The following is a 115343-nucleotide window of genomic DNA, read 5'->3' on the forward strand; positions in this document are numbered from 1 at the left end:
CCTGCTGGGCTCGAACCAGCGACCCAATGATTAACAGTCATTTGCTCTACCAACTGAGCTAAGGCGGAATGTCTTGAGGCGCGTATATTAGTGACGCCTACCGGGGTCGTCAACACCCCGGAGGCGCGTTTGTTGCTTATTTAGCCAATGCCTGCTCAATCCGGCGGATGGCTTCTTTCAGGGTGTCCATGCCGACGGCAAAGGACAGGCGCATGCAGCCGGGGGCGCCGAAGGCGGAACCGGGTACCAAGGCGACTTCTGCGGTTTCCAGCAGCAGGGTGGCCAGGTCGGTGTCAGATTCCACACCATCCAGGTTGGCAATGGCTTCGGAGAAGTCCGGGAAGGCATAGAAGGTGCCGTCACCCTGGGCGCATTTCACGCCGGGCAGGGCATCCAGGGCCGCAGTCAGGTAGTCATGACGTTCCTTGAATGCCTTGACCATCTCATCCACGCAGCCCTGATCACCGGCCAGTGCGGCTTCTGCTGCAGCCTGGCTGATGGAGGCCGGGTTGGAGGTGGACTGGGACTGTACTTTCTTCATGGCCGCGATCAGTTTCTGCGGGCCTGCGGCGTAGCCGATGCGCCAGCCGGTCATGGAATAGGCCTTGGAAACGCCATTCATGACCACGGTGCGGTCGTACAGCTCCGGGGTGGCATTAACGATGTTCACGAACGGCTTGCCGGTCCACAGGATGTGCTCGTACATGTCGTCGGTGGCGACAATGATGTTCGGGTGTTTCTTCAACACTTCACCCAGCGCGGCCAGCTCTTCCAGGGAATACGCCATGCCAGACGGGTTGGACGGGCTGTTGATCACGAACAGGCGGGTTTTCGGCGTAATTGCCGCTTCCAGCTGTTCCGGGGTGATCTTGAAGCGGCTGTTTACGTCCGTTTCGATAATTTTCGGTACGCCGCCGGCAACCAGCACCATGTCCGGGTAGCTTACCCAGTAAGGCGCAGGAATGATGGCTTCATCACCGTCGTTCAACAGGGCGAGGGCCATGTTGAAAAAGCTCTGCTTGCCGCCACTGGATACCAGGATCTGACCAGGCTCGTAGGACAGGCCGTTATCGCGTTGAAACTTGTCGATAATGGCTTTTTTCAGGCCGGGAGTGCCGTCTACCGGGGTGTACTTGGTTTTGCCGGCGTTGATCGCTTCAATGGCGGCCTGCTTGATATGTTCCGGGGTATCGAAATCCGGCTCACCGGCACCCAGCCCAATAATGTCTTTGCCCTGTGCGCGGAGTTCACCGGCTTTGGCGGTAATGGCAAGGGTGGGAGACGGCTTGATGCGTTGTACGCGGTCGGAAAGGCTGATATCGGACATGCACTCCTCGTTCATCTAGAGAGTCGAATGGTTGCGCTTTTGACGCAGTGATCGACACAGAAAGGGGCGAGCATTTTACCGGATCCGGGGGTGAATGTCCCGTATTTCCTGTGGATGGCAGCGCCTGTTTGCTTTTGTAGGAGTGGTGGTTCCACCACGAAGTGTTTGGCTTGGGGCGGGGCGGGCCCCGGATCGCGGTGGAACCACCACTTCCACGGTGAAGGTGGTGTGTGTTTTCTGTGGGAGCGGTGGTTCCACCGCGATTTCGGGCCTCGTCTCCTCTCAAATCCAATTCCGTCGCATGGATCATCACGCTTTTGACGCGCTGGCTCTGGTACACTACGTGCCGATTTTGAATCGTTCGATTTTGCTGTCTGCCCGACCGGGTGGGCGGATATCAGGGTGTCTCCATGACAGAAAGCCTCTTCAAGCTCCATTCCGATTACCAGCCCGCGGGCGATCAGCCCACAGCCATTGCGCAGCTGATTGAGGGTATTGATGACGGCCTGGGTCATCAAACGCTGCTGGGTGTGACGGGGTCGGGCAAGACCTTCACCATGGCCAACGTGATCGAGCAGACGGGCCGGCCCACCATCATCATGGCGCCCAACAAGACGCTGGCGGCCCAGCTGTATGGGGAGTTTAGGGAGTTTTTTCCTGAAAACGCGGTGGAGTATTTTGTCTCCTACTACGACTACTACCAGCCGGAAGCGTACGTTCCCAGCTCCGATACCTTCATTGAGAAAGATGCCTCGGTGAACGAACAAATCGAGCAGATGCGCCTGTCTGCCACCAAGGCCATCCTGGAGCGCCCGGATACCATTATTGTGGCCACGGTATCTGCCATCTACGGTCTGGGGGATCCGGCCAGTTACCACGCCATGGTTCTGCATTTGGTGCGTGGTGATCACATTGATCAACGTGAGCTGCTGCGGCGCCTGGCCGAATTGCAGTACACCCGCAACGAAATGGACTTCCGCCGCGCCACCTACCGGGTGCGCGGGGATGTGATCGATATCTTCCCGGCGGAAGAGGAAAAGGAAGCGGTGCGCATCGAGTTGTTCGATGACGAAGTGGAGTCCATCAGCATTTTTGATCCGCTCACCGGCGAGGTGATTCGGCGTATCGGGCGTACCACCATCTACCCCAAGAGCCATTACGTGACGCCCCGGGAAACGGTGCTCAAGGCGGTGGAGATGATCAAGGAAGAACTCACCGAACGGCTGGCGGAGCTAAAGGAGCAAAACAAGCTGGTGGAAGCCCAGCGGCTGGAGCAGCGCACCCGGTTCGACATCGAGATGTTGCAGGAGCTGGGTTACTGCAACGGCGTGGAAAACTACTCCCGATTGTTTTCTGGCCGCGCACCAGGCGACGCGCCGCCCACCCTGTTTGACTACCTGCCGGACAATGCGCTGCTGATCGCTGATGAGTCCCACGTGACCATCCCGCAGCTGGGTGCCATGTACAAGGGCGACCGCTCGCGCAAGGAAACCCTGGTGAGCTTCGGGTTCCGCTTGCCCTCGGCCATGGACAACCGGCCGTTGAAATTCGAGGAATGGGAGCTGTTGGCTCCGCAGATGGTGTTTGTGTCCGCCACACCGGGCCCTTACGAACAGAAGTATGCGGGGCAGGTGGTGGAGCAGGTGGTGCGCCCCACTGGGTTGGTGGACCCGAAAATCGAGATCCGACCGGCGACCACCCAGGTGGATGATCTGCTCGGGGAGGCCAAGGAATGCATTGCCAAAGAACAGCGGGTGCTGGTGACCACGCTGACCAAGCGCATGGCGGAAGACCTCACCGAATACCTCAACGAGCACGGCATCCGAGTGCGCTACCTGCATTCCGATATCGATACGGTGGAGCGGGTGGAGATTATCCGCGATCTGCGGCTGGGCAAGTTCGATGTGCTGGTGGGGATCAACCTGCTGCGTGAAGGCCTGGATATGCCGGAAGTGGCGCTGGTGGCGATTCTGGATGCGGACAAGGAAGGATTCCTGCGCTCCGACCGATCACTGATCCAGACCATTGGCCGGGCGGCGCGGAACGTGGAGGGTCGGGCGATCCTTTATGCGGACAAGATGACCGGCTCCATGGAGCGCGCCATCGACGAAACAGACCGCCGCCGTGAGAAGCAGGAAGCCTTTAACAAGGAAAATGGCATCACCCCGCAGGGGCTGAACAAGAAAATTCGCGACATTATGGATGACAGTGGCGGTAGTCGTTTCGATCGCAAGTACAAGGGCGAAAAGAAAGTGGCCAAGTCCGCTGCCGATTACCTGGATGCCCGCTCCCCGGCCCAGGTTGCCAAGGAAATCAAGGAGCTGGAAGCGAAAATGATGGAGCACGCCAAGAACCTGGAATTCGAGGACGCCGCGGCCACTCGCGACAAAATTCACCAGCTCAGAGAGCTTGGATTTATGCGGTAAACGTTTCTACAAGACCGCTGTAGGAGCGCCGCTTGGGGCGCGAACCTTGCGCAGCAAGGAAATTGCCCGCAGGGTGATCAGGAATATGACCGCGTGACAGGTCTATCTAGAGAGATCCGGTTTTCGTCGTGCCCTTTCCTCGCCAAGGCTCGGATTCGCGCCTCAAGCGGCGCTCCTACAGCGGCTTCGTGGAGGGTTCGGAGCTCTGCGGAGCCAGCTGTTCTACCCAGATTAGTGTCCCGGCAATAACGGCCACCGGCATGATGAACAGGTTCACCAGCGGAATCATGGTCAGGCCCATGACGATGGCGCCGAAGGTGAGCACCAGCCAGCGTTTTTCTTTCAGCCGTTCGAGCATTACCTCAAAGGGCACCTGACGGTTGTCGGCGCCAAAATCGATGTACTGCATGCCCAGCAGCCAGCCGGACCACAGGAACCAGATGGCCGAGGCGAACACATTGATCACCGGGATGAAGTAAACCACCCCTACTACAAACAGAATCAGCACCGCACGCCACAGCCAGTACCAGGTCTTGCGCAGCTCACGCTTGAAGGTGCGCACGATCATGGCGGGGATGGATTCGTCGTTCATGGGGTGGCCGGTGACCTGGATATCCACTTTTTCCGCCAGAAACCCCATGAAGGGCGCGGCAATCAGCTGCACGCCGATGGAGAATACGCTGGCGAACAGGCCCAGCAGCAGAATCCACACCAGTATGACGGCCGCATCGACCAGGAAGTGCAGGGCACCATTGAGGAAGCTCCAGAAACCGGTCAACGCCCAGTCCGCGGTGGCGGCGGTGATCCAGCCGGCAATCCAGCTGCCACTGAGCCAGTACAGGCCACCGAACACCAGAATGTTGAAGATTAGCGGGATAATCACATAGCGCCGCAGCTCCGGGGTGCGGGCCAGTTTCAGGCTGCGAGAGAGGTAGGCAACGGCATCGGCGATCTGGGACACGGGCAATCCTTGGCGGTTAAAAGCAGCTACAAGCTACAAGCCTCGGGCGGGAAGGTAAAGACGGGGCTTTTCGGGCGCACCCTTGCCCCGTGGAGGAGGGGTGTGGCTGTGATGGAGTGCAAGCGGAGCCCGGGTTTTGCACTCCTTTGCAATGTAATGGCGCCGGGATGCGGTATAACGCGTCGAATTGGTTGAGGTTATTGTAATCTCAGCGTCTCGGCGGATGAATTCAGCCCGGGTTGTCGCTAGACTTACACCTTTTATTATTGCGCCCCAAGCCGGGGTGTTTTGCCGTTGCCGGCGTAGAGACAGCATCGTATGCGACTGAAATCAATAAAACTGGCCGGGTTCAAGTCCTTCGTGGACCCTACCACCACCAATTTCCCGGAAAACCTTACCGCTGTGGTGGGGCCCAACGGGTGTGGGAAGTCCAATATCATCGACGCGGTGCGCTGGGTGATGGGGGAGTCCTCCGCCAAGCACCTGCGTGGCGAGTCCATGGCGGACGTTATCTTCAACGGCTCCAATGCCCGCAAGCCGGTGGCTCAGGCGTCCATCGAGCTGATTTTTGATAACTCCGATGCCACCGTTACTGGCGAATACGGCAAATTCAACGAAATTTCCGTGAAGCGGCAGGTGACACGGGACGGCCAGTCCAATTATTTCCTCAACAGTACCAAGTGCCGGCGCAAGGATATTGCCGACATTTTCCTGGGCACGGGCCTGGGGCCGCGCAGCTACGCCATCATCGAGCAGGGCATGATTTCCCGGCTGATTGAAGCCAAGCCGGAAGAGCTGCGGGTGTATATCGAGGAAGCGGCGGGGATTTCCAAGTACAAGGCTCGCCGCCGCGAGACCGAGAACCGTATTCGTCGCACCCGCGAGAACCTGGAGCGTCTGACCGATATCCGCGATGAGCTGACGCGCCAGCTGGAACGCCTGAGTCGGCAGGCCAGCGCAGCGGAAAAGTACAAACAGTACAAAGAGGAAGAGCGCCTGAAAGGCGCCCAGCTCAAGGCGTTGCGCTGGAAAGGGCTGGATGTGCAGGTCAAGCAGCTGGACCACGTGATTGGCGAGCTGGACGTGTCCATGGAAGCGAAAGTGGCGGAACAGCGCCACGTGGACGCGGAAGTGGAGCGTTTGCGCGAGAAGCACCACGAAGTGCAGGAACGCTTCAACGAAGTGCAGCAACATTTTTATGCCCTGGGCGCGGAAGTGGCGCGTCTGGAGCAGAGCATCCAGCATCAGCGAGAGCGCAAGCAGCAGCTGTATGAAGAGCTGGATCAGGTGCGCGCCAGCTGGAAAGAAGGCGACGAGCACCTGCGTATCGATAGCGAGAAAGTGGCGGAACTGGATGCCATCCTGGCTGAGCGTGAGCCGGAGCTGGAAATGGTCTCGGAACAGCAGGAAGCCTCCAGTGAAGCGCTGGCGCTGGCCGAAGAGACCATGCAGAACTGGCAGCAGGCGTGGGAAGAATTCAACGGCAAATCCGGAGAATCCCGCCGTCAGGCTGAGGTGGAGCAGTCCCGCATTCAGCATCTGGACAAGTCCCAGGAGCGCCTGCGCGACCGTATCGACCGCTTGAAGAAAGAGCAGGAATCCCTGGATGCCGGCCCGCTGGCCCAGGAAATGCGTGAGCTGGAAGAGCAGGTGGAGCAATATCGCGGGCAGTCGGAAGAAAACGAACTGCGCAGCGAGTCCCTGCAGGAAGAGATCAATCAACTCCGCCGTGATAACGGTGACCGGGGGCGGCAGCTGGATGAGGCCCGCGAGAAGCTGCAAAGCCTCAAGGGCCGTCGCACCTCTCTGGAAGCCCTGCAGAAAGCGGCCATGGGCGACGATGGCGCGGTCAGCGACTGGCTGACCCGGCATGAACTGGATGACGAGCCGCGGCTGGCCGACCAGCTGCAAGTGGCGGAAGGCTGGGAAAAAGCACTGGAAGCCGTGCTGGGCGACAGCATTCAAGCGGTCGCCGTAAACGGCTTTGAGCAGCTGGGCGAATGGCTGGATGACCTGTCCCATGGGCGTGTGGCGCTGGTTAGCCCGGGCTCGGTGAAGGCGGCAGGCAGCAAGTCCACCCTGCTGCGCGAACATGTTCAGGGGCAGGCACCGGAAGGGCTGCTGGCCGGTGTGTACGTGGCGGATAACCTGGATGCGGCCTTGACCCTGCGTGGCCAGCTTGACGCCCACGAATCCGTGGTCACCCGTGATGGTATCTGGTTGGGCCCGGATTGGCTGAAAGTGGCCAAAGAGGAAGATCAGGAAGCCGGTATTCTGGAGCGCCGCCGCGAACTGGACACCCTGGAAGGTGAGATCGACACCCTGCAGGCCACCGTGGATAGTCTGAAAGAGCAGCTGGAAAGCACCCGCGAGCAGATTTCCGAACTGGAAGAAGAGCGCGAGGAGGTGCAGCGCCAGGCGAGCCGGATCAATCGTGAGTTGGGTGAGATCAATGCCCAGGTCAGCGCCCGGCAGGTGCGCCTGGAGCAGATCACCATGCGCCGTGAGCGTCTCAGCCGGGAAATGGAAGAAACCAGCGAGCAGCTGGAGCAAGAACAGGAACACCTGAAAGAAGCCCGGGCGGTGCTGGCGGAAGCACTGGACGCCATGGAAACCGACAGCGGTGAGCGCGAAGCCTTGCTATCCCGCCGGGATGAGTTGCGCCTGCGGCTGGACGAGTCCCGCCAGAAAGCGCGCCACGACCGGGATCAGTCTCACCAGTTGGCCATGGAAGTACAGGGTGCCCGCACCCAGGCAGACTCGCTGCGCCAGAACCTGAGCCGTCTGGAAACCCAAGTGCAGATGATGGCCGAGCGCAAGGCGCTGCTGGAAGAGCAGACCAATGAGGGCGACGAGCCGGGTACCGAACTGCAGATGCAGCTGGAAGAAAAGCTGGAAGTGCGTCTGGAAGCGGAGCACAAGCTCACCGAAGCCCGTCGAGAGCTGGAAACGGTGGACCATGAAATGCGTAACCTGGAAGGGCAGCGCGGCCAGTTTGAGCGTCAGGCCCAGGAAGTGCGCAGCACCATGGACCAGAAACGTATGCAATGGCAGGACCTGAGCACCCGCCGGCAGACCGTGGCCGAACAGCTTTCTGAACAGAATTTTGACCTGGAAACCGTGCTGCAAAATCTGCCGGACGAGGCGGATGAGCAGCAGTGGGCGCAGGAAATGGACATGATCGGCCAACGGATCTCCCGTCTGGGGCAGATCAACCTGGCGGCTATCGACGAGTACCAGCAGCAATCTGAGCGCAAGAACTACCTGGACAGCCAGAACGAAGACCTGGAAGACGCCCTGGGCACCCTGGAAAATGCCATTCGCAAGATTGATCGGGAAACCCGGGCACGGTTCAAGGAATATTTCGACCGCATCAACCGTGGTCTGCAGGAGCTGTTCCCGAAAGTCTTCGGTGGTGGCCATGCCTACCTGGAGCTCACCGGCGATGACCTGCTCGATACCGGTGTCACCATCATGGCGCGGCCACCCGGCAAGCGAAACAGCACCATTCACCTGCTCTCCGGCGGTGAAAAAGCGCTGACAGCCTTGTCACTGGTATTCAGTATCTTCCAGCTTAACCCCGCGCCGTTCTGCCTGCTCGATGAGGTGGACGCGCCGCTGGATGACGCTAACGTGGGGCGTTTCTGTAACCTGGTGTCGGAAATGTCTGCAAAAGTGCAATTTATCTACATCACTCATAACAAGATTGCGATGGAGATGGCTGCTACCCTGATGGGGGTCACCATGCATGAGCCCGGTGTGTCCCGTCTGGTATCGGTGGATGTGGAAGAAGCGGCCGAAATGGCGGCGATGTGAGGAATCGGTGTTGCTGTAACAGCGGCACTTCAGCACAAGCAAGGAAGAAGAGGCAATGGGCCTGAACCTGGAAACATTGATTGGCATTCTGGTTATTCTGATTCTGCTGATTCTGGCCGACGGCATGCGGCGGATGATTCGAGAGCGGCACGGGCGACTACGCATGCGTATCGATCCTCGCTACCGTGATCAGGCGGAGGAAGAAGAAAATAGCAGCTACAATCCGGAGCTGATTGGTTCTGCACGGGTGATTCGTCGGGCCATGGAGGATGCGGAGCAGGATGAACGTCCGCCCATGGTGATGGAGCCTGATGAGGCGGCGGCTGAAGCGCGTACTGCAGAACAGCAAAGCCTGTTCGACGGTGAGCAGGAACCTGAGCCCCAGCCCGAGCGCGTTGTGGAGCCTGATGTTGAACCTGCCCCGGCGCCGGCACAACCGGTAGCGGAAAAACCACCCGAGCCAAAACCGGAGCCCGAACCGGCTCCTCGCGTGCCACCCCGGCAAGAGCCCCGCCAGGAAACGCGCGTAGAGACCCGTCCGGCACCGAAAGCGCCCCGTGAACCCCAGCCCGTGTTGGAAGTGATAGTGGTGCACCTGATTGCCCACCGTGGCGCGCCGTTCGAGGGTAGTGCCCTGTTACGCATGCTGCTGGAAGCGGGTCTGCGCTACGGTCGCATGAATATTTTCCACCGGCACGTGAGCGTGCAAGACGCTGATGAACTGCAGTTCTCCATGGCCAATGCCGTGGAGCCGGGCACGTTCGATCTGGATACCATGGAAGACAAGACCTTTGCCGGTGTCACTTTCTTCCTGAAATTGCCGGGGCCCACCGACGCCATCGGTGCGTTGGATAAGATGCTATCCATTTGTCAGCGTCTGGCCGCGGAGCTGGACGGCGAATTGAAAGATGAACAACACAGTGTGCTGACTCCGCAGACCATGGAACACCTGCGCCAGCGCGTGCAGGAGTTCGAGCGTCGCCAGCGGGTGCCGAGCGCGTAAAAGCAGTTGCGAGTGACGAGTTTCGAGAAGCGAAATACAAAAGGTTTTCGTTACTCGTTACTCGTACCTCGAGACTCTATTGCCCTTTGCGGGCTGGAGCCTACAGAGCGAGTCGTTCGCTATCCATTATTCACTATTCATTATTCGCTGCTGCTACCGTGCCTAATCCAGACATCATCCAGAAAGCCCAACACCTCCGCGATCAGCTCAACGACTGGTCTTACCGCTATTACGTGCAGGACGACCCGGCGGTGCCCGATGCCGAGTACGACCGGGCGTTCCGTGCTCTCAAAGAGCTGGAAGCCCAGCACCCGGATTTGATTACCGCCGATTCTCCTACCCAGCGGGTAGGGGATGTGCCGCTGGATGCGTTTGAACAGGTGCAGCACGAAGTGCCCATGCTGAGTCTGGATAACGCCTTCGATGATGATGACCTGCGTGCTTTTGATAAACGGATCCGCGAACGTCTGGATGTGAACGAAACGGTGGATTACGTGGCTGAGCCCAAGCTGGACGGGCTGGCGATTTCCCTGCTGTACGTGGATGGGCAACTGGTGAGGGCGGCCACCCGCGGGGACGGACAGACCGGTGAGAATATTACCGTTAATGCCCGGACCATTCGTTCTGTTCCCCTGACGCTACGCGGAGACCCGTTGCCATCGCGGCTGGAAGTGCGCGGTGAAGTGGTGATGCCCCACGCCGGCTTTGCCGCCCTGAATGCCCGCCAGGAAGCCGCAGAGCAGAAGGTGTTTGCCAATCCTCGCAACGCGGCTGCCGGCAGCCTGCGCCAGTTGGATTCTCGCATCACCGCCAGCCGGCCGCTGGAATTTTATGCCTACTCCATGGCTCAGCTGGAGGGTGTACCCGAGCCGGCCACGCACGCCGACATGCTGGAGGCCCTGCGTAGTTGGGGGCTGCGGGTGAACCCGGAAGTGCGTGTGTGTGCGGGTGTGGACGCACTGTTGGCGTTTTATCAGGGCATCCTGGAAAAGCGCGACCGTCTGGATTACGACATCGATGGTGTGGTGTACAAGGTAGACCGTTTCGACTGGCAAAATGATCTGGGCTTTGTCAGCCGCGCACCGCGCTGGGCCATTGCCCACAAGTTCCCTGCCCAGGAAGAACTCACCGTGCTTAACGGCGTGGACTGGCAAGTGGGCCGAACCGGTGCTCTGACCCCGGTGGCACGGTTGGAACCGGTGCACGTGGGCGGGGTGATGGTCAGCAATGCCACCCTGCACAACATGGATGAAATCCAGCGACTGGATATCCGTATTGGCGACACCGTGGTGGTGTATCGGGCCGGGGATGTGATTCCCAAGGTGGTGCGGGCGCTGCCCGAGCGCCGTCCTGCGAATGCACAAGACATTGCTCTGCCATCAGCCTGTCCGGTGTGTGGTAGTGACATTCTGCGCGGTGACGATCAGGTGGTGGCTCGCTGTACCGGCGGGTTGATTTGCGGTGCCCAGCAGCGTGAAGCCATCAAGCATTTTGCGTCCCGTCGGGCCATGGATATCGATGGGCTGGGCGACAAGCTGGTGGATGCGCTGGTGGATCAGGAGCTGATTGCCACCGTTGCCGACCTTTACCGCTTGAAGGCGGAGCAGGTGGCAGGCCTGGAGCGCATGGGCGAGAAATCCGCTGATAACCTGATCGCCGCGCTGAATGATTCCAAGACCGTGAGCCTGGGCCGTTTCCTGTTTGCTCTGGGCATTTTGCAGATCGGTGAAGAAACCGCCAAGAATCTGGCGGACTGTTTTGGTGATCTGGAGGGCATCCGCCGCGCCCCCTTGCTGCTATTGCTGGCGGTGCCGGATGTGGGGATGGAGGTGGCCAAGGCCATCGGAGCCTTCTTTGCGGAAACGGATAACGAGGCGGTGATAGACGGTTTGTTGTCGCAAGGGGTGAACCCGCAAGCCAGCGGCGTGCCCTCGACCGCTTTTGTGAACAGCCTGACGTTGGCGCAGTTGCTAAAGTCCGCCAAGCGGTTGGGCATGAATCTTGAAGGCATCGGTGACAAGTCACTGGAAACGCTCGGTGGGCATTTCCGCACCGTGGCGCAATTGAGCGCGGCGGCGGCAGAAGGTGCGGGTGCCGAACCCAAGGGCGTGCGCTCCGGTGTCATGACGCAGCTGGCCAAGGCGCTGGCGGAGAATGGTTGGCAAGCCCGCTTGCAGGATGCTGAAGACCAGGTTGCCGCTCTGGCAGCCCGCGCCCCGGCCCAGGCCGAAAGCCGCCCCCTGGAAGGGCAAACCTGGGTGCTGACCGGCACCCTGGAGCAGCTTACTCGTGACCAGGCGAAACAGGCCTTGCAGCAGCTGGGAGCAAAAGTGGCGGGGTCGGTGTCCAAAAACACCAGCAGGGTAGTGGCGGGCGCGTCTGCGGGCTCCAAACTGGCGAAAGCGGAATCGCTGGGCGTTGAGGTATGCGACGAAGCTGCGCTACTGTCCCTCTTGGCCCAGCACGGCATTGATCCGGGAGCGTTATGAAAATCTGGCTAACCCTGCTTTTGGCAGCACTGACCCTGAGTGGCTGTGCTGGCACACCGACCAATACGGATAATGTCTGCGCGGTGTTTGATCAGCGGGGTGGCTGGTTCAACAACTGGTATAAATACGCCAAGAACACGGAAAAAGAGTACGGGGTGCCGGTGCCCGTGCTGATGGCGACCATCTATAAGGAATCCGGGTTTAATGCCAAGGCGAAACCGCCGCGCACCAAATTGCTGGGTTTTATCCCCTGGAAGCGTCCTTCCAGCGCCTATGGGTATCCGCAGGCGCTGGATGGCACATGGGACTGGTACAAGGACGCCACCGGTCGCCGTGGCGCGGACCGGGATGACTTCAAGGATGCGGTGCAGTTTGTCGGCTGGTATCACTACCAGAGCTACAAGAAAAACGGCGTGGCTCGCAACGATACCTACAACTTGTATCTTAATTATTACGCGGGGCACGGTGGTTATGCCCGCGGCACCTGGAAAAACAACAAGTGGATGAAAGGCGCCGCCCAGCGCACGGCGTCCATGGCCAACCGGTACCAGCAGCAAATGCAGGGATGTGGACGATAAAAAGTTGGAAATTGAAAGTTGAAAAGGGAAGGGATCGGCAGGTTAAAGGAGAGTTGATCTCGTAGCGGAGAATGTCTTCTGGTTCACTCTTTATTGGTTGGTGTTCAACAATACGGTGAATCGCGGCGGTAAACTTGTTAGTTTTAGAAAATATTTCTCGCGTTGAAACTTTCAACTTTGAACTTTCTCCTGTTTTTCGGGGTGTCTTTTGGATAACGAATCCATCGTTTACGGTTGCATCAAGCATTTGCCGTTTGGCAATTTGCAGGAGCGCAAGACGAGCTGTTTCCAGAATCGTAAAGCCATCCGGCAATTGCCGCAGGCGGATGAGTGGCCGTTCCTGTGTCGGGAGATGTTTTCCGTGCCCGGCGATGACTTGATGGGCGGCACCTTCCAGACCCAGGTGATTCATTTCGGCATGTCTTACCGGGCGGTGGAGTACGAGTGGGAGCACTGGATCGCGAAGTTCGAGTCCCTGCTCAAAAATATGTACTGGGTGAATGCGGTGGTGCATCTGGAAACCGAATTGTCCGGGTTTCATACCTTCGTGTGGGACAGCGCCGATGTGTACCACGAACCCTCTGATGCCCCCCTGCGGGTACGTTGTGAATGGGCCCGTGAAGGCGCCATCGCCTGATTCTTCGGTTCACCTGTAACAATCCTGTTGAGTGTCGGATTACGGCCTTCAGCCTACAGGCAATAGCGCCTGCGTGACTCCATTGGTTCCTGTTTGTAGGTCGTGTTAGGCGTAGCCGTAACCCGACATGGCCTCGCTGATTGTGGTAAAAATCCAATGTCGGATTACGGCTTTAGGCTCTCTGTGCCCTTGGGTAAATCAGGCCTACGCGATAACCCCTTCTCCTTTGTCTTTTTTTCCCCTTTCTGTGATTGCATTCTTATCCCCTTGCGGCATAGTCGAGGGAGACGATTATAAAAAAGGTGAGGATGATGGCTCTCGATTATTCGTTGCTTGATGTATTCGCGGGTGCACCCTTTCAGGGCACTCAGGTCCCGGTGGTTACACTGGATGCGGCTAACAGTAGCGATGCCAGTAAAACGGCCATTGCCGGTGAGTTTCAGCAAACCGAGACGGTGTTTATCGAGCCGGGCAACAGTGCCTCGCCAGTGACGGTGTTTAATAGCAAAGGCAGACAATTATTCGGTGCTCATACCATTCTGGCTGCGTCTTATGTGGCCTATGAAATGGGGATGACAAAAGACGAGGGCGAGTTTGCTTCGTTTCTGCTCAAGCAAAACGAACAATTGATCGAGAGCTTTATTGACAAGGGAGACAGCGCCCCCGGTGCGATTCAGTTCGCCCGGGTGCTGACACCGACCATTGACCGTTACACTCCGGAAATTCCCCGTCTGGCGGCGGCGCTGAATATTGATGAGAAACACATCTCTTTCAGCAAGTACAAGCCGATGGTGGTGAGTGTGGACAAGCCCACGTTGATTGTGCCGTTTACCAAACCTGAGCACGTACTGGCTGCGAGTCTGAACCCGGATCGTTGGTCAGACCTGTTCGGTGATGTGTATACCTCGGAGCTGTTCCTGTTTGCGCCGGGGACCATTACCGGCTTCACGGAATTCCATGGTCGTTTGCTAAATCCGACATTGCCGCGTGATGTTTTTCCTCCTATCGGGGCGGTGATGCCAGAGTTTATTGCTTACCTGGCAGAACAGGGTGAGGCCGCGCCGGGTACGCATACCCTGTCTGTGGACCGGGGCAGCCATGAGACGCGCAAGAGCATTCTGCATGCAGAGTTCGACAAGCGCCCGGGCAAGGAAGTGCGCTGCCGCATTGGCGGCAACGTGATCAAGATGGGGACGGGATCACTGCTGTATTCGTGACTTTAAATTATTCGTTCCCTGAGCGATTTTTCAGATAGACGATGAAGGCCACCGTGGCGATGACGCTAAGGAAAACGACGAAGGCCGTGATCAGTTGATCGAGAGTCAGGTTATTGAGCATGTGGGGTTCCTTGCGGAGTCGTCGGCCCTGAGAATCGTTAAAGTATGGCAGCGCAAGCGGTGCTTGCAACGTTCACGTCACACCCCTCCCGCAATGGGAGGAGTGTGGGTTGCCTTATCCTGTTTCATCTTACTTAATCGCACACAATTCTGACCGGGTTTTGTCCCAGCCCAGGCATCCATCGGTGATGGACAGACCGTACTGGAGTGGTTTGTCCTGACCCTGTCGACCATCGTTGAGATGGCTTTCCAGCATCACCCCGGCAATAGCCGTTTGCCCCTGAGCACGCTGCTGCAGCAGATCCTGTAACACCGCAGGCTGGCGCAGCGGGTCTTTGCCGCTGTTGGCATGACTGCAGTCCACGATCAGGCGCGGGTTGCAGCCCTTGGCCTCCAGTGCAGCGGCGGCGCGTTGCACGCTGGCGGCATCGTAGTTGGGACCGTCATGGCCGCCGCGGAGTACCAGATGGGTGTCCGGATTGCCGGCGGTTTGCAGCAGGGCGCTGTGGCCGTGTTCATCCATGCCCAAATGGGTGTGTGGATGGATTGCCGCGCCCATGGCGTCGCAGGCCACGCCGATACTGCCGTCGGTTCCGTTCTTGAAGCCTACTGGCAGGGGCAGGCCGCTGACCATTTCCCGGTGAATCTGCGATTCGGTGGTGCGCGCCCCGATGGCCGCCCAACTCAGCAGGTCGCCCAGGTAATCGGCGGCCATGGGGTGCAGCAGCTCGGTGGCGAGCGGTAAGCCCAACCGGGCCAGATCCAGCAACAGGTGGCGAGACACATTCAACCCGGTGGCAATGTCATTGCTGCCATCCAGATGCGGGTCGTAGAGCATGCCTTTCCAGCCCACGGTGGTACGGGGCTTTTCCACGTAGGCTCGCATGACGATGACGATTTTGTCGTCCAGCTGCGTAGCCAGCTCCGCCAGGCGGTGCCCGTATTCCAGGGCGGATTTGGGGTCGTGGAGGGAGCAGGGCCCGGTGATGACCAGCAGGCGGGAGTCTTCGCCATTGAGAATGTTGCGAATGGTCTGGCGCTGGTGCTCAATCTGCGCGGCGAGCGCGGCATCCACCGGCAGGCGCTGACGCAGTACCGTGGGGGAGGCCAGCGGCAGGCTGCGTCGCGGCGGGGCCTGACGGTCGTGGATTGGGCTGTCGGTGTTCTCTGTCTGTTGGCTGTTTACCTGTTGCATGATCTTCCCTTAATACTGCGGCGCGTTATCGTCGCGCGTGATTCGTCGATCGTTGTGTGGCGGTGCGCTGGTGTAGCCAGCGGCTAAATCGGGTGGTCAGGCGGTTCGGTCGATAGCGATACATGGTGTTGTCCCTGTGTTGCATTTGTCTGTTTGTCTGGGCAATAAAAAACCCCGGGCGGGTTACCGGCCGGGGTTTCATGTGTTCGGCAGGCGTCCCTTAACGGGCGCGCCTGAGTGTTGGTCAGGCGCGCGAGCGGCTAAACCAATACCCGTAATAAGACGCAGCAGACACCGCCATACCGGCCATTGGGCCAGTCAGGGTACGTGTGTTGAGCTGTGCTGCGTGCATGGTTATGTCTCTTGAATTCGCTTCAGTGAAGGTCAAAGAGTAACGGCAGCGTGGGGAGGGTGCAAGAGGCTGGAACCATGCCGCACGATAGCCGGTGGCTATTTGTGGCGGCGGGTAGCGCTTTTAGGCCCACCGCAAGCACGCGCAGCAGGACGATCAGGTATTTAGCCTGGTGCCTGCTGCTTGGTGCATGCAGCGTGCTGCAGCCGCAGAGCGGCCAAAAAAAACGCCCACCGAAGTGGGCGAGGAAGGTGGAGACAATCCACATTTAAGACAAGACGGAGAAAACAGAATCAGAGAATGTCGGCATCCTTGATCGCGTCGGTAATGGTTTTAGCATAGTGGTCCGCGCCTTTTTCCAGGCCCTTGAAGCCGCCGGTGTTGAAGCTGACGGTTCTGCCCGTCCAGACGATGGCTTTCTGCTCCACGTCCCACAGCTCCAGGCGAGCGGTGTAGATATCTTCGTTGATATAGAAGTCCGGGCTGTAAACCTGCGGGGTCATGGTCATGCCGGCGCTGGCCGGAATGGCTACGCCCGGATCGCCTTTGACTTCCGTTGTTTCAGTGGTCAGGTCTTCCAGGTGGATCGCCAGTGCGCTGTCAAAACCGTTGTCTCTCATGCGCTTGGCCAGGTAGTCCAGGCTTTTGCCTTCGACGCCCTTGTCGCCATAAACGGTGTAGGCGGCGGTGGCTTTTACGCCCATGGCTGTAAACTTGGCCACAATGGCATCTTCCAGATGTTCACGCAGTTCATGATCAACCAGCACGCCAACCACCAGGGATTGGTACGGGCCCTTTGGTGCAGGCTGGGAGCCGGTTTCGGCGCTGATGACTTTGGTGTCGTGATAGCCGCTGGCACAGGCGGTAAGCAGTACAGCGAACAGGGCCACCAGGGTAAATTGCAATTTTTTCATGGTTTCCATCCTCTTGAGAAAAGCCGACTGTCGCCGGCTGTTTCACTATCCGTTTTAGAAGTTGTAGGTGGTGCTCAGGGACAGGTAATCCCGGTCTTCGACCACGCTGTACTCTTCGTCGTTATAGGTTGTGTAGGACAGGTTGGCGCTGAGTTGCTTGTAGGCCATGCCCAGGCTTACGCCGACGGTACGCTCGTCTTCATGCATGGCGTCGTCGCTGGAGTAACCCTCAACACCGTGCTGGAAGGTCAGGCCGGGAGTTAAAGAGACTGGGCCGATGGCGTTGGCATAGGTGGAGGTCAGGCTTAGCTGGTAACCCCAGCTAAAGTCCGTCACGTAGCCGTCTTCATCCAGTCCGCCCACACCGAAATTGGTATGACGACGGAAGCGCATTTGATCCTGCTTGGGCAGATCCGGGATGAACTCCGAGCCGACCTGCATGGAAACAACGGTTTTTTGTGCGCCCATCAACTTCGGAATAATGGTGGTGAAGGCCAGCTCGGCACGCTGAATGTCGAACTCTTCAAAGCCGTGGACTTCGCTGCCAGAGTTGTAGACGTAATCGATGGTTCCCTGCGGAATGGAGAAACCGGCCCCTTGCACGGCTGCTGCAGGAATGCCGTTGGCCTCCAGTACGCGAGAAGTGGTCAGGTCCGGGGTATTGATCTGGATCGGCATGTCCGGCAGGTAGCTCAGGTTCAGCGCCAGGTTGCCCACGCCTTCAAAGGTCTTGTCGGCGGTGAGGCCAAATACCTGAATATCTTCCGGGTATTCATAGAAGTAGGCGATATCGTTGCCTGCGGTGATGCCCTGAGCGAGCGGGCTGTCTTCCTTGGTCACCGAGTAGTAAGGCAGTCGGCTGTGGTAGTTGAAGAAGTAGGTGCCGATCTTGGCCTTGGATTCCGGGAACGCGTAGTCAAACTTCAGGCCGTACTGACCGCCGTCTTTAGGTTCATTTTCATCCCTGCGGGGAATATAAGCACCGGCGTTGTAGGCATCCTGGTTCGGGATGACGACGGAGCTGGAGAAGGTGGCATCACAGCCCAGTGCGGTGTTGTCCAGGGTAGAGAAAAAGGTGCCGCAACCGTCCAGGTTTGCCGCACGCCATTCATACTGATAGAAGGACTTCATGCTCAGGCGGTCAGTGAAGTTGTAATCCACGGTGACCATGCCTGAGGGCGTCAGAAATTCAGTGAATTCCGAGCCGGGGCGATGCAATGCTGCCAGGTCCACCGCGTTCAGTGAGCTGAAGGAGCCACGAGAATAAAGACTACGGCCCCACAGAAGCAGTTTACGGCCTGCCGCGACTTTCAGGGGCTGTTCGTTCACCTGGAAGGTGCCGTGGGCAAAGACCTGCTGGAACGTCGCGCCCTGGAACTTGGAATTGCGATGAAAACCGTCGTCGCTCAGCTTTCCACCCTGAAACTCATTGGGATAGTTGCCCTGGGGAACGTACCCTTCCTTCTGGGTGTAGTCGTACCAGGTCTTGGCCTGTACGAAGAGACCGTAGTTTTTGTACTGCAGGTTGAAATCACCGATGGCTTTGACCACGGAGGAAACCACTTCGCCACCGTCATAGTTCAGGTTGCCGTCATCGGACACGGCAGAGCCTGACGTGCCGCCGGGGGTGTCACCGGCGAACAGGTTTTCCTTGCTGGCAGATTCCATCCGGGAGATGGCGCCCACGGAGGCTTTCAGGTTCCATTTGGCACTGAAGTCATCGTTGAACTTGTATTCACCGCCGGCCATGGCCGGGGCGGCAGCTGACAGCAGGCCCAAGGCCAGGACGCTGCTGTAGCCGACAGCGATTGCTTTGCTTCGCATTATTTTGCTCTCCCACTGCTCCGGGGATGAACCGGGCAGACAATCCGTTTGTTGTTGTGAACGTTGTTGTAGCGCACTGCTGAAACTCGCCCGGTCCCATCGGGCGTTAAATTCCTGACTTTGAAGATTACGAAATTCTTTTTTTGAACAATGATTTCGAAAACCGGCAAGTCACGTTCAATTCATACATACCGCTTGGTATGTGGTCAAGACGACAAAAGGGGGCAAAAGCGGCAGGGCAGGGAGTGTATAAGGGGGGAATTGGCTTTTTTTGGGGCAGGCGTACCAGGATTACCGGCTTGTAAACAGAAAAAAGGAAACACTGAAATATATAAAGTTTACTTTTGAACCTTGTTCGTTACCTCAGGTAACAAGCAAAAGAAGGTTTCGTTTTTGGTGTTTTTTTTTGTTGGCGGACACATTTTCTAATGATTGTGAGGTGGTTCTCTGTTGGGAAGGGCCGCTGATTCGTGTCGCAATGACATTGCCGGTGGTCTGAGGCGGCATGACTACACGATGCATTTTATCTTCGAAGTACGGCGTGATGACTCTGCAAGCTTGCGTCGGCCAGGGCTGATCCACACATATCGCAGGACGGGTTGGGCAGCGGTTAGCAGGCAGGGGGTTAACTGTATCTGCGGAAGACGTCAGCCTGCTGGAAATTCCCTCGCTTCGCGAGGTTTGTCTCTCAGAAAGGAGCGGCTACAGCGGCGCTATAGCAGGGTTTTGTTTGCTGTTGGTGTGGTTTTTGCGTCTGGCATTTGGTGGGGAACGTCCTGCACAGTGCGAGAGGTTCGCGGTAAGCCTATTAAAAGGCTAGAACGTGTTTTCCGCTAATTACGTGATGAACCAAAAAAAGGGGCACCAGGCGGTGCCCCCAAGGGGAAACAGAATCAGCGCGATTCCGTTTAGAACACTTCGAACAGACCTGCAGCACCCATGCCGCCACCGATGCACATGGTCACGACCACATACTTCACACCGCGACGCTTGCCTTCGATAAGTGCGTGGCCGGTCATGCGGGCACCGGACATACCGTAGGGGTGACCGATGGAGATGGCGCCGCCGTTCACGTTGTATTTTTCCGGGTCGATGCCGAGCTTGTCGCGGCTGTAGAGGCACTGGCTGGCAAACGCTTCGTTCAGCTCCCAGAGGCCGATGTCATCAACGGTCAGGCCGAAACGCTTGAGCAGTTTTGGAACCGCATACACCGGGCCAATACCCATTTCGTCGGGATCACAGCCAGCGACGGCCATGCCGCGATAGGCGCCCAGCGGTTGCAGGCCCAGACGCTCGGCTTCTTTGCTGTCCATCAACACGCAAGCGCTGGCGCCGTCAGACAACTGGGAGGCGTTACCGGCGGTAATAAAGCCGCCTTCCTGTACCTGTTGGCCACCCTTGAATACGGGCTGCAGGGATTGCAGGCCTTCCAGGGTGGTTTGCGGACGGTTGCCTTCATCTTTGTCCAGAGTCACTTCCACGTCGGAAATTTCTTTGGTCTCCTTGTTCATCACTTTCATGACGCTGGTCATGGGCGCGATTTCGTCATCAAACTTGCCGGCTTCCTGGGCGGCCGCGGTGCGCATTTGTGACTGGAAGGCGTACTCGTCCTGACTGTCGCGGGACACGCTGTAGCGGTCGGCGACAATCTCTGCGGTTTCCAGCATGGACATGTAGATGTCCGGGCGGTTTTCTTTCAACCAAGGATCGGCGGCGCGGAAGGTGTTCATCTTGTCGTTCTGTACCAGGGAAATGGACTCCAGGCCACCGGCCACGGCCACGTCCATGTTGTCGACGATGATTTCCTTGGCGGCGGTGGCGATGGCCATCAGGCCGGACGCGCACTGACGATCCATGCTCATGCCGGACACGCTGGTGGGCAGGCCTGCGCGCAGGGCCGCCTGACGGGCGACGTTGCCGCCGGTGCTGCCTTGCTGCAGGGCGGCGCCCATGATCACGTCCTGAATGGTAGCCGGGTCGATGCCCGCGCGTTCAACGGCGTGTTTGATGGCATGGCCACCCAGAGCCTGGGCCTGGGTGTCGTTGAAGGCGCCGCGGTAGGCTTTGCCAATGGGAGTGCGGGCGGTGGATACGATTACGGCTTCTCTGGTCATTGCTCTCTCCTGGTCCAGATAAGGGCTACTGTGAGGGGAGGGTGCAGCAGCCTGAAGTATGTGAGAAGCGAGTGACGAGCACCGGGTTTCGAAAGGCGAAACCAGAACACGTTAGCAACCCGGTTTTGTACTTCGAAACTCGGTGCTCGTCTCTCGCTACTGTCCTTTAACCCAGCTTAATGCCCTTGGCTTTGGCGGCCATGGTCAGAATCTTGGTTACGTGGTCGCCGCCGGCCATCATTTCGCTGGCGTTGTCCATGTTGCCGATTTGCTCGAAGTGGGCAGCAACGCCATCCACATTACGCTCTTCGTCATTCAGGTAAACGCCTTCGCTTTCCATGAGGCGTACCATGGCGTAGCAACCGGCACCGGCCAGCAGAATGCGGTGGGTGGGTGCTTCATTACTTGCCAGGAACAACACCGCCGGGGTGATTTCCTTCGGCTCCAGCATGGCGAGCACTTCCGGCGGCATCAGGTCTTCGGTCATGCGAGTGGCGGCGGTGGGGGCGATGCAGTTCACCTTGATGTTGTACTTTTCACCTTCCAGGCACAGGGTATTCATCAACCCGGCGACGGCGGTTTTGGCGGCCCCGTAATTCGCCTGGCCAAAGTTGCCGTACAGGCCAGAGGTGGATGTGGTCATCACGATGCGGCCATAGCCCTGTTCGCGCATGATTGGCCAAACGGCTTTGCTGCAGATTTGAGAGCCGGTGAGGTGAACGGCGACGACCTTGTCCCAGTCGTCCTGGGTCATCTTGGCGAAGCTTTTGTCACGCAGGATACCGGCGTTGTTAATCAGTACGTCGATGCGGCCCCAGGTATCCATAACCTGTTGGACCATGGCCTCAACCTGAGCCACGTTGGACACATCTGCACCGTTGGCAATGGCGTCGCCACCGGCGGCCTTGATCTCGGCAACCACCTGTTCGGCGGCTTCGCTGGAGCCACCGCTACCATCGCGGGCGCCCCCGAAATCATTGACCACCACTTTGGCGCCGAGTTTAGCCAGTTCCAGGGCGTGGGATTTGCCCAGGCCGTTGCCCGCGCCGGTGACGATGGCCACCTGATCATCAAAACGAATTGCCATGCTTCTTTACTCCAGATCATTCTCATCAAAGCGATTTGTAGCGGTGTTGCAGGAAGATCGCTGTTGCCGCGATCACGCCGTCAGGCGGGGACAATGGCCAGGCTCAGCCATTCCGCGATCAGGGCGGGTTTTTCCTGTCCTTCAATTTCAACCTGCACACCGTGGCGGAGTTGCCATTCATTCTCCGAGCGCTGTTTAACTTCCAGCAGGGTGAACGAGCCTCGGATTTTGCTGCCTTCACGGACCGGGTTCATAAAGCGAACCTTGTCGAAACCGTAGTTGATGCCCATGACCTGACCCTTGATGGTGGGCAGTACATCGATGGCCATGGCAGACAGCAGTGACAGAGACAAAAAGCCGTGGGCGATGGTGGCGCCGAAGGGGCTTTCCTTGGCGGCGCGCTCCGGGTCGGTGTGGATCCACTGGGGATCTTCAGTCAACTCGGCAAAGCCGTCGATACGCTGCTGGTCGACGGTGCGCCACTGAGATTCGCCAACGTTCTTGCCAACGTTTGCCTGCAGCTCTTCGATGCTGGTTTGCTGTTTGCTCATGGTGCTCTCCCGTTGGTGGCCCGGATAATGGCTGCCGAGACCTACTTTTCAAAATGTTGTTTTAAAAAGAATCAGTATGCGAGCGGCGTAATCAGCCGTAAAGGGTGAAAAGCGCCATGGAGGGCGAGAAATCCGTCATGGCTTGCCTGTGCGGTCAATGGTGGCTTCGTGAAGTTATGTCAGAATCCGGTCGCAAACCGTCCCAAGAGCGAACAGACATAAAAAAGGCGGTTGCAGGGTTCCTTTAAGTCACCGTGGCGCAAGGGTGAAGGGGGGCAAAAGCAAGGATGAAAGGACGGGAGACACGAGTATGGCGAATCCGAATGAGGCATTGGTAAACGAACCACGTGAAGCGATTCTTGACGCGGCCGCACTGTGTTTCATGGAGCGAGGGTTCAATGCGACCAGCATTGACGATATCGCCCGTCGACTGTCTGCCACCAAGGGCATGGTGTATCACTATTTTAGCTCCAAGGCAGAGCTCTTTTTCGAGATTCACCACCGTGCCATGGATGTGCTATTTGCCGAGTTGGAGCCGGTTGCAGCGTCGGATCTGCCTGCCCCTGAACGATTTACGGAAATGGCCCGCCGCTATGTGGAAACCCTGATTCGCACCCAACCTTATCAGCGTACCGTATCGGAAGCGGTGCAAATGGTATTGCGCAACAGTACCACCGCCGAACAGCGGGAGCAGCTGACAGATTTGCAGGCCCGCCGCTACCAGTGCGAAGCACTGTTCATGGCGGTGCTGGAGGAAGGGATGGGCAAGGGCACGATGCAGGCCAGCCGCCCCAGAGTCTCCATCAAGCCGGTGTTCGGGGCAATGAACTCGGTGATTAACTGGTACCACTATCGGGAGGGGGAAACCCCTCAACAACTGGCCGAGCTGGTTGATGAAGTGGTGCAGGTCGCCCTGCGCGGTGTAATGAAATAACTACCGGTTTCACTTCTTCAGTGCTTCAGCTTTTCCGTGGTGTTTGTTCGCTGCAGCAAGATTAACCAACAACCTGCGCGGCATTGACTTCATGGCCTCATGGCCTGAGAGGACAATCCGCGCTTGCTGCAAACGCCGTGTTATTTTTTCAGGAAACCGGCGAATATCTCCCGGGTTTCCTCGCTAAACATCCTTTCTGCAAACAACGCACTTTCCTTCTCGATCTGGGTCTTGATGGCGTCGTGGCCGTGGCGCATGAGCTGTTTGGTCATGGCCATGGCTGCGGGGGACTTGTTGGCCAGGCGCGTAGCCAGGGCCATGGCTTCGCTGCCCAGTTTGTCCGCTTCAGTACGGTAGGCAATCAGACCACATCGTTCCGCTTCCTCGGCGCTCAGGGTATCCCCGGCCATTAACAGGCGTGCCGCGTTCTGGCGGCCAATCAAGGCAGGCAGAATCAGGCTGGAACCTGCTTCGGGCACCAGCCCAAGGTTGATGAAGGCGGTGTGGAAGCGGGCGTTGTCGGCGGCAATGACAAGGTCCGCGTGAAGCAGCATGGTGGTGCCAATGCCGGTGGCGTTGCCCTGCACCGCCATGATGACGGGTTTATCCAGTGCCATGAGAGCATGCACGAGCACCATGGCCGGGCTCAGTTTGCCGTTGTCGCGGCTGGTGGGGTCCGCTTTCAGAAAGTCCTGAATGTCATTGCCTGCAGAGTAACTCCGGCCCTTGGCGGTGAGCAGTAACGCATTCAGGTCGTCTCGGCCGGCCAGATGGTGAACGGCGGCGGTGAGATCCTGGTACATGGCGACGGTTAGGGCGTTGAGCTTGTCGGCACGGTCCAGGGTGACATGCAGCACGGCGTTATGCTCGCTGGCCTGGATGAAACCGCTGTGGAAGGTCAGGTCCGTCATGGGATGTCTCCGGAAAGGGAAAGTCATCGACAATATCGAAACGCTGTTCCAAATAATAGGGTTTGGTTGATGCACGAAATTTATTGAGCGGGATGCAAAATATCAATTTCACTAACTAAAGGCCCTGATCTAGTCTGGTCCAATCGCTTTTCAGATCACGAGGATTCGCGCATGACCCAGTTTTATCTTGTCCGCCACGGGCAGGCATCGTTCGGTACGGATAATTACGATCGTCTTTCCGAACTGGGTCACCAGCAAGCGCGCTGGCTGGGCGAGTATTTCGCCGAGCGAGATATGGGTTTTGATGCGCTGGTGTGCGGGGACCTGGTTCGGCATCGGGAAACCGGAGCAGGTATTTGTGAGGGGCTCGGTGTGGCCTTGCCCGAAGACATTCAGCCGGGGCTTAACGAATTCGATTTCCAGTCGCTGGTGGATGCCTATCTGACGCAATATCCGGATCAGGTGCCTGGTGAAGGCGCCCCGGTGGCAGCGTTCTACAAGGCACTGAAGACCGCCATGAAGCACTGGCGTATGGATACGCTGACCGGCGATTTGCCGGAAACCTGGCAAGGTTTTTCCGACCGGGTTGCCGCTGCACGTGATCATATCCAGCAGCAGTACAGTGACAAGGACCGGGTGCTGATCGTCAGCTCCGGCGGTGCCATGGCCATGTTTCTCAAGCATGTTCTGGGTGCATCGGATGATGCGGTGGTAGAACTCAACCTGCAGATTCGCAATAGCAGCGTGAGCCACGGTTTTTTCAATCAAAAGGTGGTGCGCATGGCCAGTTTCAACAATGTGCCGCACCTGGACCGCCCGGACCGTTTCGAGGCGATTACTTATTATTAAAAAAAGACATTCAGCACCCTGATGGCGCTTTTGCCTGTAGCGTGAGGCGTGCTGCGTGTCGCATTTTTCAATGGGAGAGCTTCATGGATTTTCAGTACACAGAAAAAATGCAGACATTGATCACCCAGGTGCGAGATTTCATTACCAATGAAATTCGTCCGGTGGAAGGGCTATACCACGAGCAGCTGGAAAAAAGCCCGTGGGAAACCCCGCCGATCATGAATGAGCTGAAAGAAAAAGCCAAAGCGAAAGGGTTGTGGAACCTGTTTCTGCCTAAGGAATACGGGGAATACAGCGCCGGCTTGAGCAATCTGGAATACGCTCCGTTGGCGGAAGAAATGGGTCGCTGCCGCATTGCGTCCGAGGCGTTCAACTGTGCCGCGCCGGACACCGGGAATATGGAAGTGCTGGCTAAATACGGTAACGAAGCCCAGAAAAAAGAGTGGCTGCAGCCGTTGCTGGAAGGCCGGATCCGCAGTGCTTTCGCCATGACCGAGCCAGAAGTGGCGTCCTCTGATGCGACCAACATCGAAACGCGTATCACCGAAGATGGCGATGACTATGTCATCAACGGTCGCAAGTTCTACATCAGTGGCGCCATGCGCAAGACCTGCGAAATCATGATCGTCATGGGCAAGAGCAGCCCGGATAACCCCAACCGTCACCAGCAGCAATCCCAGATTCTGGTGCCGACCAACACGCCGGGCGTCAATATTGTTCGTCCGATGCAGGTATTTGGTTATAACGATGCCCCGGAAGGTCATGCGGAAGTGATTTTCGACAACGTGCGTGTACCCAAAGCCAACATGATCCTTGGCGAAGGCCGTGGTTTTGAAATCGCTCAGGGGCGTCTTGGTCCGGGTCGGATTCACCACTGCATGCGCATGATTGGTGCGGCGCAGGAAGCCTTCGAAATGATGTGCAAGCGGGTCAACCAGCGCGAGGTGTTCGGTGCGCCCATGAGCAAACAGGGCTCCGTACGTGAGGATATTGCCAAATCCTACTGCGAGATCGAGCAGGCCCGGCTGCTGACGCTGAAGGCGGCAGACGCCATGGACCGCTCGGGTAACAAAGACGCCAAGGATTTGATCGCTATGATCAAGGTGATTGCGCCCAATATGGCGTTAAATGTCATCGATCGGGCGATTCAGATTCACGGTGCCGTGGGGTTGAGCCAGGATACACCGCTGGTTCACTTTTTCAGCTATGCGCGCACCCTGCGTCTGGCCGATGGCCCGGATCAGGTGCACATGATGCAACTGGGCCGGAACATGGCCAAGCAATTCGCCTGATTTCGGGTGCTGGCCCGGAGCGTAATCACGCTCCGGGCTTTGCTATTTGCGCAGCAGAACAGAGAAGAACAGGAGAGCTCCATGTCCCAGGTGGATACACTGGATACGCAGAAACTGGCTGAATACCTTGAGCAGCACATTGATGGTTTCAAAGGCCCCATTGAGGCTGACAAGTTCGAGGGAGGCCAGTCCAACCCCACCTTCAAGATCACCGCCGCCTCCGGCTCCTATGTGCTGCGTCGTCAGCCGCCGGGCAAACTGCTCAAGTCCGCCCATGCGGTAGATCGCGAGTTTCGTGTCATGGCGGCGCTGCAGGACACCGATGTCCCGGTGCCCAAAGTGCTGCACCTGTGCGAAGACCGTGATGTTGTTGGCTCCATGTTTTATGTGATGGAGTTCTGTGAAGGGCGAATCCTGTGGAGTGCCGGGCTGCCTGAAATGGGAGAGGGCGATGCCGCGAATGCGGTGCGCGCCGAGATGTACGCGGAAATGAACCGGGTGCTGGCGGCCATGCACAGCGTCGATCTGGAGGCTGTGGGCCTGTCTGATTATGGCAAGCCGGGTAATTATTTTGAACGTCAGCTTGGCCGTTGGACCCAGCAGTACGAAGCGTCCAAGTTGCAGGAAATTCCGGCCATGGATTCGCTGATTGAGTGGCTGCAAGCCAATCAGCCGGAAGACGATGGTCAGGTATCGCTGGTGCACGGTGATTACCGGCTGGACAACATGATGTGGCATCCGGAAAAACCGGAAGTCATTGCGGTTCTGGACTGGGAATTGTCTACCCTGGGACACCCATTGGCGGATCTGGCGTATCAATGCATGGGCATGCGTATGCCGCAGCGTGGTGCCAAGATGGCCGGTTTGCAGGGCAAGGATCGCACCGCGCTGGGCATTCCCACCGAGAAAGAATACGTGGCCATGTATTGCCAGCGCCGGGGCATTTCCCATATCGAAAACTGGGAGTTCTATCTGGCATTCAGTTTCTTCCGTCTTGCCGCTATCTGTCAGGGCGTGGCGAAACGGGCTGAAGATGGTAATGCCTCCAACAAGCAGGCTGCTGAAGTGGGGGCGCTGGTAGAACCACTGGCCTCCATGGCCATGCAGATCATCAACGAAGGGGCATAAAGCCGCTTCACGCTGCACGCGCCAGACAACACGGTAAACCAAAAACAGAATTTGCAGCGCGGAATCAGGGCTAGGGTTTGGCATAGCCCTGATTCGTGTTGCCGTGTGTTATCTGAAGCGTATTGCGTCAATTTCAATCGGGAGAGTAGTAATGAGCACGACCCTTTTTAACCTTGAGGGCAAGACTGCCCTGGTGACCGGTGCAAGCCGGGGTATTGGCGAAGAAATTGCCCGCCTGCTGGCAGAGCAGGGCGCCCATGTGATTGTGTCCAGCCGCAAAATTGATGGCTGTCAGGCTGTGGCCGATGCCATCAAGGCAGACGGTGGCAGCGCGGAAGCCTTTGCTTGCCATGTGGGTGAGCTGGCGCAAATCGAAGCGGTGTTTTCCCATATTCGCGAGGTGCACGGCAAACTGGATATTCTGGTGAACAATGCCGCAGCCAATCCGTTCTTCGGGCATATCCTTGATACTCCGGTGGACGCCTTCGACAAGACTGTTGACGTAAACCTGCGCGGTTACTTCTACATGTCTGTGGAAGGGGGCAAGTTGATGCGTGAAAACGGCGGTGGCGTCATCGTCAATACGGCTTCGGTCAATGGCCTGACTCCGGGCGAAGGTCAGGGGGTGTATTCCATCTCCAAAGCGGCGGTGATCAGCATGACCAAGGCGTTTGCCAAGGAATGTGCGCAATTCAATGTGCGCGTCAATGCGTTGTTGCCGGGTCTGACCAAAACCAAGTTCGCCGGTGCCCTGTTCACCAACGAAGACATCTACAAGCAAGCCCTCAGTCAGATTCCCATGCGTCGCCACGCTGACCCGAAGGAAATGGCCGGTACGGTGCTGTATCTGGTTTCCGACGCGTCCAGCTTTGTGACTGGGGAATGCGTTGTGGTTGATGGTGGCTTTACCATTTAACACTAACGTTGTTATCAAACCGCTGTAGGAGTTCCCTTCCAGGGGACGAACCGCGCGCAGCGCGAAGCCCGAAGGGCATTCTCGGTATGGCAGGGCGGGATGGATTTCTAGCGTACTGCTGCTTAGCGTTTTGCCACCTTCGTTCGCGCCCTTAACGGCGCTCCTACAGAGGCTTTGTAGCAAGTGATGGATATTGAAAGCGGAGAGTGAGTTTCGACGAAGGAGAACACAATGGATCCGATTCTCGATTTTACCGGCAAGACTGCACTGATTACGGGGGCGGCCAGTGGGTTTGGCAAGCTGCTGGCAGAAGAGCTGGGCAAGCGCGGCGCTGCGTTGGTGCTGGGCGATATTAATATGGATGCGCTGAATCCGCTGGCCGATACGCTGGCGGGGCAGGGGGTGAAAGTCGCTGCCTTGCGCTGTGATGTTTCCAGTGAAGCCGACTGCAAGGCCATGGTGGATACGGCGTTATCCCAGTTTGGCCACCTGGACCTGGCGGTGAACAATGCAGGTATTGCCCACGGTTTTATTCCGTTCGCGGAATTGACCGAAGAAGTGCTGGATCAGCAGATGAACGTGAACGTTAAAGGCGTCATGTTCGGCATGAAGCATCAAATCAATGCCATGAAGGCAAGTGGTGGCAGTATCGTCAATGTGAGCTCCATGGCCGGGCTGGGCGGTGCACCCAAGATTGGGGCCTATTCGGCGGCCAAGCACGCGGTAATCGGCCTCACTCGTACAGCGGCGATTGAATATGCCAAGCGCAATATTCGGGTCAATGCGGTTTGCCCGTTCTATACCCATACTCCGATGCTGGATGAGGGTGAGTTGTCGCAGGACAGAGAGCAGATGCATGCCATGCTGGCATCCGGTTGCCCGATGAAGCGCCTGGGGCAGCCCTCTGAGATCGTTACCGCCATGCTCATGCTGCTGTCGCCAGCGAACAGCTATATGAATGGCCAGACCATTGCCGTGGACGGTGGTGTGTCTGCTTTTTGATCGTTTTTTCCCTTCTGCGCCCTGTTGACCTACAGGGCGACATTTTCAATCCAATAAAATACTACTTTAGGACAATAGCGCCTTCAGTCTTAAGACCATAGAGTAATGGGAGATACAGGCTGTTTAGACTGGCTCAGCCATTGTTTGAGCTGGCTAAGCGTGGAGCCTCTGACGATAAGCACAATAACCCAGCGCTTCATGGTGACAGGAGAGTGCCGTCCATGTACCAGATCCTGATCGCAGATGATCATCCGCTTTTCCGTGAGGCTATTGCTCGTGTAATCGATGATGGCTTTCCTGGAAGCACTTTGCTGGAAGCCTCGGGGCTTGATGGTGCTATAGATATCATCGATCAGAACGATGATATCGATTTGGTCCTGTTGGACCTGAATATGCCAGGTATGCAGGGCTTGGGTGGGCTGGTGCAATTGCGAAACCAGTTTCCCGGTGTGCCTGCGGTGATCGTTTCTGCCGAAGAAGATAAAAAAGTTATATTGCAAACAGTGACTTACGGAGCTGTAGGGTTTATTACCAAATCGACACCCCGTAAACAGATGATTAGTGCACTTGAGCAAATTCTTTCCGGGTCGATATATCTTCCCTCAGATATTATTCGATCAGGCGGTGGTTCTGTGCAGGCGCGTCATCAGGAGCCAGGGTTGTTACCCGAGCTATTGGAAAGTCTGACACGTAAACAACTTCAGGTGTTTGAAAGAATGACCCGGGGCGAATCCAACAAAATGATTGCCTACGAGTTGAGCATTGCTGAAAGTACGGTGAAAGCTCATGTATCAGCCATTTTGAGAAAGCTGGGAGCAACTAATCGAGTGCAGGCAATTTTGTCGGCAAGTGATATAGATTTTGCAGCGTATTTGAAACATCCAAGTCGTATTGCTGAACAATAGACACTCGCAGTCCCTCGTTTTTTGCTCACATATTGAGTAACAAAAGCGCAACGACTGTTTTCTTCACTAGGACAACAATATTCCGCAGAATTAGCCGGCAAAGGCGCCTAACAAGAGCGCAAAAATAAAAATCCGGGAGAGTCTGATGACTGCCGCCCCACCAAATGCTGTGCTAAGCACGTTTAGTAATGCCGCGGATGAAGAGGTCGCCGCTGCTGAGTTGGCTGCGAAATTGAAAAACCCTAATTTGGGTTTTGTGCTGTTCTTTTGCTCTGTGGAATATGATCTTGATCGCCTCGGCGCAGCCATGCGTGACAATTTCATGGGTATTCCCATGTCTGGCTGTACCTCTTGCGGTGAAATTACTTCCAAAGGTTATGATCAGGGATCAATTGTAGCCATTGGGTTTGATCGCCGGTTATTCACAGTCAGTCAAAAGCTTGTGGAAAATGTGGACAGTTTCGGCCTTCTCGATGCCCAGCAGCTTGTTGATGGCTTGCTAACCGAGTGCAGCGAAGGTATGACGGAGTCACCCGCAGAGCACAATACTTTTGTGCTAACGCTGATGGATGGGCTATCAGTGAATGAAGAAATGGTCTTGGCTACGCTTAATTCGGCGTTAGGCAGTATTGCCTGCTTTGGTGGCTCGGCGGGGGATGAATATCGATTAAGCGGCACTTATGTTTATAGCGATGGCGGTTTCACCAGCGAAGCCGCCACGGTGATAATGATTTCTACCTCATTAGATTTCGAAGTGTTCAGCACCCATCATTTAATTCCTGAAAAAACCAAGTTTGTAGTTACTTCTGCGGATCCGGAAAAGCGTACCGTCTATGAACTCAATGCTGAACCAGCGGCAAAAGCCTATGCACGGCTGATCGGTGTTTCGGTTGAAGAGCTGGACGATATGACATTCGCCTGTTCGCCTTTAGCGGTGCGTATTAATGATGGCTACTATGCACGTTCTATCCAGCGAGTTAACGATGATCTTAGCCTGACGTTTTATTGTGCAGTTGAAAATGGCATCGTTTTGACAGCAATGAAAACCGACTCCTTGCTTGATGATCTTGAAACCAAACTCAGTGCCATAGAGCGTCGTATGGGACCATCATGGTTAACGATTGGGTGTGATTGCTGCATGCGTTATGCGCAAATTGAGTCGGAAGGTATGGTGGACCAGGCATCGGCATTGCTTCGTCGATACGGGGTGATCGGCTTCAGTACCTATGGGGAGCATGTTGACGGTATGCACCTTAATCACACATTGACCGGGGTTGTCATTGGACAAAGAAACCGTCTCTGAATCGGGTTCGACTGAGAGCGAGCGCTCTCCCTGGGACCTCCATGAAGCACGGCTAATGGCTGAAAATGCCAGGCTGAGCAGGATTTGTGATGCCTTGATAGAAAGGGTGGAGGCAAGCAATATGGCCCCCACCGCCCCTTATGCAGCATTTCAGCATTCAGTTGTTCTGGCCGAGCAGGTGCGTGAGCGGACTCAGGACTTACGTGATGTAAACCAGAAACTACTGGAAGAAATAGAAGAGCGTCGCCACATAGAAATGCAGCTACGCGAAGCACGGGAAAAAGCGGAGCAGGCGAACCTTTCTAAAACACGCTTTGTTGCAGCGGTGAGCCATGATTTGATGCAGCCACTGAATGCTGCTCGGCTCTTCACCAGTGCGTTGCAGGAAAAGCCAGAGAATATGACGTTTCAGCTCGCTCATATCAGCACAGCGCTGGCTGATCTTGAATCACTCATTACTACACTTTCAGATGCTTCAAAGCTGGATGCCGGAGTGGTAACGGCTGAGCTCGAAGTTTTTCCATTAAGTCGTTTACTGGATGTTCTAGCTGAAGAGTTTAGGCAAATCGCGCAACAGAAAGGTCTGCGATTTCGTTATGTTCCTTGCGCATCCTTGGTTAGATCTGATTCACAATTATTAAGCAGAATCCTTCGTAACCTGTTATCTAATGCGGTTCGTTATACAGAAAGTGGCTCGATCTTACTGGGTTGCCGAAAACGCGATGAAGGGGTTGAGGTTGTGGTCACTGATACCGGCATAGGTATTCGTGATGATCAACATGATGAAATATTTAAAGAGTTCAAACGTGGAAAGCAAGCCGTAAGACACCACGAGCGAGGCTTGGGCCTGGGCTTGGCTATTGTGGAAAAAATTAGCGATATACTCTCCCATCCCTTGCGTTTTCACTCTCAAGAGGGGAAAGGGTCAAGCTTTGGTTTATTAATCCCTATTGCTGAGCCTGAGGCTTATATCCGCAGAGCTTTGTCAGAAGACCCTTTTGTAGATCAATCTCTGCAAGGACTGCGTATTTGGGTGGTTGATAACGATGAGGCAATCTGCATTGGGATGCAAACCTTGATGGAGGGGTGGGGGTGTGATGTGGTGGTCGCTGATTCGTTAGCCTCTTTACGTAGTAAGGTGGATACCGGCGCTGACGACGCTGATGTATTACTAATGGATTATCATCTGGATCCAGGGACAGATGATGGCATTACTGTTGCAACGTTTATCAATTCTGGTCGCCAAATCCCATTACCGGTAATACTGGTAACAGCTGATCGTAGTGCAGAACTCAAGCAACGTTGTATCCAAAATGGGTTTACGCAGGTTTACAAACCACTGAAACCATTGAAGTTGAAAATGGCGTTAAAGAACTTATCGAGCAGAATAAAAGGAAAAGAAGAGTAGCCCTCTCCTCGCAGAGGAGGGGGCTGAAGTGTGATCTTTATGGCCCTGCTGCGTCTTTATAAGCCCAATCAAAGGGGCAAGCGGTGCAACCGTGCATGTCCATGCTCTGGAAGTTTCCATAGCGCAGGTTTGCGCCTTCCAGGTTGGCGTTACGTAAGCTCGACAGGTTGAGTTTTACTTCTTGTAGATTAGCATCCTGAAGGTTCGCGCCGTTAAGCTTTGCCTTGTTGAGCCAGGCCATCTCCAAGTTCACTCCCGTCATATTAGCATTGTTCCATTCAGAGCGAGTCAGCCGGCCAAATTCCAGATTAGCACCGGTGGCATCCACGTTGTCAAAAATGGCTTTTTGGGCAAATAGATTCCAGCTTTGAATGGCAAGCAAGCGCGCGCCGGTAAGGTCTGCCATGCGTAGGTTGGTGCTCATTAGGCGTGCTCGGCTCATGTTTGCCTTGCGAAGATTGGCTTTTTCTAGATTGACTCCCTTGAGGTTGCTGTGTCGCAGGTCTGCGCCTTCAAGATTGGCGCCCGCAAAATTTGCTCCCGTCAGGTCCAGGCCGCTAAGGTCTGCACCTTTCAGGTTTGCACCTGCACAGTCTGTGGCTGGCTTAAGTTGGCAACCATTATGGCTGGGAATGTCCGCGCTAAAGTCGTCAGCATGAACGCCGCCATTCAGAGCCAGGAAAGTGATTAAAGTTATTGCTCGAGATAGCGTTATAAGTTTCATTATATTCTCCTGGAAAAGCGTCAGCCCGCAATGCGGGCTGACGTTCCTGTTACTTGCTGGCCAGGTCCTTGGCGAATTTGGGGAGTTTAAATACCCAGAAAGAACCACCTTGGGAGATAGGCTTGGTTAGCTCAGCCATGTCACCGCCCCAGAGAGGCACTGCACCGCCATACCCGGCTGTGACACCAATGTATTGCTCACCATCCATTTCCCATGTAATCGGCGGGGAAATAATCCCGGTACCAACCTGAAATTTCCACAGTTCTTCACCCGTTTTAGCGTCAAAGGCCTTGAAGTAACCGTCACCTGTACCAGTGAAGACCAGGTTACCTTTGGTTGCGAGTACACCGGCCCAAAGTGGCATCGGCTCTTTGTGTTCCCAGGCAACTTTGCCGGTAGCGGGGTCCATGGCACGGAGGATACCTACGTGGTCATCGAACAACCGTTTGATGCGGAAACCCATGCCCAGATAGGCTGAACCAGGTTGATACTCAACCTCCTCGGTCCAGTAATCTTCTTTCCAGTGGTTGGCGGGAACGTAGAACAGGCCGGTATCCTGGCTATACGCCATGGGGTTCCAGTTCTTGCCGCCGAGGAAAGGCGGGGAGACTTCAACTGCCGGTGAGCGAGTCTCACCGTCTTTAAGGCGGGATGGTCGTTGGCCTTCGACTTCAATGGGGCGCCCGGTATCCAGATCAATACCTTCAGCCCAGGTAATGCCATCCACGAATGGGAAAGCATTGAGAAGTTTGCCGTTAGTGCGGTCCGTTACATAGAAGAAGCCATTTCGGTCAGCGTGTGCACCGGCTTTATGGCTCTTGCCCTTCTTGTCTTTGTAGTCAAAGAGGACGATTTCATTATTACCTGAAAAATCCCAGGTATCGTTGGGTGTATGTTGATAGAACCACTTGATTTCACCGGTGGTTGGATCAACTCCGACTTGTCCAGAGGTGTAAAGGCTGTCGTAGTCGGCAGGGTCGCCATCGGGTGCTGTGCGAGCCCAGCCATTCCACGGTGCAGGGTTACCTGCGCCAATAATGATGGTGTTGGTCGCTGCGTCAAAGGTGGCGCTTTGCCACGGAGCACCGCCCCCCTGGCTCCAAGCTTTTACTTTACCCGTTTCAGTGTTCGGATCGTCCGGCCAGCTGGGTGCTCTAGGGTCCCCACTGGGGGTGCTGTCTTCTCCGTTAAGACGACCAATGTGACCCTCTACGAAAGGACGCATCCAAACTTCTTCACCCGTTGCAGGGTCACGGGCGAACAGTTTGCCAACAACACCGAATTCATCACCGGAAGAGCCATGAATCAACAGAACTTTGCCTGTTTTTTGATCTTTAACAATGGTCGGCGCGCCAGTCATTGTGTAGCCCACTTTGTGGTCGCCGAATTTTTTACGCCAAACTACCTTGCCGGTGTCTTTGTTCAGTGCCACTACGCTGGCATCAAGTGTGCCGAAGAAAATATTGTCGCCGTAGATAGCTGCACCGCGGTTTACAACATCGCAGCAAGGACGAATATCATCGGGTAGACGGTGCGAATAAGTCCAAATGCGTTTCCCTGTTTTGGCATCAACAGCAAAAATACGGGAGTAGGAACCAGTAACGTAGATTACACCTTCATGAACCAGGGCCTGGGATTCCTGACCGCGTTGTTTCTCATCCCCGAATGAGTAAGACCACGCAGGGGTAAGCATGGAAACGTTTTCGCTATTGATCCCTTCTAGCGTGCTGTATCGCTGGGCGCTGGTGCCCATGCCATACATAAGCACATCTTCAGTGGTTTTATGGTCATTGGCGATATCGTTCCAGGTGACCCCTTCTTCGGCAATAACCGTGCCGCTGCTACATGCGGTCAGCATAGTAGACATGGATATTACACCGATCATACGGGAAAGCTTCCCGCGATACGGTGGGTTGTAGTTTGTTTTCCTCATAACGCAAGCCTCTGCTCTGGTTTTAATATCTGATCGCACTGGCGGTAATGGGATCAGTGCATGGGAAATTACGGCGTGCCAGTTTGAGAATCCCCAGCAACGCGGTGTATCCATTCAGGCAGAGATCAGGGGCTGCAAGATACCGTCAGTGGAAGTAAATGATCTAACCATTTGGGTCTACGACTAAGGGACTACGCATGATGGTGCGAAGGGCTAGTGCTGATCTTGTCGGCTGACTGCTAGATTAATTCCCATAATAGAATTCATTGGTTGGAGTGAAGTATGAATGTATTAATGCGCATAGCGGGAAGTGTAGCCTTGTTGGGTTGTTCGCTGGTTGCATATGGCCATGGCAATGTGACGCCACAAGGGGTAGATCTTCGAGGATTGGAAAAGCTGGGTGAGGAGTGGCGTGATACTAATCCCTATCGTGAGGATCATCCGCAGCATGAATTGGCCGTGGATATTGGCAGCTCCGCCTATAACCAGAACTGTGCAGCTTGTCATGGCCTGGAAGCCAAATCAGGCGGTATAGCTCCGGATCTGAGAGAACTGGAAAACGGTGATTATGGTGATGAATGGTACAAAGAGCGGGTCGTAAATGGAGCTGTGCGTGATGGCCGAGTGTTAATGCCTAAAATGGCAGATTTTATTAGTCAAGAAGCCTTATGGGCCATCCGGACCTGGCTTGAAACCGTCAGTATGGAAACGGTGGGGCAATAACCGTGCGGTCTGTAATGGTATTTCCCGGATTACTATTCCTGCTGTTAATCAATATAGGATCAGCACAGGAAAATAATGCTGACAACGCCAAGGATCCACTTGATTCATTCATGTGGGATCTATACAGGAATCGTTTTTTGTCAGACGCACCAGTACATTTTGATTCGAGAGTAAGGATAACGGCGCCTGAATTTGCTGAGGATTCGGGGCAGGTGCCAGTAGAAATCGATGCCAGCCATTTAAATGATCAATTCGACAAGATGCTACTGTGGGTCGAGCTTAACCCCATACCTATGGTGTTCGAATACAGCCCGGGTACGCATGGCCTGGCAAAGGTAGGGCTGAATATCCGGCTTGAGCAGGGGTCCCCTGTCAGAGTGGCAGTGTTAAGTCAGGGCGCCTGGTATGTTGGCAGTACCTTTATAGATGGCGCAGGGGGAGGATGCTCAACACCGGGCATCGCTAACTCCGGCAAGAATTGGTCGAAAGACTTTGGTCAGGTTAGAGCCCGTAGGTTCCCTGCTGATAATGGCAGCCGTCTTCGTTTTCTGATTATGCATCCAATGGAAAGTGGTTTGTTACCCAGTGAGATTCCTTTCTATATCGAGGAGCTTACGATCAACAGTGGGGGAGAATCCGTTGCTGATATGAAGTGGCATGCCTCTATCAGCGAAAACCCGGTTCTGACAATTGAAATGAAAGGTGATAAAGGAACTACTTACAAGCTGAGAGCAAGGGACAACAATGCCAATGTTCTGGAATCAGAAATCTGATCAATGCCTGCTTCAATTTTCTGCTTCTTTACTTTTTACCTGTGTAGCCCCAGTGCATGGAGGAAGCCTTAATGTTCACCAGGTGGCAAGTAATGTTTGGATGGCTCAGGGTGAACCAGCGGAGCTAGATGAAGAGAACAAGGGAAATATAAGCAATAGTTCTTTTATCGCCACGGGAAATGGCGTCGTGGTGATCGATACCGGGACAACAGAAACATATGGGCGTCAGCTAAGGGAAACTATTAAAGAGTACACGGATGAACCTGTTCGCTGGGTAATCAACACGCATCACCATCCTGATCATACCTTTGGTAATAGTGCATTCTCAGGGGTGCCTATAATGGCGCTTTCCGGAACGAAGAATGCGTTAAACCGAGATGGTGACTTCTTTCTCAAAACCGTTAAAGAGCGTGTTGGGGATACAGCGGCTGAAACGGTAGTCTCTATGCCGAATGTCAATGTTGAGCCGGGAGTGAAACTTTTTTCCGGATATTCGCTCAAGCTAATGAAATTTACTGGGCATAGCGGCAATGATCTTGTCGTTTACGATCCTCAGAGCGGTACCCTTTTCGCGGGCGATATATTGTTCTGGAACCGAGCGCCAACCACACCTCATTCTCCAGGAATCGATATCTGGTTGGAAGAACTGGATCGGTTGTCTGAAATTGAGGTTAAAGCGATTATCCCCGGGCACGGCCCTTTTGCCCGTGATTATTCTCCCTTGGTCCAAACGCGTGAATGGCTTTTGTGGCTGGACGCTCTCATGAAAGAAGGGGTCATGAAAGGCTATTCTGCTAATACGCTTATTGATGCCGAAATTCCTGGTCAGTTTGCGGGTATGTCGCTCGCTAAATTCGAGTTAACCCGCACCATCAGTCACTTTTACCGAAAATATGAAGACGATTGGTGGGAGAGTACTAACCGATAAGACCAAATGAGGAGAAGAATTACTCCCTTGGTAGCATGCGTATTTGGTCCACTCCATCCTATTCTGATTGTGCAGGCGCTACTTATCAAAGCGCGGACGTCAAGCAATTAGAAGAGGAATCAGGTAATGATTTATGCGAATCCTGGTAGCGAAGGTTCAGTGGTTTCATTTAAAGAACGTTATGAAAACTACATTGGAGGTGAGTGGGTTGCACCGGTAAAAGGGCAATATTTTGACAACGTTAGCCCAGTAAACGGTAACGTTTTCTGTCAGGTAGCCAGGTCAAGTGCAGAGGATGTTGATTTGGCACTGGATGCGGCTCATCGGATTTCAGATGAGTGGGGTAAAACCTCAGTGACTGAGCGCAGTAACATACTGTTGAAAATAGCAGACCGCCTCGAGCAGAATCTTGAATCTCTTGCGGTAGCCGAAACCTGGGATAATGGTAAGGCTGTAAGGGAAACCCTGAATGCTGATTTGCCTTTGGCTGTTGATCATTTTCGCTACTTTGCAGGCTGTATTCGTGCTCAAGAAGGAACTGCTGCGGAAATTGACGCCAATACGGTAGCGTACCATTTTCATGAGCCCCTAGGCGTTGTTGGGCAAATCATTCCCTGGAATTTCCCTATTCTGATGGCGACATGGAAGATCGCTCCGGCTCTGGCGGCCGGTAACTGCATTGTGTTAAAGCCCGCCGAACAAACCCCGGTTTCTATCCTTAAGGTGATGGAGTGTATTGGTGACCTGCTACCTGCCGGTGTTCTTAACGTTGTGAATGGATACGGTAAAGAGGCAGGCCAGGCGCTTGCCTCCAGTAAACGTATTGCAAAAATTGCTTTTACTGGTTCAACCCCTGTGGGATCACACATTCTTAAATGTGCAGCAGAAAATATTATTCCCTCTACGGTAGAGCTGGGTGGTAAATCTCCAAACATTTACTTCTCAGACATTATGAATGCGGAAGCTTCGTTTATTGATAAAGCTGTAGAGGGTCTGGTTTTAGCCTACTTTAATCAAGGTGAAGTGTGCACATGCCCTTCTCGCGCATTGGTTCAAGAGAATATGTACGATGATTTTATTGATCGCGTTCTTAAAAGGATAAAGACCATCAAGCGTGGAAATCCACTTGATACCGAAACACAGGTGGGGGCTCAGGCGTCTCGTGAGCAGTATGACAAGATTATGTCTTACATGAGTATTGCTAAAGAAGAAGGCGCGACCGTACTTGCCGGTGGAAGCAGTGAATCTCTCGAAGGTGAGTATGGCAATGGGTTTTATATTCAACCTACCCTGCTTAAAGGCCACAATAAAATGCGGGTCTTCCAGGAAGAAATTTTCGGTCCCGTTGTGGGGGTGACTACATTCAAGGACGAAGCAGAAGCATTGCAAATCGCCAATGACACCGAATTCGGCCTTGGGGCTGGCGTATGGAGTCGAGATATGAACGTTGCTTTCAGAATGGGGCGTGGCATTCAGGCAGGACGAGTCTGGACTAACTGTTATCACGCTTATCCTGCGCATGCCGCTTTTGGCGGATATAAGAAGTCAGGTATTGGTCGTGAGACTCACAAGATGATTCTTGATCACTATCAGCAAACAAAGAACTTGCTGGTTAGTTACGATACCAATCCCCTTGGCTTTTTCTGAGTACTATCTCCTGGTCGTCTAACTTGACGTCTTTTGCCGCCCTACGGGCGGCTTTTTTATTGTTGCGAGAAGGGAAAGATGCTTGAACTTCCTAATAAGCAAGATAATCCGTGGACGGTTCTTTCGATTGCGAACGAGTGGAAGTTACTGCCATCAACACTGTGGTCAGCACAGGCACCAGAATTCTCTCCTGTGGACAAATTGATTGATATATCACCTATGGCGTTACGACTGTTGCAGCTCGATGTTCAGCATATCCGGACACATGTTGAAGGTGTTTCAACACTGAAAAATCTACATGCAGGTAGTTGTCTTCTGCCTGGTATGTCCCCGGTGGCTCAAAAGTATGCAGGACACCGTCATGGTATTTTTAATGATCGCATCGGTGATGGAGGGGCATTGCTTTTAGGTGAGGTTGCTACGCCTTTAGGTCGTATGGATATGTATTTAAAAGGCGGAGGTAGAACGCCGTATTCTCTTAGAGAGGATGGGTATATGGGGCTGCGTAGTGCGATCAAAGAGTATCTTGTAGGTCATGCTCTCTATGGAATAGGAATACCTACAAGTTTGCCATTAAGTATCTGTAAGCATAAAAGAAAGATTGTTCGTGGCGAAATAGAGCAATCGGCAACTATTCTCCGTCTTTCACCATCACATGTACGGATTGGTCATTTTGAGTGGCTTGCCGAGCGGGGGAACGCTTCAGCCATGAATGCGCTGATTGCTCATCTTGGTGGTTGTTATGGTGAGAGTGGCAAAATGGATGCAGATAAGTTTTTTAAGCATTCTGTGCAGCGGGCCGCGCATCTTGTGGCCGCATGGCAGGTTTGGGGGTTTGTTCATGGTGCGATGAATACGGATGATATTTCTGTTATAGGAATAACTCTGGACCACGGATCGGGAGCTTTTATTGAGTCTTTCCCGTCGTCTATGAAAAATGGCCATTATTCTGGTGACAATTCATCTCTGTTCTCTTCTCAGTCAGAATCGATGAAGTTCGGTCTTGAAGTGCTTGCCAGGGCATTACGGCTGTTATTGAGCGAAGAGCAATTAAACGCCACATTGGAAAACTTTGATGATCAAATTGAAAATGCGATGTTATGTGGTATGCGCTCCCGTTTGGGGTTGATGATGTCAAGAGATGCAGACTCAGAATTGATTGGGAAGTGGTTGAATATCCTGCATCGCAATGGTGCAGACTATACTTTGTCATTCCGTTATTTGATGGAGTGGAAGAATGATCAATCCAGTGACCGACGTTTGGCGGATCAACTTGGTATTGATGGTAGCGACAAAGATCTATGTGAATGGTTAAGTGCTTATCGAAAACGTCTTGAAAATGAGTGTTGCACTCACTTGGAGCGTTATCGTTTCATGGCTGCTTTCAACCCGGTTACGGTGTTAAGGGATAGGGATATTTACAGCGTTACTGTGGCTGCCGAAGATGGGGATTTTATGCCTCTGGCTCGGTTGCGCAAGCGAATTACACAGCCTTACCACGATTTTCTGCAATAGATAAAGGATGAGCCGTCGTTACGACTCATCCTTTATGCCACCTGAGGTGACTGGTCACCAGGCGACAGTGGCACCCAGTGCAAGAGTGTCCGTCGTTTCTATTTCACCTATTGTTTCATCATCCAGTTCAACACGGCTAAAGTTGGCCACCAGGTTAAAATAGTCATTGGCTGCGTAACTTAGGATAAGACCTTTGTTATCATAATCGATTGCGCTGCCACCTGTAACTCCATCGTCCTCAGTACGACCATAAGTTCCAGCAATGCGCGCCTTGCCGATTTGGTAGCCAGCTTGAATAAGATAACCATTGCTATCAACTTCCTGAAGAGGGGCTTGCCCAGCATTGTTGGTGAACAAAGGGTGAATGCCGGTGGCATCGAAACCGGAGGCGGTGAGGGTAAGATCAGCAACTTTAAGTTGAACACCGTAACCTACGCCTTCTGATGTAATATCAGCAACGGAGCTGTCGGTATTTTCTGAGTTTTGATACGCGCCATTTACCCAGGTGTAAATATCGATTCCGCTAATATCTGCCTGGTAGCTAATTTCGCTTTCCACTCTCGGTGTGTCCTGGTATGCCTTTCCTGGCGCACCAACTTCATTGGTATCGTATGGATCCAGAATACCTACGGCAATGTTTAACCCCCCCATTTCCGGGCTTCGCCAGGTAATTTGTGAGCTAGGGAATGCGTAGGGGTAGCCGGTGCCGATATTGCCGAAGGAGACGCCCCCCCCATCAACGAGGCCAACCATGTCGCTAGAATGGCCAAATCCCGTAAGTAGCTCGTCACGAAGGATATTGGAACGAGCGAAAAGGCCGAAGTCTTTACCAATAAGTACCTCACCGAAGCTGCCGCCGATGGTTCCATAGAATTGGCGTACATCAATAGCCGTGCCGGTGGCAGCGCTTTCACTGTCATTGATAGTGACCCAGAATGATGATCTGGCGCCCAAAGTAAGATTTCCTGTTTCCCGCTTCATGTTGAAGCCAATATAGTTTGGCAGGAAGCCCATTTTGACTCTGGATTGTCGGCGATCGAATTGATCGCCAGCACGATCTACGTCGTTGTTTACATAGAAAGCATTAATATATCCGTCGGTGCTGAAGCTGGTGCCGTCATCGTCATATAGTACGATTTCAGCGTTGGCTGATTGCACAGCGAGTAATGGCAGAAGGCATAATGCCGACCGGGATAGAAGTGTTTCATTGGTTCTTTTCATCTTACGCTCCCTGAAGTTTCTATCATGTTGATAGCAACGAGTATGGAGAGCGTAAAATGAACGAAGAATACCGCCTTGGTACTGTATTAAGTGTGATGTTTATAGCGTTTGGTCGTGCGACTAAGGGATTAATATACGGTTAATTTGGTTGTGATTTATGAATCACTTTGCCTGGTGACTAATAAGTGATTTTGCTGTGATGACGGTTTAACTATTCATATTATCGTTTTGATCAGGGTAGTGGGGTGTATTTCAAGTAAGGGAGGGTCGCTTCTTTCTGTGCAGGAAAGAGCGTCTTTGCGTCATCGTCAGATAGTTTTGGTGATATGATGGCGTCGTCGCCAGGTTTCCAGTCGGCTGGCGTTAATACCGGATAGCGATAAGTGGTTTGCAGGGCATCAATTGCACGTATAAGTTCATCAAAATTTCGCCCGATACTCGGTGGGTAATCCATTTTCAGGCGAATGCGTCCACGTGGGTCAATGATAAAGACGCTGCGAACGGTGGTCAGGTTGTTCGAGCGTGGGTGAAGCATGCCGTAACGAGTGCTGATGGTTCGGTTTTGATCCGAGATAATCGGAAAGGATGGTCGGACACCTTGGCTTTCGTCGATATCATCAAGCCATTCTTTTAGATCATTCAGTGGACTCACAGCCAAAGCTAATGCACGTACGTTTCGTTGCTCGAAGGCGCTGTTTAAGCGTTCCACTGCAGCGAGCTCGGTGGTACATACCGGGGTGAAACTGGCTGGATGGGAAAACATGACGACCCAATGATCCTGCCTCCAACGTTCGAAATGCACATGTCCCACGGTCGTTTCAGCTTCAAAATCAGGTGCTGCATCACCCAGTTGAAGCGCATGAAGAGGAAGAGCGTACAGTAACAACGTTGCTAGCCAATACTTCATATTTACCACCCAAGGGTTATCCCGGCGTACAAGGTTCGGCCCGGGGCTGGTTCAAAGTAGCCGCGATCAGCAGGGTCTGGCCTGTCGCTATTGGCATTGATACGAATGTTGCTGTAGTAATCACGGTCGAAAAGGTTATTAATGCCGGTGTGAATTTCAAAACTCTGGCGATTGAATTGCCAGCGCTTTCCAAACCGGGCATTAACAACTGCATGGCTGCCAATGCGTGTCTGGTTGGTGTTTTCCGCATAAACCTCGCTGGCAAAACGTACATCGCCGACAACAAAAAAACCGTTTTCGGGGCGCCAGGCTGCTTCGGCAAAAACAATATGTTGCGGCAAACCAGGCATATGGTTATCGCTTACGTCAACGCCCTGTTGATCATCAAAGAAGCGATCGAAACGGTATTGCGCCCACGTCCAGGCAATCGTTGTGGTCAGGGTTTCTGTGGTGAAGTGTTCCAGCGATAGTTCAATGCCTTCGCGGCGTGTGCGGGCAGCATTCTCGTAGTAGGTTCGTCCGCCGAGTTCGTAAGGGGTAATTTCGTCTTTGACGCGGACGCTAAACAGCGTGAGATCATAGAGCAGGTCATTGCTGATGGTGCCACGGATACCCAGTTCCTGATTCAGTGCTTTCTGCGGCTCAAGATCTGGATTGAAGCCTCCCGCGCCAGACGGATTGGCTAGCTCAGTGAAGGTGGGGGTTTCAAACGCTGAGCTGACTGAGGCATAGAGGGTGTGGGCAGGGAGGGCATGCCAGGCAATGCCGGCACTAAAGCTGCCTTCATTGAAGTGTTGCTTGCCGCTATCGTCTCCGTCTGTCAGGAAATGATCTTCTATCTTGAACTGGATCCGGTCGGCTCTTGCCCCTAGCGAGAGAGTGAGGGTATCGGTGAGAAAGGTATCGGTCTGTACAAAAAGGCCACTGCTGGTGGCAATCTGATCCTCATTGGCGGTGAGTCCAGTAATCACACCGCTGAAACTCACTCCCCGGCGGCCACGATCATCCTGCTGGCGATCCACGTCAACGCCAACCAGATAGCGGTGGCGTAAACCGAATAAGTCGAGATCGTGATTATATTCTACGCCTGCTCCGTAGAACGTCCGCTGATAATCGATCAAGCTGCTACCGGGAAATGGGAGCTGCTGGGTAAAATCGCGTTGGCTAATGAATGCTCGTGTCTGTAACACACCCCCAGCCAAGGACGTATTGCGGTAACGGAAGCCAATCCGTTGTTGGTCCACTTCCTGGCCGGCGTCCAGTCGATCCGCAAGCATGGTGGCCTGCTTTCTGTCAGCGTGAGCCTGGGCACGGGTTAGTCCGCCAGGGTCTTCAGCATACGGTGTATCTAAAGCGGTCAGAAACAGGTCTATTTCCTGGTGGTTGCCCAGTGTCCAGCCAACCCGGCTGTTGAGTTGGTATTTCTCGACGGCGCTTTGATCACGGTATCCCTCGTAGTTAAGACCGCTGACGCCGAGATAATAATGCGCATTGCCTTTCTGTCCCCCGCTCTTGAGATGGGCTTTGCGGAAGCCATCGGCGCCGCTCGACAAACTCAGCGCACCATTATTCCTTATGGTTCGCCCGGAGAGGCTTTCAATATCGATGACGCCGCCGGTAGCATTGCCATAGAGAACCGACGCAGGGCCACGCAATACCGTTGCCTGGTAGATAGAGTCCAAGTCGATATTGTCCACCTGTGACTGCCCATCCGGTAGTGTTTCGGGGAAACCATCTACTCGAACCCGTAACCCGCGGACCCCAAAAGGCGCGCGTGCGCCAAAGCCCCGAATAGAGATTCGTTGGTTCTGGGCGAAGTTGTAGCGGTTTTGCAGGTAGAGCCCGGGTACCCTGGCAAGACTTTCATCAAGTTGAATGTTCTGTTGGCCTTGCTGAGCAGTTCTGGCATCCACGACACTTACTGCGGCAGGGGTGTCCAAAAGACTACGCTCCATGCGCGTGCCATCAACCTGTATGGTTTCCAGCTCTGAGGGGGCGGCCAGAACAGTCAGGGGCAGGTTGATTGTCGCAAGACCGAAGGCGATTCGCTTCAATGAGGGCATGGCATGTACGGCTTTGTTGTTAGTGTGGGGTTTACGCTATTTGCTTATAGGGCTGCCCTCAAGTCATACAGTGCGAAAGTACTACTGATGTTCCCCATAAGTCGCAGTGTTACGCCTCTAATCCATAACCGATGACCATAAAAAAGGCCGCGGTGAGCGGCCCTTTCTTATGCTTGAGAGGAAGACATTCAGTGGGTTTTCTTTCTCTTGCGCTGGCTGGCCTGGGCATGCTGCTCGGTGAGCATGCCATCGACGCCGAACAGCTTTTCCCGCCATTCGTCCAGCAGGGCATCGGTGTCGTGCTGGGAAGGGTGGAAATCCCGCTTGAAGAAATCCAGATACTGGGGCGCCAGTTTGGTGAACAGCCCCTTGCGGCCAAACAGGAATTTCATGCCTTGCCAGTTGTTTTTCAGACTGAACAGGCGGCCGTCGGAAGCCAGCATGCGAGCCTGGAAAGCGGCTAATACCGCGAAGAAAACCACGGTAGTGGGGATCATGGCGCCGGCACGAATAGCATAACTACCGCTGACCTTTTCATAGACATCATAGGCAACGGTTTTGTGTTCGTTTTCTTCCAGAGCGTGCCACAACCACAGTTTTGCGGTGGCTTCATCGAGGATTTTTTCTTGGTGCTCATCTTCGCGCAGCAGCTGTTCGGCGATGATGGCAGTGTAGTGTTCCAGGCATACAGTGGCGGCCAGCTGGAAGATTTTCGGGGTGCGTTTTTGCACCAGCCCCAGCAATTTGCCTAGTGACTTATCCAGCTTGTCAGTGGGGTAGCCGAATTTCACGCCCATTTCGTTCCAGGCTTCATGTTCTTTGCTGTGCATGGCTTCCTGGCCAATAAAGCCCGCCACCTGGGCTTTCAGTGTGCCGTCGGTGATCTCTTTACGATAATGACGCACGGAATCCACGAAGAAGGCTTCGCCTTCCGGAAAAAGGGCAGACAGGCTCAACCAGAAGGCGCTCAGGAAAGGGTCATTGTCATAGAAGTAACGCGCCGTGGTCTTGTCATCGAACTGGAAGTCGAGACGACGGGGCGGAATATTGACGGTGGCGCCCAACGGGATTTTCTGGGCCTTTGACTGGCCGGACTCAATGGTGGTGGATGCTGTTGTTGTCATGGTGTCCTCCTGATCTTTGGCGGCAGGGGCGCCGCTGAATGCCACACTGTGACATTGTCTGATGTAACGATAGTCGAGGTTGCGGCTGATCAGGTAAATGGCACTTTGGCGCCCCGGGCGGGGCGCTAGTGCCAGTACACAAAATGAGGGATTTTGTGTCCGGTTATGACAGGGGAGGCATTACCCCGGCAGGAACAGGGATTTGGTTTCCAGGAACTCTTCAAAGCCAAAGCGGCCCCATTCCCGGCCAATTCCGGATTGTTTGTAGCCTCCAAAGGCCGCCTGTACATCCGGGCCGGCCCCATTGATATGGACGTTGCCGGTACGCAGGCGTGCGGCCACCTGGCGGGCCTGGGCATCATCCCCGAAGACATAGCCGGACAGCCCGTACTCGGAGTCGTTGGCAATGGCGACGGCATTGTCCACGGTGTCGTAGGGGATCATCACCAGTACCGGGCCAAAGATTTCTTCCCGGGCGATGGTCATCTGGTTGTTCACCTCACTGAATACCGTGGGGCGAGCGAAATAACCCTTGGTGATGCCATCGGGCTTGCCGGGACCACCGGCAACCAGTTTAGCGCCTTCTTCCTGTCCTTTCTCAATCATGGCCTGCACCCGTTGGTACTGACGCCCGTTAGCGATAGGGCCCATGACGGTAGCGTTATCAGTGGGGTCTCCGACGACTACGCTGTCGCAAACCTGGGCAGCGATCTGTTCGGCTTCAGCCAGTTGATCCGCTGGCACCAGCATACGCGACGGCGCATTACAGCTTTGCCCGGTGTTGGTCATCATGGAGCGCACTCCGTGGGTAACAGCCTGCTCCAGATCGCAGCCCGGCAGCAGGATATTGGCAGATTTGCCGCCCAGCTCCAGTGACACGCGTTTAATCGTGCTCGCTGCTTCCCGGCTTACGGATTCCCCGGCGCGGGTGGAGCCGGTGAGGGAGACCACATCAATTCGAGGGTCGCTGGATAGCAACGGACCCACTGCGGCGCCATCGCCGTACACCATATTGAAGACCCCGGCGGGTACGCCGGCTTCATCAATGATGCGGGTCAGCAGGTTAGCGGAGAGCGGGGCGAATTCACTGGGCTTGAGCACCATGGTACAACCGGCAGCCATGGCCGGGGCGACTTTGCACATGACCTGGTTCATGGGCCAGTTCCAGGGCGTGATCAGGGCGCAGACACCGGCCGCTTCACGGCGGATCAGTGACTGCCCTGCGGTTTCTTCAAACGGAAATTCCCGGGCGATGCCCAGAGCGGTTTTCAAATGGGCCAGGCCCATGGGGGCCTGCACCTTGCTGGCCAGGGAGATGGGGGCCCCCATTTCCTGGCTGATGGCCTCGGCCATTTCCGGTAGATGGGCCTGGTAGGCTTCGAGCATTTTTTCCATATAGCCCAGTCGCTCTTCCAGTGTCAGAGCGGACCAGGTGGGGAAGGCCTGGTGGGCGGCGTCGATTGCCGCATCAATGTCGGCAGCCTGTGCCAGCGGCAAGGTGGCAATCTGTTCTTCATTGGCGGGGTTGATAACGGCGTGGGTGGTGGCTCCCGGCGCGGGAGAAACCCAGCTGCCGTTGATGTAGAACTGCTGCAGCGTATCCATGGAATCGTCCTTTTATCGGTCTTCCATTGTGTGTGGTGGGTCAACATTACAATAATGAAACGTAATTTTAAAATATTGACCGCTATGGCTGAAGCGTGACATGGTGAATGTTCCTGCCGTGCCCGCGCCCCCCCATTGTGCTTGAGAGGGGGACGTCGAGCCATGGCCGGTTTGAGCCGCGGGCAAGCGGTGTCTTAGGCAGGCGAAACGCTTTTTGTTATATTTGCGAGCCTAATACATAACTATAAATGGAATCGATGTCCGGTTAGCCGGAACAACCGGTTTCAGCCAACCCGAAGCCTGATACAGGAACGAGAAGAATGCGTAGAGCTGTTGCCGACCTCGGCGCCAATGATAAAGACCGTAATTTCGTCACGGCCCTCGCAAGGGGGCTGGATATTCTTCGTTGCTTTGGGCCTTCTGATGAATACCTGGGCAATGCGGAGCTGGCCAAGCGCACCAGCATTCCCCGCCCCACCGTATCGCGGATGACTGCGACCCTGACACAGCTGGGCTACCTGCGTTATGTGCCGCAGCTGGAGAAATACCGGCTAGGGCCGGGCGTGCTGGATCTGGGTTACCGCTATCTGGCCAGTGAGGGGGTGCGGGATCTGGCACGACCTTACATGCAGGAGCTGGCGGATTCGACCGATTGCATGGTCGCCATTGGCGCGCCGGATGGCGCTCAGGTGACGTATATCCAGGTTTGTCAGGGCAATGGCCCACTGGTGCTGCGGCTGGATATCGGTTCGCGGGTGCCCATGGCCACCTCGGCATTGGGCCGGGCGTTCCTGGCGGCCACGCCGGAAGTCGAGCGGGAAATGTACTACGAGCAGATTCGTCAGCAGGACCCGGCGGCCTGGCCGGCGCTGGAGCGCAGCCTGCAGAGTGCCTATGAGGAATATGAGCAATACGGCTTCTGTACGTCTGACGGAGAATGGAACCGCGATGTGAGTGGCGTGGCGGTGCCATTGATTCTGGATGGTGGCGCTCAGGTAGTGCCATTCAACTGCGGCGGTTCATCGTTGCGGTTGAGTCGCAGAACGCTGTTGGAAAATCTTGGCCCACGCCTGAAAGACGTGGTCGGGCAGGTTGCACAAATGGTACAGGGCCGCGCCTGAACCGCCACAGGTAAAACGAACAATGAGTGCGAGAGTATGAGTGCAGTTCCGCCCTCCAAAGGGTTTTCCCTGGCTGATGCCAATACCCGTTTCGATATAGGTTTTCCGGCTCTGGTGGGGTTTCATTTTCTGGAATGGGAAGAAGGCAGGGCGGTGTTGGGTTTGCAGATTGAGGCCCCGCATTTGAACCTGGGCGGGGTCATTCATGGTGGGGTGCTGGCGACCCTGATGGATGTGGCCGGGGCCTGTGCCGGGACCTGGAGCCCGGACCCTGCGCACATTCGCAAGGCCGTCACCCTGTCCATGACCACCACGTTCACCGGACAGGCCAGTGAAGGATTGATCCGTGCGGTGGGTACCCGCCGTGCCGGTGGCACCCGGATCTACAACAGCACCATGGAAGTGTTCGATGAAAAGGACACGCTGCTGGCACTCGGTGAGGCAACCTTCCGTTTACGCAGTGAGTAATTCCCTTCCGCGTTATCTCTTGCCGTTTTCTGCCTTGAGAGGCCTCTGCCCCTTTTGGGGTAGGTCGGATTAGCCGCGTAGCGGCGTAATCCGACATCTGTCTGCATTTTTCAAAACACGCTAACGGCTAGCCACGTGGGTGGGCTGTTGTGCATCCCAGCCACCACCCAGCGCCCGATACAGCTCGGTTTCATTGGTCAGCTGCTGCAGCTTCAGCGTCACCAGCTGCTGGCGGGCGGATAGCAGGGTGCGCTGGGCATCCAGCACGGCCAGGTAGTCATCTGCGCCTTGCTCATAGCGTTGCTGCGAGAGCGCGAGGGACTGCTCGGTGGCGGTGACCAGCGCTTGCTGGGCCTGTTGCTGGCGGGCCAGAGTGTCGCGGGCCTGTAGCGCGTTGGCGACTTCCTGAAAGGCGGTTTGAATCGCTTTCTCATAGGTCGCTACCGCCTGGTCCTGGCGCACTTCAGCCAGATCCAGATTGGCCTTGTTGCGGCCGCCGGAGAAAATCGGCAGGGAGATACTGGGGCTGAAGGACCAGGCCTTGGAGCCGCTGTCGAACAGGCCGGACAGCTCGCTGCTCATGGTGCCATAGGCGCCGGTGAGCTGGATGCTGGGGAAGAAGGCGGCTCGCGCGGCACCGATGCTGGCATTGGCGGCACGTAGCTGATGCTCCGCCTGCTGCACGTCCGGCCGCTGGGTCAGGAGGCTGGACGATAGTCCTTCCGGTACCGGTGCCACCAGTGAGAGGGTGTCGCTGTTCAGGTTCACCGATTCCAGTGCGGGCAGGGGTCCGCCTACCAATACCGCCAGGGCGTTGTAATCCTGGTTGACCTGGCGTTCAAAGCTGGCCTGGTTGGCGCGGGCACCTTGCAGGGCAATCTGTGCCTGACGTACATCCAGTTCTGTGCCCAGCCCGCCTTCGAAGCGCCGCTGGATCAGCGCCAGCGAATCCGCTTGCGCGGCTACCGTTTCACGGCTGATCGCCAGATTCTGACGGTCGCTGACCAGGGTCAGGTAGCTTTGCGCCACCTGGGCTACCAGTGCCAGCTGGGTGCTGCGCCGGGCTTCTTCGCTAGCCAGGTAAGTCTCCAGAGACGCATCCTTGAGGCTGCGTACGCGTCCGAACAAATCCAGTTCCCAGGCGGTGACGCCAACCTGAACACCGTATTGATCAGAAAGGGTTGAGCTACCGGTGTATGACAGGTCGCCAGGCAGGCGCTGGCGAGTGCCGCTGCCATCCACGGACAGGTTCGGGTACAGGTCGGCGCGCTGGATTTGGTACTGGGCGCGCAGGGCGGCCACATCCAGAACGGCCAGGCGCAAATCCCGGTTGTTATCCAGCGCGCTCTGGATGAGTTGTTGCAGCTCCGCGCTCTGATACAGGGTAGACCAGCCGGGTAGGGTGAGCTCGCTGGCGCCGTCAACGGCTGTTGCGCCCACTTGGGCCGGTACCGGTGATGCGGGTTGTTCGTAGCTGGGGGCCAGGGTGCAGCCACCCAGCATCAGCCCGCCCAGAAGGGCGAGCGTCAGTGGGTTACGAGTCATGAGGGTTACTCCGCTTGGACTTACTCTTTGCCTTTCTTCTTGCCGTCCAACGGCACGCCGGACAGCTTGCGCACCGCAACGTAGAACAGCGGGATGAAGAAGATGGCGAGGACGGTGGCGGTGAGCATGCCGCCGAATACCCCGGTGCCGATGGCGTTACGTGCCCCGGCGCCAGCGCCGGTGCTGATCATCAGCGGGGTTACCCCGAGCATGAAGGCCAGTGATGTCATCAGAATTGGGCGTAGCCGCATGCGCACGGCTTCCAGTGTGGCCTTGAGCAGGTGTTCGCCTTTTTGCTCCAGCTCCAACGCAAATTCTGCAATCAGAATGGCGTTTTTCGCCGAGAGCCCGATGGTGGTCAGCAGCCCCACCTGGAAGAAGACGTCATTGTTCAGGTCACGGAAGGTGGCGGCCAGTACCGCACCAATCACACCCAGTGGCACCACCAGCATCACTGCGAACGGAATGGACCAGCTTTCATAAAGCGCGGCCAGACACAGGAATACCACGATCAGCGAGATCACATACAGGGCCGGTGCCTGGTCGCCGGACTGTCGCTCCTGATAGGACAGGCCGGTCCACTCAAAGCCAAAGCCTGCGGGCAGCTTGGCAGACAGTTCTTCCATGGCATCCATGGCGTCACCAGTACTGTAGCCGGGTGCCGCGTTACCCTGGATGTTTACTGAGGATACGCCGTTGTAGCGTTCCAGCTTGGGTGAACCATAGGTCCAGTGGCCGGTGGCGAAGGTCGAGAACGGTACCATTTCGCCCTGGTTATTACGCACAAACCAGTCGTTGATGTTTTCCGGCAGCATCCGGTAGGGCGCGTCTGCCTGCACATACACCCGCTTAACCCGACCCCGGTCTACGAAGTTGTTCACGTAGCTGGAGCCCCAGGCAATTTGCAGGGTGTTGTTGATGTCGCTGATGGACAGACCCAGCGCCTTGGCTTTTTGCTGGTCGATGTCGATCTGGTACTGCGGGCTGTCTTCCAGACCATTCGGGCGTACCCCGGCCAGGCGCGGGTCCTGTGCGGCCATGCCGAGCATCTGGTTACGGGCCTGGATTAGCGCTTCGTGGCCCTGGCCTGACTGGTCCAGCAGCTGGAAATCGAAACCGCTGGCATTGCCCAGCTCAGGAATCGATGGCGGGTTGAGGGCGAACATCATGGCTTCACGAATGGTCGAGAAATACCCCATGGCACGGCCTACCACGTTATCCGCGCCGTCCACGGACAGGTCGCGTTCTGACCAGTCCTTCAGATTCACGAACGCCATGCCGGCGTTCTGGCCCTGACCGGTGAAGCTGAAGCCGGCCACGGTGAACAGACCATCCACGGCAGCTGATTCTTCGTTGAGGTAGTAGTTCTCCATCTTTTTCAGTACATCGACGGTTTGCTCCTGAGTGGAGCCGGCCGGCAGCGTCACCAGGGTGAACAGAATTCCCTGGTCTTCTTCCGGCAGGAAGCTGGACGGCAACCGCATGAAGCTGAAGCCGAGCACACCGACGATGACCACGTAAATGAACAGGTAACGACCACGGCGTCCGAGAATTTTCTCAATGCTGCCCTGATAGCGTCGGCTGCTTTTGTCGAAGGTACGGTTGAACCAGCCGAAGAAGCCGTGATCGGTCTGGTGTTCGCTGTCCTTGGCCTTCAGCATGGTGGCACACAAAGCCGGGGTCAGGATCAGGGCTACCAGAACGGACAGCACCATGGCAGACACAATGGTGATGGAGAACTGACGGTAAATGGCACCGGTGGAACCGGGGAAGAAGGCCATGGGAACGAAGACGGCCGAGAGCACCAGGGCGATACCCACCAGGGCCCCAGTAATCTGGCCCATGGATTTACGGGTGGCTTCCTTGGGAGGCAGGCCTTCCTCGTGCATCACCCGTTCCACGTTCTCCACCACCACGATGGCGTCATCCACCAGCAGACCGATGGCCAGCACCATGCCGAACATGGTCAGGGTGTTGATGGAGAAACCAAAGGCCGCCAATACGGCAAAGGTGCCGAGCAGTACCACGGGCACGGCCAGGGTCGGAATCAGGGTGGCGCGGAAGTTCTGCAGGAACAGGTACATCACCAGGAAAACCAGGATGATGGCCTCGAATAGAGTGTGCACCACTTCTTCGATGGAGATGCTGACGAAAGGTGTGGTGTCGTAGGGGAACACCATTTCCATCTTGTCAGGGAAGTAGGGTTCCAGCTCTGCCAGCCGCGCGCGCAGCGCTTCGGCGGTGTCCAGGGCGTTGGCGCCGGTGGCCAGGTTGATGGCCAGGCCAGCCGCGGGCTGACCGTTATAGCGGCCCTGTACATCGTAGTTCTGGGCGGCCAATTCGACCCGGGCCACGTCTTCCAGAAACACCTGAGAACCATCCGGGTTCACTTTCAGGAGAATGCGCTTGAACTGGTCTACGTCTTCCAGGCGGGTCTGGGCGATGATGGTGGCGTTCAGTTGCTGGCCTTCCACTGCAGGCGCGCCGCCCAGTTGGCCACTGGCCACCTGATTGTTCTGGACCTGAATGGTCTGGGTGATGTCCTGGGGGGTCAGATCAAACTTGTTCAGTTTGTTCGGGTCCAGCCAGATGCGCATGGCGTAGGGCGAACCGAATAGCTGGATCTGGCCCACGCCGGGCACCCGGCTTACCGGGTCCTGAACATTGGAGGCTACATAGTCGGCCAGATCGGCCCGTGACAGGCTGCCATCCTCGGAGGTGAAGCCGACTACCATGAGGAAGGAGTCAGAGGACTTGGTGACCTGCATGCCTTGTTGCTGCACTTCCTGGGGCAGCAGTGGCGTTGCCAGCTGCAGTTTGTTCTGCACTTGCACCTGGGCAATGTCCGGGTCGGTGCCGGGGGCGAACGTCAGGTTCACCGCGGCGTTACCGAAAGAGTCACTGCTGGAGCTCATGTACAGCAGATTATCGATCCCGTTCATTTGTTGCTCGATCACCTGGGTGACCGAGTCTTCCACGGTTTTCGCCGAGGCCCCCGGGTAGTTACCGGCGATGGAGACCTGCGGCGGCGCAACGGTGGGGTACTGCTCGATGGGCAGGGTGTAAATGGCCAGGGCACCGGCCATCATCATGATGATGGCGATAACCCAGGCGAAAATCGGACGGTCAATAAAAAATCTGGCCATGGGAATCCCGTTTCTCTTCGTTGCGCGTTATTGCGCTGCGCTTTGTGCCTCGCCGGTGTTCTCGGCGGGGGACTGGGGCTGTTCTTGCTGGGCGGCGGCGTCGTCAGCTTTTTCTGTGTCCACGGGGGTCACCGGGGAGCCGGGCTGAATGCGCTGCAGGCCGTCGACAATCAGACGATCGCCGTCTTTCAGGCCGTCAGCGATCAACCATTGGCTTTTCACGGCACGCTCGGTGCTGACTTTCACCTTCTTGGCCTGGTCATTGCTGTCGATCAGCATGGCATAGGCCTGGCCTGTCGGATCGCGGGTGATGCCTTTCTGGGGAACCAGAATGGCGTCCTCGCGTTGGCCCTCTGGCAGGCGACCGCGAACAAACATACCGGGCAGCAGCTCACTTTCCGGGTTCGGGAACAGGGCGCGCAGGGTTACCGAGCCGGTGCTTTCGTCCACGGCGAACTCCGAGAACTGCAGCACACCGGGTTGCGGATAGGCGCTACCGTCTTCCAGAAGCAGGGTGATGCGGGCGGCATCGTCGCTGACTTGCTGGAGCTCACCGGCCTGCATGGCCTGGCGCAGCTGACGCAGCTCATTGCTGGACTGGGTCAGGTCCACGTAGATCGGATCCAGCTGACGAATGGTGGCCAGGGTATTGGCCTGGTTGGCGGTGACCAGGGCGCCGGCGGTGACGCTGGAGCGGCCGATACGGCCACTGATCGGCGCTTCGATGGTGGCGTAGTCCAGATTGATCTGGGCGCTTTGCAGGTTGGCGCGGGCGGCGGCGACGGCGGCCTTGTTTTCATCCAGCTGGGCCTGGGCTTCATCGTATTCCTGCTGGCTCACGGCTTTGTAATCGAGCAGTTTCTTGAAGCGCTTGGCGCGCAAGTCGTTGGACTTCAGCGTTGCCTGGGAGCGGGCCAGTTCGGCCCTGGCGGTGGCCACGGCCGCTTGATAGGTGCGCGAGTCAATCTTGTACAGCGGTTGCCCGGCTTCCACTTCCTGCCCTTCCTCGAACAGGCGCTTCTCTATCACGCCGCTGACCTGTGGCCGCACTTCGGCGATCTGGTGAGCGGTGGTGCGCCCGGGCAATTCCCGATTCAGGGTAATGGTCTCGGCTTTTACCGTGACAAAACCGGCTTGTGGCGCTTGCTGTTGTTGTTGGCCTGGCTGGCCGGCATCGCCGCAGCCACTAAGCTGCAGGGCGAGTGCACCTGCTATCAGGGGGAGAATGAAACCGCTGCGCATAATCACCTCAGTGCTTGGAAACACGCTATAGCACGCCACTAACCGGCCTTGTGCAGGCGGTCCGGTGGTGCTTGCATGAAAAATGAATCAGGTTCAGTATATACATTCGACAATGTATGTATAGGCCTGTGGGCCAACTTGCACAAAAAATTCTTAATTCCATTTGGGAGCCTCCTATGGTCCGGCGCACCAAGGCAGAAGCGATGGAAACCCGTACCCAGATTCTGGATGCGGCCGAGCAGGTATTCCACCGCAAAGGTGTGTTATCCGCTTCATTGAATGATATTGCCAGTGAGGCGGGTGTGACACGAGGGGCGATTTACTGGCATTTCAAAAACAAACACGATGTTTTCGTCGCCATGGCGGACCGCCGACGCCTGCCATTCGAGGCCCTGGCCCAGCGGGCGGGGGCCGATGATGAGGTGGATCCGCTCGGTCGCCTGCGTGAGTTTATGGTCTATCTGTTACAGCAAGCGGCACAGGATCCTTCCCAGCGTCGGGTTTTCGAGATTATTTTTCAGAAGTGCGAGTTCAGCGGTGACAACCTGGACCTGCTGCATCGTCAGCAGGATGCATGCAGGGATGCCTCTGACGGGTTGGAGACCACGTTCAAAAATGCCATTGCCAGAGGGCAGCTGCCTGCCGGGTTAGACGTTGGTCGCGCGGTGACATTACTACACAGCCTGCTGACCGGGCTGATCATGCACTGGCTGCTGGATCCGTCGATGTTTGATCTGGCGGATTCGGCACCGGATTATGTCGATACCTTCCTGTTCAGCCTGCAGCATTCTCCCTTCCTGCTCGGCGGAGCTGAAGCCCCGGCCTGACGGGGCGTGGCGCCACGGTTTCCCGCCAATAAAATACCTGTCCGAATTTCCGATAGCCGGTGTGTGCCTCGGGCATACCTGGTGGTATGTTCTTGGTCCTCCTCCCTGTCTTCCCGCTTTTCCCCTTTGTTATATTTGTTTTCAAAAAACGAAACGTAGTTCCAAAATAGTATTGACGCTCTCCGTAGGCCGTGTCAGATTGACCGGCGAGTCAACACTTTGTATTCACCGATAAGTAGGCTGCGCCAGGGAGCCTCAGTGTAACGCCTTGAGTTCTCAGGCTTTCAGGCTAGTCCACAATCTAGGCGTACTTTTGAAGGCATGCTGGTTGCCTGTCGAGAAAGTACAACGACGAGTGTGGGCTAGCCTGGAAGCCCCGGAGGGCGAGGTCTGAAGCGCACATCTGCTGCGCCTTGCCTCTAGGAAAGGGAGCCACCCTGACCGTCGAGACAAGACACAACAGCTGCACGCTTCAGATCTCGCTGAGCACGCAAGGCGCTATACAGAGGCCCCCTCCGATCTTGTCGGTTTTGCCCGCTTTTTCCGGGCATCAACAATAAAAGCGGTCCTGTAGGGCTGCATTCGGGAGAGTAAGTCATGTCTGATCGGCATCATGCGGTCTGGCCAGAGAATATTCCCAAGCATCTGAGCCTGCCGCAGACCAGCCTCTATACCAATCTGGAGGTGTCTGCACTGCGTTACCCACAGCGGGACGCGATCAATTATTACGATAGCCCCATCACGTTTTCCCAGTTGAAGCAGCAGGTGGATGCCCTGGCGGGTTACCTGCAGTCACTGGGCGTGGAGAAGGGCGACCGGGTGCTGCTGTTCATGCAGAACGCCCCCCAGTTCACTATCAGCTATTACGCCATCCTGCGTGCCAATGCCATTGTGGTGCCGGTGAACCCCATGAACCGGGCGGCAGAGCTGGAGCACTACCTGGAAGATACCGAGGCATCTGTGGCGATCTGTGGCCAGGAGTTGCTGTCAGCGATTGCGCCGGTGGTGGGCATGGTGAACCTGCGCCATGTGATTGTGGCGGCCTACAACGACTACATCGTCCGTGACACGGACCTGCCCCTGCCTGCCGAAGTGGAGACGCCTGCGGTTGCGCTGACCGATCCGGCACACCTGGCCTGGAAGGACGTTATCGCGGCCGCTAAACAGCCCAGCGAATTGTTGGTCGGCCCGGATGATCTGGCGGTCTTCCCCTATAGCTCGGGAACCACTGGTGCGCCCAAGGGGTGCATGCATACCCATGCGTCGGTAATGGCTACCTGCGTGCAGGGGGCGGTGTGGAGTCATGGCACCACCGAGTCTGTCACCTTGGCTACGTTGCCGTATTTTCATGTGACCGGTATGCAGGGTTCCATGAATTCGCCGATTTACTGCGGTTCGTTGGTGGTGTTGATGACGCGCTGGGACCGCCGTGTGGCGGCCAAGCTGATCGAGCGCTATCAGGTGAGTCGCTGGGTGAACATTGTCACCATGGCCATCGATCTGCTGTCCGACCCGGAAGTGGAAAACTACGACCTGTCGTCGCTGGAAAATATCGGCGGTGGCGGGGCAGCGATGCCGGCGGCGGTATCCGACAAGCTCTTCAAGCTTACCGGCCTGCGTTATATGGAAGGCTATGGCCTGTCCGAAACCATTGCCGGCACCCACATCAATCCCACCGACCGGCCCAAGTCTCAGTGCCTGGGTATTCCGGTGTTTGATATCGATTCGCGCATCATTGATGTGGAAAGCGGTAAGGAGCTGGCGCCCGGTGAAGTGGGCGAGATCGTTACCCATGGTCCGCAAGTGTTCCAGGGTTACTGGAAGCGTCCGCAGGAAACGCAAAAAGCGTTTATCGAACTGGATGGTAAACGCTTCTTCCGCACCGGTGACCTGGGCTACATCGACGAAGAGGGTTACTTCTTCATCGTCGATCGGGTGAAACGCATGATCAATGCGTCCGGCTTCAAGGTATGGCCGGCGGAAGTGGAAAGCCTGATGTACCGCCATCCGGCGATCCAGGAAAGCTGCGTGATTTCCACCCCCCACGAGCGCCGCGGTGAAAGCGTGAAGGCGTGTGTGGTTCTGAGTGCCGACATGAAAGGCACGCTCACCGAGCAGGCCGTCATCGATTGGTGTAAAGAGGAAATGGCGGCCTACAAGGTGCCGAATGTGGTGGAGTTTCGCGATGAGCTTCCCCGTTCGCCCACCGGCAAAGTGATGTGGCGAGCCCTGCAGGAACAGGAGTGGGAAAGCCAGAAAGCACAGCAGGCGTCGTAACGGCGCTTGCCCTAGCGGTCTGTCTAATGGTGGGCAGGCCGAGTCAGCTCCAGCATAAACCAATAAGCGGAAGCGCTACTCCGCGGAGCTGAATAACAACGCAAAACGAGAAACCGGTGCCTTACGTGGTCTGTAACCGCGAGGGAATGACGGCATATCGCCGGCGGGTTTCTCCCAAACAGGAGGCTTTGCCTTGGAACTGTTCTTTCAACAAGTGCTCAATGGCCTGACGCTGGGCAGCATCTACGGGCTGGTGGCCCTGGGGCTGACGCTGGTGTACGGCATTCTGCACGTACCGAATTTTGCTCACGGGGCGCTGTATATGGTCGGCGCCTATGTCTCGTATATCACCATGGTCGACTTCGGTGTGAACTACTGGGTGGCCATGCTGTTGGCTGCCGTCGCGGTGGCGGTGCTGGCGGTACTGTGTGAACGGCTGGTGTTCAATCCGTTGCGCGATGCGCCGCCGATTCACGACAAAATTGCGGCTATCGGCATCATGTTGTTTCTCGAAGCGCTGGTGCAGATGCAGTGGGGCGCCGAGTTCCGCCGCATGCCGACCCCCTATACCGAGATTCTGGATATTGCCGGCATGACCATTCCGGCTCAGCGGGTGCTGATTATTGCCGGTGCATTTTCACTGATGGCAGTGCTGCACCTGTTCCTGAAGAAAACCATGACCGGCTCCACCATCGTGGCCATGGCCCAGAACCGTGAGGGCGCCTTTCTGGTCGGTATTGATGCCAACCGGGTGGCGATGATGACCTTTGCCATTTCCGGGGCACTGGCGGCGGTGGGGGCAACCCTGTTTGCGCCGATCAACCTGGTCTACCCGGCCATGGGGCATCTGCTGATCATGAAAGCCTTTGTGATCATCATCCTCGGTGGCATGGGCTCCATTCCCGGCGCCATTGTTGGCGGCCTGATTATTGGCTTCGCCGAAGCGTTTGGTGGTTTTTATATCTCCACCGATTACAAAGACATCATCGCGTTTGCTCTGTTGGTGGTGATTCTGTCCATTAAGCCTACCGGCCTGTTCAGCAAGGGGGTCCACTAATGAACGCCCTGACCAAGATTTCCAACTTCCTTATGACTCCGGCCATGAAGATGGTCATGATCGTTGCGGCGCTGTTGTTTCCCTTTGTGGCGAGCAACGAGTACCAGATCTATGTGATGGCACTGGCGTTTGTCTGGGCCATTGCCGTGTATGGCATGAATATCATCACTGGTCTGTGTGGTCAGTTGAATCTGGCCCATGGTGGTTTCTTCGCCATCGGCGCGTACACCCTGGCAATCCTCACCGTGGATCATGGCTGGGCCTTTTGGCCGGCGTTTATTGCGGCAGGGGCCGTGGGCGCTCTGCTCGGTTTTCTGGTGGGGGTGATCTCCCTGCGCCTGAAAGAACACTACTTTGCCATTTTCACTCTGTGCGTGGGCTTTATCATTTATCTGTTGCTGGATAAGTGGGAAGAGCTGACCCACGGTGCTCTGGGGATTATCAATATCCCTGCGCCGAGCGGTTTCGGGCTGGTGGACTTCACCGAGACCACCCCGTTCTATTACCTGGCGTTGGCATTCATGGTGCTGTCTATCTGGCTGGCATCACGCATTGCCCACTCTTTGCTGGGGCGCACTTTTCTCGCCATTCGTATCAGTGATGATCTGGCGGCATCGCTGGGGATCAACCTGATGCGTAACAAGGTACTGGCGTTTGTGCTGTCTACCACGTACGCCAGTGTGGCGGGGGCCCTGTATGCTGGCATGGTGCGTTTCATCGGCCCGGCGGAAGCGGAAGTGACCCACACCTTCGACATGATTACCTACCTGTTGGTCGGCGGCATCGGCACCCTGATGGGCCCGCTGCTGGGCACTCTGGCCATTACCTGGCTGACCCAGTCGCTGCAGTTTCTGGAAGAGTACCGGATGATCGTGTTCGGTCCGATGCTGGTGGTGCTGGTCATTTTCTTCCCGAAAGGGGTGGTGGGCTCGTTCCTGGCCTGGCGAGGGCGCCGTCTTGCGGCCGCCCATGATGCCAACACGGCGAAGCAAGCCGCTGTCAGTAAAACGTCCACCGACAAGACGCCAGCCACATCCACGCAGGAGGCCGGGAACCATGCTTAAAATTCATAACCTCACCAAGCGTTTTGGTGGCCTGGCGGCGGTGAATAACGTCAGCATCGAATTCGAAGCGAACAAGATCAACGCGATCATCGGCCCCAACGGGGCTGGCAAGAGCACCTTCTTCAATCTGGTGGCCGGTGCCATGGCGCCCACGGAAGGTCGTATCGAATATCAAGGCATGGATATTACCGGCATGGCTTGCGATCGCATTGCCCGGCTGGGTATCGCGCGGACTTTCCAGACCACCATGTTGTTCGATCAATCCACTGTGCTGGACAACCTGATCGTGGGGCATCGTTTGCGCACCCAGTCCCGCCTGTGGGATGTGATCATTAATTCCAAACGTCTGCGCGATGAAGAAAAAAAATGTCGTGCCCGGGCGCAGGAAGTGCTGGATTTTGTCGGTCTGTCGCATATCGGCCACCGCATTACTGCGGATATCAGCCAGGAAGAAAAAAAGCGGGTGGCATTTGCGTTGGCGCTGGCCACCGATCCCGAGTTGGTGCTGCTGGATGAACCGGCTGGCGGGATCAATCCGGAAGAAACTGAAAACCTGGCGGCCTTGATTCGCAAGATGGTGGATCACGGTGTCACGGTCTGTCTGATTGAGCACAAGATGGACATGATCATGAGCCTGGCAGACAAGATCATGGTGATCGACCATGGCGAAAAAATTGCTGAAGGCACGCCGGATGAAGTGAAAAATAATCCGTTGGTGATCGAGGCCTATCTGGGGAGTGATGAAGATGCTGCAGCTTAATAACGTGGAAGCCCGTTACGGCAGCTTCAAAGCACTGGAGCAGGTCTCCATGTCGGTGGCTCAGGGCGAATTGGTCGTGCTACTGGGCGCCAATGGCGCCGGCAAGAGCACCTTGTTCAATACCATCAGCGGCCTGATCAAGCCGTCGGCAGGCACCATTACCCTGGATGGCACTGATGTCACCGGGCTGAAGCCGTCGGGGCTGGTACAAAGTGGCGTGGTGCAGTGTCCGGAAGGGCGCAAGCTGTTTCCGGAAATGTCCGTGCTGAAAAATCTGATGCTGGGCGCCTATGTGCATCGCCGTGACAAGGCGGCGATTAAAAAGACACTGGAAGAAATTCTGGCGCTGTTTCCGATTCTGGATGAAAAGAAGGATCAGTCCGCCGGGTCTCTCAGTGGTGGTCAGCAGCAAATGGTTGCCATTGGTCGTGCCATGATGGGAAGACCCAAACTGCTATTGCTGGATGAGCCCTCGTTGGGGCTGGCGCCACTGGTGGTCAAGCAGATGTTTGAAACCATCAAGGGCATCAACGAGCAAGGCACCACGGTTTTGCTGGCGGAGCAGAATGCCTTCGCCGCACTCAAGATTGCCCACCGTGCCTATGTGATCGAAAACGGTCGCCTGGTCATGGAGGGTGATAAAGACGCGATGCTGGGTAACGAAGCCATTCGCAAAGCCTATATTGGCGCGTAATCGTGATCCGGTAGCAGCGTGTGCGCTACAACATAATCAATTGCTACAACACAAGACTCACGGTTTGAGCAAAAAAACAACGGGAGAGTTTCATGGGTAACGGAAAACAGACTCTGATTAATCGCTTTCGCCGCCTGGCCTGTGCCAGCGCAATCGCCCTGGCAGCCACGGGCGCGCAGGCGGCAGAAGAGGTGAATATCGGTTTTACCGGGCCTTTGAGTGGTGGTGCGGCGTTATACGGCCAGAACACCCTGGAAGGTTTGCAGATGGCGGCAAAGGAAATCAACGATGCTGGCGGTTTCACCGTGGGTGGCGAGACCTACGAAATTAACCTGGTGTCGCTGGATGACAAGTACTCGCCCAGTCAGGCAGCGGTGAACGGCAAGCGGCTGGTGCAGCAGTACAGTGCGCCGGTGATTTTTACGCCGCACTCCGGTGGTACCTTTGCGCTGCAAGCGTTCAACGAACGCGATGGTTTTGTGGTGATGTCGTACACCTCGGTGCCCACGGTGACGGAGAAAGGCAATGAGCTGACCGTACGGATTCCGCCCACCTTTACCGGTTACATGAAGCCGTTTACCAAAATCGCCATGAAGGAAAACGGCAAGAAGGTGGCCGTGGCCAACGCCACCCACGACTATGCCAAATACTGGACCAAGGCCTTTGTGCCGACCTGGGAAGCCATGGGCGGTACCGTGGTGGCGGATAACCCGATGGACTACAACAAGTCCGCGGACTTCTACACCGGCGTGAGCAAGGTGCTGGCGGAGAAGCCGGACGTGATGTTCATCGGTGGTGCGTCCGAGCCCACCGCGCTGGTGGCGAAACAGGCCCGTGAGCTGGGTTTCAAGGGTGGTTTCGTGATCATGGACCAGGCCAAGATGGGTGAAATGTCCAAGATTATCGGTGGCTACAAAATGCTGGAAGGCTCTGTGGGTGTGGTGCCGTTGACGCTTTATGAAGAGCCGGGTGCCAAGGCGTTCGTGTCCAAATATCACAAGCAGAACGCGGAGAAGGACCCGACCACTGAAGTGGCCTATAACTACTTCGCTTTGCACACGGTGGTTCAGGCCATGCAGGAAGCCGGTACCGTTGAAGATGCCAAGGCAATCCGCGGTGCTTTCGGGGCGGCGCTGAAGAACCTGAAGCCGGAGAATAATCCCTACGGTGTGACGGCGATTGATGACAAGGGCGGCATGATGGCGGACCCGAATATCGCTACCGTGAAGAACGGCGAAGTGGTATTGCAGCGTATGTCTGAAGTGTTGGCTGAATAAACCGTCATCACGGAAACGGGGCGCCAGTCGCCCCGTTTTTCGGTCTTTTTCAAATAATGAAATTATATTTCGAAATAATTGAAACCCGCTTGTCTTTGCTTATACTGGTATCAATCTGATCCTTTCCTGTGCGGCCCGATAACCGGGCTGGCGCTGCCTTTTACGCCGTACCGGCGATGCAGACGGGAAGGACGTCCTGAGGAGAGTCGTAATGAGTAACCCGGTCAGCCTCAGTCGCGATAGCGACATTGGCGTTATCCGCATCAATTATCCCCCGGTGAATGCGCTGGGCCATGGCGTACGCGAAGGCCTGCAGCAATGCCTCCGTGAGGCACTGGCAGATGAACAGATTCGGGCGGTGGTGGTAATCGGTGAAGGCAAAACCTTTCCGGCCGGTGCCGATATTCGTGAATTCGGCAAGCCCCCCCAGCAGCCGGCCTTGCCGGCCGTGATTGATGAATATGAAGCCAGCGACAAGCTGATCGTCGCAGCGATTCATGGCACCGCCTTGGGCGGTGGACTGGAAGTCGCGCTGGGCTGTGACTACCGCGTGGCGTTGGACAGCGCCCGCCTGGGGTTACCGGAAGTGAAGCTGGGGCTGCTCCCCGGTGCCGGTGGCACTCAGCGATTGCCGCGGCTGGTGGGTGCGCAGAAAGCACTGGAAATGGTTGTCGGCGGGAACCCGGTGAAAGCCAAAGAGGCCTTGTCACTGGGGCTGGTTGATGAGGTGGTCAGCGGTGATCTGCTGGACGGTGCGCTGGCCTATACCCGTCAATTACTGGCGGATAACGCACCCTTGAGAAAACTCTGTGATCTGGCCGTGCCGGATGCGCAAGACGGGCTGTTCGATCAGTTCGAGCAATCCATTGCTCGCAAACAGCGCGGTTTCAAGGCGCCATTTTCTTGCATCAAGGCAGTGAAAGCGGCGGTGGAGCTGCCGTTCGATAAAGGGGTGGAGCGCGAGCGGGAACTGTTCTTCAAGTTACTGGTGTCTCCAGAGTCGGCGGCCCAGCGTCATGTGTTCTTTGCCGAACGGGAAGTGGCCAAGGTGCCCGGCCTGGACAAGAACACTCCCAAGCGCGAGATCAACCAGGTGGCGGTGATTGGTGCTGGCACCATGGGCGGCGGTATCGCCATGAACTTCGCCAATGCCGGCATTCCCGTGCGCCTGCTGGAAGTAAAGGAAGACGCGCTGGAGCGGGGCGTGGCGGTCATTCGCAAGAACTACGAAAACACGGCTAAAAAAGGCCGCATCACCGATGAGCAGGTGGAACAGCGCATGGCGTTGATTCAGCCCACCTTGCGCTACGATGATTTGAGCGATGTGGATCTGGTGATTGAAGCCGTGTTCGAGAACATGGACGTGAAAGAAGCCGTGTTCAGTGAGCTGGATCGGGTGTGCAAACCCGGTGCGATTCTCGCTACCAACACGTCCACGCTGGATGTAGACCGCATTGCCGGGTTCACTCAGCGCCCGGAAGATGTCATGGGCATGCATTTCTTCAGCCCTGCCAATGTCATGAAGCTGCTGGAAAATGTCCGCGGTGAGAAAACCTCTGATGAGGTGATCGCCACGGTGATGGATCTGAGCCGCCGGATTGGCAAGGTCGGTGTGCTGGTTGGTGTGTGTCACGGCTTTGTGGGCAACCGTATGCTGCACCGCCGGCAGGCGGAAGCGGTACAGCTGGTTAATGAAGGTGCCAGCCCCCAGCAGGTGGACAAGGTACTGTTTGATCTGGGTTTCCCCATGGGGCCGTTTGCCATGTCTGACCTGGCGGGCATGGATGTGGGTTATCGCATCCGCGAGGAACTGCGCAAGGAAGACCCGGCCAATGCTCCGGCCCGCAACTGGACCGATGAGCTGGTGGAAGCGGGGCGCCTTGGCCAGAAAACCCAGGCCGGCGTATTTGACTATAAAGACGGCGATCGTACCCCTGTACCGTCTGCGGCTGTTGACGGCATTATTGAGACTTACCGCAGCGATAACGGTATCGCGCCACGTGAGATCAGCGATCAGGAAATCCTGGAGCGCTGCATGTACGTGATGGTCAATGAAGGCGCGAAGATTCTGGAGGAAGGCATCGCTGCGCGTCCGCTGGATGTGGATGTGATCTGGATTTATGGCTACGGCTTCCCGGTGTACCGGGGGGGCGTGCTGTTCTGGGCAGATCAGGTGGGTGTGAAAGCCATCTTCGACAAAGTGAACGAGATCTATCAACAAACCGGCTCGGATGTCTGGAAGCCTGCCAAGCTGCTTAGCGATCTGGCAGAGCAGGGCAAGGGCTTCTACAGCAAATAAGCATTAGCTGAGGTAATCATGGACATTAATTTTACCCCGGAAGAACTGGCGTTTCGTGATGAAGTGCGCGTCTTTCTGGATACCAAGCTGCCGAAAGAAATCGCCAGCAAAGTGAAGAACGGCCAGCATCTGAGCAAAGACGACTCCGTGCGCTGGCAGAAAATTCTTAATGAACAGGGCTGGATGGCCCTGCACTGGCCAAAAGAACATGGTGGCACTGGCTGGTCTCCGATCCAGAAGCATATTTTTGAAGAAGAATGTGCAGAGTACGGAGCTCCGAGTGTGTTGCCGTTTGGTGTGAACATGGTGGCGCCAGTGATCATCAAGTTCGGTACCGAAGAGCAAAAGCAGAAGTACCTGCCGCCCATCCTCAACAGTGATGTGTGGTGGTGTCAGGGTTATTCCGAGCCGGGCGCCGGTTCTGACTTGGCGGGCCTGAAAACCAAAGCGGTGCGTGAAGGCGATCACTATGTGGTAACCGGACAGAAAACCTGGACCACCCTGGGCCAGCACGCAGACTGGATTTTCTGCCTGGTGCGCACTGACCCCAGTGCCAAAAAACAGGAAGGGATTTCGTTCCTGCTGATTGACATGAAAACGCCGGGCATCACCGTGCGTCCACTGATCACGCTGGACGGCGAGCATGAAGTCAACGAAGTATTCTTCGATGAAGTGAAAGTGCCGGTAGAAAACCTGGTGGGTGAAGAGAACAAGGGCTGGACCTGTGCCAAGTACTTGCTCACCTTCGAGCGTACCGGCATCGCCGGTGTGGGCCAGTCCAAGGCGGCTCTCAAGCACCTTAAAGAAGTGGCGCGCAAGGTACAGCAGAACGGCAAGCCACTGATTGAGGATCCGCTGTTCCGCAACCGTCTGGCGGATGTGGAAATGGAGCTGATGGCGCTGGAAATGACCAACCTGCGTACCGTGGCTGCGGCCCAGGCCGGTGGTGTACCCGGTGCGGAGAGTTCGTTCCTGAAAATCATGGGTACCGAACTGCGTCAGGAAATTACCGACCTGTTCCGTCGTGCGGCTGGCCCTTACGCCCAGCCGTTCCTGCCGGAAACCTTCGATGCGGATTATGACGGTGAGCTGGTTGGGCCGGATTTCGCCAACACGGTGTCCGCCAAGTACTTCAATATGCGCAAGCTGTCGATCTTCGGCGGTTCCAACGAAATTCAGAAGAACATCATCGCCAAGATGATTCTCGGTCTGTAAGGAGTATTGAGCATGGATTTTAAACTGAGCGATGAACAGCGCATGCTCGAGGAAACCGTGGGCCGTCTGGTTCGCGATGGTTATCCCTTCGACGTACGCGAGAAAGCCCGCACCAGTGAACTGGGTTATTCCGCAGAAATGTGGCAGCAGTTTGCCGAGCTTGGCCTGTTGGGTGTGCCGTTTTCCGAAGACTTCGGTGGTTTCAATGGCGGCGGCCCGGAACTGATGGTGGTGGCTGAAGGCTTTGGCCGTGGCCTGGTGTTGGAACCTTATCTGGCCACAGTGGTGCTGAGCGGGACCTTGATCAATTCCCTGGGCAGCGATGCCCAGAAAGAAAAACTGATCAGTGCCATCGTCGGCGGTGAGTTGCGTCTGGCGTTGGCGGCTTACGAGCCGGAAGGCCGTTATGACCATACCCACGTTGCAGCCACCGCAGAGAAAAGTGGTGATGGCTACAGCCTGACAGGCAAGAAAGCTGTGGTGCTTCACGGCGACAGCGCCGACCAGCTGGTGGTGATTGCCCGCACCGGTGGTAATGGCACGGACCGTGATGGCTTGTCTGCGTTTATCGTCGATGCCAATGCCGACGGTGTCAGCCGCCGTGGTTACGAAACCATCGATGGGCTGCGTGCTGCAGAAATCACTTTCAACGGTGCGGCGGCTGAGCTGCTGGGCGAAGAAGGCAAGGCCATTGATGCGCTTGAAGCCTCCCTGGCCCTGGGTATTGTGGCCCTGTGCGCAGAAGCCACTGGTGCAATGGAAGTGGCCTGTGATCAGACTCTGGCTTACATCAAGGAGCGTCAGCAATTTGGTGTGGCCATTGGCAAGTTCCAGGCGCTGCAACATCGCATGGTGGAAATGCGTATGGAGCTGGAAAAGGCCCGCTCGATGACCATTTTTGCGGCCTGCTCTCTGGATGCGCCGGCCCAGGTCTGTGCCAAGCGTCTGGCGGCTGCCAAGGCGATTATCGGCAAGTCTGGCCGCAAGGTGGCGGAAGAAGCCATCCAGTTGCATGGTGGCATGGGCATGATGGAAGAAACCGCAGTGGCTCATTACGCCAAGCGGATTGTGCTGATTGATCACCAGCTGGGTGATCTGGGTTATCACATGCAGCAGCTGGAAAGCTTGCTGGATGTGGATGACGATGCAGCATAAGTAGATGAAAAGGGCGGCTTCGGTCGCCCTTTTTGGTTGTGATGCGCGGTCGCTAACGACACAGGGGCGGCGTGAAACGACAATCCGCGCCATGCGCTATTTGAAGCGGGCCTGCCTTCCCCCAGTCTGTGGACTGACTTTTATTTTTTGCGTTTTACGGGAGAGAAAGCATGAGTGTGAATCGCCAGATTATTTTATCCGAGTACCCCAAGGGGATGCCTCAGCCAGAACATCTGCCTTTGAAAGACGGTGCGATGCCTTCGCCGAAAGAGGGCCAGGTACTGATCAAGACTATCTACCTGTCCCTGGATCCTTACATGCGTGGGCGCATGAGCCCGGCCAAGTCCTACGCGGCCAGCGTGGAGCTGGGAGATGTGATGCAGGGCGGTACCGTCGGCCAGATTGTGGAATCGCGGCTGGAAGGCTATGAAGCCGGTGATTATGTGCTGGGCTTTGGTGGCTGGCAGGAATATTCCGTGCAGGGCAAAGAGATGCTGCGCAAGCTGGACCCGAAACAGGTGCCAATCAGCACGGCGTTGGGTGTACTGGGCATGCCGGGCTTTACCGCCTACGCAGGGCTACTGGAAATTGGCCAACCCAAAGAAGGCGAAACCGTGGTGGTGTCTGCGGCCAGCGGCGCGGTGGGCCAGATCGTTGGGCAGATCGCCAAGATCAAAGGCTGCCGCGTAGTCGGCGTTGCCGGTGCGCCGGACAAATGTAAGCACGTGGTCGATACCTATGGTTTTGATGCCTGCGTGAATTACAAGGACGACGACTTCGAAGCTCAGCTTAAAGCCGCGTGCCCGAATGGCATCGACGTGTATTTTGAAAACGTGGGTGGCAAGGTGTTTGATGCGGTGATGAAGCTGGTAAACGACTTTGCGCGTATTCCCCTGTGCGGTCGTATCGCTCATTACAACGATACCGAGGCGCCCCAGGGGCCGGACCAGTTGCCCGCGTTTCTGACCAAGCTGCTGGTGAAGCGTGTGCTGATCAAGGGCTTTATCCAGTTTGATTATGCGCATCTGATGAAAGATTTCGTCCGCGACATGAGTACCTGGATGCAGGCCGGCAAAATCCAGTACCAGGAAGATGTGGTTGAAGGGCTGGAAAATACCGTGGATGCCTTTCAGGGGCTGCTGCAAGGTCGTAACCGGGGCAAGCTGTTGGTACGGGTCAGCGAAGATACCTCCCGGTAATGGCAACAGTGGAAGCGCAGGTCCAGGCGCTTTTTGCTCTGCATGGCCCGCGTTACCGCTGGCTCGCAACGATAACGGTGATGCTGGGCACCATGTCTGTGGTGCTGGCATCCACCATTATCAATGTAGCCATTCCTACCATCATGACCGAGTTCCAGCTGGCGCAGGATCAAGTGCACTGGCTGGCGACCGGTTTCCTGGCAGCGATGACGGTAGGCATGCTGCTCAATGCCTGGTGCACTCAACGATTCGGGGCCCGTGGTGCTTATTTGTTGGCCATGGGCCTGTTCGTGGTGGTGTCCATTATTGGCGCTGTCAGTGAACATTTTCCTTTATTGGTGGCTGCCCGGGTGGGGCAGGGTCTGCTGGCCGGGCTGATTCAGCCGCTGGCCATGATTACCATCTTCCAGGTGTTTCCTCTCAATCGTCGCGGTCAGGCTATGGGTATCTATGGGCTGGGTGTCGTATTGGGGCCAGCCATTGCGCCGGCTATTGGCGGGGTGCTGGTGGATACGCTGTCCTGGCGGGCAGTCTTTCTGGTGGTGCTGCCGGCCTGTGTTGTCGGCATGGTAATGGCTGCCCGTTACCTGCCAAAACGTGAAGCAGAAGCGGAACCGGTGACGCTTGACGGGATTGGCCTGGTGTCGCTGGCACTGGGTATCACTGCCTTGTTGTGGGCGCTGGCTAACGGCCACCGCCGTGACTGGTTAGACCCGGCGCTGTTGCTGGCGTTTTTGGGCGGGCTGGGCCTAACGGGCTTTTTCATTTACTGGCAAACCCGCCTGCGGCACCCGTTGATGGATCTGCGCGTGTTTCGTTACCAGGGGTTCACCGGCAGCTTTCTCATGTCCATGGTGATTGGTGCCGGGGTGTTTGCCTCTACCTACATTACGCCGCTGTATTTTCAACAGGTGCTGGGCGAGAGTGCGGCCAGCGCAGGGTTGATGTTGATGCCGGCGGGTCTGGCCATGGCGTTTACCTTTCCCGTGGCGGGACACTTAACCGACCGCTTTCCGGAAACACGCATCATGGCGGCGGGGCTGGTGTTGTTCATTTTCAATATGGTGCTGATGGCTGGCGCCAACCTGGGCACCTCAGCGGTCTGGTTGGTGTGGTGGACCCTGCTGGGCCGGGTGGGGCTGGGGTTGATGATGCCGCCGTCGTCCACCGGCGCCTTGGGCCTGTTGCCTCCGGGGCTGATCCCCCAGGGCTCGGGCATCTTCAATTTTGGCCGCCAGATTGGTGGCGCACTGGGCGTGAATCTGTGCGCTTTGTGCATTCAGTTTTTCAGTGAATCCTTTGCACAGGCCCGGCCGGCTGCCTCGACAGCGCAGGCGTTTGAGTCGGGTTTTGATATGGCATTCCTGCTGTTGTTGGCAATTTTCGTGGTGGCGCTGTTGCCTCTGCGCAACATGCAGCAGGGTATTCGAGGTATGGGAGAGCAGACACAATGAAGCACAACACCGGCAATGGGAAACCAGACATTCTGGTAATCGGCGCTGGCGCTATCGGGAGTTTCTATGGCGCGATTCTGAAGCGGGCGGGTTGTTCTGTCAGCGTGGTGCTGCGGTCGGATTATGAAGCAGTAAAAGCCGACGGCTTTCGGTTTACCAGCCCGCTGGGTGAGCTGTCGTGGATGCCGGATCATGTTTATCAGCCGGGCGAGTCCCCGGTGCGGGTTCCGGATTATGTGCTGCTGTGCGTCAAGGTGCTGCCGGGCGTAGACCGGGCGGAATTGGTGCGGCCCTGGCTAGGGGAGCACACCGGGTTGGTGTTGATTGAGAACGGTCTGGATATTGAGCGTGAGTTGGCGGAGGCCTTCCCGAGTAACCCTCTGGTGAGTTGCCTCGCGTTTATCGCGGTAAGCCGCACCGGGCCGGGCACCGTGAACCATCAGGCTTACGGGCAGCTGGTCATGGGAAATTTCCCCCAGGGTTTTGATCACCATTGTGAGCATTTGGCGGGCTTGTTCCGAGAGGGGGGCATCGATATCAACGAGACGGATGCTGTGGTTGGCGAACGCTGGCGAAAATGCGTCTGGAATACCCCGTTCAATCCGTTGAGTGTGCTGGCCAATGGGGCCGATACCTTATCCATGCTCGATGCCCCCGGGGGGGAAGCGTTGATTCGTACGCTCATGGAAGAAGTGATCGCGGTGGCTAAGGCGGACGGTTATCCGATGCCGGATAACATTATTGAGAAGAACTTGTCGGGCACCCGGGCCATGGGCGCGTATAAGAACTCCATGGCGCTGGATTATCTGAACGACAGGCCCATTGAGCTGGATGCGATTCTTGGCAACGTGGTCGCCATAGCGGACCGCCTGAATGTGCCCGTTCCCCATCTGCGCACGGTGCTGGTAACGCTGCGCATCCGGCAGGCATGACGATTCGCCACTGAACCAAATCATGTCAATCAGGCCGCACCATGATACTTATCGTCATGTTGCGGTTTTTTTTGTCACCTTTTTGTTAAGCAATAAGTTGATCAGTGCAAAAGCGCTTAATGAAAGTCGGTCGGGGGACGAGCCTGTAAAAGAAGGGGTGAGTGTTTGAGACGGATACACGGAAAATGTCCTCGTATACCGTAAAAGTAGATAAAATACTGATTTTTGTGGATTTTTAAATTACAAACGCTAACGCGCAGGCACTGGCGCGCTGTCGCATGCATCCGTGACTATGTAGTCCGAAAACAAGAAAAGGGTGACATGATGCGTATAATAAAACTCCCCGCCATCGCCTGCCTGCTGCTGCCATTGCTGCAAGGCTGTGAAGAAGAACCGGATGTGTTCGTGCCGCCGGACCCTGGCAACGCCCTCATTTATGCCTATCCTTCCAGTGGCATGGTGGACTTGCCTCTGGGAAGCAAGCTGCTACTGACGTTTTCCAACAGCATTAATGAGGCGGCGGCAAAGGAAGATTGTCAGCCTGACGGTGACGACTTTGTCGGGGCGCTTTGCCTGGCGGACAGCCAAGGCAATCTGGTTGACCTGGCGAGTGCCGAGGTGTCGAACCGGAATCGGACCTTGACGTTTTCCATGGAGACCTTGCGTGCGGGTGAGCAATATCGCCTTTGGGTGTCACCCGAGATTGCCCCGGGAGTGGTGAACCTGGGCCAGAACGGCCCGCTGATCACCTTCCGCACTCGCCAGTATCACCCAGTGCCTGATCAGGCCCCCGAGGTGTTGGTCATCAATCAGGAAAACCCCAGGGTCTATCTGCCTGAGCCTGAAGGGACTGAACGTTTTCCGTTCATGGATTTTTCCCCGGTACGCATCACCTTTACCGAACCGTTGGTGCAAACTACCGTACGCTACGGTGACACGGTACAGCTCGTGCATCAGGAATCCGGCGAACTGGTAGATGCGCGCATTCTGAGCGAACGCCATTACATTACTCTCGATCCGAAAGACGATCTGATCGGTGGTGATACCTACACGCTGACGCTGGAAGGGCTGCAGGACTTTGATGAGGACGTGCTGGAGACGGTGGTTTATGAACTGACGCCGCGGTTATCCAAGGATGATGTGGCCGATCTCAATCCGCCGATCAAGCAGTTGATGAAAGCCCAGCCTGCGCTGGGTGATCCCGGGTACCCGGAAACGTCACGCCTGCATGGGCTACCGCTCAACCAGTTCAACCTGGTGACCGAGGCCCTGGGGCTTACCCAGGTGGATGCCATGCCGCTGGTGCTGGAGGGCTGGATGGGTCGCCCGGATGAGCATGTGCAAGCCGTGCCTGTGGTGGCCCGCGCCGGTCAGCAGCTGCGCATTACCGGCATCGACCCAATCCTGCTGGGCGGTGAAGTACGCACGCCCATGTTCACCGGTGATCTGATCGGCACCTTTGTTACCGACGTCACCGGTTATCTGACCACCAATCCCTATCGGCCCGAGGGCTTTCAGCCCGATGACGACTTTGCGCCGATGTATGTCCACATGAATTTCGATCTCGCCATGCATGCGGTAGAGCCGCGAGGCAATGCCTCGGTTAACCAGAACCTGATGCATGTGCAGGCAGTCGGTGTGGTGGACGTAAAGGATGGCGCCCTGACTTTCGAAGTCTTCCGTACTCTGGAGCTGGATATCCTCAGTGGTGCAGCCAAAGTGAGCGCGGATTTTGCGTTGGGGGTGCGTGCGGATTCGGCATTCGAATTTGAACAACTCAACCGTGATCCGCTGCGGGTTACCGGTTCCTTTCCCGAACATAACCAAACCCAGGTAGAGCCGAGCAACAATATCATCGTGGTATTCAACGAGCCGGTGAGTGACGAGGGAATGGACGGGGTTCAGCTGTTCCGTCAGGCCAGCAACGAGCCGGTGCCGATTCAGGTGCGCAGCAGTGGCTCCAATCTGGTGATCACGCCGCTTGATGAATTGGCGGCGGGTGAACGCTATAACCTGGATCTGGGCGATAACCTGAAAGACATGGATATTTTCGATCCTTCTCACCTGGAATTTGTGCCCGGTGACGCCACCGATGGCAGTGGGCAGATTGTTTTTGATACCGCCAGCTACGCGGCCAATAACGATGCTCCGGTGCTGCCGCCGGTGGTGTTGGGGTTGTACCCCGGTATCGGCTGTGCCCTGGAAGACCGTGGTGTCGAGCGCCAAGATGCCCAGGGTAATACGCTGGAAATGGCGGGGCGTTGCGTGGGCGGCCTGGCCGACGACTCACTTTACTATCCCTTCTTTTACGACGTCAGCCGCCCCATTGAGGTGAGCTTCAATATGCCCATGGAGCTGGCGTCCATGACCTTTGGCACCATTACGGCTGATGGTGAGTCCTGTGAAGGCGGAGCCATGTGTCTGGCTGAAGCAACGGAGAGCGGTTGGGCATCTATTGCGCTGTCAGCCCGCCGTAACAGCCTGCGTCTGCGTGCGGTACCGCCGCCCAACACCATGGTGCCGGGCAGGGCATACCGGCTGGTGATCAACGGTGGTGACAATGGGGAGGCCGTATTCCGTAGTCATGGCCGTTTCGACAATCTGGGTATCAATACGGATCCGCTCAATGGCATGGGTACCTGTGGCCCTCTCTCCAATATGCCCTGCGAAGGTGGTCCGCCCATTCTGATTGATTTTACCGCGACGCCGGATGTGGGAGCAGCCTATGCCACGGTGCTGACTCGCACATACACAGACGTGAACGGTAACGGTGTTCAGGATGTTGACGAGCCGGACGCAGAAAAAAACCATGCCCGGGGCTTTGTGAAAAGCACCGGTGGCTTGATCGGGGGCGCCAATCTTGATGAGGGCGACCAGATCTTTACCCATGCGGCGTTGCCCATGGCGTTTTTGCCCAAGGTGCCACTGGATCTGAGTTACATCGGTCTGGTGGATGAAGGTAATGGTCGCTGGTGTGCCACCGAGGAAGATGCCGATGGCGATATTTATTGTATCCAGACGGTGGGAGATACGGCTATTCCGGTAGAAATTAATGCCCAGCATGTCATGGGGACGTCGCTGGTTGCCAACGCAAACCTGGCGATTCCGGTGTTGGGCGACTTGATTCCTCTGCCATTGGAAACGGGAGCGCTGGTGCTGCGTTTCCGACCCTATGACGACATGCCGCCGCAGCCGTTGCGGGGGTTCGTGATCAATGCCATCGACCCGGACACCGGGGAGGAAATAGACGATCCGGTTTTTATTACCCGTCTGGATGCCTGGCTGGATGCGCCGGATGTGCGACTTTTCTCGGCATTGATCCCCGGTGGGGCAGCCATTCCGAATGTGGCTGACGCCAACGTGAGAAGCCTGCCGGTGTCTGCCTATCTGAACGGACCGGTGAAATTCCTGCGCAATGGCCAGATTACGCTGGAATCGAGTAATGCATCTGCCATTGCTGCCTCTCTGAATCTGAGTATCGACCTGGGGGCCCTTATCCCGGTATTGGGTGACCTGCTGGATCTGATTATTGGCGGGGTGCTGCCGGAAGAGGGCGTTGGCTCTCTTGAACTGGGCATTGCCAAGGACGACTTCCGCATCCGGGTGGTCAACAATCCGGCCCACGCGCGTTTTACCTCGGCTGGCCAGGAAAACGCGGGAGATCTTTGATCATGAAAATAACAATGACTAATAAAAAACGGGTTTACCTTGCTGCCGCATTAACAATGTTGGGAGGCAGCGCCACCGCCGCTCAGGATCTTTACGGACCGGACTATCCCGGGGTGAAGTTTACCCAGAAGTTGTTCGGCGAGGACCGCCTCTATTTTCGTCTCGGGGCTCTCTATATGAGCCCGGATGTAAAGACCAACTCGATCACTTTGAGCAATCTGTCGGAAATTGCTGAAGTGGCGGTGGAATCAGGAGAACAGGAAGGTGATGCCTTTAGTGACCCGCTGATGATTCCGGCGGCAACGATTGGCTATAAACTGCGGTGGGGAGCCTGGGGTGGTGGTTGGTCAGTAGAAACGATGGCGGCCATGCCGCCGACGCTTGAACTAAAAGCCAAGGGCCGCATTGCCGATGTACCCCTGGTGACCGAAGCCAACGGGATTCCCACCGGTGTCCCGGCCTTGGGGGAAAAAGTGGCGGAAACCAAGGTGGCGCCGCCCATGGTGACGTTGGTTAAACGTTTTCGTAACGAGCGAGATTTTCGCCCTTATGCCGGATTGGGGGTGGTGTATCTGTTCACCTACGACAGCCACGTGACTAACCCCATTCTCACTGAAGTGGGCGAGCCAGAGTTGGAAATCGAGAACAAGTTTGGCTGGGTTGGTCAGGTGGGTGTGGACTGGCGGATGACGGACTACTGGTGGTTGGCGGCGGATTTTAAATACATCAGCGTGAAAGATGTTTCGGCCACGGTGGAAAGAACTTTCATCCGGGCGCCGGGTTTGCCGCAGTACCAGTATGCTGAAGTGGGGGATGCGGAGTTCAACGCTGACATGAATGTCTATGCATTCAGTCTGGGGGTGGGTTTCACCTTCTGAAACGTGTTGCCAGTTGGGTTACTCCGTAACGCGGCGTAACCCAACCCTTCGTCAAAGAAGCGAGGCTTGTGTTACAGGCCGTTCTCTATTTCCGCGAGTTGCTCCTTGCTCAGCACGGAAACACTCTCGGTGGTCTCATCGAAGACCACAAAGACCTGTTCCTTTTTCAACTGTTCACGCACCTGCTCCACCTTGGTGGCGGTGGGAATTTCCGTGTCGCCGTAATCGGTGCCGTCTCGCGTCACGAATTCTTCAATCAGGTTGTGAAGGGTATCCGGCGGTAGGTCTTTCCAGGGAACAATGATGGGCATATATCCAGTTCTATAAAAAAGTGAATATTGTCAGGGATGCATTCGATGACGTGCAAAACCCTGAACTTCAGTTTTTCGTCTTTTGCCTTTAGCGTCAGGCATCAGGCTTGGGGCGTCGCGCTTACGTCTTATACCAACAGCAACTGGATGCCGGTGCCGACAATGACAATCCAGGATGTGAGGATGCCGAGCTGGCGGGGCAGGTTGGCGCTGCTGCGGGGCACCAGCATGCCATAGGCGTAGGACAGGCGCCCGGTCAGCAGCAGGATGCCGTAAACATGCAGGGCGCTATTGCCTCCGCCATTGATTTCCAGCAAGGCCATCAGGATCAGCGCCAGCGGAATGTATTCCACCGTGTTGCCGTGGGCACGGATCGCGCGGTTCACGTCTTTGTGGCCGCCATCACCCAGGGACACTTTTTTTCCCAGACGGTAGCGAACCACGTTAGCCGCCAGGGCGACGACAAGAAAGCCGCACAGGGCGGCGTACAAGGCGGTAATGGGCAAGCTGATTAATTGCATGGTTTCCACTCAGGTTGTTTTTTGCGTTTGCGAACAATAAACCGGGATGGGTCCAGGGCGTCAACCAATTGTGCATCCACGGGAAGCGGTTGCCCGCCAATCTGGTCGGCCAGCAGGTCGGCACATAGCGGTGTGCCAGTAATGCCCCGGCTGCCGTGGGCCACATTCAGGTACAGGCCGGTGGCACTGCGATGGGGGTTTTCAGTGGCCACGGGCAACGGGCCGCACAGAGGGAGAAAGTCGAGGCTCTGGCAACGAAAGGCTACGCGCCGGTCCTGGATGACAATGGCTTCCCCGCCTAGCGCCTGCCAGTGTTCGGGCAGGTGGTGTTTCAGTTGTGCCAGGTTGTCAGCGTCGTCTGCATCGGTGGGGCGGGGTTGGCTGTCGTGCAGATTGAAGGTGGCGCCTACGCAATGCAGATCATCCAGTGCCGGCGTCAGGTAGCCGCCATGGCATTGGGCCTGCTGCCATTGCCGGGAGGCCTCGGTGGCCTGGCAATAACTGACCTGGCCGCGAATGTGTTTAAGCGGTAGCCAGGCCTGGCCCGATAGCTGCTGGCTGGCGCCGGCGGCGCAGACGACCACGGCGTTGGCGTGCAGTTGGCTGCCATTGTCCAGCATGACGCTGGCGGGCGTGCCTTCGTGTAGTGAGGCCACGGATTCGCGAAGCAGGGTGATGCCTGGGTGATCAAGCAGGTGCTGGCACCAGCGATTCGGGCGCAGGTAACCGCCGCCCACCAGTTCCACTCCATTGCCGTCCGGCGCCGGGCGCAGCAGGTCGGCAGGCCAGGCGCCGCTGTCCATGGCCGCGGTGAATTTGTCCCGTTGTTTGTCGTTTACAAAGTGCTGGATGACCCCATTGAGTTGGCCGTCCTGATCGCTGGCGGGAAAGCCGTAACGGTGCAGCCAGCGTAATGCATGACGGTAACTTTCCTTATAGAAGCGGTTCTGTGGCGTCAGGTGCGGGCTGGCGGTGCTATACACCACGCCGGCCAGATTGCCGGAGGCGCCGGCGGCAACGCCCCGGGGGTCCACAACGGTCACTTGCCAGTTCCGTTCGGCCAGGGCGCGGGCCGTGGTGGCTCCGGCCAGCCCGGCGCCGATGACGATGGCATGCTGGCAAGCAGGGGCTGCGGTTTCGGTCATGGCAAAGACGGCCCCTTTAATCGGGTGGAGATCGGGGCAGTGGACAGGGCAGTGATCATGGAACCTGTGTGGTTGGCGGCTTCGCAGAGCGCTTAGGGTAACACGTTGTGATTACGGAGCTGGCACGTCCTGGGCCGCCTTGAATTCTGCCAGTACACGCTTCGCCTGTTGTAGCAGCCAGACAGTTTTTTGCCGATAGCTGGCGTTGCTGATGCGAATGAAGTCGTCGTTGATCAGAGTGACCAGTAATGCCTGGTTCTGGATCGGGCGGTTGGGTTCTATCCAGCGCATTTGTGACTGGGCGCTGGGGTTGCCTTCCAGGTCGACCAGTCGCTCGCTGATGATGCTGAGCGCGTTGGCGCTGTTACTGAGCGCCTTGTCGACCCGGCGCTGGCGCAGTTCGCTGTAGTAACCGGCCACGGCGCGCTCGGGTTTCATGGTATCCCAGCCCGTGGGCAAGCCGGACAGAGTGAGCGAAAGCTGTTCCTTGCCATTCGCGTCCCGGTAACGCAGGGTGCGCGCGTGTTCGGAGCTGATCTCTCCGTCGAATTGCAGGCCGGCCAGGGTCTTGGGCGCCTGATAGAGCCCAAGCTGCGCCTGGCGATCGGGCAGTGCGCGGGCCTGATTTTCCGACCCAGTGGCTTTCAGACTGACCTTGTCCAGCTTTTGCACGTTTAGCGGTGTATCCGGGGTTTCCTCTACGGGCTTGCCGGCACAACCCGCCAGTAGAAGCGCCAGTGTGAGGGCAGGCAAGAGATAGCAAGCTTTTACATTCATCGGTCGCAGCATAGGGCAAGGTAAATATCTTGTTGTAAGGATATGCCGTTGTGTTCAGAGATGTGGCAAAGCCTAAGTAATGGCAAACTACGAGCATAACCGTTTTCAGGGCAGGCGGATGGAAAAGCCATCACATAATGTGTCGCCAGACAGATCGCGGTCAGTGCCGGGTTTGCCGGTTGTGGGCCTGCGAACCAGTGCGGCCATGCTGTTGCTGTTTGCGCTAATCACGGTGCCGTTCGCCATCGCATCGGTGCTTCTGATTCAACATCGCCTGGGTATGCTCGATACCTACGATACCATGCGTGAAGACGTGCGCCTGTTTGATGAGGGGCTGGCCGCGTTCCCTCCGCTGAATGACATGCGCGATCTGGCCCCGGCGGCGATTCATACCCAGGAACCGGGAATTGTCTCCCGTTTTGAGCTCAGCCGCTCCCGTGCCGGCAGTCGTTTGCTGGCCTTCCTGCAGCTTGTCCGTCAGCGCGATATTCCGGGGCTGAATGATCAGGGCGGCTTGCTGAGCGAAGCGTGGCGCGACCTGACGGTGAAAACCGGTATCCCCATGGAGGACGTGGTCGGCCCTTTCGATAACGTCAACCAGATTACCCAGCGGTTGAGCAATGCCTTGTCCACGGTACTGTTTGTCTCGGATCTGTCGATTGGTGAGGGGCTGGAACCCAATGAGGTGCTGTCCTTGCCACTGGGCTCATTTCGTCAGGCCCAGGAAGATATCGGCCTGATTCGGGCGCTGGCTCTGTATGTGAGCCTGCGTGGTGGTTATTTGGGAGACAATGATGCCCGGCGCCTGGAGAATGCCTGGCAGCGATTACAGCATCAGGTGAGCATCATCGACAGCGAAATCAAGGCGCTGGTTGCACGTACCGGTGCCATTGAGTTGCAGCAGCAGTGGCGGTTGGTGCAGGGCGGCTTGCTGTCGTTTCTGGAGTGGTCCGAACGTGAGCTGATTCTGGCACCACGCATTCAGGTGTCCTGGGAAGGGGCTTACGATCGCAGCCGCAATGCCATGAAATCACTGGACGGGCTGTCTGCCACGTTGATTTCACTGGCGGACCAGTTGCTCAGCAACGCTCGCCAGGAGAAGGCCCGGGCCACGGTCTGGATGATGCTGGGGATCGTGTTGCTGTATGTGCTGGTGCTGGGGCTGGCGTTGTGGGTGTACCGGGCCAATTCCCGGGCGATCAATGCCCGTGCCGAGAGCCAGGCCAAGGGCCTCTTTCTGGCCCGCATGAGCCACGAAATCCGGACGCCACTGAATGGCGTGATTGGCTTGGCGGAATTATTGCGCGAGACCGACCCGTCACCACGGCAACAGGAATATATCAGCCTGATTGATAGCGCCGGCCGAACCCTGACGGCGCTAATTAACGACGTGCTGGATTTTGCCAAAATTGAAGCTGGCAAACTGGAGTTAGTCGAAGAGCGCTTTGATCTGCTGACGCTGCTGGCGGAATGCGTGCAGATGTTCAATTTGCCGGCCAGTGATAACGGTACCCTGGTGATTCTGGATGTGGATCCGCACACCCCGTCGGATGTGGTGGGGGATGCGATCCGGCTGCGCCAGATCCTCATCAACCTGATCGGTAATGCAGTGAAATTCACCCGCAATGGGCGGGTTGTTCTGTCCCTGGTGTGCCGCCGTCACGGCGGTGAAGCGCCGCTGTTCACTTTTGCGGTGACGGATACTGGCATTGGCTTGACCCAGGACGAGCAAACGCAACTTTTCCAGCGTTTTACCCAGGCATCTGCCAATACGGCCCGCCGTTATGGTGGTACCGGGCTGGGGCTGTCCATCAGCCGCGAACTGGTGGGGCTGATGGGCGGTGAGATTCATGTACACAGTGCCCCGGGGCTGGGTTCGCGGTTCAGTTTCAGTATCCAGATGGCCAGCGAGGAGGATGAAATCCCGATGATGGCCGAGCTGCCGCCAGCCAGTTGGCTTTGGGATGTGCAGGGAAGCCTGGAGGATTGGCTGATCGATGACCCACGTTTTGAAACCGTGAAAGTGGTGGAAAACACCGGGCAACTGGCGGAAGCGAAGGGGGAAATCCGCAGTGGTGTTTTGCTGATCAATGGCCTGCCGGAACAGGCGCTGCTCGATGAAGCATTGCAGATGGTGCGTCTGAATCCGGCCCGTATCCAGGTCTTGCTGTTGATTGGCATGCGTTGCGACACGCCAGACTGGCTACCCAGGGAGGTGCGTGTGCTGCGTCGCTCGGTGGTCACGGTCAATGATCTTCAGCAGCTGTTGGGAAGCTATGTTCCGGGGGCAATCCCGATTGTCACCGAACCAGTGGCAGTGGAATCCATTTCCAGCCTGCGTGTTTTGATTGTGGAAGATAACCCGGTCAATCAGATGGTCACCAAGGGCTATCTGGAGCGGCTGGGCATTGCGAACATCATCGTCGCGGAAGATGGCCAGCAGGGGGTCGATTGTTTTGACGCTGAGGATGGGGAGCTGGACCTGGTGTTGATGGATCTGGACATGCCGGTGATGGACGGGTTTACCAGTGCCCATCATATCCGCGAATTGGAGGCGCAGCATGGCTGGGCACCCTGTCAGGTATTGGCGCTCAGTGCCCATGCCATTAGCGAGCAGGGAGGCCGGGTTTCCAGGGCGGGGATGAACGGGCAATTGATCAAGCCCCTGTCTCTGGCGGCCATGAAACAGGCGCTTTCCCAGTATCTGGGCGTTACGGCATAAGGTAGACCAAGGTGTCTTGCATGGCCGGCGGTAGCAGCGGTGCAGACCACACGAGAGCCATCAGGCTTACCAGAATCGCGCCCTCAATACGCCAGGCCCGATGACGGCGTATGACGTGAAACAGGCAGGCGACGACTGCCAACCCAAGGCCACTGAAAAAACTGGCCATGCTGACCAGCTGCCATTGAACATCATTGAATGTCAGGCCGATGCCGCAGACGGTGAGTGCTGCAGCGCAAACAGTGAGGAATGAAAATGACGAGTGATGGTGAGTGGCAGGCATGTTCAACATCCTAAAGGTAACCCCCGTGGTAACGGATGGTGCAAGCAAGCACCGTGCCGAAACCTGTCCTTTGTTCATCTGAAAGCTAAGCATTATTTATGAAACCTGTGTGAATGTCCTCAGCGTATCAGGTTAATATTTGCCTTTTTTCTACACCATTAATGATTAAAAACGGTTAACAAATGTACGCATTAGTTCGTATAATGCGCACCGCAATACCGGCAATCGTGATTTATTGATTTCTTGCTGTGAAAGCCAATGGGGGCTGGCAACAGGGAGAAATGGGGGAAATATGCGTATTTTGGCAATTATTCTGACTCTTTTCGCTGTGTTGCCGGCCCAGGCCCAGTTGAATCCGGGGATGGAGGGCCGGCTGTGTCTGGCGGCGTCCCAGGACAGCGCTTTTGGCGCGCTGGTGGATCAGTTGATTGAAACCGGGAAAGTGCAAATGACGGCTGGTGAGTCCCTGCTTTCCATTGATTGTCAGGATGGGCAGACCGTACTTACCCATATGGTCAACGGTCGTCACGCGGAAAATCTGGAATATGCGGTGATTGATATGGGCCTGAGCTTGTCAGCGTCCCAGGTGAGTCTGAACGGCCAGACGGTGAGTCTGGGTGAGGCTCTGGCGCGTCTTGGTGCTGACAGCGATACCGCCACCCGGGACTTTGTAGAGAGTTACCTGGACGATCTGGCCGACGAAGACTTTAATCCCAATTTGCGGGTCAGCCTGAAGTAATCATCGTTCCTGTCGCTCCGCGTTTCCTGTTTTTCCAGACGGCTGCATTTGCAGCCGTTTCTCCCCGGCTCCTCACACCGCTATAATCGGCCCGCAGACGAATATCGGGGCCTCTATGTCAGACCAGCATGATCGCATTTACGCTACGTCCCACCAGCAGGTGGCGCGTTTTTCCTTCGACGATACGGTAGTGCGGGTTTTCCCCGACATGATTCGTCGTTCGGTGCCTGGTTACCCCACCATTATCGATATGATCGGGGTGCTGGCGGCCCGTTATGCCCAACCTGATACCTGCCTGTACGACCTGGGTTGTTCCCTGGGGGCGGCGGCCACGGCCATGGCGTCGCTGACGGAAGAAAGCGGTAACCCGATTGTGGCGGTGGATAATTCCCGCGCCATGATTGAGCAGGCTGCCACCTTGCTGGCAGACGTCGGTCAGGCCCACCGGGTGACACTGGAAGAGGGCGATGTGGCCGAGATGGCATTCGCGCCTTGTTCCATGGCGGTGCTTAATTTCACGTTGCAGTTCATTGCCCCGCAAAAGCGTGACGCCCTGATTCAGCGTCTGGCGGATGCCACGGTGCCCGGCGGCATTCTGGTGTTGTCGGAAAAAATCCGTTTTGCCGATGAGGTTGAGAATGCCCTGCAGACCGAGCTGCATCATGCTTTCAAGCGTAATAACGGTTATTCCGATCTGGAAATCAGCCAGAAGCGTACCGCGCTGGAGAATGTGCTGATTCCGGAGACTCTGGCCGATCATGAGGCGCGCCTGAAAAAGGCGGGTTACCGACATATTCATGTCTGGTTCCGTTGTTTTAATTTCATTTCTCTACTGGCCGTGCGCTGATGCTTACCGATTACCTTCAGGCCTGTGAACGCGGGCTTGCGTCCCTGTTTGCTCCGCAACCCTTGTCCGTCGTGATGACGCTGTCCCGGGAGCGTCTGGTCGACCGTCCCCATGGGGATTTGCCCCGTTGGCTGGCGGCACTGGAGGCGTTGCCGATGGGGCCCGCCGAGTGTGCCCTGGATCAGGACACGCTGACCATTGGTGGGGCCGGTGAGCAAGACGCGGAGACGGTGAAACAGGCGTTGCAGGGGCTGATCCCCTGGCGCAAGGGCCCGTTTGAATTTTTCGGCGTGTCGGTGGAAACGGAGTGGCGTTCGGACTGGAAGTGGCAACGGGTAGCGCCGCATCTGTCGCCTTTGGCGGGGCGACGTATTCTTGATGTGGGTTGTGGCAGTGGTTACCACTGCTGGCGTATGGCGGCGGCCGGCGCCAGTGCGGTCGTTGGGATCGATCCGACCATTTTGTTTCTGGTGCAGTACCTGGCAGTGCGCCGTTTTGCCCCTGAGTTGCCCGTGTGGTTCCTGCCCCTGCGCATGGAAGAGCTGCCCGCGGAAGGGGGGCAGTTTGATACGGTTTTTTCCATGGGCGTGCTGTACCACCGGCGTTCACCGCTGGACCACCTGCTGGAATTAAAAGGGGCGCTATGCGCCGGCGGCGAGCTGGTGCTGGAAACCCTGGTCGTGGAGGGAGACGAGCGCACCGTGTTGATGCCGGAAGATCGCTACGCGGTCATGCGCAATGTGTTTTTCCTGCCTTCGGTGGCCATGCTCACCCGCTGGCTGGAGCGGTGTGGCTTTGTGGATGTGCGATGCGTGGATGAAAGCAATACTACGGTGCAAGAGCAGCGATCCACTGACTGGATGCGTTTCCAGTCGCTTCCGGATTTTCTGGATCCGGACGACCACCGCCTTACCCGTGAAGGTTATCCGGCGCCTCGCCGTGCGGTGTTGGTTGCCCGAAAGCCGTAAGGTTTGGCTGTCGATGTGGTGCGCGTGGAGGCGTCGAGCAGGTGATCCACCAACTCCAGGCGCGCGCTTTCATCCAGTGCATTGATTAAGGGGGTCAGGGTGTCGAGCAAGCCATCTTTGCGGGCCTGCGCCAGTAACGCATCGCTAAGCTCTTGGGGCGCGTTTGCTTCATCCTGTTGTGTGTCTTCCTGAGCCTGGGCTTGCTGGCTTTGTTGCCTCTGCGCCTGGGGGGAGAGGATGCGCTGGCCGCGCTCCGCGGGTTGGCGCAACAGCTTCAGGGTATCGTTGACCAGCCGCCCGGTGCCTTCGTTGTCAGCGCCGCTGTGCACATGAACGGCAATGCGCACGTTCAGCGTGACGCGAAATTCATCAATCCTGAATTCGTGGTGGTTAAGCCAGTCCAGTAGTCGCCCGGCGGCGATGTCCGCGCCGTCTGCATGGGTGCCGGGCAGGGCCAGAAACACCACCTGATTGCTGCGCGTGGTAATCAGGATATCTTCACAGCGTTTGCGGTTATTCAGCTGTTGGCAGAATTGTGCGAACAGTGGGGCAATGTAATGCTCGCCAATTTCAGCCTGCAGGGTTTTCAGTTCCTGCAGGTCGATGGCAAGGAGTGCGAAGGGTTGTTTGTGTCGCCGGCAAAACGATAACGCCTGCTGCAAAACATGTTGGCTATGGCTTTCTGCACGTTGCGGGCTTGTCACGGCAGTCATTGGCACCTCGGGACCAGAGATTATGATGGCATCCTGCTCATGTTCTAGGCTTCCATTCCCGCTGACATAACTTTAGCGGGTTCACGGCTGTCCGGCATCGGGTGCATACTCTATTTAACAACAATGTCGGTCACTGTTACGCAAACAGTTGCCAGCATGCGTGGCCCGGAACGGGTTTCACTCAGAGGGATCAATCATGTCGGTTACCTGGATTGTCGCGTCGGCGCTGCTCAGCTCCCTGTTCACCCTGCTGGCTGTGGGTGTGTGGGCACATTTCTATTTTCAGCCCCGTTTGCGTGACAGCCTGCAGCGGGAGCTGGATGAGCAGGTCGAGAAGGCCGCACAAGTGCTTTCGGACCGGGTAGAAGAAGGGGTTCGCCGGGGCTTGGTGGAAGGGGTGCGTAATCTGCCCTCGAAGGAATTACTGGAAGGCGCTAGCCGCAACCTGGCGCGCACCAGTGCGGAGATGGTGGGGGAGCGCCTGGGGCAAATCTTCGGGCGTAAGGACAAGCCCTGACTTCGGCCCGGCTTGCCGGATCCGGGTTATAGCGTCAGGTGTGGTGCCTCCAGCGTCGGGCTTTTATTGAAGCCGTTTTGGCAATAAACGAATCACCAGGCAGGCGATGCCCAGGCTGAGCATGGCCAGGGACAGGAAGTCCTGTTGCAGCGCATGCCAGGTGGTTTCCCAGAGATCGGATGCCTTCATCAGCGATAGCAGAATCAGCAGCATGCCGGTGAGGGTAAAGAACTGGTCCAGTTTACGCGCTCGCTGAAATTCGCCGCGCAGTTGCCGTAGTTCATCAAGGATGTCTTCCTGCAACAATTGTTGTTGCGCCATCTGCTCAGCCAGCTGGCCCACTTGCCGGGGCAGGGTGGCCAGCTGTTCCAGCCAGACCGGATCTTCCCGGCGCAGCAGTGCCAGCAGCTCCTTGAGCCGTACGTGGTCGTCCAGCCAGTTACGTATCAACGGCCAGAGGCTGAACTGGTTGATCAGCTCGGCCAGTTGGGCCACATGGGCGTCGCTACCGGTGATGCGTAATGATTCGTGGTCTTCCAGTGGTTCGCTGGCAAACAACCAGTGGACCATGCCGCCCAGAGGGCCGCGAACCCGAATGTCCACATTGCCTTCGTAGTCGGTCAGCAGCTCGACGCCGTCTTCATAGATCAGCACATACAGGACCGAACGCGGGCGTTCGGCACGGATGCGCACCACGGTTCCATGGAGGGCGGCGAGGCGTTCTCGCCCTTGTTGTGTCCCTGTCAGGGCCTGGTTAAGGGCACTTTCCAGGCCCCCGAGCACGATAAGCTGGGGGAAACTACCGGTTTCAGGCATGGTGGCAGCGCGGTCCTGTCTTTATGTTGGGCCGAGGTGATGTTTTCGGTCCCGTTTTGTTGCCAAAAATTACGCGATGTCGCTTATATTTGGCATGACGGCTCCCTATACTATGCATTTTCATAATTAAACAACATTGGCTTTTTTGACTTGGATAGGTGTACACGGGACCTGTTCGCCTTGGCACTGTCGCGTTACAGTGCACCAGCCCTTGGAGGGGAGTTGTTTTTAAATGCTGGAATCTTTGCTTGCGTACCCGGATTTCTGGAAGTACGTCAGTATTCCGTTCATCGCTGGTGCAGTCGGTTGGACAACCAACTGGATGGCCGTGCAGATGACATTCTATCCCCTGGAATTTCTGGGCATCCGACCTTTTTTCGGCTGGCAGGGCATTATTCCCTCCAAGGTCGAAAAGATGGCGGGTATCGTGGTAGACAAGGCGCTCTCGAAGCTGGGTAGCCTGGACGAGTTCTTCCGCGAAATGGAACCGGAAAAAATCTCTGCCCATCTCACCCGCACCATTCAGGTTCGTATCGAAGAATACACCGACGAAGTCATGACCGAGCGCAATGCGGTGCTGTGGGAAAACCTGCCGTTGTTGGTGCGCAAGCGGGTCTATAGCCGTGCCCGCCGGGCCATTCCGGCCGTCATGGACAACGTGGTTGACGATATCAGCCGTAATCTGGATAGCCTGGTGGACATGAAGCACATGGTTGTCACCCAGATGAGCGAAGACAAGCAGCTCATGGTCCAGATGTTTCGCGAAGTGGGCGACCCTGAATTCCGCTTTGTGACCAACTCCGGTTTGTATTTCGGCTTCCTGTTCGGCTTGATCCAGGTTCCGGTCTTTATCTTTATGCCGGAAAACTGGGTGTTGCCGCTGTTCGGTTTTATTGTCGGGATTGCTACCAACTGGCTGGCACTGAATCTGATTTTTCGTCCGCTCAATCCCATCAAGGTTGGGCCATTCCGGATTCAGGGGCTATTCCTGAAACGCCAGAAGGATGTGGCGGAATCCTTTGCCCGGCTGTCCACGGATCAGGTTATTACCCTGCGCAATATTATGTATCAGGTGGTGAACGGGCCGCGAGGTGACCGTACCAAAGCGCTGATCAAACGCCATTTGAAACCGCTGTTGAACGGTGGCGTGGTGCGTACGGCAGCCCAACTTACCGTGGGGCCGGAAGGCTACGCTGACCTGAAAAAGGCGGTGGAAGAAAAGGCGGTCGATCTGGCGGTGGAACCTTTTGAAGACCAGGGCTTCAACAAGGAGCGTGGGCAAATTGTGGAGCGGCTCATGTCCGAACGCATGCAGGCACTGAGCTCCGATGAATTTCAGGATTTGTTGCGCCCGGCCTTTCAGGAAGACGAATGGATCCTGATTGTGGTGGGTGGCTTCCTGGGGGCCATGGCCGGTGTTTTCCAGCTGGTGTTTATGTTTGGAGTCAGTTGAATGCAGGTGCTGCAGATAGACATGGCCACCCTTGGGTGGTTGTTGTTTGCAGCAGCGGCGGGCTCTTCGCTGCTTACCCTGATTCTGCTGGGTATTATCGGGCATTTCTGGTTGGTTCCCCGGGTTGAACGCAAGATTGACCGGCGCCTTGAAGAGGGTGCAGCACAACTGGAAGAACGGTTGCGGCAACGTTTTCTGGATCTGCTGACCGGCCGCTCGCGGGACGTTATCCGTGACAGGGCCCGGGATCTGGCCCGTGGTGTCGGTTTGATCAGTGGCCGCCGGCAAGGCGCCAGCGACAAGGATGAGACCGGCGAGTAAGGCCTGAATAGCGCAGGCTGTCTGGATTTTGAGCACTTGGCGTAGCAGGAAGGAATCTCCTGACCAACACTGTTTTATTGTTCGACAATGCGCCGCTACCCGGCGTCACTACCCCCCTATAATTCACTCCGCGCGCTGATGATAATGCTTGTGTGTTGTTTTCCCGCTGCATTCGCTCGTGGAATTGCCTTCGGGAGTTTGGACCATGTCCGATCAAGAACAGAACCAGAACGAAAAAGACGGGCGTCAAAACCCGCTGAAAGCCCTGAGTGGGGCTTCACGAGACATTCGCAAGTACACCCATCAGATCTGGCTTGCCGGTCTGGGCGCCTTTGCTCGCGCCGAAGAAGAGGGCAGCGGTTTTTTTGATGCTCTGGTGGAAGCGGGCCGCGAAGTAGAGCGGCATACCAAGGACAAAACCGAGTCCCGGGTGGAAGAGATTAAAGAACGGGTTCGTCATCATACCGGCGAAACCATGGATAAAATGGAAAAAGCATTTGATGACCGGTTTAACAAGGCTTTGTCCCGTTTAGGCCTGCCCAATAAGCGGGAGGTCGAACAGCTTGAAAAACGGGTGCAGGAACTGACTCAGGCATTGGATAGTGCCGAAGAAAAGTCCGAAAAACCTGCCCCGAAACGCCAGACTCGTAAAAAGAGTTAACGGCATTCAAACCGTGTTGTAGCGCACACCGCTAACCCCTTAGTGGTGTCTTTCAGCGGGTACCCTCCTTGGGTACCCGCTTTTTTTTGGTTCATCGCGGATTAGAGTGAAGAACACGCTTCTCGTCGTCTGATGGGTTTATCGCGAATACCCGGCACTTTATACCCGGCACTATGCCAAACGCTGGACGCCGGATGCCTGATGTAAAGCCCCTTAGCCTGAGCGACTGTCGTTATTACGGTGTCTCTTTTGAGGGGTATTTTGAGGGATTGTCAGGGCCGTCTTCAGGCTGTAATCGGGTAATGCATTTGCGCAAAGAGCATGGCGGCCAAGGTTTTCAGGTTTTGAATGCAAGCGTCCGTCGTCGGGCATCCGGCGTCCAGCGGTTGCCAGGGCGGGCGCTTGTCGGATTCAGCCGGGCTGATCGTTTTGGTCATTGAGATGTCGAAAGGCAATATGAAATAGTATTCCGAATACCGCTTCTCTGTGTGCCGACATGCATCGTCCAACGCTTTCGTTATTCGACCAGGATCACGCGCTTGCCACTGAAGTCGTTGCTGGCCATGTGTTGGTGGGCAGCGTTTGCGTCTTTAAAGGGAAAGGTTTCCAGCGGCAGGGGCAGCAGTGCGCCGCTGGCAAACAGTGGCGCCAGCCGGTCATTGAAAATCTGCGCCAGACGAATGCGGTTTTCCAGCGGCTGGCTGCGCATGGTCATGCTTTTCAGGGTCTGGCGTTTCATCAGCAGAGCCCCAAGATTCAGCTCGGTGCTCAAGCCGCCAAGAACGCCGATATTCACCAGGCTGCCTTCTGCACGGAGGCCGCCGAGCAGGTCGTTCCAGTCCGGGCCGACCATATCCAGAATCACCGCCACTCCATCGCCGTGGGTAATGGCGTTGAGTTGGGTGGCGAGGGTGCCGTCGTCGCTCACCTGGGCAGCGAGGCCCATATCGTTGGCGGTGTCGAGTTTGCTCAAGTCCCGGCTGCTGCCGATGGGCCGGGCGCCAAGGGTGTGGGCCAGCTGGGTAGCGGCGAGACCGACCCCCGCGGTGGCCGGGCGCACCAGACACCACTGTCCCGGTTGCAGGCCGCCTTCCAGAAACAATGCCCGGTAGGCGGTCAGAAACGCTTCCGGCAGCGTGGCGGCGCGGGCAAAGTCCATGCCTTCCGGCATGGTCAGGGCTTCGCGTTCATGGGTGATCACCTGTTCGGCATAGGCGCAGCCGGGTACCAGCCCCATCACCGCATCGCCCACTTTTCGTTGCTGTACTCGCTTGCCCACGGCACTGACAACACCGGCATATTCGAGCCCGGGGATGCGGCTGCTGGTGCCCGCTGGCGCCGGGTAGCGGCCCAGCACCTGCAGCAAATCTGCCCGGTTTACCCCTATGGCTTTGACCTGAACGCGGATTTCTTCCGGCCCGGGTTGTGGGTCGGGCAGGGTGTCCAGTTGCAGTTGCTGATCTTCAATACACCAGGCACGCATGGTTGTGCTCCTATTCGCCGTATTTAGCAGTAGAAGGAAAACGTTATGACGACGTCCCCATTAATCTACCCGTTTACTGATCTGCCACCGGCAGCTCAGCGTTTCAAGGTGGCCGACGGCGTTTTCTGGCTGCGTTTTCCGCTGCCGTTTGCGCTCGACCATATCAACCTCTGGTTGCTGGAAGATAACCAGGGTTGGGTGATTGTGGATACCGGACTTGGTGTTAGGCGCAGCCGGGAAATCTGGCAGCAGCTGCTGGCAGAGCAGCTCGACGGAAAACCGGTCACTCGGGTGATCGTTACCCATTATCACCCGGATCATCTGGGCATGGCGGGCTGGCTGCAGCAGCAATGCGAGGCGCCGGTGATCATGAGCCGGGGCGAGTGGCAACTGGCCACCAGCATTTGCCACGCAACGGACGCCCAGACCATTGAGCGGTTCAAGGGGTTTCTGGGCAGCCACGGCCTGCAAGGCGAAGACCTGGATAAAGTGGCGGGTAAAGGCAACGGCTTTCGCCGGGTGGTGATGCCTTTGCCTGAGAGTCCGGAATTTGTGGCCGAGGGCGACACGTTGACCATCAATGGGGAGCGTTGGCAGGTGTATATCGGCCGCGGTCATGCACCGGAGCATTTGTGTCTGTACCGCAGAGCCGACCGGGTGTTGCTCAGTGGGGACCAGGTGCTGCCGACCATTTCCAGTAACTTGATGGTGCGCCCCACGGAGCCGAACGCCAATCCAGTGACAGCGTTTGTGGAAAGCCTGACAGTAATCCGCGATGCATTGCCGGAAGACACGCTGGTGCTGCCCGCCCACGGTTTGCCTTTTCGGGGGCTGCATACGCGGATCAATACGCTGGTGGATCACCACGCCGAGCAGCTGGATCAGGTGCATGCTGCCTGCTGTGAGCAGCCTCATAATGCCCACGATGTATTGCCAGTGATGTTCAAGCGGCAACTGGATGTGCAGCAAATGATGTTTGCCATGGGCGAGAGTATTGCGCACCTTAACTGCCTGCTGGAGCAGGGCAGGGTGCAGCGCGAAGACCGCGATGGGATCTGGCTCTTTGCGGCCTGATCTGAGGGTGAGTTGAAAGTTCAAAGTGTAAAGTTGAAAAGCGCGAAAATGGGCAAAGCCATCCGATAAGTGCTTTCCTCCGCGTTTCCACAAAGTGCGCAACGCGGGCACGGCTTAACTGTTCACGACAGGCTCGCGCGCGCTTTTCAACTCTACACTTTGAACTTTCAACTGCTCTCACAACCATTGCGTCATTACCCCAATCCACAACGCCAGCATTGGCACCACCAACACAAAGAACAGCCCGTTCCAGTGCCAGGCGATCCGGTAGGGGGAGCGATGAATCAGTTGGCTGAGTACCAGCATAGAGGCGGTGAAGGGGGAGGAAATCATCGACAGACTCCAGGCACACATTAACCCGACCGCCAGGATTCTCGGGTCCACCCCGACGCCGTCACCCAGCAAGGAGGCGAGCAGGGTGACAGACACGATTGGGTTCAGCCCCACTTGCGCTAACCCGACCACCAGCAACATGGCCGCCACGGCCATGGCGGCGCCTTGCAGATGGGTGGCCAGTAGCAGATCGTGCAAGGCGTGTTGATCTACCAGGGGAGTGATCAGTGCGCCCAGGCAGGCGGACCCACCCAGCACGGCAATTTCCCCTCGATTGGCTCCGAAGATCAAGCGCGAATGACGGGCAAGCAAGGTCAGAGAGCGGCGCAGCCCGGTGCCGCCGCCAAGTCGCCGTCTCTGTTTTGCCATCCACAGGATGGCAGCAAGCGGGCAGGCAATCAGGACGGCCACGGGTAAACGCAAATTCCCCGCCAGGGCAACGGCAAAGACGCTCAGGGTGATCAGTACGGCGAGCAGGGTGAAGAGAATAAGTGGCGACAATGAGGGCGGCTGTGTTTCAGGTACACGGTCAGCCAGTTGCTTGGGGCGCAGTTGCCAGTCCAGCCACCAGCCGAGCAGAAAAAAGAGCCCGGCGGTGGGCAGCGCCACCGGGGCCAGGCTGGCCCAGGTGAGGCTGGGCATATTCGCCAGAATTACCGCCATGGTTACCCCCAGTGGCGATACCAGGGGGGCCAGGGCAAAGCCGCGCAAAATCGACAACATCATCCGCCGCTCGCGGGCCTGTTGAATATCATCGTGTCCGCCTGCCGCCTTGAGCGTATTGCTGCGCATCACCATGGCGCCGAACAGGTTTAGTACTCCGATGTTGATGATAATGCCGAACAGTGCGGTCCCCAGGGACAGGGTGGGGTAGCGCAGCGCAGGTTTTTGGCGAATCAGGGTTTGCCCCGCATCGCGGACCAATCGCGAGCGCATGGCGGAGACGCGCAGCAGGCCCAGTGATGAAACGAAAGTGGCGAAAAAACAGAGGCGGTCCAGGGCCTGCAGTAAAACCGGAACAGGCTGGGCTTCACGGCAGATAACAACGCCGGCCATGGCGATCACTACCAGCAGAATGCCTTTGGCCATGGGGGCTTGCCCGGGCCATTGCACCAGCAGATAAACCAGTAAGGCAATTCGTGCCAGCCAGGCCCCGGCGTCCAGATCGAACACCAGAGACAGGATTGTGCCGATCATGCACAGGGGGAGGGTGTAATCGAGGAGGCGGGTCAGCGGCATGGATGAGTTGAAAGTGTAACGTTCAAAGTTGAAACGCGAATCACTGTTGCTGCAGATTGAACAAAGCCGGCGCCGTGCCGACCGATGTTATTCGCGATGCTTGCATCGCGAATCGGCCAGTGGTCGCGGGCACGGATTGCATCAGTTACCTTTGGCATGGAACGCGCTTTTGAACTTTCCACTTTGAACGTTCAACTGCTTTTCGCCTGCCGCGCCAGTTCCCGGGCGATGACTATCTGCTGAATCTGGGTGGTGCCTTCGTAAATACGGAACAGCCGCACATCGCGATAGAACCGTTCCACCGGATAGTCCGCCATGTAGCCTGCGCCGCCATGAATCTGCACGGCACGATCGGCCACCCGTCCTACCATTTCCGAGCAGAACAGCTTGCAGCAGGAGGCGTCCAGGCTGACCCGTTCTCCCCGGTCCTTGCTGCGGGCGGCTTCCAGTACCATGGAGCGGCCGGCGAAGGCTTCTGCCCGGGAGTCAGCCAGCATGGCCTGAATCAGCTGGTGCTCGATGATGGGCTTGCCGAACTGTTTACGCTCGGCAGAAAAATTCACCGCGTCCTCGATGAGCCGGTAGGCAACGCCCACGCAGATGGCAGAAATATGCAGCCGGCCCCGGTCCAGCACTTTCATGGCGGTTTTGAACCCCTTGCCTTCCTGGCCGCCGATAATGTTCTCTGCGGGGACCCGGCAATTTTCAAAAATGATGTCGCAGGTGTGGGCGCCTTTCTGGCCCATTTTCACGTCCGCCTTGCCGCGGTGAATGCCGGGGGTGTCTCCCTCGACGATAAAGGCGGTAACACCGCCACCGCCCGCGATATCCGGGTTGGTGCGCGCCATCACGGTAAAGAGGCCGGCATGGGGGCCGTTGGTGATAAAGCGCTTGGTGCCGTTGAGGATATAGTGATCGCCGTCTTTGTCGGCACGGGTTTTCACTGCGCCGGAGTCGGAGCCCGCGTCCGGTTCGGTCAGGCAGAAGGCGCCAATCACGTCCCCGGTGGCGAGCTGGGGAACGTATTTTTGTTTCTGTTCGTCGGTGCCATCAATCAGGATGCCCTGGGCGCCGATACCATTGTTGGTGCCCATGAGGGAGCGAAATGCGGGGGAGGTGCGACCCAGTTCAAAGGCCACCATGACTTCCTCTTCCATGGTCAGCCCGAGTCCGCCAAGCTCCTCCGGAATCGACAATCCGAACAGGCCCATGGCCTTCATGTCGGCGATAATGTCGTCGGGAATGGCGTCACTTTCGGCCACTTGCTGTTCGGCGGGAACGAGTCGTTCGCGTACAAAACGGGCAATGGTGTCAGTCAACTGCGAGAGGATTTCGGCATCACGAATCATGGCTGGGTCCGGCGGCTATAATGGGGTTCGGGGCGGTAACGGCAGACTCTTGTTGGGTGGTTGCGGCCTGGGGAGGCATGTCTTGTGGCGGCCCGGTTGCACCACTTGCATCGCACTCTGTCACGGCCTATTCTGCCCGTCAAGTTTCAAAACATCATTCCGCATAGCGGACGAGCTTGCTGCGGCACGCTTCAAGCTGCACGCAACAACGCGGTGGAAGCCAATGGATTTGGCGACCTTTTTGCTCGCGGCCAACATTGATTCGCGGGCACGGCCATGACGCCTGGCCGAGGCCGTTTACGCGTTGCTGCGTGTTGCGTGGAGCCTGCTGCACATTCGGAGAATGTAATGCTTGATGCCTATATTTACGATGGTCTGCGAACCCCCTTTGGCCGCCACGGTGGCGCGCTGGCGCCGGTGCGGCCGGATGATTTGCTGGCCGGGGTGATCCGCGAGCTGGTGCAGCGTAATCGTTTCGAGCCTGAGGGCTTTGAAGACGTGGTCATCGGCAACACTAATCAGGCCGGTGAGGATGCCCGTAACGTGGCTCGCCATGCCGGCCTGCTCGCGGGCCTGCCGGAATCGGTGGCGGGAATTACTGTGAACCGGCTTTGTGGCAGTGGCCTGGCCGCGACCCTGGATGCCGCCCGTATGGTCACCGTGGGTGAGGGCGATCTGGTTATCGCCGGCGGCACGGAATCCATGAGCCGCGCCCCCTTTGTCATGGCCAAGGCAGAGAAAGCCTTCAGCCGGGACATGACGATTTTCGACAGCACCATTGGTGCCCGTTTCCCCAACCCGGCAATCCTCCAGCAGTTTGGCGGCGATACCATGCCGGAGACGGCCCAGAATGTGGCTGAGGATCTGGGTATCAGCCGTGAATCCGCGGACGCCTTTGCCGCCCGATCCCAGCAGCGCTACGAGGACGCCCGCGAGCGGGGCTTCTTCCGTGAAGAACTGACACCGGTAACGGTACCGCAGGGCCGCAAGAAAGACCCACTGACGGTGACTGACGACGAGCACCCGCGTCCGGGAACCGGCGTGGATAAGCTGGCCAAACTGCCTGCGATTGTGGACGGTGGGGTGATTACTGCCGGCAATGCGTCGGGGGTCAATGATGGGGCGGCGGCGCTGATCGTGGGCTCCCGAGCGGCCGGAGAAGCGGCTGGCATTGCACCGCGCGCCCGTATTCTGGCGGGGGCCGTTGCTGGTGTGGCGCCTCGGGTCATGGGGTTGGGGCCGGTTGAGGCCTGTAACAAGGCATTGGCCAGGGCCGGCCTGACGCTGGAGCAGATGGATGTCATCGAAATCAATGAGGCATTCGCCGCCCAGGTGTTGGGCTGCTGTAAGCAGCTGGGGCTGGCCGGCGATGATGAACGCCTGAACCCGAATGGCGGCGCTATCGCCGTGGGCCATCCGCTGGGTGCCTCCGGCGCCCGACTGGCTCTCACCGCCACGCGGCAACTGGAAGCCACTGGCGGTCGCTATGCACTGGTGAGCCTGTGTATCGGGGTGGGCCAGGGTGTGGCCATGGTGATCGAGAAGCAGTGAATAATTAATAGTGAATAGTTAATAACGAAAACCCGATAGAGCGGAAATCAGCGTAAGCCGATCTCCGTCTTACAGGAATGACTCGAACAGGATTGAAAATGCAGAGATTTGACTGGAAAGACCCCTTGTTGCTGGAAACCCAGCTCACTGAAGACGAGCGAATGATCCGTGATGCGGCGCAGGACTACTGCCAGAGCAAGTTGATGACGCGCGTGCTTGAGGCGAACCGTCACGAGATTTTCCACCGGGAAATCATGACGGAAATGGGCGCACTGGGCTTTCTCGGCCCCACCATTCCTGAGCAATATGGTGGCGCCGGCGTAAACCATGTCAGTTATGGCCTGGTTGCCCGTGAAGTGGAGCGGGTGGATTCCGGTTACCGTTCAGCCATGAGCGTGCAGTCGTCCTTGGTGATGTTCCCTATCTACACCTTCGGCAGTGAAGCGGTGCGCGAGAAATACCTGCCCAGGCTTGCCACCGGTGAATGGGTGGGCTGCTTTGGCCTGACCGAGCCGGACCACGGTTCTGACCCGGGCTCCATGAGCACCCGTGCCAAAAAGGTGGATGGGGGTTACCTGCTCAATGGGGCCAAGACCTGGATTACCAATTCGCCGATTGCGGATGTGGCGGTGGTGTGGGCCAACCTGGACGGCAAGATCAACGGCTTTGTAGTGGAGCGGGGCTTTGACGGCTTCAGCACTCCGAAGATCGAAGGCAAGTTCTCTCTGCGTGCCTCCATCACCGGGCAGATCTCGCTGGACGATTGCTTTGTGCCGGGAGAAAACCGGTTAGACGTGGAAGGCCTGAAGGGGCCGTTCAGCTGCCTGAACAAGGCGCGCTACGGGATTAGCTGGGGCGCCATGGGCGCGGCGGAATTCTGTTGGCAGGCGGCTCGCCAGTACACCCTGGACCGCAAACAGTTTGGCCGTCCATTGGCGGCGACTCAGCTGATACAGAAAAAGCTGGCGGATATGCAAACTGAGATCACCCTGGGTCTGCAGGGCGCCTTGCAGCTGGGCCGGTTGATGGATGCAGGAGACTGGTCACCGGAAATGGTCTCGCTGATGAAGCGCAATAATTGTGGCAAGGCCATTGATATCGCCCGTCAGGCCCGTGACATGCATGGAGGCAATGGGATCAGCGATGAATACCATGTGATTCGCCATGTGATGAACCTGGAAGCGGTAAATACCTACGAAGGTACGCACGATGTTCACGCCTTGATACTGGGCCGGGCACAGACCGGCTTGCAGGCCTTCGGCTAACAACTGCCACTCTTGCCCTGAAGGTGTGTGCTTGAGGGGCAGGGTGGCAGTGGCGAACCGGATAGAGGAAAGGAAAGTGGCCTGTTATATGCACGGCTGTACCAGGGTGTCACCCTTGGTAACGTGTGGCTGCCCCAATTTTGTACACAGTTTTTTGTCAATGCTCTTTTTCTGCAGAAAAAAATGACAACTACGTTAAATACCCATAAAAAATAGCGTAACCTCATGATTTAAAAATAAAAAAATGATTGGTTAAAAAATAGTCATGTCGTCCTGAGGCGTGATTTTTGGGTGATGTTGCAATGTTTTCTACCGTCTATGCACAGGGTTATCCACAGGATCTGTGGAAAAAGTCTGCCAGTCAGGAACGCCCTGATTCGCCATAGACCGAAAACACAGGTTTGTTATGACAGATATATGATTTGTCTGGCGCTTTTGCACAAGCTGATTACTCCCGCCATTTTGCCAACCGGCTCAACCTCTTTCTGTGAGTAGTGTAAAAAAACACCAATAAGTCACTGAATAATCAATGATTTATGATTAGCGTAAAAATAAACCAGTTTGCGGGAAGCGGCGGATACCGGGCGCTTCGGCCGGTTTTAGTCAGGTTGTTCACAAAGTTATGCACAGCTTTTGTGGAATAATCCCCAGCACAGAAAAAAGTCCTGACGGGCTTGACCTTTCGTCGCTTTTCCGAGCCTGTGTCAGCTTGGTGAAAAACCACGCAAATCGCTGGATGGCCCGCCATGGCTGGCTTTGGTCGCGTTATCCGACACTCGCTAACAGTGTTATCCACAGATGCCGTGGATAGAAAGGTGGGTGTGAGTAACTGAGCTGGTGATTGAGTCGTTACAGCTGAGTGCCATGCAAGTGTTAACAGGCTGGTGCCTGCGATGTGTTTATCTGTGGACTGCAGAACCAAAAAAGGCGCCGTGAGGCGCCTTTTTTGTGCTTCTTTGCAGCGAGTGCGCTAGAAGCGGTACTCACCACTGTCGATGCCGTTTTGCGTGGCTTCGTCCAGTTTCTGGTAGCAGCTTTCACCAGGCAGCAGCGCGTACACCGCGTTGCTTTGTTGGCTCAGGTCATACTTCTGTTCCTTGAGCTTGTTTTTCTGGTGCTTGAAGGTGCCAGTGGTTTCCATGGCTTCTTCGTTGATACGCAGGAAAACCGGAATGGCATAAGGCGGCAATTCCCGCTTCAGGTAGGCACACAGGCCCTCGAAGTCGAAGTCGCTGTGGTTACCGGTCAGGCGGATCTGGCCCATGCCGGCACGGCCGTTGGTGTTGGGAATTTCCACACCGTAGACCACGGATTCCTGGATGCCGTCATAGCCATCAAGAATCTGTTCCACTTCGGTGGTGGATACGTTTTCACCTTTCCAGCGGAAGGTATCCCCCAGGCGGTCCACAAACTGGGCGTGGCGGAAACCGATATCGCGCATCATGTCGCCGGTGTTGAACCAGGCATCACCTTTGGCAAAGACATCACGGTAGATGGATTTCTCTGTTTTCTCCGGGTCGGTGTAGCCGTCGAAAGGCGTTTTCTCGGTGATCTCGCCCAGCATCAGCCCGGATTCACCCTTGCCGACCTTGATCATGTGGCCTTTGCTGTCACGCACTGGCTCGTCACGCTCTTTGTCGTATTTGACGATGGCGTAGCTGACCGGGGAGAAACCCACAGTGTTGTCGAAGTTGAACACGTTGGTGAAAGCCACGTTGCCTTCCGAGGAGGCATACAGCTCGACCACACGATCAATGCCGAAGCGGTTCTTGAAGTCTTTCCAGATGCTCGGGCGCAGGCCGTTACCGACGATGGTGTGGACCTTGTTGTCCTGATCGTTCGGCTTCTCTGGTTGTTCGTGCAGGTAACGGCACAGCTCGCCGACATAGCCGAAGGCGGTGCAGTTATGGCGGCGGATGTCTTCCCAGAAACCACTGGCGGAGAATTTGCGCGCAATGACGATGGAGCCGGCGCTGGCGATTACCGACGCCCAGCAGATCACCATGCCGGTGGCGTGGTAGAACGGCAGGGTGGTGTAGATGCGGTCATCCTTGGTCAGGCGTACGGCGGAGAAGCCGAAGCCACCATAGGCTTTTTCCCAGCGACCGTGGTTGAAGACCACCGCCTTGGGCAGACCAGTGGTGCCGGAGGTATAAATGTAGAACAGCGGGTCGCGCAGGAATGTCTGCTTGCTGGACGCCGGGTTCTCACTGGAGCAGTCACGGCTTTCGCTGGCCAGGTTTTTGTAACCCGCCGGGGCTTCACCGGGGTTTTCCAGGGTGTTCTGATCCGCAAAGAAGAAGAAATTGTCCTTCAGATCCAGATCACCGCGGACTTCTTCCACGGCATCAATCAATTCTTCGCCAACGATGGCGGCTTTGGGTTTCACCAGATTGAAACTATGGATCAGTACCTTGCCGCGCTGGGAGGTATTGATCAGGGCCGCACAGACGCCCAGTTTGGCACAGGCAAGAACAGTGGCCAGTAGCTCGGGGCGGTTTTCCACGTTGACGGCAACGGTATCGCCTTTTTTCAGGCCGATAGAGGCCAGATAGTCTGCCAGGCGGTTGGCCCAGGCGTTGAACTGCTTGTAAGTAAGTTCTGTGTCCTGGTAGATCACGGCAGCGCCATTCGGGTTCATGCTGGTGGCGCGCTCGATAGCAACGCCCAGCCCCAATGGCTTGCTGGTGTCAGTGATTTTCGCCATCTTCGAGCCCTTGATCAGGCCGGGAAGATTGGTGATTACCTCTGGAACCTTGGACAGAAGCTTGGGCAACGTGATGATGTCGGCGTTGCTCATAGGATCTCCATTGTCTGTGTTCTTGGAAGGCCCGGAAAAGCCGGAAGCCCAGTGTTGGCAAGCGGGCGCTTACCTTAACCGCAGCACCAGGGCAGGGCAAGCACCCTGCCCGGCGGCGGTGCCCGGGGAAATCGGAGAGGTCCGTTTTGGCCCGATTTGCCCGGTGCAAATTATTGGATCACAGCGGAGTGTCCTTCTCCGTGGGAAAATTGTCACTGACCGAATGTGACGGACGTTACTGTGCTGCATCCGGGGTGACAGTGACCAGCAATTGTTGGCGTTTTACCTGGCTGCCCACATTGAGATCAAGCACCTTAATGGTGCCGTCACAGTCGGCTTTCAGGCTGTGCTCCATTTTCATGGCCTCCATGACCACCAGAACCTGCCCCTTGCTGACGGTATCGCCGGCTTTCACGTTCACGTCGATAATGGCGCCGTCCATGGGGGCTCGGATCAGGCCGGAACCGGCCTGGTCGCTGCTGCCGGCAGCGGTATGGGTATCATCGGTGAAGCAGGCGGTGCGGCCCTGGCATTGCAGCCAGTATTGCTTGCCATCCTGTAACACGGTGACGTCCACAGCGACGCCGTTGACAGCCACGCGGTTGTCGCTGAGTGGTGCCAGAGTGATGGCTGATGCCGCATCGCCGACGCTGATCTGTGCCGCGTCATCCTGATAGCGGATATAGAGTGTCTGGGTGTGCGCGCCGCAGCGCAGGGTGACGGGTTGTGCCCCCAGGGTGCTGGAGTGCCAGCCGCGCAGGGCATCAGAGGGGGTTTCGCTGCGACAGTGATACAGGGCAGCCAGTGCCCATAACAAGGCGTCCGGGGCATCGCCGGCCAGGCTACTGTCGTCGGCAAAGTCATCCCCAATAAAGGCGGTAGTCGCGTCACCACGGGCAAAGACCGGATGGGCGAGGATCGCGGCCAGGAACTGGCGGTTGTCGTTGACGCCCATCAGGGTGGTGTCTTGCACGGCACGAATCAGGCGGCGGCGGGCGTCTTCGCGGCTATCACCCACGGCAATGATCTTGGCCAGCATGGGGTCGTAATGGCTGCCGATCTCGGCGCCTTCCACCAGGCCGTGGTCGATGCGAATACCGTCACCACTGGCCGGTTGCCAGCGCAACACCGGGCCGGTTTGCGGCATGTAGTTCTGTGCCGGATCTTCTGCGTAGAGGCGCACTTCCATGGCATGGCCGGTGAGCTGTACCTGGTCTTGGGTCAGTGGCAGGGCTTCACCTCTAGCGACCTTGATTTGCCAGGCGACCAGATCCAGACCGGTGACCAGCTCGGTGACCGGATGCTCTACCTGCAGGCGAGTGTTCATTTCCAGGAAGAAAAAGTCGCCCTCCGGAGCAAGCAGGAATTCCACCGTGCCGGCGCCCACATACTGGCAGGCCTTGGCGGCCTGTACGGCGGCCTCGCCCATGCGTTGGCGCAGGGGCTCGTCCACTGCCGGGGAGGGCGCTTCTTCCACCACTTTCTGGTGGCGGCGTTGCACGGAGCAGTCGCGCTCTCCCAGATGGATCACGTTGCCGTGGCGGTCACCGAATACCTGAATTTCCACATGCCGGGGCTGCAGCACAGCGCGTTCCAGGATCAGCTCGTCACTGCCGAACGCGTTTTTGGCTTCCTGACGGGCGCTTTTCAGCTGTGCGCTGATATCCCCTGCGTCGGTGACCACGCGCATACCCCGACCGCCACCGCCGGCACTGGCTTTGATCATCAATGGCAGGCCGATACGTTCGGCCTCCTGCTGTAAGCGTTCGTCACTTTGTTCTTCGCCCTGGTAGCCCGGGATACACGGCACACCGGCGTCTTGCATGGCAATCTTGGAAAGCCGTTTGGAGCCCATCAGCTGAATGGCGTCTTCATCGGGGCCGATAAAGGTAATGCCCGCCTCTTTGCATGCCTTGGAAAAAGCAGCATTTTCGGAGAGAAAGCCGTAACCGGGATGCACCGCATCAGCGCCGGTTTGCTGGCAGGCGGCGAGCAAGGCGTCCATGTTCAGGTAGGAAGCGCTGGCCAGGGCCGGGCCGATACAAACCGCTTCGTCAGCCAGTTGCACATGACGGGCACCGGCATCCGGCTCGGAATAGACCGCCACGGTCCGGTAGCCCAGGGACTGGGCGGTGGCGATGACCCGGCAGGCAATCTCGCCACGGTTGGCAATCAGGATTTTTTCAAAGCTCATTGTGATTCCTTACCGGTGTTCCGGTTGAAAATACTTTCCCGCAGGAGCGCTACTTGAGGACACGAACCGCTCAGGAGCGAGATACGAGTAACGAGTAGCGAAATGCAAAAACGAGGCAAGCTGGTTTCACGACTCGTCACTCGCTCCTCGCAACGTATGTGCTTATTGATTCCAGGCCGCCGGGCGTTTTTGTACGAACGCGATGGTGCCTTCCTGGCCTTCCTCGCTGTTGACCGCAGCAGCGAAGTCGGTGGCGGCCTGGTCCAGCAAGGTGTTCATGGGAATGTGGCCCACGTTTAATACCAGCTCTTTGGTGACGCGATTGGCATGTGGCGCACAGCGGCGAACGGCCGACAGGGTGTTCTCCAGGGCAGCATTCAGTGCCTTGGTGTCACTTGCCACCTCATGCACGATACCCAGCCGCAAGGCTTCGCTTCCCTTGAAGCGTACGCCAGTCAACGCCAGGCGGCGGGCCTGGGTCAGGCCGATGCGTTCCACCACAAAGGGGGCAATTTGTGCGGGGATCACACCCAGCCCGGTTTCCGGCAGGCCGAAGGTGGCGTCTTCGCTGGCAATGGCCACGTCCGAAATACACGCCAGGCCAAAGCCGCCACCGAGCACCGCCCCTTCCAGCACGGTGATCATTACCTGTGGCTGACGGTTGGCTGCGGTAATCATTTCCCCGAAACGACGGTTCAGCGCCTGGAAGGCATTATCGTCGCCGCTGGCGGCCTGCTGTCGCGCTCCGGCCATGTCCTTGATGTCGCCGCCGGCACAGAAATGGCCGTCGGCGCCGCGCAGAACGATGGCACGAATGGTTGTATCGCCGGCCACGCTTTCAAACACCGCCATCAATTCGTTCACCATGGTCAGGCTCATGGCATTGCGGCTTTCGGGCCGGTTCAAGGTGATATGCAGAACCGGGCCGTCTTGATTTAGCTGTAAGGTATCTGTTTTCGGTAGCGTCATCATGCGCTCCTCTCAACATGTCTACAGGGCCGCTGTAGGAGCGCCGCTTGAGGCGCGAACAGAATATGAGTTGCGAGGCGCGAGTTACGAGGCCCGAAAACCTGAAACACGATGGTTCGGTTGTGCATTTCGCTTCTCGTAACTCGCTTCTCGCTCCTGGGTTTTCGCGGCTCAAGCGCCGCTCCTACAGCGGGCAGTATTCCGGGGCCGGGGTGGCCTGTTATTTTTTCTTGCCCGGCAGGATGTCCATGGTCTTGCAGATAATGCCCAGCATGACTTCGTCGGCGCCGCCGCCGATGGAACCCAGGCGGCCATCACGGTAGAGCTGGCCGGCGGGGTTTTCCCACATGAAGCCGTTACCGCCCCAGTACTGCAGGCAGCTGTCAGCGACTTCACGGCTCAGGCGGCCCACTTTCAGTTTGGCCATGGAGGCCAGCTGCAGGACGTCCTTGCCATTCACATACATTTCGCAGGCCTGGTAGGTGAGGGCGCGCAGGGCTTCGACCTCGGTTTGCAGTTCGGCCAGACGGAAATGCACGCTCTGGTTGTCGATCAGTGACATGCCGAATATTTTGCGATCTTTGGCATAGGCGATGGTTTCATCGATGACATGTTCCATGCCCTTGAGACTATTGGCCGCGGCAAACAGACGCTCTTCCTGGAACTGCATCATCTGCATCATGAAGCCCATGCCTTCCTGACCGATCAGGTTGCGCTGAGGCACGCGCACGTTATCGAAGAACACCTGGGCGGTTTCCGAAGAGCGCATGCCCAGCTTGTTCAGAGGCTTGTCCACGGTGATTCCAGCGGCATCCTTGGGCACCACGATCAGGGATTTGTTGACGTGAGGCTTGGCGTCGGAGGTGTTCGCCAGCAGGCAGAAGAAATCCGCGCTGGGGGAGTTGGTGATCCACATCTTGGTACCGTTGATCACGTAGTCGTCGCCATCTTTCACCGCGGTGGTTTTTACCGCTGCCACGTCGGAACCGGCATGGGGCTCGGAGACGGCAATGGAGGCCACCATGTCGCCAGCAATGGCCGGAGCAAGGTAATTACGGCGCAGTTCATCGGAACCGAACCGGGCGATGGCGGGGGTGGCCATGTCAGTCTGTACCCCAACGGCCAACGGTACGCCGCCACAATGGACGCGGCCCATTTCTTCGCTCATGACCATGCCGTAGGAATAGTCCAGGCCCATGCCGCCAAATTCTTCCGGTTTGGTGACGCCGAGCAGCCCCAGGTCGCCCATTTTCTTGAACACTTCGTGAATCGGGAAGCGTCCGGCATCTTCCCATTCGCGGACATGGGGATTCAGTTCCTTGTCGACAAAATTACGGACTGTACGGCGAAGTTCTTCGTGTTCCTGAGTGAATTGCATGGGAGGCTCCCTGTTGTGTTCGTTATGTTCTGTTGTTTGAGTTGAAAGCTTAAAGTTCAAAGTTGAAACGCGGGCCGGGCATGTCATTGACTGAAGTCATCGGTAGCCGCGCCTCAGCCTTCGTGCGCGGGCTGAGCTTTGTCCGTTTGGCTTTGCATAATTCGCGCTTTTTAACTTTGAACTTTCAGCTTTTAACTGCCTTTAAAGTCTCGCCACCCCGAACGAATTCGGGTGTAGCTGGCGTTGTTCTGCGTCATCGCAAATATCCAGCGCGTAAGCCACCACCCGGCGGGTGTCGCGGGGGTCGATAATGCCGTCGTCCCAAAGCCGGGCGGTGCCGTAGAGCGCAGTGGACTGGCTGTCCAGTTTCTGGGCGGTGGTCTGTTGCAGCATGTCGAGGACTTTCGGGTCGGGTTCGATACCGTTAGCCCGTTGTTTGCCCTCGGCCACAATGCGCAGCACCATGCCGGCCTGTTGGCCACCCATGACCGCGACTTTGGAATTCGGCCAGGCAAAGATGAAGCGCGGATCCAGTCCCCGGCCGCACATGGCGTAATTGCCGGCCCCGTAGGAGCCGCCCACCAGCACGGAAATTTTCGGCACCCGTGCGTTGGCCACAGCCTGCAGCATTTTGGAGCCGTTTTTGATCACCCCGTTCTGTTCCGCATCGGTACCGACCATGAAGCCGGTAGTGTTGTGAAGGAACAGTAAGGGGCGGCGGGTCTGATCGCACAGCTGGATAAACTGGGCTGCCTTGGCGGCGCCGCGTGGCGTAATCGGTCCGTTATTACCAATGATGCCCACGGGCTTGCCTTCGATGGTGCTCCAGCCGCAGACGGTGGCGCTATCCCACTCGTTTTTGAAATCCAGAAAGTCGGAACCATCGACGATGCGGGCAATGATTTCGCGTACGTCGTAGGGTTTCTTGGCATCGGCAGGCACCACGCCAAGCAGTTCTTCAGGCGGGAATTTGGGTGCTTCATGCTCGGGCGCCTCGGCTGCCGCCCGGCGCCAGCCCAATAGTTTCACCAGATCTCGAGCCTGGCTGATACCGTCTGCATCGGACTGCGCCAGGTACTCGGCTGTCCCAGCGGTGCCGGCATGCATCTCTGCGCCGCCCAGCTCTTCGTCGGTGGCAATTTCACCGGTAGCGGCTTTCAGCAGCGGCGGGCCGGCCAGAAACATCTTGGCACGTTCGCGGACCACCACCACGTAATCAGACAGGCCTGGCTGGTAGGCACCGCCGGCGGTGGCATTGCCGTGAACCACGGTGATTTGCGGAATGCCTGCGGCGGACAGGCGTGCCTGGTTGGCAAAGGTGCGGGCGCCATCCACGAACACTTCTGCGGCATAGTTCAGGTTAGCACCGCCGGATTCCACCAAGCTGACCACCGGCAGTTTGTTTTCCAGCGCAATGCGCTGCAGGCGCAGGGTCTTGTGCAGGCCGGAGGGAGAAATAGTGCCGCCCTTGATGGCCGAGTTGGAGGCGGTGACTAGGCAGCGGACACCGGACACATAGCCAATGCCGGCAATGGTGCTGCCGCCGGCTTCGGTGCCGTCCTTGTCGTCGTGCATCTTGTAGCCGGCCAGGTTCATCAGACTTAAAAACGGGGAGCCTGCATCCAGCAGCCGGGAGATACGTTCGTGGGGAAGCAGTTGGCCACGTTTTTCAAACTTGGCCCGTTTGCTTTCCGCGGTATCCACCACGGCCTGTTCGATGGCACGGAATTCCTCCACGGCCGCGAGCAAGGCGTCGCGGTTCTGGCGGTATTCTTCGCTGTTGGGGTCAAGTGCGCTGTCGAGAGTCGCCATTAGAGATCCTTGAACACGTCCGGGGTGGTGGCACGGTGGAAGCCATCGAACGGCTTGCTCTTGTCGTGGGAGGGCAGCGGAAAGATCGCCACATTGCCCTGACTGGCGGCACCGTCGATACGCAGGGTGTCGCCGCTGATAAAGGCGGACGCATCGCTGAGCAGGAAACAGATTGCGCCGGACACTTCCGATTCATTGCCCATGCGCTGCAGGGGTACGGCCGCGCGCAGGGTTTTCAGGGTTTGCTTGAAGCCATCGGGGTAGGTATCCATGCCGCTGGACATGATCCAGCCCGGAGCGACTGCGTTGACGCGTACACCGCAGCTGCCCCATTCATAGGCTGAGGTCTGGGTAAAGTTGACCATACCTGCGCGAGCGGCGCCGGAGTGCCCCATGCCGGGCATGCCGCCCCACATGTCGGCGACGATGTTGACGATGGCGCCGCCGTTTTTGTTCATGCCCTGCAGGAACACTTCCCGGGCCATCAGAAAGCCCCCGGTCAGGTTGGTGCGCACCACGGTTTCCCAGCCTTTCTGGCTGATCAAGGCCAGCGGAGAAGGGAACTGGCCGCCGGCGTTGTTGACCAGACCGTGGACGACCTGGACCGCTTTGTAGACGTCGCCAACGGTGGTTTTTACCGCTTCTTCATCACGGATATCGCAGGAAAACCCCAGCGCCTGGCCGCCGTCTTCGGCAATTTCAGCGGCGACGGCATCCAGTTTTTCCTGTTTGCGACCGATGAGCACCACGCGGGCGCCCAGGGCCGCCAGTTCGTGGGCGGTGCAACGGCCAATGCCGGAGCCGCCGCCAGTGACAATGATGTTCTGGCCGGCGAACAGGTTCTCTTTAAAGACGGAACGGTATGACATGTTTTAGTCCTTGCAGTCCTAAAGGCGCCTGCATGCGTCACGTTGCATGCAGCACGCTAAGATCAACGTTATTTGTCTACTTCGTCAGCGATGGTCTGGCTGACGGGGATCGGCATATCCAGTAACTGCTGGGCAAAGGCTTTGCCTTGCGGGTCAATACGTAGAGAGGCGATGCCGCCGCCGCCCAGGGCATTTTTCAGCAGAAAGTTGAAGGCATTCATGCCCGGCATGGACCAGCGGTGAACGCTGCCAGTATTCGGGTCCAGCACGTGCTGCATATAAGTAGCCACGCTCTGTTCTGTCAGCGCTGCATTCAGGTAGGGCAGGTATTCTGCCTTGCGGGCGATGACGCCAATATTGGCGTGGTTGCCCTTGTCGCCACTGCGGGCCCAGGCCAGTTTGACCAGTGGCACTGTGGTGTCGGTGTCAGTATCGCCGCTAGCGGTGCCGTAATCCGTGTCCTGGGGCAGGGCGCCGGCATCAAAGACCTGGCCGGTGGGTGTGTCGACGGAGTGCGTGTTGCCGTCCAGATCCACAGTGGCGGTGACCGCACTTTTTTCTACCAAGGTAGAAAACAGGCGGATGCGCGGGATGGGTTTGGGGCGGCCGCCAACCAGGCCGGAGAGGCCCGGCGCCATGCCGGTGGCAGCCTGGGCAATTTCCCGGGCAAACAGGCCCAGTGCTTTTTTGTCATCGTGCAGGGCGGCGATCTTGACCACGACTTCGCGGCTGTCGGCGCGGCGCGCATTGGCGCCATAGGTGCTTTCGCTGCCAAGAATTTCCACACTGGTATCGCGAAACGGGGCCATGCCCAGTTGCTGAAACAGGCCGGCTACCTTTTTCAGAATGGCATCGGCGACTACCTGGCCTTTTGCGGGCGCGTCTATGCCGCCCATCAAGAAGGACGCGGTAATGCGGTTGCCGTCCGGGTAGGTGGCAGACACTTTGTAGCTGTCGGTGGGCGGCAGGCCACGGGCGCCAGAGACGCTGACGCGATGCTCGCCGACCTGCTCCAGGGTCACCTGGGTAAAATCGCAAACCACGTCAGGCAGCAAATAAGCACGTGGATCGCCGATTTCGTAAACAATCTGCTCGCCAACGGTAGCGCAGGTGACCAGTCCACCGGTATTGGCAGGCTTGGTAATCACAAAGTGGCCATCCGCATGACATTCAGCCACCGGGAAACCCATATTGTGGAAGTCTGGGACATCGCGCCAATCGGTGAAGTTACCGCCGGTGCATTGCGCGCCGCATTCAATTACGTGGCCGGCGAGTGAACCCTGGGCCAGCTTGTCGTAATCATCGGCGGACCAGTCAAATTCGTGCATCAGCGGACCCAGTACTACGGCTGAGTCGGCGATGCGGCCGGTGAGCACGATGTCGGCCCCGCCATCCAGTGCCGCCTTGATAGGCAGAGCGCCCAGATAGGCATTCATGGTAACGGTCATGGGGGGCAGGGGGGCGCCACTATCCAGTTCGGTCACGCCGGCAAAATCGTTGCGGCGGCTATTCAGATCATCCCCTTCTACCAGGGCGATCTTCATTTCCACCCCGGCGGCAGCGAAGGCTTTTTCCAGTGCATCACGACAGGCGCGTGGGTTCACGCCACCGGCATTACTGATCACCTTGATGTTTTTCGCTTTGATGTCTTTAGCCAGAGGGGCCATCACATTGGTGACAAAATCGTGGGCATAGCCGGCGTTGGGGTCTTTCATCCGTGCCCCGGCCATGATCGAAAGAGTGACCTCGGCCAGATAATCGAACACCAGATAATCCAGCTCGGTCTGGTGAACCAGCTGGAAGGCAGCGCTGTTGGTATCGCCCCAGAATCCGGCGGCACAACCGATGCGAACAGGCTCTGACATGGTGGCTCCATTTGCGTGTGAATTCATGGTCTCGTAAGCTACCAAGCAAGCGCTTGGTTTGTAAAGGGCAAAACCGATTACGTTTCACGCAAAATAAAATACGGGCGTGTGCGCACTGGAGTCCGGTGCTGGAGAGAGCGTGTGCGTGGAATATGCGGGGGCGGTGCCAACCCATGACGCCCTGAAAAGGCGCGATCCGGTTGTGGCTTGCAGCGCGATGCGGTCTTGCCATAATGCGGGTACACAAAAAAGAGGATACCAATGGCTGAGTCTCTGGCGATTAACGGAATTGATGATTCTCCCCGCGGGCGCTTGCTCAGTGCTGCTGCGCACCTGTTCCGGGACAAGGGGTTCGATCGCACCACGGTTCGCGATATTGCGGCATCGGTGGGGATTCAGAGCGGCTCCATCTTCCATCACTTCAAAACCAAGGAGGATATCCTCTATGCGGTGATGGAAGAGGTAATTCATTTCAATACCGAGCGCCTGCGCCAAGCTATCGCTGCCCACCATTCAGGGAAAGACAGGTTGCGAGCGCTGATTCGGGCGGAGCTGCAGTCCATCGTGGGGGATACCGCCGAAGCGATGACGGTGATGGTGACGGAGTGGCGTTGCCTGAGCGCAGACAAGCAGGCCCGAGCACTCAAATTGCGAGGTATTTATGAGCAGCTGTGGCTGGATGTATTGTCTGATTTGCACGATCAGGGCGACTTCACCACGGACCCCTTCATTATGCGTCGCCTGCTGACGGGAATGACCGGCTGGGCGCCGAACTGGTTTGATCGCGAAGGGCCGCTGAGTCTGGATGATCTGGCCGATATCATGTTGGCCCGGGTGATTGGTGAGTCCGCATCATGATTGGTAATGCGATAGCGTGGGGGGAAAGTGGTTACTCCATCATCGAGGAGGGAGAGCTGAATCGGCAGACCTGGGCGCTGGATGTGCATCATTATCTGATTGCCAAGCCGAACGGGCAGTCATTACCGGGTAAATTCAGCCTGGAAGAGGCAAAAGCCCGTATTGAGGCGTTGGAGGCGGGCTAGGTTGCCCCGGTGTGGTTCTGGAAAAAGGGGCTGTTTTCGATGGTTTTGTGTTCGTTTTGCCCAAGTTTTAGGCTTATCGTCCATTTTCTAGGCAAACGAACGTCTTTCTGAAAAAAAGCCGTTGACACCCCCGGCCCAATCCCTAAAATGGCGCCCACTTCGCAGCGCGAACAAGGGTGATTAGCTCAGCTGGGAGAGCATCTGCCTTACAAGCAGAGGGTCGGCGGTTCGATCCCGTCATCACCCACCAATTTTGTAAGTGAAAGAATTCCGTAAGGGATAAGTGGAGCGGTAGTTCAGTTGGTTAGAATACCGGCCTGTCACGCCGGGGGTCGCGGGTTCGAGTCCCGTCCGCTCCGCCACTATTCAGCAAGAAAGGCTCTCCTTCGGGAGGGCCTTTTTTGTATGTGGAAAACGCTGGAAACGGTACGTTTGATGCCAAATGCCTGATGTTTGACGCAAAACGGTCGCTGTTCCTGCGTTGTAAGTTCCTGCCTTTGCCCTTTCATTCTCCCGGTTTTTCTTTGTCAGGCATCCTGCGTCAGGCATCTGGCGTTACCTTTCATGAACTTGTCACTTTCTATCTGTCTAATTTCACGGACGACATGTGAAACCATAGAAGGAAAAAGACAATGGATGATTATCTGGAAGAGCGCCTGGAAGAAAAGCTGTTGATGGAAAGCCTGGAAGAGTGGCTGGAAGATGATGATTGGGCAGATGACGGCGAGGAGTTGTAATCCTTCGCTGTTCTCTGCCCCTCTTTGGTTACCCCTCCCTCCGTCCCGCCTCATTTCTGCCTGCTTTTTCTGCCGCAACGTGACTCCGGTACTGTTCTGATGGCGTCGTCTGACGCAAGCTATTGGCGTGACTTTTGTTTAACTGCCTTTCAGGTCACACTCTTTCCATAAGGCCTGACTATAATTGGCAGCGCCGCGACTGTGGGTGTCACTTTTGGGAGTGACGCGATGTGCGACGCATCTGCCTGCGGCGGCCACCTATAAAATAATTTCAAGGGAAGGACCGGCACCATGGCTGCATCCTCTGTTACCTCGGAAGCGATTCTATTTTTTGATCATCGGGGTATTTCCAAAAGCATGCTCTACGCAGATTTCGAAGCCATTCTCGATGGAATGGTCGGGGTGCCTGAGTTTGCGGACAAAGAGGTGCGGGGGGCGTACTGCCTGGTTAACGGCCAGTTGCGAGTGCGCTCCCTGGTGCTGTTTACCATTGATTTTGATGAAGACGGAATGGCTGATACCACCTGGAATGTGCCATTGCGTCACCTTGCGGAGCATGCGGGTCAGGGGCCGGATATGGGGGCGGGGCCGGTTCGTCTTGCCTGCCGCAGCCAGTGCCCGGTGGCCTGGCATCAGGACCAGATGTGGGATCCGGGAATGAAGCCCGGTGCCAACGATTTTATTGCCATCCGTGATTCCATTCGTGAGCGAGGCCCGAAGATGGGGCTGGAAATGGATGATGAGATGGATGTCGCTCCTCCGCCTGTGGTGGGCACATCGGCGCCAACGATTGCGCCGGAAACGGATGAGTCACAAAAGAAAGCCGACCAGGAGCGTGTGCGCCTGGCGCGCATTATCAAGGAGCTGCGCCTGCGGGTGCAGACCCTTGAGAACACCCAGTCTGAAGACGCTGCCAAGGTGAGGTACGCGGCCCAGCAGAAAGAAGAAATCCTCAATGCCCAGCTGGAAAAGGTGATGGGGCAGTTCAAGGCGATCAAATCCCAGAATGGTGCCTTGCGGGAGCAGAATGAATCCCTGAAGGGGCAGCTGCTATCCCTGAATCAGAGTCTGGAAGAGCAGAGTCGCCGCAGTGAGCACCAGGGAAGCGAGATGGAGGTGCTGACGGAGCAGTACAAGCTGGCATTGGAGCAGCGACTCGAGGAAGAGCGGGCGAAGATGTCGGAGCAGTTACATGCGCTGGAAATGGATGTGCTTACCCGGGATGACCTGATTGGCCAGCTCCGTGAAGAAATCGCTGAACAGAAACGCAATAAAGCAAAAGACGCCAATAGCGGGGCGCAGAAGACCCTGGAGAAGCTGGAAGAGCTGGGGTTGAGCTTTATCGCTTTTCATCCTGGCGCGGGGCATATCTCCATCGCGGCGGACCAGGTGGCCAGCTACATGGAAAACCCCATTGCCTTTGCTGCCCGCAAATGTCTGGTCACCGAAGACCATTACCGCGCCTGGTTGGCGCACTATGAAAGCCCCACCTGCCAGGTTCCCGTGGGGGCCGATGAGACACCTTGTGGCAAGCGGGTGATCCGTGTGGAAGTGCCCAATCAGTTCAAGCCAGGGGTGTCTGATTGCAACGCCAACCGCTGCCCGAACTGCCGCAATGATTCTGCCATCGACAATGTGCTGCGTTTCCGTTGAGTGAATAACTGTGAACTGGTTCCGCTAGGTGCTTGATTGGTAAGATTTTTGCAGTACTTTTTTCTGATAGGGGCTTTGGCCCGGCAGCATTGCAACAACCATTGCAACAACAAGAACATCGGGAGCCGCTGTTATGGCGCAGGAATCCATCGATAAAAGCCTGTTACAGACGTTTGTGCCGGTTAACGCCCTGTCCGGAGATCAGCTGGACTGGTTGCTCGACCAGCAGGAAGTGTGCCGCTATGCGTCAGATGATGTCCTTTTTTCGCTGGGTGATCAGGATAACACCACGATTTATCTGCTCAGTGGCCGGGTAGAGCTCACCGATGAAGAGGGCAAAAGCCATACGGTGAGCGCCGGTGATACCGCGTCCTGGCATCCGCTGGAGCACGCACAGCCCCGTCGTAGTACCGCGAAAGCCGTGGGTGAGGTGAGCGTGGTGCGCTTTGACAGCTTCCGGCTGGACACCATTTTGTCCTGGGACCAGTCGGCGGGTTACGTCATTCTTGATATTAATGCCAACTCCGCCTACCAGAACGACCGGGAATGGATGATCCGGTTGCTCAAGTCCAAGCTGTTCCACCGGGTGCCGCCGACCAATATTCTGGAAATTTTCCGCCGCCTCAAAGCCACCCGCCACAAAGAAGGTGAGGTGATTATTCGTCAGGGAGAGGCGGCTGACTGCTGCTATATCCTGAAAGAAGGGGTGTGCGAGGTATCAATTGGTCTGGGCGAGGGCGAGCCGACCCCGGTAGCCATGCTGGAAGAGGGGCAGTGGTTTGGCGAAGAGGCGCTGTTATCAGGCAAGCCACGTAATGCCACGGTGACCATGGCCACAGACGGGGTGCTGATGAAGCTGGATCGGCAGGACTTTGATGCCCTGCTGCGTGAGCCCATCATCAATACCATGCCGGGAGATCAGGTGCTGTCCTCTGCCGAGAAGGGCGCCTGGTGGCTGGATGTGCGCACCAGTGATGAATTTGACCAGGAGCATCTGGTGGGGGCCACCAACATGCCCCTGAATGTGTTGCGGCTGAAATCCCGCCTGCTGGACCCGGGCAAGACCTATATCGCCTACTGCGATACCGGGCGACGTAGCGCCACCGCCGCTTTTCTGTTAAAAAACGCCGGCCTGGATGTGATCGTGCTGGATGGCGGCCTGAATGCCAATGCTGGTACCCTGCACGAGTACCTGACTCAGGGGTAGCGCTTGCCGGATGGTGAGACTGCCCGATTTTCGGGTTTCGCATCACCCAACGCAGCTTTACCTGAATGAGACCCCCCTGTGGCGCAAGAGAAATTTCGCAATATCGGATTAATTGCACGGTCGGAAAGTGAGCAGGCGCTCTATTCATTGCGCCAGCTGATCCATTTTCTGCATGGCCGTGATTGCACCGTCATCCTCGATAAACACATTATCGGCAATCTGCCGGAGATGGGTTTGCAGGCCGCCAGTGCTTCGCAAATGGGCGAGTCCTGCGATCTGGTAATTGTGGTCGGGGGCGATGGCAGTTTGCTGGGCGCTGCGCGCATTTTGTCCCGCTATAACGTGCCGGTACTGGGCGTGAACCGCGGCCACCTGGGTTTCCTTACCGATATTCTTCCCTCTGAAATCGAATCCCGGGTCGGTCAGGTGCTGGATGGTGAATACAGCACGGAAAAGCGCTTCCTGCTGGATCTGGAAGTACGCCGGGGCAAAACCGTGGTGGGTGAGGGCAGCGCCCTGAACGATATCGTGTTGCTGTCGGGTGACAGTGTGCACATGATCGATTTTGAATTGATGATCGATGGGCATTTTGTTTATGGGCAGCGCTCCGATGGCCTGATTATCTCTACACCTACCGGCTCTACCGCCTACGCCTTGTCCGGCGGCGGGCCCATCATGCATCCCAAGCTTGACGCCATGGTGCTGGTTCCCCTGAATCCCCATACCCTGACCAGCCGCCCGTTGGTCGTGGCCGGTGACAGTGAAATTAAAATCCACATCACCACGGAAAAAGTACGACCCCTGGTCAGCTGCGATGGCACAGAAGGGATTCGTCTGCAGGTGGATGATGTGATCGCGATCCGTAAAAAACCGCATCGTCTCCACCTGATTCATCCTCCGGGGCACGATTTTTATCAGGCATGTCGGTCCAAGCTGGGGTGGAGCTCCCGGCCCGGTGACAGCAACTGATGCGGGTTGTCTGTTCGTGTTGCATGAAGCGTGCCGCGTGCTGCGGTTTTTTTGAAGA

91 protein-coding genes and 2 tRNA genes are annotated in these 115343 nt (G+C 56.7%); 56 read left to right on the plus strand and 37 right to left on the minus strand.

The window, feature by feature from the left end:
- Positions 1-136 precede the first annotated feature (136 nt).
- Positions 137-1327 (minus strand): pyridoxal phosphate-dependent aminotransferase, encoded by a 1191-nt coding sequence (locus CL546_RS09265; RefSeq protein ID WP_290494330.1) that lies wholly within the window; start codon positions 1325-1327, stop codon positions 137-139.
- A 410-nt stretch (positions 1328-1737) separates the two neighbouring features.
- Here CL546_RS09265 and uvrB point away from each other — a divergent pair, with 410 nt between their 5' ends.
- On the plus strand, positions 1738-3753 hold the full coding sequence (uvrB, locus tag CL546_RS09270) for an excinuclease ABC subunit UvrB (protein ID WP_290494332.1): 2016 nt from the start codon (positions 1738-1740) through the stop codon (positions 3751-3753).
- Between the two features lie 175 nt (positions 3754-3928).
- On the opposite strand, the gene cysZ is transcribed toward uvrB, so the two are convergent.
- Complete coding sequence (gene cysZ / locus CL546_RS09275; protein WP_290494334.1) at positions 3929-4714, minus strand: sulfate transporter CysZ; 786 nt, start codon at positions 4712-4714, stop codon at positions 3929-3931.
- Between the two features lie 318 nt (positions 4715-5032).
- Here cysZ and smc point away from each other — a divergent pair, with 318 nt between their 5' ends.
- The 6 genes from smc (at position 5033) to CL546_RS09305 (ending at position 14454) form a co-directional block, all read left to right on the plus strand.
- Positions 5033-8530, plus strand: a complete 3498-nt coding sequence (gene smc, locus CL546_RS09280) for a chromosome segregation protein SMC (RefSeq protein WP_290494336.1) — start codon at positions 5033-5035, stop codon at positions 8528-8530.
- Between the two features lie 55 nt (positions 8531-8585).
- Entirely contained in the window at positions 8586-9533 is a 948-nt protein-coding gene (gene zipA, locus CL546_RS09285) for a cell division protein ZipA (RefSeq protein WP_290494338.1), read from the plus strand.
- A gap of 158 nt (positions 9534-9691) precedes the next feature.
- The gene (gene ligA / locus CL546_RS09290) at positions 9692-12022 is read left to right on the plus strand and encodes an NAD-dependent DNA ligase LigA (protein ID WP_290494339.1); all 2331 of its coding nucleotides are present in this window, start codon (positions 9692-9694) and stop codon (positions 12020-12022) included.
- Positions 12019-12600 (plus strand): transglycosylase SLT domain-containing protein, encoded by a 582-nt coding sequence (locus CL546_RS09295; protein ID WP_290494341.1) that lies wholly within the window; start codon positions 12019-12021, stop codon positions 12598-12600. Before ligA ends, CL546_RS09295 begins: the two co-directional genes overlap by 4 nt.
- Positions 12601-12808: 208 nt before the next feature.
- On the plus strand, positions 12809-13237 hold the full coding sequence (locus CL546_RS09300) for a hypothetical protein (protein WP_007148883.1): 429 nt from the start codon (positions 12809-12811) through the stop codon (positions 13235-13237).
- A 311-nt stretch (positions 13238-13548) separates the two neighbouring features.
- Complete coding sequence (locus tag CL546_RS09305) at positions 13549-14454, plus strand: PhzF family phenazine biosynthesis protein (RefSeq protein ID WP_290494343.1); 906 nt, start codon at positions 13549-13551, stop codon at positions 14452-14454.
- 250 nt (positions 14455-14704) lie between these two features.
- Here CL546_RS09305 and CL546_RS09310 read toward each other — a convergent pair whose 3' ends face one another.
- The 6 genes from CL546_RS09310 to CL546_RS09335 form a co-directional block, all read right to left on the minus strand.
- The gene (locus tag CL546_RS09310; RefSeq protein ID WP_290494345.1) at positions 14705-15769 is read right to left on the minus strand and encodes a 3-deoxy-7-phosphoheptulonate synthase; all 1065 of its coding nucleotides are present in this window, start codon (positions 15767-15769) and stop codon (positions 14705-14707) included.
- A gap of 645 nt (positions 15770-16414) precedes the next feature.
- Positions 16415-17035, minus strand: coding sequence for a hypothetical protein (locus CL546_RS09315; RefSeq protein ID WP_290494347.1), 621 nt, complete (start codon positions 17033-17035; stop codon positions 16415-16417).
- Between the two features lie 54 nt (positions 17036-17089).
- Positions 17090-18859 (minus strand): DUF1302 domain-containing protein, encoded by a 1770-nt coding sequence (locus CL546_RS09320; protein ID WP_290494348.1) that lies wholly within the window; start codon positions 18857-18859, stop codon positions 17090-17092.
- 908 nt (positions 18860-19767) lie between these two features.
- Complete coding sequence (locus CL546_RS09325; protein ID WP_290494350.1) at positions 19768-20973, minus strand: acetyl-CoA C-acyltransferase; 1206 nt, start codon at positions 20971-20973, stop codon at positions 19768-19770.
- A gap of 166 nt (positions 20974-21139) precedes the next feature.
- Entirely contained in the window at positions 21140-22060 is a 921-nt protein-coding gene (locus CL546_RS09330; protein WP_290494352.1) for an SDR family oxidoreductase, read from the minus strand.
- Positions 22061-22140: 80 nt separating this feature from the next.
- The gene (locus CL546_RS09335) at positions 22141-22611 is read right to left on the minus strand and encodes a MaoC family dehydratase (protein ID WP_290494353.1); all 471 of its coding nucleotides are present in this window, start codon (positions 22609-22611) and stop codon (positions 22141-22143) included.
- A gap of 310 nt (positions 22612-22921) precedes the next feature.
- Here CL546_RS09335 and CL546_RS09340 point away from each other — a divergent pair, with 310 nt between their 5' ends.
- Positions 22922-23545 (plus strand): TetR/AcrR family transcriptional regulator, encoded by a 624-nt coding sequence (locus CL546_RS09340; protein WP_290494354.1) that lies wholly within the window; start codon positions 22922-22924, stop codon positions 23543-23545.
- A 140-nt stretch (positions 23546-23685) separates the two neighbouring features.
- Here CL546_RS09340 and CL546_RS09345 read toward each other — a convergent pair whose 3' ends face one another.
- On the minus strand, positions 23686-24456 hold the full coding sequence (locus CL546_RS09345) for an enoyl-CoA hydratase/isomerase family protein (protein WP_290494355.1): 771 nt from the start codon (positions 24454-24456) through the stop codon (positions 23686-23688).
- 171 nt (positions 24457-24627) lie between these two features.
- Here CL546_RS09345 and CL546_RS09350 point away from each other — a divergent pair, with 171 nt between their 5' ends.
- The 8 genes from CL546_RS09350 (at position 24628) to CL546_RS09385 (ending at position 33259) form a co-directional block, all read left to right on the plus strand.
- The gene (locus CL546_RS09350; RefSeq protein ID WP_290494357.1) at positions 24628-25305 is read left to right on the plus strand and encodes a histidine phosphatase family protein; all 678 of its coding nucleotides are present in this window, start codon (positions 24628-24630) and stop codon (positions 25303-25305) included.
- An 83-nt stretch (positions 25306-25388) separates the two neighbouring features.
- Positions 25389-26597 (plus strand): acyl-CoA dehydrogenase family protein, encoded by a 1209-nt coding sequence (locus CL546_RS09355; protein ID WP_290494358.1) that lies wholly within the window; start codon positions 25389-25391, stop codon positions 26595-26597.
- Positions 26598-26678: 81 nt separating this feature from the next.
- Entirely contained in the window at positions 26679-27725 is a 1047-nt protein-coding gene (locus tag CL546_RS09360; RefSeq protein WP_290494360.1) for a phosphotransferase family protein, read from the plus strand.
- A 151-nt stretch (positions 27726-27876) separates the two neighbouring features.
- The gene (locus CL546_RS09365; protein ID WP_290494361.1) at positions 27877-28641 is read left to right on the plus strand and encodes an SDR family oxidoreductase; all 765 of its coding nucleotides are present in this window, start codon (positions 27877-27879) and stop codon (positions 28639-28641) included.
- 231 nt (positions 28642-28872) lie between these two features.
- Complete coding sequence (locus CL546_RS09370) at positions 28873-29643, plus strand: SDR family NAD(P)-dependent oxidoreductase (protein WP_290494363.1); 771 nt, start codon at positions 28873-28875, stop codon at positions 29641-29643.
- Between the two features lie 221 nt (positions 29644-29864).
- Entirely contained in the window at positions 29865-30548 is a 684-nt protein-coding gene (locus CL546_RS09375) for a response regulator (RefSeq protein WP_290494364.1), read from the plus strand.
- Positions 30549-30693: 145 nt separating this feature from the next.
- A complete protein-coding gene (nosP, locus tag CL546_RS09380) occupies positions 30694-31851 on the plus strand; it encodes a nitric oxide-sensing protein NosP (RefSeq protein WP_290494365.1) in 1158 nt (385 codons plus the stop codon).
- Positions 31829-33259 (plus strand): ATP-binding response regulator, encoded by a 1431-nt coding sequence (locus CL546_RS09385; protein ID WP_290494366.1) that lies wholly within the window; start codon positions 31829-31831, stop codon positions 33257-33259. The genes nosP and CL546_RS09385 overlap by 23 nt, the downstream gene beginning before the upstream one ends.
- A 37-nt stretch (positions 33260-33296) precedes the next feature.
- Here CL546_RS09385 and CL546_RS09390 read toward each other — a convergent pair whose 3' ends face one another.
- Both CL546_RS09390 and CL546_RS09395 read right to left on the minus strand, forming a co-directional pair.
- Positions 33297-33983 (minus strand): pentapeptide repeat-containing protein, encoded by a 687-nt coding sequence (locus CL546_RS09390; protein ID WP_290494367.1) that lies wholly within the window; start codon positions 33981-33983, stop codon positions 33297-33299.
- Positions 33984-34032: 49 nt separating this feature from the next.
- A complete protein-coding gene (locus CL546_RS09395) occupies positions 34033-35850 on the minus strand; it encodes a methanol/ethanol family PQQ-dependent dehydrogenase (RefSeq protein WP_463671040.1) in 1818 nt (605 codons plus the stop codon).
- A 348-nt stretch (positions 35851-36198) separates the two neighbouring features.
- On the opposite strand from CL546_RS09395, the gene pedF reads away from it, so the two are divergent.
- The 5 genes from pedF (at position 36199) to CL546_RS09420 (ending at position 41502) form a co-directional block, all read left to right on the plus strand.
- Positions 36199-36639 (plus strand): cytochrome c-550 PedF, encoded by a 441-nt coding sequence (pedF, locus tag CL546_RS09400; RefSeq protein ID WP_290494369.1) that lies wholly within the window; start codon positions 36199-36201, stop codon positions 36637-36639.
- A 14-nt stretch (positions 36640-36653) separates the two neighbouring features.
- Positions 36654-37412, plus strand: coding sequence for a quinoprotein dehydrogenase-associated SoxYZ-like carrier (locus tag CL546_RS09405; protein WP_290494371.1), 759 nt, complete (start codon positions 36654-36656; stop codon positions 37410-37412).
- Positions 37390-38340: a quinoprotein relay system zinc metallohydrolase 1 gene (locus tag CL546_RS09410; RefSeq protein WP_290494373.1), complete on the plus strand. Its 951-nt coding sequence runs from the start codon at positions 37390-37392 to the stop codon at positions 38338-38340. The genes CL546_RS09405 and CL546_RS09410 overlap by 23 nt, the downstream gene beginning before the upstream one ends.
- Before the next feature lie 126 nt (positions 38341-38466).
- The gene (gene exaC, locus CL546_RS09415; protein ID WP_290494374.1) at positions 38467-39987 is read left to right on the plus strand and encodes an acetaldehyde dehydrogenase ExaC; all 1521 of its coding nucleotides are present in this window, start codon (positions 38467-38469) and stop codon (positions 39985-39987) included.
- A 78-nt stretch (positions 39988-40065) separates the two neighbouring features.
- The gene (locus CL546_RS09420) at positions 40066-41502 is read left to right on the plus strand and encodes a protein adenylyltransferase SelO family protein (protein WP_290494376.1); all 1437 of its coding nucleotides are present in this window, start codon (positions 40066-40068) and stop codon (positions 41500-41502) included.
- A 54-nt stretch (positions 41503-41556) separates the two neighbouring features.
- Here CL546_RS09420 and CL546_RS09425 read toward each other — a convergent pair whose 3' ends face one another.
- From CL546_RS09425 to CL546_RS09445, 5 genes are all read right to left on the minus strand, one after another.
- The gene (locus CL546_RS09425; RefSeq protein WP_290494378.1) at positions 41557-42723 is read right to left on the minus strand and encodes a porin; all 1167 of its coding nucleotides are present in this window, start codon (positions 42721-42723) and stop codon (positions 41557-41559) included.
- Between the two features lie 232 nt (positions 42724-42955).
- Entirely contained in the window at positions 42956-43630 is a 675-nt protein-coding gene (locus CL546_RS09430) for a redoxin domain-containing protein (RefSeq protein ID WP_290494380.1), read from the minus strand.
- A 2-nt stretch (positions 43631-43632) separates the two neighbouring features.
- Positions 43633-45693, minus strand: coding sequence for a TonB-dependent receptor family protein (locus tag CL546_RS09435; protein ID WP_290494382.1), 2061 nt, complete (start codon positions 45691-45693; stop codon positions 43633-43635).
- Positions 45694-45881: 188 nt separating this feature from the next.
- The gene (locus CL546_RS09440) at positions 45882-46817 is read right to left on the minus strand and encodes a metal-dependent hydrolase (protein WP_290494384.1); all 936 of its coding nucleotides are present in this window, start codon (positions 46815-46817) and stop codon (positions 45882-45884) included.
- Positions 46818-46997: 180 nt separating this feature from the next.
- The gene (locus tag CL546_RS09445; protein ID WP_290494386.1) at positions 46998-48422 is read right to left on the minus strand and encodes an aldehyde dehydrogenase family protein; all 1425 of its coding nucleotides are present in this window, start codon (positions 48420-48422) and stop codon (positions 46998-47000) included.
- A 320-nt stretch (positions 48423-48742) separates the two neighbouring features.
- Here CL546_RS09445 and CL546_RS09450 point away from each other — a divergent pair, with 320 nt between their 5' ends.
- Positions 48743-49543, plus strand: a complete 801-nt coding sequence (locus CL546_RS09450; protein WP_290494388.1) for an IclR family transcriptional regulator — start codon at positions 48743-48745, stop codon at positions 49541-49543.
- A 36-nt stretch (positions 49544-49579) separates the two neighbouring features.
- Positions 49580-50011, plus strand: a complete 432-nt coding sequence (locus tag CL546_RS09455; protein WP_290494389.1) for a PaaI family thioesterase — start codon at positions 49580-49582, stop codon at positions 50009-50011.
- 120 nt (positions 50012-50131) lie between these two features.
- On the opposite strand, the gene CL546_RS09460 is transcribed toward CL546_RS09455, so the two are convergent.
- Genes CL546_RS09460 through CL546_RS09470 form a run of 3 tightly spaced genes read right to left on the minus strand, consistent with a single transcriptional unit; the run spans position 50132 to position 55944 of the window.
- On the minus strand, positions 50132-51556 hold the full coding sequence (locus CL546_RS09460) for an efflux transporter outer membrane subunit (protein WP_290494391.1): 1425 nt from the start codon (positions 51554-51556) through the stop codon (positions 50132-50134).
- A gap of 20 nt (positions 51557-51576) precedes the next feature.
- Positions 51577-54702 carry an efflux RND transporter permease subunit gene (locus CL546_RS09465; protein WP_290494393.1) on the minus strand — a complete coding sequence of 1042 codons (3126 nt, stop codon included), beginning with the start codon at positions 54700-54702 and terminating at the stop codon, positions 51577-51579.
- 27 nt (positions 54703-54729) lie between these two features.
- A complete protein-coding gene (locus tag CL546_RS09470) occupies positions 54730-55944 on the minus strand; it encodes an efflux RND transporter periplasmic adaptor subunit (RefSeq protein ID WP_290494395.1) in 1215 nt (404 codons plus the stop codon).
- A gap of 176 nt (positions 55945-56120) precedes the next feature.
- Between CL546_RS09470 and CL546_RS09475 the strand changes: the two genes are divergently transcribed.
- From CL546_RS09475 to CL546_RS09545, 15 genes are all read left to right on the plus strand, one after another.
- Positions 56121-56771: a TetR family transcriptional regulator gene (locus CL546_RS09475; RefSeq protein WP_290494397.1), complete on the plus strand. Its 651-nt coding sequence runs from the start codon at positions 56121-56123 to the stop codon at positions 56769-56771.
- 597 nt (positions 56772-57368) lie between these two features.
- Positions 57369-59048 (plus strand): long-chain fatty acid--CoA ligase, encoded by a 1680-nt coding sequence (locus tag CL546_RS09480; protein WP_290494399.1) that lies wholly within the window; start codon positions 57369-57371, stop codon positions 59046-59048.
- A 193-nt stretch (positions 59049-59241) separates the two neighbouring features.
- Complete coding sequence (locus CL546_RS09485) at positions 59242-60105, plus strand: branched-chain amino acid ABC transporter permease (RefSeq protein WP_290494401.1); 864 nt, start codon at positions 59242-59244, stop codon at positions 60103-60105.
- The gene (locus CL546_RS09490; protein ID WP_290494403.1) at positions 60105-61169 is read left to right on the plus strand and encodes a branched-chain amino acid ABC transporter permease; all 1065 of its coding nucleotides are present in this window, start codon (positions 60105-60107) and stop codon (positions 61167-61169) included. Before CL546_RS09485 ends, CL546_RS09490 begins: the two co-directional genes overlap by 1 nt.
- Positions 61162-61929, plus strand: coding sequence for an ABC transporter ATP-binding protein (locus CL546_RS09495; protein WP_007149647.1), 768 nt, complete (start codon positions 61162-61164; stop codon positions 61927-61929). The genes CL546_RS09490 and CL546_RS09495 overlap by 8 nt, the downstream gene beginning before the upstream one ends.
- On the plus strand, positions 61916-62623 hold the full coding sequence (locus tag CL546_RS09500) for an ABC transporter ATP-binding protein (RefSeq protein ID WP_290494406.1): 708 nt from the start codon (positions 61916-61918) through the stop codon (positions 62621-62623). Before CL546_RS09495 ends, CL546_RS09500 begins: the two co-directional genes overlap by 14 nt.
- 92 nt (positions 62624-62715) lie before the next feature.
- The gene (locus tag CL546_RS09505; RefSeq protein WP_290494408.1) at positions 62716-63900 is read left to right on the plus strand and encodes an ABC transporter substrate-binding protein; all 1185 of its coding nucleotides are present in this window, start codon (positions 62716-62718) and stop codon (positions 63898-63900) included.
- A 211-nt stretch (positions 63901-64111) separates the two neighbouring features.
- Positions 64112-66199 carry a 3-hydroxyacyl-CoA dehydrogenase NAD-binding domain-containing protein gene (locus CL546_RS09510; protein WP_290494410.1) on the plus strand — a complete coding sequence of 696 codons (2088 nt, stop codon included), beginning with the start codon at positions 64112-64114 and terminating at the stop codon, positions 66197-66199.
- 18 nt (positions 66200-66217) lie between these two features.
- Entirely contained in the window at positions 66218-67414 is a 1197-nt protein-coding gene (locus CL546_RS09515; protein ID WP_290494412.1) for an acyl-CoA dehydrogenase family protein, read from the plus strand.
- Positions 67415-67426: 12 nt separating this feature from the next.
- Positions 67427-68569, plus strand: coding sequence for an acyl-CoA dehydrogenase family protein (locus tag CL546_RS09520; RefSeq protein ID WP_290494413.1), 1143 nt, complete (start codon positions 67427-67429; stop codon positions 68567-68569).
- Positions 68570-68739: 170 nt separating this feature from the next.
- Positions 68740-69768 (plus strand): NADP-dependent oxidoreductase, encoded by a 1029-nt coding sequence (locus tag CL546_RS09525; protein ID WP_290494415.1) that lies wholly within the window; start codon positions 68740-68742, stop codon positions 69766-69768.
- Positions 69768-71222 (plus strand): DHA2 family efflux MFS transporter permease subunit, encoded by a 1455-nt coding sequence (locus CL546_RS09530; protein WP_290494416.1) that lies wholly within the window; start codon positions 69768-69770, stop codon positions 71220-71222. The genes CL546_RS09525 and CL546_RS09530 overlap by 1 nt, the downstream gene beginning before the upstream one ends.
- Entirely contained in the window at positions 71219-72154 is a 936-nt protein-coding gene (locus tag CL546_RS09535) for a ketopantoate reductase family protein (protein WP_290494417.1), read from the plus strand. Before CL546_RS09530 ends, CL546_RS09535 begins: the two co-directional genes overlap by 4 nt.
- Before the next feature lie 321 nt (positions 72155-72475).
- Positions 72476-75823, plus strand: coding sequence for an Ig-like domain-containing domain (locus CL546_RS09540; protein ID WP_290494418.1), 3348 nt, complete (start codon positions 72476-72478; stop codon positions 75821-75823).
- A gap of 14 nt (positions 75824-75837) precedes the next feature.
- Positions 75838-76701, plus strand: a complete 864-nt coding sequence (locus CL546_RS09545; protein ID WP_290494419.1) for an OmpW/AlkL family protein — start codon at positions 75838-75840, stop codon at positions 76699-76701.
- A gap of 71 nt (positions 76702-76772) precedes the next feature.
- On the opposite strand, the gene CL546_RS09550 is transcribed toward CL546_RS09545, so the two are convergent.
- From CL546_RS09550 to CL546_RS09565, 4 genes are all read right to left on the minus strand, one after another.
- Positions 76773-77012, minus strand: coding sequence for a YheU family protein (locus CL546_RS09550; RefSeq protein ID WP_290494421.1), 240 nt, complete (start codon positions 77010-77012; stop codon positions 76773-76775).
- Between the two features lie 128 nt (positions 77013-77140).
- The gene (locus CL546_RS09555) at positions 77141-77533 is read right to left on the minus strand and encodes an MAPEG family protein (protein WP_290494423.1); all 393 of its coding nucleotides are present in this window, start codon (positions 77531-77533) and stop codon (positions 77141-77143) included.
- Positions 77524-78678: an FAD-dependent 5-carboxymethylaminomethyl-2-thiouridine(34) oxidoreductase MnmC1 gene (mnmC1, locus tag CL546_RS09560; protein WP_290494424.1), complete on the minus strand. Its 1155-nt coding sequence runs from the start codon at positions 78676-78678 to the stop codon at positions 77524-77526. Before mnmC1 ends, CL546_RS09555 begins: the two co-directional genes overlap by 10 nt.
- 111 nt (positions 78679-78789) lie before the next feature.
- Entirely contained in the window at positions 78790-79467 is a 678-nt protein-coding gene (locus CL546_RS09565; RefSeq protein WP_290494426.1) for a hypothetical protein, read from the minus strand.
- Between the two features lie 106 nt (positions 79468-79573).
- Between CL546_RS09565 and CL546_RS09570 the strand changes: the two genes are divergently transcribed.
- Positions 79574-82177: a hybrid sensor histidine kinase/response regulator gene (locus CL546_RS09570; RefSeq protein WP_290494428.1), complete on the plus strand. Its 2604-nt coding sequence runs from the start codon at positions 79574-79576 to the stop codon at positions 82175-82177.
- Here CL546_RS09570 and CL546_RS09575 read toward each other — a convergent pair.
- Complete coding sequence (locus CL546_RS09575) at positions 82167-82460, minus strand: hypothetical protein (RefSeq protein ID WP_290494430.1); 294 nt, start codon at positions 82458-82460, stop codon at positions 82167-82169. The two genes, CL546_RS09570 and CL546_RS09575, sit on opposite strands and share 11 nt — an antisense overlap.
- A gap of 292 nt (positions 82461-82752) precedes the next feature.
- On the opposite strand from CL546_RS09575, the gene CL546_RS09580 reads away from it, so the two are divergent.
- The 3 genes from CL546_RS09580 (at position 82753) to cmoB (ending at position 85014) form a co-directional block, all read left to right on the plus strand.
- Positions 82753-83199: a hypothetical protein gene (locus CL546_RS09580; RefSeq protein WP_290494432.1), complete on the plus strand. Its 447-nt coding sequence runs from the start codon at positions 82753-82755 to the stop codon at positions 83197-83199.
- A gap of 115 nt (positions 83200-83314) precedes the next feature.
- Entirely contained in the window at positions 83315-84046 is a 732-nt protein-coding gene (gene cmoA / locus CL546_RS09585) for a carboxy-S-adenosyl-L-methionine synthase CmoA (protein ID WP_290494433.1), read from the plus strand.
- On the plus strand, positions 84046-85014 hold the full coding sequence (cmoB, locus tag CL546_RS09590) for a tRNA 5-methoxyuridine(34)/uridine 5-oxyacetic acid(34) synthase CmoB (RefSeq protein ID WP_290494435.1): 969 nt from the start codon (positions 84046-84048) through the stop codon (positions 85012-85014). Before cmoA ends, cmoB begins: the two co-directional genes overlap by 1 nt.
- Here cmoB and CL546_RS09595 read toward each other — a convergent pair.
- Positions 84969-85727, minus strand: a complete 759-nt coding sequence (locus CL546_RS09595) for a diguanylate cyclase domain-containing protein (protein WP_290494437.1) — start codon at positions 85725-85727, stop codon at positions 84969-84971. The two genes, cmoB and CL546_RS09595, sit on opposite strands and share 46 nt — an antisense overlap.
- 196 nt (positions 85728-85923) lie before the next feature.
- Between CL546_RS09595 and CL546_RS09600 the strand changes: the two genes are divergently transcribed.
- Positions 85924-86244 (plus strand): hypothetical protein, encoded by a 321-nt coding sequence (locus CL546_RS09600; protein WP_007150905.1) that lies wholly within the window; start codon positions 85924-85926, stop codon positions 86242-86244.
- 63 nt (positions 86245-86307) lie between these two features.
- Here CL546_RS09600 and CL546_RS09605 read toward each other — a convergent pair whose 3' ends face one another.
- Positions 86308-87060, minus strand: a complete 753-nt coding sequence (locus tag CL546_RS09605; RefSeq protein WP_007149772.1) for a hypothetical protein — start codon at positions 87058-87060, stop codon at positions 86308-86310.
- 232 nt (positions 87061-87292) lie between these two features.
- Here CL546_RS09605 and CL546_RS09610 point away from each other — a divergent pair, with 232 nt between their 5' ends.
- From CL546_RS09610 to CL546_RS09620, 3 genes are all read left to right on the plus strand, one after another.
- Positions 87293-88513: a DUF445 domain-containing protein gene (locus CL546_RS09610; protein ID WP_007151354.1), complete on the plus strand. Its 1221-nt coding sequence runs from the start codon at positions 87293-87295 to the stop codon at positions 88511-88513.
- On the plus strand, positions 88514-88834 hold the full coding sequence (locus CL546_RS09615) for a hypothetical protein (RefSeq protein ID WP_290494441.1): 321 nt from the start codon (positions 88514-88516) through the stop codon (positions 88832-88834).
- A gap of 205 nt (positions 88835-89039) precedes the next feature.
- Positions 89040-89495, plus strand: coding sequence for a phasin family protein (locus tag CL546_RS09620; RefSeq protein ID WP_290494443.1), 456 nt, complete (start codon positions 89040-89042; stop codon positions 89493-89495).
- A gap of 284 nt (positions 89496-89779) precedes the next feature.
- Here the strand turns inward: CL546_RS09620 and CL546_RS09625 are convergent, their stop codons facing one another.
- Positions 89780-89932 carry a hypothetical protein gene (locus CL546_RS09625; RefSeq protein ID WP_290494445.1) on the minus strand — a complete coding sequence of 51 codons (153 nt, stop codon included), beginning with the start codon at positions 89930-89932 and terminating at the stop codon, positions 89780-89782.
- Positions 89933-90012: 80 nt separating this feature from the next.
- The gene (locus CL546_RS09630; protein WP_290494447.1) at positions 90013-90978 is read right to left on the minus strand and encodes an NAD(P)H-quinone oxidoreductase; all 966 of its coding nucleotides are present in this window, start codon (positions 90976-90978) and stop codon (positions 90013-90015) included.
- Between the two features lie 45 nt (positions 90979-91023).
- Between CL546_RS09630 and CL546_RS09635 the strand changes: the two genes are divergently transcribed.
- Positions 91024-92052 (plus strand): MBL fold metallo-hydrolase, encoded by a 1029-nt coding sequence (locus CL546_RS09635; RefSeq protein ID WP_290494449.1) that lies wholly within the window; start codon positions 91024-91026, stop codon positions 92050-92052.
- 177 nt (positions 92053-92229) lie between these two features.
- On the opposite strand, the gene CL546_RS09640 is transcribed toward CL546_RS09635, so the two are convergent.
- Positions 92230-93624, minus strand: a complete 1395-nt coding sequence (locus CL546_RS09640) for a hypothetical protein (RefSeq protein WP_290494451.1) — start codon at positions 93622-93624, stop codon at positions 92230-92232.
- A gap of 191 nt (positions 93625-93815) precedes the next feature.
- Positions 93816-94973 carry an acyl-CoA dehydrogenase family protein gene (locus CL546_RS09645; RefSeq protein ID WP_290494453.1) on the minus strand — a complete coding sequence of 386 codons (1158 nt, stop codon included), beginning with the start codon at positions 94971-94973 and terminating at the stop codon, positions 93816-93818.
- 348 nt (positions 94974-95321) lie between these two features.
- Between CL546_RS09645 and CL546_RS09650 the strand changes: the two genes are divergently transcribed.
- Both CL546_RS09650 and CL546_RS09655 read left to right on the plus strand, forming a co-directional pair.
- Positions 95322-96524 carry a 3-oxoadipyl-CoA thiolase gene (locus tag CL546_RS09650; RefSeq protein WP_290494455.1) on the plus strand — a complete coding sequence of 401 codons (1203 nt, stop codon included), beginning with the start codon at positions 95322-95324 and terminating at the stop codon, positions 96522-96524.
- 98 nt (positions 96525-96622) lie between these two features.
- Positions 96623-97789, plus strand: a complete 1167-nt coding sequence (locus CL546_RS09655) for an acyl-CoA dehydrogenase (RefSeq protein ID WP_290494457.1) — start codon at positions 96623-96625, stop codon at positions 97787-97789.
- Positions 97790-98759: 970 nt separating this feature from the next.
- Here CL546_RS09655 and CL546_RS09660 read toward each other — a convergent pair.
- From CL546_RS09660 to CL546_RS09690, 7 genes are all read right to left on the minus strand, one after another.
- The gene (locus CL546_RS09660) at positions 98760-100589 is read right to left on the minus strand and encodes a long-chain-acyl-CoA synthetase (protein ID WP_290494459.1); all 1830 of its coding nucleotides are present in this window, start codon (positions 100587-100589) and stop codon (positions 98760-98762) included.
- A gap of 235 nt (positions 100590-100824) precedes the next feature.
- The gene (locus CL546_RS09665; protein WP_290494461.1) at positions 100825-102783 is read right to left on the minus strand and encodes an acetyl/propionyl/methylcrotonyl-CoA carboxylase subunit alpha; all 1959 of its coding nucleotides are present in this window, start codon (positions 102781-102783) and stop codon (positions 100825-100827) included.
- A gap of 162 nt (positions 102784-102945) precedes the next feature.
- Positions 102946-103752, minus strand: a complete 807-nt coding sequence (locus tag CL546_RS09670; protein WP_290494463.1) for an enoyl-CoA hydratase/isomerase family protein — start codon at positions 103750-103752, stop codon at positions 102946-102948.
- 220 nt (positions 103753-103972) lie between these two features.
- Positions 103973-105130, minus strand: coding sequence for an acyl-CoA dehydrogenase family protein (locus CL546_RS09675; RefSeq protein WP_290494465.1), 1158 nt, complete (start codon positions 105128-105130; stop codon positions 103973-103975).
- 201 nt (positions 105131-105331) lie between these two features.
- The gene (locus tag CL546_RS09680) at positions 105332-106942 is read right to left on the minus strand and encodes an acyl-CoA carboxylase subunit beta (RefSeq protein WP_290494467.1); all 1611 of its coding nucleotides are present in this window, start codon (positions 106940-106942) and stop codon (positions 105332-105334) included.
- Positions 106942-107811, minus strand: coding sequence for an SDR family oxidoreductase (locus CL546_RS09685; protein WP_290494469.1), 870 nt, complete (start codon positions 107809-107811; stop codon positions 106942-106944). The genes CL546_RS09680 and CL546_RS09685 overlap by 1 nt, the downstream gene beginning before the upstream one ends.
- A 68-nt stretch (positions 107812-107879) precedes the next feature.
- Complete coding sequence (locus tag CL546_RS09690; protein ID WP_290494471.1) at positions 107880-109676, minus strand: acyclic terpene utilization AtuA family protein; 1797 nt, start codon at positions 109674-109676, stop codon at positions 107880-107882.
- A gap of 261 nt (positions 109677-109937) precedes the next feature.
- Here CL546_RS09690 and CL546_RS09695 point away from each other — a divergent pair, with 261 nt between their 5' ends.
- The 7 genes from CL546_RS09695 to CL546_RS09725 all read left to right on the plus strand — a co-directional run bounded on the left by CL546_RS09695 (position 109938) and on the right by CL546_RS09725 (position 115285).
- Positions 109938-110534 carry a TetR/AcrR family transcriptional regulator gene (locus CL546_RS09695; RefSeq protein ID WP_290494473.1) on the plus strand — a complete coding sequence of 199 codons (597 nt, stop codon included), beginning with the start codon at positions 109938-109940 and terminating at the stop codon, positions 110532-110534.
- The gene (locus tag CL546_RS09700; protein WP_290494475.1) at positions 110531-110719 is read left to right on the plus strand and encodes a hypothetical protein; all 189 of its coding nucleotides are present in this window, start codon (positions 110531-110533) and stop codon (positions 110717-110719) included. Before CL546_RS09695 ends, CL546_RS09700 begins: the two co-directional genes overlap by 4 nt.
- 174 nt (positions 110720-110893) lie before the next feature.
- Positions 110894-110969, plus strand: a tRNA-Val gene (locus CL546_RS09705).
- A gap of 35 nt (positions 110970-111004) precedes the next feature.
- A tRNA-Asp gene (locus tag CL546_RS09710) sits at positions 111005-111081 on the plus strand.
- Positions 111082-111747: 666 nt separating this feature from the next.
- Positions 111748-113109, plus strand: coding sequence for a hypothetical protein (locus tag CL546_RS09715; RefSeq protein ID WP_290494477.1), 1362 nt, complete (start codon positions 111748-111750; stop codon positions 113107-113109).
- Between the two features lie 133 nt (positions 113110-113242).
- Positions 113243-114316, plus strand: a complete 1074-nt coding sequence (locus tag CL546_RS09720; RefSeq protein ID WP_007150435.1) for a cyclic nucleotide-binding domain-containing protein — start codon at positions 113243-113245, stop codon at positions 114314-114316.
- Positions 114317-114394: 78 nt separating this feature from the next.
- Entirely contained in the window at positions 114395-115285 is an 891-nt protein-coding gene (locus CL546_RS09725) for an NAD(+) kinase (protein WP_290494480.1), read from the plus strand.
- The last annotated feature ends 58 nt before the right edge of the window (positions 115286-115343 follow it).

Source organism: Alcanivorax sp. (assembly GCF_002726155.1).
In the GTDB taxonomy this organism is placed as follows: Bacteria; Pseudomonadota; Gammaproteobacteria; order Pseudomonadales; family Alcanivoracaceae; genus Alcanivorax.

Excerpts from the sequence above, each read along its gene's own strand:
- CL546_RS09475 (WP_290494397.1), top strand. The coding sequence starts at position 56,121 with ATGGTCCGGCGCACCAAGGCAGAAGCGATGGAAACCCGTACCCAGATT.
- uvrB (WP_290494332.1), top strand. The coding sequence starts at position 1,738 with ATGACAGAAAGCCTCTTCAAGCTCCATTCCGATTACCAGCCCGCGGGC.
- CL546_RS09470 (WP_290494395.1), bottom strand. The coding sequence starts at position 55,944 with ATGCGCAGCGGTTTCATTCTCCCCCTGATAGCAGGTGCACTCGCCCTG.
- CL546_RS09720 (WP_007150435.1), top strand. The coding sequence starts at position 113,243 with ATGGCGCAGGAATCCATCGATAAAAGCCTGTTACAGACGTTTGTGCCG.
- nosP (WP_290494365.1), top strand. The coding sequence starts at position 30,694 with ATGACTGCCGCCCCACCAAATGCTGTGCTAAGCACGTTTAGTAATGCC.
- CL546_RS09700 (WP_290494475.1), top strand. The coding sequence starts at position 110,531 with ATGATTGGTAATGCGATAGCGTGGGGGGAAAGTGGTTACTCCATCATC.
- CL546_RS09505 (WP_290494408.1), top strand. The coding sequence starts at position 62,716 with ATGGGTAACGGAAAACAGACTCTGATTAATCGCTTTCGCCGCCTGGCC.
- CL546_RS09645 (WP_290494453.1), bottom strand. The coding sequence starts at position 94,973 with ATGATTCGTGATGCCGAAATCCTCTCGCAGTTGACTGACACCATTGCC.
- CL546_RS09330 (WP_290494352.1), bottom strand. The coding sequence starts at position 22,060 with ATGGCAATTCGTTTTGATGATCAGGTGGCCATCGTCACCGGCGCGGGC.
- CL546_RS09550 (WP_290494421.1), bottom strand. The coding sequence starts at position 77,012 with ATGCCCATCATTGTTCCCTGGAAAGACCTACCGCCGGATACCCTTCAC.
- CL546_RS09665 (WP_290494461.1), bottom strand. The coding sequence starts at position 102,783 with ATGAGCTTTGAAAAAATCCTGATTGCCAACCGTGGCGAGATTGCCTGC.
- CL546_RS09675 (WP_290494465.1), bottom strand. The coding sequence starts at position 105,130 with ATGCAATTCACTCAGGAACACGAAGAACTTCGCCGTACAGTCCGTAAT.
- zipA (WP_290494338.1), top strand. The coding sequence starts at position 8,586 with ATGGGCCTGAACCTGGAAACATTGATTGGCATTCTGGTTATTCTGATT.
- CL546_RS09655 (WP_290494457.1), top strand. The coding sequence starts at position 96,623 with ATGCAGAGATTTGACTGGAAAGACCCCTTGTTGCTGGAAACCCAGCTC.
- CL546_RS09610 (WP_007151354.1), top strand. The coding sequence starts at position 87,293 with ATGCTGGAATCTTTGCTTGCGTACCCGGATTTCTGGAAGTACGTCAGT.
- CL546_RS09595 (WP_290494437.1), bottom strand. The coding sequence starts at position 85,727 with ATGACTGCCGTGACAAGCCCGCAACGTGCAGAAAGCCATAGCCAACAT.
- CL546_RS09315 (WP_290494347.1), bottom strand. The coding sequence starts at position 17,035 with ATGAAAAAATTGCAATTTACCCTGGTGGCCCTGTTCGCTGTACTGCTT.
- CL546_RS09465 (WP_290494393.1), bottom strand. The coding sequence starts at position 54,702 with ATGGCCAGATTTTTTATTGACCGTCCGATTTTCGCCTGGGTTATCGCC.
- CL546_RS09410 (WP_290494373.1), top strand. The coding sequence starts at position 37,390 with ATGTTCTGGAATCAGAAATCTGATCAATGCCTGCTTCAATTTTCTGCT.
- CL546_RS09500 (WP_290494406.1), top strand. The coding sequence starts at position 61,916 with ATGCTGCAGCTTAATAACGTGGAAGCCCGTTACGGCAGCTTCAAAGCA.
- CL546_RS09620 (WP_290494443.1), top strand. The coding sequence starts at position 89,040 with ATGTCCGATCAAGAACAGAACCAGAACGAAAAAGACGGGCGTCAAAAC.
- CL546_RS09580 (WP_290494432.1), top strand. The coding sequence starts at position 82,753 with ATGCGTATTTTGGCAATTATTCTGACTCTTTTCGCTGTGTTGCCGGCC.
- CL546_RS09405 (WP_290494371.1), top strand. The coding sequence starts at position 36,654 with ATGGTATTTCCCGGATTACTATTCCTGCTGTTAATCAATATAGGATCA.
- CL546_RS09340 (WP_290494354.1), top strand. The coding sequence starts at position 22,922 with ATGGCGAATCCGAATGAGGCATTGGTAAACGAACCACGTGAAGCGATT.
- CL546_RS09640 (WP_290494451.1), bottom strand. The coding sequence starts at position 93,624 with ATGCCGCTGACCCGCCTCCTCGATTACACCCTCCCCCTGTGCATGATC.
- CL546_RS09520 (WP_290494413.1), top strand. The coding sequence starts at position 67,427 with ATGGATTTTAAACTGAGCGATGAACAGCGCATGCTCGAGGAAACCGTG.
- CL546_RS09365 (WP_290494361.1), top strand. The coding sequence starts at position 27,877 with ATGAGCACGACCCTTTTTAACCTTGAGGGCAAGACTGCCCTGGTGACC.
- CL546_RS09575 (WP_290494430.1), bottom strand. The coding sequence starts at position 82,460 with ATGCCTGCCACTCACCATCACTCGTCATTTTCATTCCTCACTGTTTGC.
- CL546_RS09510 (WP_290494410.1), top strand. The coding sequence starts at position 64,112 with ATGAGTAACCCGGTCAGCCTCAGTCGCGATAGCGACATTGGCGTTATC.
- CL546_RS09525 (WP_290494415.1), top strand. The coding sequence starts at position 68,740 with ATGAGTGTGAATCGCCAGATTATTTTATCCGAGTACCCCAAGGGGATG.
- exaC (WP_290494374.1), top strand. The coding sequence starts at position 38,467 with ATGATTTATGCGAATCCTGGTAGCGAAGGTTCAGTGGTTTCATTTAAA.
- CL546_RS09435 (WP_290494382.1), bottom strand. The coding sequence starts at position 45,693 with ATGCCCTCATTGAAGCGAATCGCCTTCGGTCTTGCGACAATCAACCTG.
- CL546_RS09350 (WP_290494357.1), top strand. The coding sequence starts at position 24,628 with ATGACCCAGTTTTATCTTGTCCGCCACGGGCAGGCATCGTTCGGTACG.
- CL546_RS09660 (WP_290494459.1), bottom strand. The coding sequence starts at position 100,589 with ATGAGCAACGCCGACATCATCACGTTGCCCAAGCTTCTGTCCAAGGTT.
- CL546_RS09370 (WP_290494363.1), top strand. The coding sequence starts at position 28,873 with ATGGATCCGATTCTCGATTTTACCGGCAAGACTGCACTGATTACGGGG.
- CL546_RS09425 (WP_290494378.1), bottom strand. The coding sequence starts at position 42,723 with ATGAAAAGAACCAATGAAACACTTCTATCCCGGTCGGCATTATGCCTT.
- CL546_RS09530 (WP_290494416.1), top strand. The coding sequence starts at position 69,768 with ATGGCAACAGTGGAAGCGCAGGTCCAGGCGCTTTTTGCTCTGCATGGC.
- CL546_RS09390 (WP_290494367.1), bottom strand. The coding sequence starts at position 33,983 with ATGAAACTTATAACGCTATCTCGAGCAATAACTTTAATCACTTTCCTG.
- CL546_RS09635 (WP_290494449.1), top strand. The coding sequence starts at position 91,024 with ATGACGACGTCCCCATTAATCTACCCGTTTACTGATCTGCCACCGGCA.
- cmoA (WP_290494433.1), top strand. The coding sequence starts at position 83,315 with ATGTCAGACCAGCATGATCGCATTTACGCTACGTCCCACCAGCAGGTG.
- CL546_RS09455 (WP_290494389.1), top strand. The coding sequence starts at position 49,580 with ATGAGTGCAGTTCCGCCCTCCAAAGGGTTTTCCCTGGCTGATGCCAAT.
- CL546_RS09515 (WP_290494412.1), top strand. The coding sequence starts at position 66,218 with ATGGACATTAATTTTACCCCGGAAGAACTGGCGTTTCGTGATGAAGTG.
- CL546_RS09565 (WP_290494426.1), bottom strand. The coding sequence starts at position 79,467 with ATGCTGCGACCGATGAATGTAAAAGCTTGCTATCTCTTGCCTGCCCTC.
- CL546_RS09335 (WP_290494353.1), bottom strand. The coding sequence starts at position 22,611 with ATGAGCAAACAGCAAACCAGCATCGAAGAGCTGCAGGCAAACGTTGGC.
- CL546_RS09650 (WP_290494455.1), top strand. The coding sequence starts at position 95,322 with ATGCTTGATGCCTATATTTACGATGGTCTGCGAACCCCCTTTGGCCGC.
- CL546_RS09570 (WP_290494428.1), top strand. The coding sequence starts at position 79,574 with ATGGAAAAGCCATCACATAATGTGTCGCCAGACAGATCGCGGTCAGTG.
- smc (WP_290494336.1), top strand. The coding sequence starts at position 5,033 with ATGCGACTGAAATCAATAAAACTGGCCGGGTTCAAGTCCTTCGTGGAC.
- CL546_RS09480 (WP_290494399.1), top strand. The coding sequence starts at position 57,369 with ATGTCTGATCGGCATCATGCGGTCTGGCCAGAGAATATTCCCAAGCAT.
- CL546_RS09355 (WP_290494358.1), top strand. The coding sequence starts at position 25,389 with ATGGATTTTCAGTACACAGAAAAAATGCAGACATTGATCACCCAGGTG.
- CL546_RS09345 (WP_290494355.1), bottom strand. The coding sequence starts at position 24,456 with ATGACGGACCTGACCTTCCACAGCGGTTTCATCCAGGCCAGCGAGCAT.
- CL546_RS09305 (WP_290494343.1), top strand. The coding sequence starts at position 13,549 with ATGGCTCTCGATTATTCGTTGCTTGATGTATTCGCGGGTGCACCCTTT.
- CL546_RS09460 (WP_290494391.1), bottom strand. The coding sequence starts at position 51,556 with ATGACTCGTAACCCACTGACGCTCGCCCTTCTGGGCGGGCTGATGCTG.
- CL546_RS09310 (WP_290494345.1), bottom strand. The coding sequence starts at position 15,769 with ATGCAACAGGTAAACAGCCAACAGACAGAGAACACCGACAGCCCAATC.
- CL546_RS09545 (WP_290494419.1), top strand. The coding sequence starts at position 75,838 with ATGACTAATAAAAAACGGGTTTACCTTGCTGCCGCATTAACAATGTTG.
- CL546_RS09555 (WP_290494423.1), bottom strand. The coding sequence starts at position 77,533 with ATGCAATTAATCAGCTTGCCCATTACCGCCTTGTACGCCGCCCTGTGC.
- CL546_RS09295 (WP_290494341.1), top strand. The coding sequence starts at position 12,019 with ATGAAAATCTGGCTAACCCTGCTTTTGGCAGCACTGACCCTGAGTGGC.
- CL546_RS09265 (WP_290494330.1), bottom strand. The coding sequence starts at position 1,327 with ATGTCCGATATCAGCCTTTCCGACCGCGTACAACGCATCAAGCCGTCT.
- CL546_RS09360 (WP_290494360.1), top strand. The coding sequence starts at position 26,679 with ATGTCCCAGGTGGATACACTGGATACGCAGAAACTGGCTGAATACCTT.
- CL546_RS09690 (WP_290494471.1), bottom strand. The coding sequence starts at position 109,676 with ATGTCAGAGCCTGTTCGCATCGGTTGTGCCGCCGGATTCTGGGGCGAT.
- CL546_RS09445 (WP_290494386.1), bottom strand. The coding sequence starts at position 48,422 with ATGGATACGCTGCAGCAGTTCTACATCAACGGCAGCTGGGTTTCTCCC.
- CL546_RS09535 (WP_290494417.1), top strand. The coding sequence starts at position 71,219 with ATGAAGCACAACACCGGCAATGGGAAACCAGACATTCTGGTAATCGGC.
- CL546_RS09685 (WP_290494469.1), bottom strand. The coding sequence starts at position 107,811 with ATGTCATACCGTTCCGTCTTTAAAGAGAACCTGTTCGCCGGCCAGAAC.
- CL546_RS09420 (WP_290494376.1), top strand. The coding sequence starts at position 40,066 with ATGCTTGAACTTCCTAATAAGCAAGATAATCCGTGGACGGTTCTTTCG.
- CL546_RS09605 (WP_007149772.1), bottom strand. The coding sequence starts at position 87,060 with ATGCCTGAAACCGGTAGTTTCCCCCAGCTTATCGTGCTCGGGGGCCTG.
- CL546_RS09680 (WP_290494467.1), bottom strand. The coding sequence starts at position 106,942 with ATGGCGACTCTCGACAGCGCACTTGACCCCAACAGCGAAGAATACCGC.
- CL546_RS09450 (WP_290494388.1), top strand. The coding sequence starts at position 48,743 with ATGCGTAGAGCTGTTGCCGACCTCGGCGCCAATGATAAAGACCGTAAT.
- CL546_RS09375 (WP_290494364.1), top strand. The coding sequence starts at position 29,865 with ATGTACCAGATCCTGATCGCAGATGATCATCCGCTTTTCCGTGAGGCT.
- CL546_RS09325 (WP_290494350.1), bottom strand. The coding sequence starts at position 20,973 with ATGACCAGAGAAGCCGTAATCGTATCCACCGCCCGCACTCCCATTGGC.
- CL546_RS09600 (WP_007150905.1), top strand. The coding sequence starts at position 85,924 with ATGTCGGTTACCTGGATTGTCGCGTCGGCGCTGCTCAGCTCCCTGTTC.
- CL546_RS09440 (WP_290494384.1), bottom strand. The coding sequence starts at position 46,817 with ATGACAACAACAGCATCCACCACCATTGAGTCCGGCCAGTCAAAGGCC.
- CL546_RS09695 (WP_290494473.1), top strand. The coding sequence starts at position 109,938 with ATGGCTGAGTCTCTGGCGATTAACGGAATTGATGATTCTCCCCGCGGG.
- cmoB (WP_290494435.1), top strand. The coding sequence starts at position 84,046 with ATGCTTACCGATTACCTTCAGGCCTGTGAACGCGGGCTTGCGTCCCTG.
- CL546_RS09490 (WP_290494403.1), top strand. The coding sequence starts at position 60,105 with ATGAACGCCCTGACCAAGATTTCCAACTTCCTTATGACTCCGGCCATG.
- mnmC1 (WP_290494424.1), bottom strand. The coding sequence starts at position 78,678 with ATGACCGAAACCGCAGCCCCTGCTTGCCAGCATGCCATCGTCATCGGC.
- CL546_RS09630 (WP_290494447.1), bottom strand. The coding sequence starts at position 90,978 with ATGCGTGCCTGGTGTATTGAAGATCAGCAACTGCAACTGGACACCCTG.
- CL546_RS09715 (WP_290494477.1), top strand. The coding sequence starts at position 111,748 with ATGGCTGCATCCTCTGTTACCTCGGAAGCGATTCTATTTTTTGATCAT.
- pedF (WP_290494369.1), top strand. The coding sequence starts at position 36,199 with ATGAATGTATTAATGCGCATAGCGGGAAGTGTAGCCTTGTTGGGTTGT.
- CL546_RS09670 (WP_290494463.1), bottom strand. The coding sequence starts at position 103,752 with ATGACGCTACCGAAAACAGATACCTTACAGCTAAATCAAGACGGCCCG.
- CL546_RS09625 (WP_290494445.1), bottom strand. The coding sequence starts at position 89,932 with ATGACCAAAACGATCAGCCCGGCTGAATCCGACAAGCGCCCGCCCTGG.
- CL546_RS09540 (WP_290494418.1), top strand. The coding sequence starts at position 72,476 with ATGATGCGTATAATAAAACTCCCCGCCATCGCCTGCCTGCTGCTGCCA.
- CL546_RS09430 (WP_290494380.1), bottom strand. The coding sequence starts at position 43,630 with ATGAAGTATTGGCTAGCAACGTTGTTACTGTACGCTCTTCCTCTTCAT.
- CL546_RS09320 (WP_290494348.1), bottom strand. The coding sequence starts at position 18,859 with ATGCGAAGCAAAGCAATCGCTGTCGGCTACAGCAGCGTCCTGGCCTTG.
- CL546_RS09395 (WP_463671040.1), bottom strand. The coding sequence starts at position 35,850 with ATGTCTACTATGCTGACCGCATGTAGCAGCGGCACGGTTATTGCCGAA.
- CL546_RS09495 (WP_007149647.1), top strand. The coding sequence starts at position 61,162 with ATGCTTAAAATTCATAACCTCACCAAGCGTTTTGGTGGCCTGGCGGCG.
- CL546_RS09615 (WP_290494441.1), top strand. The coding sequence starts at position 88,514 with ATGCAGGTGCTGCAGATAGACATGGCCACCCTTGGGTGGTTGTTGTTT.